We start from the raw sequence: 115343 nt of genomic DNA, 5'->3' as shown, positions 1-115343 counted from the left end.
GTAACAGGAAAGCTTATTGATAAGGAACGCCTTAAGGCAGTACCTCATGCAACCCTAAGCATTGAGGCTAAGAATATGCAATAACACCTTATCCCCTTTACCTTTACCTAAACCTCATGTAGGCTAAGTCACAGTCGGCAGTGGTTCTCCCTGTGGAACCATTGCGGTACTTGGCAAGGATAATATCTATTTTCTTCTCCGTTTGCTCCTTAAGGGTTTCCTCTTCCCCCGATAATTCTTGATAATAATCTGGACGATATAGGAGCATGACATTATCCGCATCTTGTTCTATAGAACCACTCTCACGCAGATCGGAGAGGGTAGGGAGTTTGTTGCCTCGCTTTTCTACCTCACGAGAGAGTTGTGCCAGTGCCACCACAGGAATATTAAGTTCTTTAGCAAGCCCTTTGAGGAAACGAGAAATCTCTCCAACCTCTTGGTCACGAGTACGGAAGGATTTCCTATCATGGCTACCGATAATCAGTTGCAGATAATCCACATAAAGGATTTTTATTTTCTTTGTCCTTATCCATTCTTTGGCTTTCATTCTTATTTGCAAAAGACTCATACAGGAGGCTTCCTCTATATAAAGAGGAAACTCGCCAAAGGAAGCCCTGTATTGTACGGCGATCTCCATCTCCTCGCGGCTAAGCCCCTGTGTACAGAGGTGATTACTATTGATTCCTGCATAATTGGCAAAGGCACGTCCGGTTACCATCTTCCCCGTCATTTCCAAGGAGATAAACCCCACAGGATAACCACTGCGAGCTTGGTGCAAGGCATCATTCAGGGCAAAGGCGGTCTTGCCCATTCCAGGACGACCTGCAATGACGGTAAGTTCTCCAGGATGATAGCCATTAAGCCAACAATGAAGCCCTTCTATAGCCATAGGAACTCCTTTGTTCTGCTGGGGATTCAATAGCTCAGTGAGGTATTCTGCCGTTGTCCTCGAATGTCTTTGTTGTAGGTAATCAGTTGCTTTATCCAATTCACTTTGACAGTAATCCAAAAGGGCAAAAGGATCCGATTGGTCACTGGAGGCTTGTGTCTCCAAGTGCTGAGAGAGTGCTTTTATATTACGCTTTATATGGTTTTGTAGCAGTATGCGTGCATATTCCTCTATGTGTGCAGCGGAAGAAACCCTCTCGGTAAGAGATACCAGATAAGCACTCCCGCCTATCTCCTTGAGCCGATTCCGCTTCCTTAGCTCTTGACTGACTAAGCAGACGTCTATCTGACCGCTCTCCTTAAAGAGACTTAACATAGCCTCATAGATGACGGCATGCCGCTGGTCACCAAATACGTTTACTTCTCCAATGGCGTCTGTAAAGCGAGGAAATCCCTGCGCTTCTATGAGCATCCCTCCTAATACAATACTTTCTATATCTATATCAAGCATAGTTGAAATACGTTTTTAGCTAATCATTAATTATTAAATCATTAATCACTAATCTAGGTATACCGCCTGCCCGTGTTCATTCATTCCAAAGGTTCTGTATCTGGGGTATTGTGCTTGTTCTTCGGTTTTTTTCTGCTTCTCTACCGCCTCCTCCTGTTTCCTTTTCCGGATCCAATTCTTAAAATGGCTACAGTAGTCCCGAATATCTTTCTCATATTCTCCCTGTGATTCCAAGTGTTCGTGGAACTGACACAAGAGCTTAGAGAGCTGTTGCTTATCATTGATATTTAGTATCTTGAACATTACTTGTGTGAGTCTTTCATTGCTAAGGTATTCTTCCTTAAGTGCTTCTATGGGTTTAATCTCCCAGTATGTATTTCTTTTTTTAGGAATATAGGGAACAATCTGGTCTATAGAGATACTTTCCATAGAATTATGGGCAGGCTCCGCTATGTTTTCCTCTTTTTTAGTTTCTTTTCCCTTGGAAGGACGGGCTTTTTTACTACGAGCCTCCTCTTCAGCTTCTTCTAAGGAGAGTTCTTGGGCTACTACTTTGTTGTAAAGCTCAGGATGCCACCGCTTAAGGTTTCCCATACGTCCCTTTTTTCTGTTATTCACGGCGCTTTGGTGCCACTGTTTGGCTTCTCGGTTGAACTGAGCCTTGAAGGAGGCAAAGGCAATGCGAGTTACAAAGTCATCCACAGGGAAGGGAGGAATCTCTTGCGGTTGAGGGTCAAGATGATTGTTCAGGTGTTGCTGGTAGGCTCTGATGGTTTTGAAGAGTTTACCGGCTTGTTCGTCGGTGAGCTCGTCAAGTACTTCGAGCATGTCATTGTAGAGGATGAAGAATTTTTTCATAATAATGAAGAGATTTGTTTACTGAAATCATGAAGCTGAAGGGTGATGTGCTTCCTTCAAAAACACCGCAAATATACAACATTTTTGTAGCTATGTCAAGGAAAAACAGACAGAGAAGTGTCCACCCCTTAATAAGTGAAAAACGAAAAGTGAAAAACGAAAAATTCTTCACTTTTAACTTTTAATTCTTCACTTTTAACTGTTCACTATTCATTATTCACCCACATACCCAGCTGTAGGCACTCGCTGGCTATACTTTTCACTTTCAAAGGAGGGTAAAGAATCCTTTTTCTTGAAAAATGGAGAAGTCGCTGGTGATGATGAATGATTTCGTTATTTGTTTTTTGTTCCTTATTTTATTTCTTCTTCTTCTTTATTTTTTTGTATTTGTATTTTTCTTCTTTTTTGTCTTTGTTTTAAGCGATAACAGGGATAGTAAGTATCGCACACGGCGAGTGTGGGGATAAGAAAAATTTTCAAAAAAAGTTGAAATATATTTGTTTGTTTATCAAGAAAAATTTATCTTTGCCAGGTTCAATAAACACTATATTTTAATGAAAGAACGTACAAGAAAATTAATGACTTTAATGGCTTTCTCGGTACTATTTGTAGCCTGTGGAGGAGAAGAGCCTAAGAAAGAAACAACCCCTATAGCAACTGTAGATATTCCTGTGGAAGGAGAAGCGGTTCAGGCAGAGCTTACCTCCCCCCCTCATGTACCTAAACCTGTAGGAACTCGTAAGGCAATGAAGATTAAGGTGGATTTGGAGATTATCGAGAAAGAAGGGGAAATTATGGATGGTACCAAGTATCTCTTCTGGACATTTGGAGGTACAGTGCCTGGAAGTTTCATCCGTGTACGGGTGGGAGATGAAGTGGAATTCACCCTTAAGAACCATCAGGATAACAAGCTCCCTCATAATATAGATATGCATGCGGTAACAGGTCCTGGAGGAGGTGCTGAAGCAACTTTGGTCGCTCCTGGTGAACAACGCACTTTCACCTTCAAATGCTTAAGTCCGGGTCTGTTTGTGTATCACTGTGCACAAGCACCAGTACCTTTGCATATCGCCAATGGGATGTATGGACTTATCTTGGTAGAACCCGAAGGAGGACTTCCTCCGGTGGATAAGGAGTATTATGTGATGCAAGGGGATTTCTATACTGATGGAGCCTATGGAGCAGGAGGAACACAAGCCTTTAACCAAGATAAAGCTTTGGCTGAAACACCTGATTATGTAGTATTTAACGGTAGGGTGGGAGCTCTTACCAATGATGGAGCTCTTACCGCAAATCCTGGAGAAACCGTCCGTCTTTTTGTGGGAAATGGAGGTCCTAATAAGGTCTCTTCTTTTCACGTAATTGGTGAAATCTTTGACCGTGTACATGTGGAAGGTGCCAGCTTAATCAATGAAAATGTACAAACAACCCTTATCCCTGCCGGTGGAGCCGCTATCGTGGAATTCAAGGTAGATGTACCTGGATCCTATGTGATTGTGGATCACTCCATCTATCGTGCTTTTAATAAGGGTGCGTTGGGATTACTTGTTGCTAAAGGAGAAGAAAATAGAAAAATATATGGTAAAAATGACCCTAAACCGTATGTCTCTGACCTGAAAATAGCAGTAACCCCTAAGAATGAGGGAACCATTGTAGCTAAAACTAAGCAACAACAGATAGACGATGGAAAAGCTGTATATACCAAAACCTGTGTTGCCTGTCATCAAGCGCAAGGACAAGGACTCGAAGGAGCTTTCCCTCCATTGGCAAAATCCGACTTCCTTAATGCCGATGTGAATAGGGCTATCGGTATTGTATTGCACGGAAAAACAGGAAAAGTTACCGTGAATGGAAAAACTTATGAAAGTGCTATGACCCCACAACCCCTCTCAGTGCAGGAAGTAGCCGATGTGCTTACTTATGTATATAACACTTGGGAAAACAGCAAAAAGGTGGTAACTCCTGAAATGGTACAGAAAGTGAAAGATCAAAAATAAAAGTGAAAAATAACCACTTATCTATTCAAGTTCCAAGCATTGGCTTGGTGGTGATACTCTCTGCCCTCTCCCTGCTTTTGCAGGGTACTTTATGGGGGCAGAAGGTAACTCCTATGGTACTTATAAAGGAAGGAAGCTACCTACCTATGTATGGAGTAAAGGAAAAGGATAAAGGAACTCAAAGAGTGAAAATAGCCTCTTTCTACTTGGATGTATATCCGGTAACCAATGCACAATATAAGGACTTCTTAGAGAAAAATCCTCAATATCAGCGCTCCCGTATAAAGGCTATCTTTGCTAAGAAAAGTTACCTATCCCAGTGGAAGGATGATTTGGACTTTGCTCCTCTTGACCCGCAGGCTCCTGTAACCAATATATCATGGTTTACCGCTAAGAAATATTGTGAATGTCAGGGAAAGCGCCTCCCCACTACCGATGAATGGGAGTATGTTGCCCAAGCGGATGCAACTACTCCTAATGCACAAAACAAGAAAAGCTATTCGGATTATATTACTCATTGGCTGCAAACCCCTAAAACCTATGAAAACAAGATAGGAAGCACCCCGAAAAACTATTGGGGAGTGTATGATATGCATGGCTTGGTATGGGAGTGGGTCAGTGATTTCAATAGTGTATTCTTCTCTGGAGAGGCACGTAAAGATAATTTTGGCGATGATGCGCTCTTCTGTGGAGGAAGTGCCCTGAATGCCTCAGACCTTACTAACTATGGTGCTTTCATGCGCTATTCTCTCAGAGGCACCCTAAAGGCAAACTATACCAATAAAAATTTAGGCTTCAGGTGTGCTAAGTCAAGGGAAACGAAAAGTGAAAAATGAAAAGTATCGCCAGACAAGTGTGACAGTTTAGAAAGTCGCCCAAGCGAATATATGAATAAAACTAAGTCATTCCTGTATGAGCCATAGCTGCTCAATACTTGAAATAGAACAAATAAATTAAGAATTATAACCATTAATTATTATGAAAAAATTATTATTCATGGCTGTGAGCCTCCTTATGCTCCAAGCCTGTAAAAACAATACCACAGAGGCTAAATCATCTACTGAGGCCACTTCAGAGCAGCCTGCTGCTGAGCCAAACGTTTCTCAGAAGACAGATACACAGGCAAAATCTACAGAAATCTCCGACCTTTCTATCTACAACCTGCCAGAGACCTGGACTACCCAAAATGGGAAGGATATTCAGTGGAAGGACTTTAAAGGAAATGTTTTGGTGGTAGTGATGATATATACCTCCTGTAGAACGGCTTGCCCTATCCTTATTCAGGATATGCGTGAGATTCGCAAGGCAGTGGAAGCTCAGAACATCGCTCATAAGGATAAAGTCAAGTACATCTTGGTGAGTATTGACCCTAAGGTGGATACTCCTGAACACTTGAAAAAGTTCGCTCAAGAGAATAATATGGATGATGACCAATGGGTATTCCTTCGCTCCGATGAGGAAAAAACACGTGAGTTCGCAGCTGTCTTGGCAGTGAATTATAAACAAATCTCTCCTATTGACTTCTCCCATTCCAATATCATTAGTGTATTCAATGCACAGGGAGAACTTGCTGTCCAACAGGAAGGATTAGGTATTGACCGTACCAGCATCGTAGAAGAGGTGAAAAAACAACTTGAAAAAGTAAACTAATAACTGTATTTAGACTATAAATAAATAACAGAAACCTTCCCTATAAGAAGAAAAAATTCCCTATTAATCATTGAAAAATCAATCATTAATTTGTAATTTTGCACCAAAATTTTTTTATGGAATACGTAAGTGTTTTTGAAATGCTTAAGATAGGGATAGGTCCCTCCAGTTCTCATACACTAGGACCTTGGCGAGCTGCAGAAGCCTTTCTCAAGGAACTTAAGGAAAAACAAATCTTAGAAAAAGTTCAAAGTGTACGGGTGGACTTATATGGCTCCTTGTCCCTTACCGGAAAAGGACATGCTACTGACTTGGCGGCTATGTTAGGACTTAGTGGAACAGACCCTGAATATATCCCTGTGGAGAGTATTTCCTCCATTATTGAAACTATTAGAAAAGATAAAAAACTACACTTAGCAGGGAAATTCTTTATTCACTTTGACCCAGAAAAGGAAGTCGTTTTTAATAAGAAATTTTTACCTTTTCATGCTAATGGAATTACCTTCACGGCACAAGGAAAAGGAATGGAAACTTATGAATCCACCTTTTATTCCATAGGGGGAGGATTCATTGTCAAAGAAAAAACAGAAGAGTCCACAAAAGGAGAAGCAAAACAACAACCGGCTTTCCCTTATGAGTTTGATTCCGCTAAGGAACTCTTAGCACACTGCCAGAGAGAGGGAAAGAAGATTTCTGAAATTGTCTTTGAGGACGAAAAAGCCCTCCGTAATCCGCAGAAAATACATGCTGAACTCTTACGTGTATGGAGTACAATGGCAGAATGTGCCTATATAGGGTGCCATACAGAAGGGACGCTCCCTGGAGGACTCAATGTAAGGCGTAGGGCTTATGATATACATAAAAAACTCATGGGAGGGGAGGTAATACCTTATGCTTCTTTTCAGGATTGGATAGAGGCAATCCGAAAGAGAAAAGTGGACTTCCGTGATACCCTTAAGTGGGTAACTTGTTTCTCCTTAGCGGTCAATGAGGTGAATGCCTCCTTAGGAAGAGTGGTAACCGCCCCTACCAATGGAAGTTCAGGGGTTATTCCTGCCGTATTACTTTATTATCTGACTATAGATAATCACAAAGGAACTCAGGCGCAAGTGGAGCAATTCCTCCTTACGGCAGGGATTATAGGAAGTCTCTTCAAAAAGCATGCTACTATCTCGGCTGCTATGGGAGGCTGCCAAGCTGAAATAGGAGTATCCTCTGCTATGGCGGCAGCGGGATTGTGTGAACTCTGGGGGGGGACACCCGAACAAGTGATGATAGCTGCTGAAATAGCTATGGAACACCACTTAGGACTCACTTGTGACCCTATTGGAGGATTGGTACAAATTCCTTGTATAGAACGCAATGCCATGGGAGCTATTAAGGCGATTAACGCTGCCGAATTGGCACTGGAAACCAACCCTAAGAATGCAAAAGTACCTTTGGATAAGGTCATCCAAACTATGTGGCAAACCGCTCAGGATATGAACACTAAGTACAAAGAAACTTCAGAAGCAGGACTCGCAGTTGCTGTAAGTATAGCAGATTGTTAAGAATATTTTTATTACTTTAATATTTGGTGTTATAAGAGGGCTATCCCTTTAGGGATAGCTTTCTTTGTAATACTCCATAACCCCATGAACAAAAAAGAAAAAATACGCTTTATTATGGATACTTTGGAGGAACTATATCCTAACCCTCCTATCCCTCTTAATCATAAGGATCCTTATACCTTGCTTATTGCAGTTATCCTTTCTGCCCAGTGCACTGATGCTCGGGTGAACCAAATTACGCCTTTGCTTTTTGCTCAGGCTGATAACCCTTATGATATGGTCAAGCTCACTCAAGAGGAGATACGCCAGATTATTAAGCCTGTGGGACTCTCTCCTATGAAGTCCTATGGTATCTATCACCTCTCCCACATCCTTATTGAAAAGTATCAAGGGCAAGTACCTCAGTCCTTTCAAGCATTAGAAGCCCTCCCTTCTGTAGGACATAAAACAGCAAGTGTGGTTATGAGTACTGCCTTCGGGGTGCCTGCTTTCCCTGTGGATACACATATCCATCGGATGTTACAGCGTTGGGAAATCTCCGATGGTTCCTCCGTAGTGCAAAGTGAAAAGGACGCAAAAAAAGCCTTCCCTAAGCACAAATGGAACAAACTCCATCTGCAGATTATCTATTATGCCCGAGAATACTCCCCAGCACGCAATTGGGATATCTTTAAGGATATTATCACCTGTAAGATAAAAGGTAAAGATGAAAAATAAAAGATTACTTTTTACTTAACTTAACTAAAAAGGAGGCTATCAATTTCTTGACAACCTCCTTTTCGAACAATAAAAACAAACATTATTTCTTATACTCCTCTCTGAGCTTCTTAGCCGTTGCTACCATGGCGGATAATGCTAATTTGGTTTCCTCCCAATGGCGTGTTTTGAGTCCACAGTCAGGATTCACCCAGAGATTTCTGAAAGGGATCACAGCAATAGCTTTCTTCATTAGGTGGTAAATTTCCTCCTCAGAAGGCACTCGTGGGGAGTGAATATCATATACACCAGGACCTATTTCATTTGGATATTTGAAATCGGCAAATACATCCAAAAGTTCCATTTGAGAGCGAGAGCATTCAATAGTAATCACATCGGCATCCATATTGGCAATAGCTTCTATCATGTCATTGAACTCAGAATAGCACATGTGGGTATGGATTTGTGTTTTGTCCTCCACTCCTGAGGCGGAAATACGGAAAGCCTTAATAGCCCAGTTGAAATAATCCTTCCACTCATCTCGTCGCAAAGGTAATCCTTCACGGATAGCAGGTTCGTCTATCTGGATTATTTTAATGCCTGCTTTCTCTAAATCCATCACTTCATCGCGGATAGCAAGGGCGATTTGGTAACAAGTCTCCCAGCGAGGTTGGTCATCACGTACAAAAGACCACTGGAGAATGGTTACCGGTCCTGTAAGCATTCCCTTTACAGGAAGCTTGGTCAGGGATTGTGCGTACTTGCTCCAACGCACTGTCATAGGATTGGGGCGGGAAACATCTCCGAAGATAATAGGAGGCTTTACGCAGCGGGAACCATAGCTCTGTACCCAGCCGAACTTGGAAAAAGTATAGCCATTGAGCAGCTCTCCAAAGTATTCCACCATGTCATTACGTTCAAATTCTCCATGTACCAACACATCAATTCCTGTTTGCTCTTGCCAACGGATGGAGTCCTCAATTTCTTTTTCAAGAAGGCGGTCATATTCTTTCTCGCTAAGCACTCCTTTCTTGAAGGAGGCTCTCCAAGAACGTACCTCTTGTGTTTGTGGGAAGGAGCCAATGGTAGTGGTAGGGAAAAGGGGCAAGTGTAGGGCTTCTTCTTGCATTTTTCGGCGGATAGAAAAAGGACTCTTGCGCTTGCTGTCACTCTCAGTAATCTTTTTTACACGCTCTTTAACTTTAGGGTCATGAATTAGCGGGGAAGTCTTGCGATTCTCAGCAGCTCGCTTGTTTTCTTCAAAAGCAGCTTTTACCTCTGGACTAAGATCATGCCCTTGAGCAAGGGTTTTAAGAGTAGAAAGTTCCTTTACTTTCTGTTTGGCAAAGGCAAGCCATTGCTTGATCTCTGCAGTGAGCACCTTTTCATTATTTTCATTCTCTAAGTTACAAGGTGTATGTAGCAAGGAAGAAGAAGTACCAATAAGTAAGCGGTCATAACCGATAACCTCCTGTGCCTTCTCTATAAGGGCGAGAGAATGCTCAAAATTGTTTTTCCAGATATTACGACCATCTACCACTCCTAAGGAAAGCTTCTTGTCCTTATCAAGTGCCTTAAGTACCCCATCTAACTGTGCGGTAGCACGAACAAGGTCAATGTGTAATACGTCAAAAGGGAGAGACACTGCTAAAGAGGTATTATTATCCAAGGCTCCAAAGTAGGTAGTTAGAATAAATTCTGTTTTAGGGAACTTAGCCTTAAGCTCACCATACACCTTTCGGTAGGTTTCCTCAGCCCCTTGGGGAAGGTCAAGTACTAAGTAAGGTTCATCTATTTGGATGCTCTTAGCTCCTGCATCCACAAGGCTTTGTACAATCTGTATATAGACAGGGAGCAGGCTTGTTGCAAGCTCTAAGCGATGGAAGCCAGCCTCCTTTTCTTTCCCTAAGAGCAGGTAAGTAACCATGCCTAAAAGTACGGGTTTGGTCTCAAATCCATGTTTTTTAGCCAAATTATATTCCTTCAAAGGCTTGTTCACCTTCAAGGAAAAGGTTTGATTTTTGGTAAATTCAGGAACAATATAATGATAATTGGTATCAAACCATTTGGTCATTTCTGAAGCAGTAACATCTATGCCATCTTTTTGATAACCACGGGCAATGGCAAAATATTGCTTAAGTTCACAGAGTTCTTTGGTAGGGGCAAAACGCTGAGGAATAGCATTTACTGTAAAGGAAAAATCCAATACTTGGTCATATAAGGAAAAATCATTAGAAGGGATAAGATCTATACCTGCTTCCTTTTGCAAGCTCCAGTTATGGACACGGATTTTCTCTGCAACCAAGAGGAGTTCCTCCTCACTGAGATTACCTTCCCAAAAAGCCTCATTGGCTTTTTTTAGCTCGCGCTTCTCTCCAATACGCGGATAGCCTAACACATTTGTTCTCATATTCGCTTTATTTATTTATTATTATTTAATAAGGATAGATAATCCCTTTTTACTTTTAGGGTGCAAAGATATAATATAATATTCTAATATCAAAAAAAAATTCAAAAAAAAATTCTAATCAAATAGAATTCTTTCAGAAACAATAATAGAAATAAGGAATATTGATAATATTTAAATATATGGTATGAGAAAATATATATTATATGGATATTTAACTATTTAATTAAATTATCTATAATATATTGGAACAAAATGAAGTTATGAACAAAAAATAAAGGTTTTGAACAGTGATTGTTGGTAAAAAATAATTAAGATTAACATATCCTTAGAAATTAATATGCGTGAAATTTACGAAATTTGTACCACAAAACCATTGATATAATTATACATAATAAAAGATGAAAACAGTTAAACATTGGCTGAGCTTGTGGGCATTCTTTATGATAGCCACCCTCTCGGCACAAACAATCACAGGAACCGTGTTTGATGGTGAAGAAAAAGGACCTCTTTTAGGGGCAAACGTCCTTATCAAAGGAACTACTCATGGAACTTCCACCGATGAAAAAGGAAAGTTCACCCTTAAAACTACTCAGAAAAAGGGAATCTTAGTTGTCTCCTTTGTTAGTTTCAAAACCAAAGAAGTACCTTTTACTATTGTCAAAGGAAAGGCTTCTGTACAGGTAACTCTTATGCCCGATGCAGAGGAACTTACCGGATTGGTGTTCACCGGGAACACCTTGGTGGATATGGCAAAAGAACGCAAAACACCGGTGGCGGTCTCTACCATCCGTGCTGCTGAAATTACCAGCAAGTTAGGAAATCAGGAATTCCCCGAACTACTGAACAAAACCCCTTCGGTATATGCAACTAAGTCAGGTGGTGGCTACGGAGACTCTAAAATTAATATCCGTGGCTTCGGTAATGAAAATATCGCCGTGATGATTAATGGAATGCCTATTAATGACATGGAGAACGGTAAAGTATATTGGAGCAACTGGGCAGGAATCTCCGATGTAACCTCCTCTATGCAGATACAGCGTGGATTGGGTGCCTCTAAGTTAGCCATTGCCTCTGTAGGAGGAACTATCAATATTGTAACCCGTGCCTCCGATATGAATGAGGGAGGTACTGTATCTGCCGCTTACGGAAATGACGGATTCTACAAAGGATTGGCTGCCTATAATACAGGGAAAAGTAAAAAAGGATGGTCTACTTCTGTCCTACTAAGCCGTACTGCAGGAGCTACCTATGCGGAAGGAACTAAGTTCGAAGCCTATAACTACTTCTTCGCTTTAGGGTACGCCCCTAATGATAAGCATGCCTTTCAATTCATGTTCACAGGAGCCCCTCAATGGCACCACCAGCGTAGCAACCATATCTCTATTCAGGATTATCTGAAGTATGGAAAAGATGGAGAACCTAATCGCCGTTATAATTCCGACTGGGGATACTATAATGGTAAGGAATATAGCTTCCGCCGTAATGTATATCACAAACCTGTGATAATGCTTAATTGGGATTGGAATATAGAGGAACGATCCACCCTTAGCACCGTAGTATATGCTTCCTTCGGTCGTGGGTCAGGAACTCGTGATGCAGGAGGTGCTTGGACAGGAACCCACCGAAATGGCAGACCTACTATGCTGAATGCTTCTAACTTTAGAACCCCTGACGGACTTATGGATATTGAAAGAATGGTTAGGTATAATCAAGGAGAAGATGTCTCCACACCTAATCAACATGTTGAACTCCATGGAACTCCTTATGTAGCCAATGCAACTCGTAAGGTAATCAATTCCAATAACCAAGAAATGAACGTTACCGAAGGTTTCGCTCGTAAGGCTTCCGTGAACTCTCATAATTGGTTCGGATTCCTTACCAATTTCAATCATAAGCTCTCTGATCATCTATCCTTCAGTGTTGGACTTGACGGCAGGTACTACAAAGGGTATCACTATGAAGTGGTAAGTGATTTCTTAGGAACAGATTTCTACCGAGATGCTTCCAATAGGAATATTACCATCCCTCGTAATGTAACTCACTCTATCTCTGACAGACCTTCCTTTAACCCTTTTGGAGGACGTATAGAAAATCTGGATGACCAGATAACCTTCAGTAATGATGGTAATGTACGCTGGCTAGGGGCTTTCGGTCAGGTGGAATATACCAATGATAAGCTCTCCGCCTTTGCTCAATGGTCAAGCTCTATGCAGGCTTACCAGAGGATAGACCATTTTCTCAAAGAAGGTACTCTCGCCCTTAAAGGAAAACCTGAAACAGCTATGCAAACTGAGACCACCTATAAGAATATTCCTGGATATAACATGAAGGCTGGGGCTAATTATAATCTTGATAATCACCATAATGTGTTCGCTAATATAGGTTATTATTCCCGACAACCTTTCTTCAACTCAGTATATCCTAACTATAAGAACTTTGTTAACCCTAATCTTACCAATGAAAAGATATTTGGAATAGAGTTAGGCTATGGTTTCAAAAGCGAAAATATCGCTGCCAATGTAAATCTGTATCGTACCTCTTGGAAAGACCGTTATGTACGTCGTGATAACCAATGGGACAGAAATACACAGTACTTTTTTGAAATGCTTGGGGTAACTGAAATCCACCAAGGGGTGGAAATGGATGCTACTTATCGTATCAATGAGTTAGTCAAGGTTAATGGTATGTTCTCTTTTGGAGATTGGTTCTACCAAGGAAAAGCCCAAGTGAATACTTTCCTTAGTGCAGATAATACCGAATATACGCTCTCAGGAAAAACAAGTAACCAGTTTGATGTGGATTTGGATAAAATAAAAGTAGGGGACTCTGCTCAGATGACCGCTAATCTCGGAGTGGTGGTAACTCCTATTGATAATTTCAATATTGACCTAAGTTGGCGCTATGTCAATAACCTATATGCAAGGCTGGATGTTGCCTCCTTGAGTAGTGCAAGTAATACCAATAGGGAAAGTATTAAGCTCCCTCAGTATAACCTTTTTGATGGAGGACTTTCTTATAAGTTTGCTTTCGGAAAAAAACAATCCATTACTCTTTTAGCAAATGTAAATAATATATTGGATACTACCTATATTTCTGAATCCAATACCAATATTCATGCTACCAATACCAGTAAGACTTACAAAGGTATAGATGTGGCTAATAAAGTGTTCTTTGGCTTCGGTCGTACATGGAATGTGGGTGTAAAATACCAATTTTGATATGTTTTCATCAATAATTAAATCAGAAAAGCTGCCAACTGGGCAGCTTTTCTCCTTTTTATTATGAATGTATGAAATGTATACTTTTTACTTAAACCATGATTTTATCCTATTGAAAAATCCTTTAGGGAGCACATCAATCCCTAAGCCAAAGTTACTATCCCCTATGCGATGATAATCCTCTTTGATTGGCTGGATATTCTCTAAGGTAATTTCAACATTTGTGAGTGGGTCATAGGAAATCTCTACCTTCCCTGAACTCTTCTCAATAGTCTTTTTACTGGAATAGGAGAAAAAGTCATTGGAGAGTTCAAGCTCTTGTGTGGTATATTTTTCCTTCGTGTTAATAGGCTTATCAGCATAGAGCTCAATGAGGTAATGTTCGCTATCATAGTTATGCCAATAGCTGCTATCCTTATGGCGAAAGTCTATAAGGTCTTTTTTCAGTACACTATGGTCAAAGTACATAAGGAACTCTTCTCCTTCTTTGTTGGTGAAATAAGGATTAAGAATAGTAGCTTCATAACCAATGGTAAGTTCATTTTCTTCCTTGTCATCTTTCTCTATCTTAATGCTTACATCCTTGAATATCTCACGAATATCTTGCTCACTTCGGTCATTGACATAGTTCAGGTTATAGAAGAGGAAGCGATTCCAGCCATCTATGAGTTCCTTCTTGTTCGTTTGCTTAAAGTAGTTCCTCATATTGTTGGCACGGTTATAGCGATAGGTAGTATGTAAGGTTATCTTTCCTTTTCCTTCTTTGACCACTACCTTTACATGTTCATCTATACAAGGTAGGGCAAAGTGAGTAGGCTTACGCACACTAAGGGTTGAATTCTCCTTGATTTCCATGTAATGACAGAAGCTAAGTACCGTTCTTTTCTCTAATCTTCCAAACTCATTACGTGAGGTAGCATCTATGAAGTAATCCTCTCCTTTGTAGTGAATTTTTACAATTACGTGATTGAATGAGAGTAGGGAAGGAAGGTAATATTTTAAGTAAAAGTCAGCATTATAATTCACCAATACTACACTGGTCTCCACCCCTAAGTGGTCAAGAATAGTCTTCAGGAGTACACACTTAGCCTTACAATCCCCTTGCTTGTTATGATAAGTAATGGAAGGCTCCTGAGGCTTATGACCATTCATCTCATCGGCATTGTAAGTATAGTATATATTATTCTGTACATATTCAATGGCAAACTGTATTTTCTCATCTAAGGATGAGAATTTATCTAATTTTTCTACCAAATCCGGAGCAAAATCCTTCAAATCGGATGACTCCAATACATCTTTATATAAGGGATAAATATAATTGGAAAGGTCTTTCCAGGTACTCTCTGTAGCGAAGTCTATAAAAGGAAATATCTCTCTATTAGGGTCTACAGGGTTGATATAATCGGTATGCTCAATCTCTAATACTTCTCCCTTGTCCAAATATTTAATGGGCTGCTCTAAAGCGTTCCCCTGTTCATCTCGGAAGAAAAATTCTTTATAGGCTACTTTCTTTTGGCGATTGTTAATGAATTTGTAGTGGTATTTTCCATAGGCCCAATAGGTGTCAGGAGTAACATATATGTGTTTTACAAAATCACGACGAACGAACTCCTTCTCGGAGAACACTTTTGTACGTGAATCCTCCAAAATGAGAATATCATATAACCTGAGATCTCGAATAGAAATATTTATTTTCTTGGATTTGCTTAATACACCTCCATTACTATTGTTTTCATTATCAAGAACCTTTATATTAGTATCGGAGAGCTTATCTATATAAATACCATCACGAATAACAGCGATACGGTTGATTTCGTAATATTCATTCTCTTCCAAAACCATATCATTCACCGAGGCACGTTCTAAGTTCTCTGGTTGAGTGAGGGTGTATGCCATCAGAGCATAATCGGTGTTTTTCTCATCATCTACATAGAAATATTTGTTAAGAAGATAACAAAAATCTCTTCCTTCGTCTATCTGTTCTGTGGCAAAATCTGAATCCTTGCATAAGTCTATAATCTGCTCATTGGTCAAAGTAGCTGCCCATTCAGGAGCAGGCGCTATCTTATACCCTTGTTCTACTTCCATTATTAAATTTTTTATGTTTTTTTAAATAATTTTAATATTAAGGTTATTAACTCAGAAGCAAAGATAATTAAAAAATATCATTGCATAGGTAGAAATAATTATTTTATCAAAATAATTAACAATTCATATAAACACATTAATTTTTATTTTGTTTTGCTTAACAAAATAATATCTAAATATATCAAGACGCTTATTTCCCTGCTTTGAGAGCAGCTATTGTTTCTTCTGGATTAGGAGCATTGAATACAAAGCTACCTGCAACTAGTACATCGGCTCCTGCTTTTACCAGTTCAGGAGCATTGGTAGCATTAACCCCTCCATCTACTTCTATGAGTGTCTTGGCATGGTTCCTTAGAATAAGTTCCTTTGCTTGTCGCACTTTCTTATAAGTGTTCTCTATAAAGGACTGTCCTCCAAAGCCAGGGTTTACACTCATAATAAGGAGCAAATCCACTTCTGTAATAATATCCTCCAGAACGCTAATAGGTGTGTGAGGGTTTAGGGCAACTCCTGCCTTCATCCCTTCTTGCTTGATAGCCTGCAGGGTGCGATGCAAGTGCACACAAGCTTCATAATGTACTGAAAGAGTCGTACTTCCCAGCTGAGCAAAAGCATGTAGGTATCGGTCTGGGTCTATTATCATCAAATGTACATCCAAAGGCTTTTGAGCATATTTGTGAATGGCTTTTACCACAGGCATACCATAGGAGATATTAGGGACAAATACACCATCCATTACATCTATATGAAACCAATCTGCTTGGCTACGGTTGACCATCTCTATGTCCCTTTGTAAGTTAGCAAAATCAGCTGCTAATAGGGAAGGAGCAATAAGCATATTTAATCTAAATTAGAGTGTTTTTTAATTCAGTTACAAAGATACGTTTTTTTTCGAGGAATCAAAATAAAATATGAAAAAATGTCATATTCTTAAGTAGGCATACTTTTTGAAATGCTTACTCTCCTAAAGTTATTCTTTTCAATTTATGATACAAAAAGAACATTATCCTATAAGTGGTATGATGTGTGCCTCTTGCGCTATTACCGTTGAAAAGGTACTGCAACAGGCTCCAGGCGTTAAAGAAGTAAGCGTGAACTATGCCAATCAAAAGGCAAATATCACTTTTGACTCTCACATAACCTCTGCCCAAGCACTTAAAAAACTCGTTATTGATGCGGGCTATGATATGGAAATCAATGCCCTTAGTGAGCAAGATCTCAGGGCAAAGGAACAAATACGTTACAGGGCATTACAGCGCACCTTCTGGGGAAGTTTGCTTTGCTCTTTACCCGTCTTTGCCATCGCTATGTTTCATCTGCATTTTCCTTATAGTGATTATTTACAAGCCGTTTTAGCAACTATAGGGCTGTTTTTCTTTGGTAAACGTTTCTTTGTGGGGGCGTATAATCAATTAAAACATCATACTGCTAATATGGATACCCTGGTGGCGCTCAGCACCTCGGTGGCTTACCTATACAGTCTCTCAAGCCTTGTTTTTAGAGAATTCTGGCAAAGACAAGGAATCACCCCACACTTATACTTTGAAGCCGCTGTGATGATTATCTCCTTCATCCTACTGGGGAAGGTGCTGGAAGAATCTGCCAAAGGACGTACCTCTGAGGCAATCCGAAAGCTCATGGGACTTAAGCCTACTTCTGTATGGGTTAAGAAGGATAACCAATGGCAGGAAATACCCATTGATCAGGTGCAAGTGGGAGATGTTTTATTGGTAAAAGCAGGACAAAAAATAGCCGTAGATGGTCAGGTAACCCAAGGAGAAACCTTTATAGATGAAAGTATGATTACCGGAGAATCCTTGCCTGTCAAAAAGACAGTGGGGGATACAGTTTTTGCGGGAACTGCCAATGGACAAGGCAGTATTCAAATGCATGCCGAAAAGATAGGAGCACAGACCCTTCTCTCCTCCATTATTAAAGCTGTAGAGGATGCACAAGCAAGCAAGCCTCCCGTACAAAAACTTGTGGATAAAATTGCCGCTCTCTTTGTCCCTACTGTGATTGCGATTGCCCTATTGACTTTCTTCTTATGGTTACTTCTGGATAAGGAAAATGGATTCTCTCATGGACTGCAAGCCTTCGTTAGTGTGTTGGTCATAGCTTGTCCATGTGCCTTAGGATTGGCAACCCCTACTGCTATTATGGTAGGAATAGGTAAAGGTGCCGAGAATGGAATCCTTATCAAAGATGCGCAAAGTATAGAATTATCTAGCAAAATGAACGCTGTCGTACTGGACAAAACAGGGACTATTACTCAGGGAACTCCTACAGTAATATCTGATTTCTGGACAGATAAGCAGAAATATTTACCTGTATTATATAGCTTAGAACTACACTCCTCTCATCCCTTAGCTGAGGCGATTACTACCTATTGGAAAGGTACAGAACCTGTAGAACTTACTCAAGTAGAAGAGTTCGCAGGAGCAGGGGTACAAGCCCTTTGGGAACAAGAATGCTACCGAGTGGGAAGCTTGCAGTGGATTCAGGAAAATAATATTCCCCTCTCTTCTGATTTCAAAGAGAAAATACAGACCTACACCGTAGAGGGAAGCTTGGTGGTACTTGCCAGCAGTAAGGAAGTATTAGCACTTATATTCATAGCTGACCAAGTGAAAGATAGTTCCGCCAAAGCAATAAAAGCATTACAAAAACAAGGAATAGAGGTGTATATGCTTACAGGGGATAACCTACAAACAGCCAATATCATTGCTCAAAAGGTAGGAATCTCTCACGTAAAAGCACAAGTAAAACCCGCTGATAAACAGGATTTCGTAAAAGAACTCCAAGCACAAGGTAAGATAGTAGGTATGGTAGGCGATGGTATTAATGATAGTCAAGCCCTTGCCCAAGCCGATGTAAGTATCGCTATGGGAAAAGGTAGTGATGTTGCTATGGAGGTAGCACAACTGACAATTATTTCCTCTGACCTACTTAAAATCTCTAAAACGGTCAATTTGTCAGTGGAAACCTTGCGCACAATTCGGCAGAACCTCTTCTGGGCATTTATCTATAACCTTATAGGGATTCCTATTGCTGCAGGAGTACTTTATCTCTTTGGAGGAGGACTACTTAACCCCATGTATGCAGGAGCGGCTATGGCTTTCAGTAGTGTTAGTGTAGTAACCAATAGCTTACTCTTAAAACAAAAGAAAATATAAAAACAGTTATTTTGTCACTATACATGGTTAAAATTCTTTAATTAATGATAATTTGGAATGATTTTTGTTAATAATATAAGTTACCAATTTATTTTACATGGGGACACTTAGAGTTTGTCCTCCTAAGGAATATTGAGTTTATTTAATTAATAATTAATTATGAGTGTTTTTGAATTTAAAACTAATTTCAAATGTCAAGGTTGCGTGGATAAAGTAGGCAAAGAACTTGACAAAAATGGGCAAATTACCTCTTGGAAGGCGGATCTTACCTCTTCAGATAAGACTCTTACTGTAGAAACTTCCCTTTCTGCCTCAGAAGTAGCTAAAATAGTAGAAAAAGCAGGTTACAAGGCAGAACAAAAGTAAGATTAATCATCAGTCATTAACAATTTATCATTATAAATGAGACAGCTTAAAATTACCAAACAGGTTACCAATAGGGAAACTGCCTCTTTGGATAAGTATTTGCAGGAGATAGGTAAGGTGGACTTGATTTCTGCAGATGAAGAAGTGGAACTGGCTCAACGTATCAAAGCAGGGGATAAAGTCGCCTTAGAACGACTTACAAAAGCCAATTTACGATTTGTGGTCTCTGTAGCTAAGCAATACCAAAACCAAGGACTTACCTTGCCCGACCTTATCAATGAAGGAAATATGGGACTTATTAAGGCAGCTCAGCGATTTGATGAAACTCGTGGATTTAAGTTTATCTCTTATGCTGTTTGGTGGATTCGTCAGTCTATTCTACAAGCATTAGCCGAACAGTCACGTATTGTCCGCTTGCCCCTGAATAAAATTGGTTCTATTAACAAAATTAACAAAATGTATGCCTATCTTGAGCAAACTCATGAGCGAATTCCTTCCGCTGAAGAGATTGCAAGAGAATTGGATATGTCCGTAAGTGATGTGAAAGAATCTATGAAGAATTCAGGACGACATATTTCCATGGATGCCCCTTTGGTAGAAGGAGAGGACTCTAACCTATATGATGTCTTACGTAGCGGAGAATCCCCCAATCCTGATAAGGAACTTATGCATGAATCCCTTAAAACCGAGATAGAACGTGCCTTGGAAACCCTTACTCCGCGTGAGGCAGATGTCATACGGCTCTATTTTGGATTGGGAGAGAATTATCCTATGACTCTTGAGGAAATAGGGGAAACCTTTGAACTTACTCGCGAACGTGTTCGCCAAATCAAAGAAAAAGCCATCCGTAGGCTCAAACATACTTCCAGAAGTAAAATCCTGAAAACTTACTTAGGATAATCTTGCTTAATAAAATTATTTTTTTTGAATTGTTGATTTTACGAAAGGGGGAGCAGATATTTCCTGACCCCCTTTCTGTTTTTTACTGAATCTACTAAGAAAGAACCTATTGACCTATCTACAAGTAATAGGTTTGATTCTTATTGATACGGTTACTTCTTAAAAAGAGATAGGAAAAAAAGAGAGGAACAGGCGAAAATTTTCTTATAAATTGTTTAAATTTATTTGTCTATTGAAAAAAAATGATTAACTTGCGCCTTGTTATTATATCTTTTAAATGAAGTTATTAAAGTATCTTACTAATATTTTATTAATTACCTTTCTGATAGGCTGTTCAACTACAGCCGATACTTATTATAACCGACAATTTCGTATGATTCCTACGATGTATAACGTGTTATATAACGGAAATTTAGCCTTAGAAGAAGGTAAAAAGGAAATCGCTGAGAAACACGCTGAAAACTATTTTGAAATCCTTCCTGTGGAGCCTGAAACCTTATCGGATGAATATTTCCTTTCAGGGGAAGGAAACAAACATTTTGACCGTGCTGAACAGAAAGCAATTAAGGCAATTCAGCGCCATTCTATGGTCTTTGATGGAAAGCAAAAAAACCGAAAAATTGATGATGCTTATATGCTCTTGGGAAAGGCTCGTTACTATAATGGTCGCTATATCCCCGCTTTAGAAGCTTTTAACCACTTGCTAACTAATTATGGGCAAACCAACCAACGCTATAATGCTGCCTTTTGGAGAGAAAAAACACTTATTCAATTAGGTCGTGAGCAAATGGCGATTACTGATGTACATAAAATGCTCTCAGAAGAAAATCCGAAACGAAGAGAACGTGCCAACCTACATGCTATCCTTGCTCAAGCCTATATCAATCTTAAAGAATATCCACAAGCCATTGAAACTCTTAAACTTGCCAGTGAAGAAACTAAAGAAAAAGCCCAAAAAGGTCGCTATCTTTTCATTACAGGACAGCTCTTTGAGGCTATTAATCAAAAAGACTCTGCTCAGGTATATTACCAGAAAACCATTGATCTTAACTGGAATATCCCCCGCCGATTATGGGTGGAGGCTCAAGTAGGAAAAGCTCGTACCCAAACACTTTCCCAAGAGGAAAAACTTACTTATTCCAAGCAGTTACAGAAAATGGAGAAACTCTATGAACATAAGAACTTGCTTGACCTTATCTATTTCCAACATGGGGTATTCTTGGAAGGAGAACAAAAAAATAAAGGAGCAATTAAGTATTATCTGCTCTCTTTGGACAAAAATAAGGAAAATGAGGGACTCAAAAAACGTACGCATGAACACTTAGGAGAACTTTATTTTAAGGAAAAAAAGTATCCCCTTGCTTATTCCCATTATGATAGTACTTTGGTGTATACCCCTAAGAATACATTAGAATATCTCTATATGAGAAGGAAAAGGGATAACCTCTCTCAAATTACCTCCTTTGAAAATACTATAGAAAAAGCCGATAGCCTCTCCCGTATTATGGCTATGTCTAAAGATGAAAAAATTGCTTTCTTCCAGAAATATTTGGATGATAGAAAGCAAACAGCTAAGAAGAATGAAGTTAAGATTACCAACTTTGGAAAAACCGTACAGAACCAAGCACAACTTCCTCAGGATGGTTTTTACTTCTATATACCTCAGGCAGTAGCCTACGGTAAGCAACAGTTCATTGAGCAATTCGGTGACCGCCCCTTAGTGGATAATTGGCGTTGGTCAAGCCTTATAACCACCAAGCAAACTGCAGAAGAACAAGCAGAGAGTCCAACCACTCAACCCCCTTCTCCTCAAGATTTTATAGAAAAGTTGCCTTCTGAAGCACAAATGGAACAACTGCGAAAAGATAGAGAATTAGCTCTCTATGGAGTAGGAGAACTTTATTGGGAGAAATTCAAAGATGACAAATTGGCACAGGAACGCTTTGCTCGCCTGCTCTCTATCACTCAAGATGATAAGCTTAAGGAGAAAACATTGTATCAACTCTATAGAATCAACGAAGAAAAAAATCCGACAGAAGCAGTCTCTTATAAGAATCGGTTAGTGAATCAGTATCCTCAATCAATATATGCAAAAATTATTTCAGGAGAGGCTAATACGAATGAAATAGAACTGCAAAAACAGTATGATTCTCTACAAAAACAGCTGGAAAACCAACAATATCAAGAGGTGATTGCTTATATTGATACTCATAAGCCTCAGTACGAAACCTCTCCTGAGGCTCCCAATTGGGAAATACTTCGGGCAAAAGCTTTGGGTCGCTTAGAAGGAAAAATTGCTTATCAGAACGAACTGGAACGTATTGCTCAGGAATATCCTAATACCAAACAAGCAGACCAAATACAAGAGATTCTTAAGAAACTCAAAGAAGAGGAAAATAAGCCTGCTTTTGAATCCGATGAAAAAGCTTCTTCCTGGAAGGTGGTAACCCCAGTGTTGGATGAGCAACAGCTAGAGACCCTAAAGAATTATTTGGAGGAAAAGGGATTTGCTTACCTCTCTTTAAGCCAAGATGTATATGATGCTAATGAACAATTTACTGTAATTCACGGATTTATGACCAAGCAAATGGCTGAGAGTTTTGTAGAAAAATATATTCAATATCAGGTAGAACAACAAGAACAAGCAGAAAAAGAACAAAAGAAAAAGAAGGAAGAAAAAAATGAAGAAAAAATAACTGCATTTAAAGAATTTTTTGTAATTTCGTCTGAGAATTATAGGATTATTCAGATGTATAAAAATAAAGAAGATTTTTTTAAAAAAAATAACTAACAATGTTTAATAAAGAAAATAAAAAACCTATGGCAACAGACAATTCAGTAGCGGGAAGTAACCGCATCGTAGGAGGAACTAAAATTAAAGGAGAGGTGAATTCCGGATCAGATTTCCGTATTGATGGTGAAATAGAAGGAACTATACAAACCTCCGGACGTCTTGTAGTGGGAAAAACAGGCGTTATACATGGAAATGTTATTTGTACCAATGCTGATATAGAAGGTAATGTACGGGGAACCCTCGTGGTGAAGAGTACTTTGAGTCTCAAGGCAACAGCCATTATAGAAGGAGAAGTACAAGCCGATAAACTCGCTATAGAACCAGGAGCAGTATTCAATGTAAAGTGTAGTATGGGAAGTGGAAATCATAATGCCTCCAAGGAACCACAACCTTTGATGAATGAACCCAAAAAAGAAGTTAAATAATTGGGTGAAGTTCTCCCAATTGGGAATACAAATGGCAGTTACTATTGGTATTTGTGCCTATTGTGGGAATTGGTTAGACCAGAAATATCCTACTATTGCCCCTTGGGGAACAGTAGGAGGGGGGCTTTTTGGGGTATTTGCTTCGCTATATCTTGTAATAAAACAAGTAAATCAGATGGAAGAGGAATGATTTATTTATGATGAAAAAATGGTTTTTATGGGGCTTTCTATGTCCCTTATGTGTACAAGCACAAGAGGTACAACTCTTACAAGAAGGGAAAGTACAGGAGTTATTCCCCTTCAAAGTACAGAAAAAATTAGGAATCTCATTTCCTATAACCAAAGTGTATACTTACCAAGATGAAGAAGGAAAACACTTTTGGGTATTCTCCGAGAACAAACTCTATGACTCTTCCAAAAAAGGAGAAAAAGTATATAGAAAAAATAATGAAGGAGAGGTTATTAATGATAAGATTAAGGCTTTTCACCTTCTTAGACAGGAGAATACTTTTCAAGTAGTGAAAATACTCTATGATTATCGTCCTAAATGGGAAGAATGGGAGTTTTCTATTGGGTTCTGGACAAAGTTTTCCTCTTTAACGGATTTGGACAAGGACGGTTATGTGGATCCTATTATTGTCTATGGGGCAACTCCTACTGACGGAGACCCTGACCGGGGAAAAGTAAAAATTATAACCTATTATAAGGGAGAGAAAGTGGGGATTCGCCATCAAGATGCTCCTGATGACAGCGGAAGAGAAACACAGATAGATGCTGCTTATTATAAGTTACCTAAGCCGATCCGACAGAGAATATTTGATACCATTAATCGCTTACAAGAACAACAATTGACCCTATTCAATCCAGAGGATTTCAGAAAATTAAAAAGATAAAAATGCAATTCTGCAAAAAACAATAAATATGGACTTACTAGAAAAAAGTAAAATGAATGCTCAATCGTGGCTTACTCCAGCCTTTGATGCAGCTACTCAAGAAAAAGTTCGTCAGCTACTCGCCGGAGAAAAAGAGGAACTGATAGAATCTTTCCATAAGAATTTGGAGTTTGGTACCGGAGGAATGCGCGGTATTATGGGAATAGGTACCAATCGTATGAACCGTTATACTTTGGGTAAAAATACTCAGGGATTGAGTAATTACCTCAAGAAGGTATATCCTAATGAGCAAGTAAAGGTAGTGATTGCTTATGATTGCCGCCATAATTCACAAGAATTCGCAAAAATAGTAGCCGATGTGTTCTCTGCCAACGGTATTAAGGTGTTTCTTTTCTCACAGTTGCGACCTACCCCTGAACTTTCCTTCGCTATAAGATTCTTGAAATGTCATAGTGGGGTAGTCCTTACGGCTTCCCATAATCCGCCAGAATATAATGGATATAAAGTGTATTGGACAGACGGTGGACAGCTCGTACCTCCTCAAGATAAAGAAGTAATGGAGGCTATTGATAAGGTACAGTTCGCTGATATAAAATTTAATGCCAATGAAGCACTTATTGAAAAGATAGACACTCAGGTGGATGAAGCCTTCATGAAAGCCTCTTTAAGCAAAGCTAATTTCCCTATCAAAGGAAAGGAAAACCTAAAAATCGTATATACCCCTTTGCATGGCACTTCAGTAACCATTATCCCTAAACTTTTTGAACGTGCAGGCTATACCTCCTTACACATAGTGGAGGAACAAGCGACTCCTGATGGAAGTTTCCCTACAGTGAAATCTCCAAATCCTGAGGAACCTGAAGCTCTTACCTTAGCACTAAAGAAAGCAGAAGAACTTGGGGCTGATATTGTCTTTGGAACTGACCCAGATAGTGACCGTATAGGAATAGCCGTACGGGACCTCCATGACAAAATGGTATTACTCAATGGAAACCAAACTATGCTCATGATGACTAAGTACCTTCTGGACAAATGGAAAGAAAAAGGAGAGAAAACAGGGCATGAGTTTATTGCCTCTACAATCGTTTCTACTCCTATGATGCGGAAACTTGCCAATGCCTATGGTGTAGAGTATAAGGAAGGTCTTACTGGATTCAAGTGGATAGCCAAGATGATTAAGGACTTCCCTAACCAACAGTTTATTGGTGGAGGAGAGGAAAGTTTTGGTTTTATGGTAGGAGATTTTCTCCGCGATAAGGATGCGGAAACCTCTTCCTTATTGGCTATGGATATTGCCGCTGAAGCTAAGGCTAAAGGAAGTTCTTTCTTTAAGGAAATGCTTAAAATGTATCAAGAATACGGACTTTATCAGGAATACTTAATCTCTATTGTAAGAAAAGGAGTAAGCGGAGCTGAGGAAATTAATCAAATGATGAAGAACCTCCGTGAAAATCCTCTTAAAACCATTGGAGGAGAAAAAGTAGTACGCATTGAGGATTATCAAACTTCTATTGCCAAAAATCTCCTTACAGGTGAGCAAACTCATATAGAAATTCCTAAGTCCAATGTGCTTATTTATTATACTGAAAAGGGAACTAAGGTAGCTGCACGACCTAGTGGTACAGAACCTAAAATTAAGTTCTATTTTAGTGTTAATGCACCTTTGTCCTCCCCTGAGGCTTTTGAACAAACACAAAAAGAACTCTTATCTAAAATCCAACAGATTACCAAAGAATTGAATCTGTAATACTTAATACTTTTTTGGATGAAGAATTGATTTTCTTATATATTATTGAATGAACGTAGCCAATATAAAAAGACTCTATCCGTATGTACTTCCTTATAAAAGGTATGTATTTTTGAATATTTTTTTCAATATCCTATATGCACTCTTTAGCTCCTTATCCTTTGTGGCACTCATCCCAATGCTTGAGGTATTGTTTGATTCTAATAAGAGAATATATCATAAGCCTGTATATAAGGGAATTGCAGAGGCAAATACTTACTTTAAGGAATACCTTAACTATCAGGTAACCCAGCATACAGGAGGAGATCCCGTACAAGCACTCTCTTATATTATTGTATTAGTGTTATTCTTATTCTTTCTAAAGAATATATTCAATTATTTAGCTATTGTATTTATTAACCTCTTACGTAATGGAGTGTTGAAGGATTTACGTAATATGATGTATAAGAAAATCATTTCTTTACCTATTTCTTACTTTTCAGAGAAGCGAAAAGGGGATGTTATCTCACGCATTACTACAGATATCAATGAGTTTCAAGTCTCTTACTTGAGTATATTGGAATTTATTGTAAGGGAGCCACTTACCATTATCTTTACTATTATTATCATGTGTGGGATTAGCCTTAAACTTACTATATTTGTTTTTGTTTTTATTCCTATTGCAGGACTGGCAATCTCAAGAGTAGGGAAAACACTTAAGAAACATTCAGGACGTGTACAAGCCGAACAGGGTTTCTTCCTCTCCTTGATAGAAGAAACTATCTCAGGGCTCCGTATTATTAAGTCCTTTAATGCACAAAATACATTTATTAAGCGTTTTACGGATTCTACCCAGCGGTTCTTCTCCTATTCTAATAACTTATCCTATCGGCAGAACTTAGCCTCTCCTATTAGTGAGTTCTTGGGAATCTTGGTCATTGGGATTCTCTTATGGTTCGGTGGTACTATGGTACTGGTGGATAGAACTTTAGAGGGCTCTGAGTTTGTTGCCTATATGGGGCTGGCTTATAATATATTGACCCCCGCTAAGGAGATTAGTAAGGCTGCTTATCGGTTGCGACAAGGAGATGCAGCAGCACTCCGTGTATTGGAGGTAATTCATGCGCAGAATCCTATTTTTGATAAGGAAAATGCCATAGAAAAAACAGATTTTCAAACCGCAATCTCACTCAAGAATATATCTTTTAAATATGAAAATGAGTATGTACTCAAGGATTTCTCTCTTGAAGTACCCAAAGGAAAAACAGTGGCTTTGGTAGGTCAGTCAGGAAGTGGAAAGAGTACCATTGCTAACCTTATTGCTCGGTTCTATGATGTGGATAAAGGGAGTATTGCCTTTGATGGGATTGATATTCGAGAGATTAAGATACATTCTTTGCGAAACCTTATTGGAATTGTCTCTCAGGACTCTATACTTTTTAATGATTCTATTACTAATAATCTCCTTATAGGAAAGCCTTCAGCTACAGAAACAGAAATACAAGAAGCAGCAAAGGTTGCTAATGCTTATGAGTTTATTGAAGCTCTACCTGAGAAGTTCCAGACCAATATTGGTGACATGGGAGGTAAGCTCTCCGGAGGACAAAAACAACGCTTAAGTATCGCCCGTGCTGTACTGAAAAACCCACCTATCATGATACTGGATGAAGCTACCTCCGCTTTGGATACAGAAAGTGAAAAATTAGTGCAAAATGCCTTAGAGAAAATGATGATGAATCGTACTTCTTTAGTGATTGCACATCGCCTTTCTACCATTCAAAAGGCGGATATTATTGTAGTGATGGAGAAAGGAAAAATTATAGAACAAGGAAATCACACTACACTCATGGCTCAGAACGGAACTTATCGTAAACTTGTGGAAATGCAATCCTTTGAGTAGATTACTTTTCGGTATGAAGAGAAAGTTTCTCCCCACATTTGTGACAGAAAACAGCATCCTTAGGCAGGTGGTCTTCCCCACAATGAGGGCATTTTTTGTGGATACTATATTTCTCCCGCATGCGAGTATATTCAGAGGTAACGATGCCCGTAGGAACAGCGATAATACCATATCCCAATATCATAATGATGGAAGCCATAATTTGTCCAAAAGTAGTGGTAGGCACCACATCGCCATAGCCAACGGTAGTGAGTGTTACAATACACCAGTAAATACTACGAGGAATACTGGTGAATGCCTTGTCATGAGGCTCTATCATATACATAAGAGCTCCTAAAATCACACAAAGCACCAGTACAAAATAGATGAAAACAAATATTTTGGTTCGACTACTCTTTAAGGCTCTTTTTAGCTCATTTGCCTGTTGGGTGAACTGTACCAAATCCAAAATACGAAAGATACGTAGTAACCTGAGAATACGAATAATAGAAAGAAATTTGGATTCTTCAAAGAAGAATGAAAGGTACATAGGAAGAATAGAAATTAGGTCAATAATACCATAAAAACTAAAAATATATCTTCTTTGGTTGGGTGCACAGATAATACGTAATAGGTACTCTATGGAGAAAAAGAAGGTAATAATCCATTCCAAAACAACTAATAAAGTGTGTATCCTATCGTCCACCCTCTGTATACTCTCAGAAATAGCTAAAAAGGCACTTATTAGAATAAATCCAAGAAGAATAAGGTCAAATAGTTTTCCTAAGAAAGTATCTCTCCCATAAATAATGGTAAAAGCCTTTTCTTTTAGAAGTTCATATTTGGATTTTAACAGTTTTTTCATCTGAAATAAATAAAAAATCCAATGGAAAGTTCTTTCCATTGGACTTAATCTTGAGTTACTTAACAATATTCATCATAAGCAGCTTCCAAATTCTTAGCAATTACCTCTGCGAAACGACCTTCTATATGATGACGCTCAAGCATGTGAACCAATTCACCATCTTTGAAGAGAGCAATACTTGGAGATGAAGGAGGAAAAGGAAGCATATAATCCCGCATTTGTGCAGTAGCTTCTGTATCAAAGCCTGCAAAAACCGTTACTAAATGGTCGGGTTTTTTAGCGTGGTTTAAGCTCAAAAGAACTGCAGGACGGGCATTCCTTGCCGCACAGCCACATACCGAATTCACTACCACAAGGGTAGTACCAGTGCGCTTAATAGCCTCATCTACAGCTTCTGTAGTGTGGAGTGATTCAAAGCCTACATTTTCAAGCTCCGCTATCATAGGAGCTACTATCTCAGGTGGATACATAATTTTTAGTATTATTTTTATTCGTGGGGCAAAGATACGAAAAATAATGATGAATGGTTAATGATTAATGACTAATTTTGTCCAAGAAATAATCTATACCAAAACGTGTAGAATTAGAAAAAAAATTGTACTTTTGCCTAAGAAATCTGTTAAATGAGATTTTATGAGGAAGCTATTTTTCTTTCTGTTGTTTCTACCCTTGTGGGTTGGAGCACAGGATTTTGAGTATTGGGGAGGAAGGGCAGCCTTTACTCATACCAATCGTTCCCATAACTTGGGTTTTGTAGGGGTGTCTCTCAATACGGAGTATAACTGGGTAAGCCGCTCGCTCTATGCAGGAGTGCACTTGGGTTCACAGAACAGCCTTACTGAGGACGGGCGGAAACAGTCCAAAATGGAAATAGTACCAGAGATAGGGTACGAGTGTAACCTTATTATCTTAGGATTGGGTGCCTCGCTCAATACCCATGCCATCCAGCCACGTATAGGTTTTTCCTTTTTCAATATTCATCAGGCCTATGTGGGGTATTCAATTCCTTTCCGCCACGATGCAGTCTTCAAAGGGCTGACCTTTACGCTGGTGCTTAATCTCTCTAATGCAGAAAGCAGTAATGATCTTAGACTGTGGTAATTCAAGAAAATTTCACAACAAAATAAATATAAATTAATGAACCAAGAAATAAAACTCAATACCATAGAAGAGGCTATTGAGGACATCAAACAAGGGAAAATCGTCATCGTGGTAGATGACGAAAACCGTGAAAATGAAGGGGACTTTATCGCTGCTGCTGAAAAGGTAACTCCCGAAATGATCAACTTTATGACCCAGTACGGACGTGGTTTACTCTGTGCACCTTTGTTGGAGAAGCGTTGTAAGGAATTGGGATTGGATATGATGGTGGAGAACAACACTGTGTTACACCATACCCAATTTACCGTTTCTATAGATCTCAAGGGAGAGGGGTGTACTACCGGAATTTCCGTATTTGACCGCGCTAAAACGATTAAGGCACTGGTAAAGCCTGAGACAAAGCCAGAGGATTTTGGTCGCCCAGGACATATATTTCCGCTTAAGGCTAAGGAAGGTGGGGTACTTCGCCGTACAGGTCACACCGAAGCAGCAGTGGATTTGGCACGCTTGGCAGGACTGAAACCTGCAGGGATTCTCATTGAGATTCTCAATGAAGATGGATCTATGGCTCGCCTACCACAACTCGTGAAAGTGGCTGAAAAACATCATCTTAAGATTATTTCCATAGAGGACTTGATTGCCTACCGTATGCGTCATGATAGCCTTATTGTAAAGCGAGAAGACTTTTCTATAGATACCGACTTTGGACAATTCCGCCTACGTGCATACGAACAAACTACTAATGGACAGATTCATTTGGCTTTCACTAAAGGAACTTGGAGTAAGGATGAAGCAGTGCTCACTCGTATCCATGCCAACTTTATTAGCAATGATATCTTGGAACTTTTGCGTAAAAGAGACAACGAACTCAATCGTATCTTCCAGCAGATAGACGCTGGGGGCAAGGGTGCTTTTATTGTCATCAACCAAGGGGGCTATTCTCAAAATCTCCTTCATCGTATCCAAGCCATTAAGGCTGCTCAGGAAGGGAAACCAGCACCTTCGCAAACTCCTACTTCTCAGATGAAAGATATAGGAATAGGTGCCCAGATTCTGATAGATCTTGGCATTTCCCGAATCAAACTCCTTACCAATTCCGAACCTTCTCACTATGTAGGGATGTCGGGCTATGGCTTGGAAATTGTAGACTATGTAAGCTATTAAGATGAAAATAAAACAACTTCTTTTCTGGGACAAAGACACTATAGGGGATTTCTTTCCCTTGACTTTTACCCGCCCATCGGCTGAGTTGCGTGCGGGTATCTTGACCTTTGCCGAGCGCTGGAAATGGCTCTTGGGAATAACACAAGCCTCTTACCACACTGCGGATTACCTCCAAGAAAAGTACCCTTATACAGAGGTATCGGAAGAGGATACCCTCTCTATTTATGCTAATTTCTTGCCTACGTCCCGCCTTTTAGAACAGTTAAGATCTCTTAGGGTAGGGGAGGCTATTACTTATCAAGGGAGAATGTTGGCTTTTGTGGGAAAAAGTATTACACTTTCATCTATACCTCCTATAGAGTGGGAAGAGCCTTTGCTACTTTTTGAAAAACCTACTGATCTTTTTACTTATAACGATAAGACGATAGATTTTGATTTTGAGCTACTTACTAAAGGACGAACTTCTTCACCTCTTTCACCAACGAATGGCTTTTTGGGAGACAGGGCAAATCTTTTTATAGAGGAAGGTGCCAAGGTAGAGTTTGCCACACTCAACTGTCAGAAAGGAAAGATCTACATAGGCAAGGATGCCGAAGTGATGGAGGGCAGCCACTTGCGTGGGTCTATCGCCCTCTGCCAGCATGCTACTATAAATATGGGGGCTAAGCTCTATGGAGCCACTACCATAGGTCCTTATAGTAAGGTAGGCGGTGAGATAAGCAACTCGGTTATTTGGGGTTACTCCAACAAGGGGCATGACGGTTTCTTAGGCAATTCCGTACTGGGGCAATGGTGTAACTTGGGGGCTGATACCAATGTCTCCAACCTCAAGAATACCTATAATACTATACAGCTATGGGACTACCAGAAGGGCGACTATACTTCTTCAGGCTTGCAATTCTGTGGGATACTGATGGGTGACCATTCCAAAACGGCCATTAACACCCAACTCAACAGTGGTACTACCATAGGGGTCTTTGCTAATCTTTTCTCTGCAGGATTTCCGAGCAAGTATATACCTAACTTTGCTTGGGGTACCTCCTCTGAGAAATACCGTTTGGGCGAGGCTTTTGCCGTAGCCGAGCGTGTTATGGCACGTAGAGGTATCACTTTTGACGAGAAGGAACAGCATATACTCCAGTGGTTGTTTGATAATCAATAGGTATTATTATCTCCTTGTAGGTATACAAAACTTACAAGGAGATTTTATGAGTACCCTACAGTCCTGCCTCCTAAATAATCATGAAATACTTTTCCTATCGCTGTTTCTCCAAAATCAGAAAGGAAAAATAGCGAAAACACTAGGAAAAAACAAAGAGATAACAACTCTAATACATTTAGGAATATAAAAAATCGCTTCATAATATTTTTATTTTGTGTGCCTCCTTGTTATTCTAATCTTATTGTGCCATCTGGTAACTTTTCAATTATAAAAAGCCAAAAAACTCTTCCTGATAACAAATAAACTAAAAGAAGTTTTTTTAAATAAAAATTCCTCTAAAGAAATTGAATATTCTTTAGAGGAATTGATTTTTTAGTTTATAAAAGAATATTTTCTATCGCCTTACAAAAACCTTTATTAAAGGAGTTTCTTTACCAGTATTCCCTTTTTTATATTCAGAAAGAGTAAGTTTTTTCCCTGATATAGTTATTTTAGGTTCAGCATTAGTATTGAAATTGTATCCGTATTTAACTAAAATAGTATTGCCCGAAATGGTATAAGTACCTACTTGTTTATTAGAAGGGGTACAATTACCATCTGTTCCTGCATATTCAGTTTTGGTATATTCAGTATCTGTAAAAACTATTTTTGATTCCTTAGCACAATTACTAATGTGATAGGAGGTATCTCCAAAAGTTACACTTTCTAAATACCAAGTACTACCGACAAGGTCTTTAGGATCAAAATTATCTGATTTTCCACAAGACATTACAAAGAAGGCTATAGCTACTAAAACGGCTTTAAAAATATTTCCCATTTGCTTTATTAATTCAATGATGCAAAAATACAATATTACCTTTCTTATTACCTTATAGTATTGTTAAATATTTATCAAACTTTCCCTAATAGAATGTATCACTCCGTTGATGTGAACTTAAAGGATCGTACCATGAAGAAAAAGAGGACAAAATTAGTAGAAATATAAAAGAATACTCCAAATATAGATGTCTTTACTTCACTACTACCGTTTTGATATTGGCAAATTCTGATACACCAAAATGAGAGAGTTCGCGACCATAACCTGAGTGCTTGATACCGCCAAAGGGCAAATGCGGATCGCTGATGAGCATTTCGTTAATATATACTGCTCCTTCGTCAAAGCGAGGGGCTTGTGATTTTACAAAATCTACATTCTGGGAGAAAATGGATACTCCTAAACCGAAATCAGATTGATTGCTCAGGGCAATCGCTTCTTCAAAATCTTGGAAGGTAGTAATCACTGCTACAGGTCCAAAGGTTTCTTCCCTGAATACTCGCATGGTAGGAGTAACACCAGTAAGGACAGTAGGGGCATAGAAAGCACCTGTACGCTTGCCCCCACAGCGTAGGGTAGCGCCTTCGGAAAGGCTCTCCTGTACCATTTCTTCTATTTCTATGGCTAAATCCTCTCGTGCCATAGCACCTATTTCGGTACTGAAGTCATACTTGTCTCCTTGCTTGAGGGCTTTGACCTTTTCGGTAAAGGCGGCTATAAATTCCTCGACGATGGATTCTTGCACTAAGATGCGCTTACCAGCAATACAACTCTGTCCTGCGTTCTGCATACGGGCATTGACAGCTGTGGCAATGGCCTTGTTAAGGTCGGCATCTTCACATACGATAAAGGCAGCACTGCCACCGAGTTCTAAGACGGATTTCTTTAGGTACTTACCTGCAGATTGTGCCACTGACCTACCTGCAGGTTCGCTTCCGGTGAGGGTAACACCTTTGATAGCAGGGTGAGCAATGATGGCTTCTACGTGTTTACTGGGCAAGGTCAAGTTCTTATAGATAGGAAAACCTAAGCTCTCATCAAGGAAGACTTCTTCCAACAAGGCAGCCGTGGTAGGGACATTGGAGGCGTGCTTTACTACCAATACATTCCCCAAGAGTAGGTTAGGAATGGCTACACGGAATACCTGCCAAAAGGGGAAATTCCATGGCATGACCCCTAAGAGTACTCCTAAAGGTTCTAGGATTACATAACTTTCTGTCCAACTACTTTGTAAGGGTTGTGGGCGGAGAAAATCATCAATATGAGTTAGGTAATAATCGCAGAGGGTCGCACACTTCTTAACCTCAGCAAGAGATTGTGCCAAAGGCTTATTCATATCAGTGGTGATAGCTTTGGCGTATTCTTCACTATGGGCAAGGAGCTTTTTCTTGATACGGCTGATAGTCTCTTTTCTTAAAGCTAAGGATTGCATTCTCCAAGTATGGTAAGCGCTCTCCATCTCGCTTACGATGGTAAGGGATTTTTCTAACATCTTTGTAATGGTTTGGTTAAAACAAATGACAAATCTCTTCGGAAATTAGAGAGATTTGTCATTTATCACTTGTTACTTGTTACTATTCATTATTCACTATTTGGGTAGTTCCTTATATCCCATATTCCAAAGTGCAAAAGATTGTTCATCAGCATGTTGCTCAATAGATTTGCTTATAGGAGTTCCTGCTCCATGTCCTGCATTAGTTTCTATACGAATGATAACAGGGACATTCTTACAGGCTTGTTTTTTCTGCAACTCAGCGGAAAACTTGAAGCTATGGGCAGGTACCACACGGTCATCGTGGTCGGCAGTGGAAACCATAGTAGCTGGATAGCATACTCCGTCTTTTACATTGTGAACTGGAGAGTATTTGAGTAGATAGTCAAACATCTCTTTGCTATCATCGGAAGTACCATAGTCATAAGCCCAACCTGCGCCTGCAGTGAACTTGTGATAGCGAAGCATATCCATTACCCCTACATCAGGAAAAGCAACACGCATTAGGTCGGGACGCTGGGTCATCACGGCTCCTACCAATAGACCTCCGTTGGAAGCTCCTTTGATAGCCAATTTCTCTTTAGAGGTGTATTTCTCTTTGATAAGGTATTCAGCAGCAGCAATAAAGTCATCAAATACATTTTGTTTTTTGAACTTAGTACCGTCGTCATGCCATTTTTTACCATATTCACCACCTCCACGGATGTTAGCAGTGGCATATATTCCACCATTATTCATCCATACTGCGATGCTTACACCAAAATAGGGATAAGTAATAATATTGAATCCGCCATAACCATAAAGTAGAGTAGGGGCAGTACCATCAAGTTTGGTAGTTTTCTTGTAAGTAATAGTCATAGGTACTTTAGTACCGTCCTTAGAGGTATAGAATACTTGTTTAGACTCGTACTCATCTGAATTGAAAGCGATGGATGGTTTCCAGTATTGGGTAGTTTCCCCACTTTCCAAATTGAGTTTGTAGATACTTGTAGGAGTATAAGTATTGGTAAACCAGAAATAAGTATCTTTTTGGTCATCTTTGGAAGAGAATCCACCTGCTACTCCTATGGAAGGGAGTTTAATATCACGAATGAACTTACCTGAGAAGTCATATTGTTTTACTTCGGTAAGGGCTGCTACGGTATATTTGGCAAGGATATAGCCGCCTGCAGTGGTGATGTCCAATACATTTTCATTTTCAGGGATAAGGTCTCTCCAGTGTTCAGGAGTTGGAGTCTTTACATCGGTAACCACTACTTTCCCGTTAGGTGCATTAAGATTAGTGAAGAGGTAAAGTTTGTCTCCCTTGACATCAATCACAGAAGTATCGGAAGAATAGTCGTTAAGGATTGTTACCAAAGGTGCTTTAGGATTTTTCAAGTCCTTGATGAAGAGCTTATTACCAGAAGTAGCGTCAGCACCAAAGATAATAAGGTATCTCTGGTCATCGGTTACATAAGCATCGGTATAGCGGTTCTTTTCTTCAGGAGTACCTCCGAAGATGAGTACATCTTCTTTTTGAGAAGTGCCCAACTTATGGTAATATACTTTATTCTGGTCGGTCTTTTCAGAGAGTTCACTACCTTTTGGTTTGTCATAAGAAGAATAGTAGAAGCCTTCGTTTCCTTTCCAGTTACCACCACCAAATTTCACATCTACAATGGGGTCGCCTATTTGTTCTTTGGTCTTGGCATTGAGAACAATCGCCTTTTTCCAGTCGCTACCTGCCTCTGAGATAAGGTAGCATACTAAGGAACCATCTTTGGAAAAGTTGATACTCGCCAAGGAAGTTGTTCCGTCAGCAGCGAATTTGTTAGGGTCGAGGAATACCTCTTCGTTGCCGTTTTTATCTTTGCGATAAAGGACACTCTGGTCTTGCAGGCCGTTATTACGATAGTAGTAAGTATAGTCTCCTTCTACGAAAGGAGCACCTGACTTCTCATAATTCCAAAGTTTTTCTAATTGTTCTTTAATTGTCTTGCGATAAGGAATTGTATTGAGGTAATCAGCAGTGAATTGACTCTGTGCCTTCACCCAAGCTTCCGTCTCAGCACTTTTGTCATCTTCGAGCCAGCGATAAGGGTCGGCTACTTTAGTGCCAAAGTAATCATCTTCTACAACTTGTTCTTTGGTGGGAGGATAATTGAATTCTTTCATCTCTTCCGTTTCAGTAGGTTTGGTATTGTTGTGACAAGCGGAAAGAACGAGTACACAACCCAATGGAATAAAAAAACGTCTCATAGATATAATAAATTAAATGTTCTGTTAGCTTTCAAAATTTTGTTTAACTGCTACAAATTTACGAATATTTTTTGAAAGACACTTAATAAAAATTAGTAATATTGATAAAATAGGAAAATATATTGCATATCATTATATTAGAAATGTAATCTAATATGAAAAAAGTATAGAGTAAAAGGTAAAAAGTAGTATATTTATTCCCTTCTACCTTTTACCTCTTGTTTATTTGCTATTGGGGAGATCTTTATAACCCATGTTCCAAAGAGCAAAGGATTGCCAATCTGCCATCTGGTCAATAATCTTGCTTACAGGAGTTCCGGCTCCATGTCCTGCATTTGTCTCTATACGGATGAACACAGGATTTTTGCATGATTGTTTACTTTGAAGTTGAGCTGCAAATTTGAAGCTATGAGCGGGTACTACACGGTCATCATGGTCTCCTGTGAAAATAAGGGTTGCAGGATAGCAAGTACCTTCTTTTACATTATGAACAGGAGAGTAACCTTTTAGGTACTGGAACATCTCTTTACTGTCATCAGAGGTACCATAATCATAAGCCCAACCTGCCCCTGAGGTGAATTTGTGATAACGAAGCATATCCATTACCCCTACATAAGGAAGGGCAACACGCATAAGATCAGGGCGCTGGGTCATCACCGCTCCAATGAGTAAGCCCCCGTTAGAGCCTCCTTTGATAGCAAGTTTTTCTTTAGAAGTATATTTGTTATCTATTAGGTACTGGCAGGCAGCAATAAAGTCATCGAATACATTTTGCTTTTTGAACTTAGTACCATCATCATGCCATTTGGTACCATATTCTCCACCTCCACGAATATTAGCCACAGCAAAGATACCTCCATTATTCATCCATACCGCATAAGTAACAGCAAACCAAGGCGTATAGCTAATGTTAAATCCGCCATATCCATAAAGGGTAGTAGGAGCCGTACCATCTAAAGGAGTTCCTTTTTTATAGGTAATAATCATAGGTACTTTGGTACCGTCCTTAGAAGTGTAAAATACTTGCTTAGATTCAAAATCATTAGGATTGAAATCCATCTTTGGAGTCCAATAAAGTTCTGTTTCTCCACTTTCTAAATGTAGTTTGTAGATGCTCAGAGGAGTATAGTAGTTCTCAAAGGTAAAATAGGTGTCCTTATCTTCTTCATCGGCGGAATCTATGGCAGCAGTACCAATGGAAGGAAGTTCGATTTCTCTGATGAGTTTGCCTTCGAAGTCATATTGTTTTACTTGAGAAATGGCATCTTTCATATAGTGAGCCAAGATATATCTTCCAGCAACTACTGGAGTAAGTACATTATCTGTTTCAGGAATAACATCCCTCCAATTCTCAGGAGTAGGATGCTTAACATCAGTTACGACTACTTTTCCATTAGGAGCATTTAAGTTGGTTTGTAGGTATATTTTATCTCCTTTGATGGAAAGGATAAAAGTATCAGATGAATAGTCATTAAGAATATTTATCAGGGGACTATTGGTTTTTCTAAGGTCTTTGATCCATAATTTTCCTCCAGAGGTAGTTTCTTCTCCGCGAATAACTAAGTAATTCTCATCATTGGATACGTATCCCCCTACAAAACGATTTTTTTCTTCAGGAGTACCTCCGAAAATAAGTTTATCTTGGCTCTGAGCAGTACCTAATTTGTGATAATAAAGCTTATTCTGATCAGTTTTTTCGGAAAGTTCACTTCCCTTGGGCTTATCATAACTACAGTAATAGAAACCATCGTTTTTGTGCCAGTATCCTCCTGAATATTTAATGTTTACAATAGTATCTCCTATTTGTTCTTTGGTTTTAGTGTTAAGTACAATAGCTTTGCGCCAATCACTACCTCCTTCTGAAATAAGGTAGCATACTAAGGAACCATCTTTGGAAAAATTTACCTCGGCAAGGGAGGTGGTACCATCAGCGGCGAAGGTATTGGGGTCAAGGAATACTTCTTCTTTTCCTTCTTTGTCCTTGCGGTAGAGTACATTCTGGTTTTGCAAACCATTATTTTTGTAATAATAGGTATAATCTCCTATATCAAAAGGAGCAGTGAGTTCTTCATGATTCCACATTTTTTCCGCTTGTGCCTTTATTTTGTCACGAAATGGAATGGAATGAAGATAGCCAAAGGTTACAGCATTCTGTGCTTTTACCCAAGCTTCTGTTTCAGGGCTTTGATCATCCTCAAGCCAGCGATAGGGATCTATTATCTTTTCACCAAAATAAGTGTCTTCAACATTCTCTTTCTTGGTCTCAGGATAAGTGAACTTCTCCCAGGCTTCTTGAGTTTCTTCTTCTTTCTTGGTATTGTTATTGCAAGCCGAAAGGACAAGCAGGCAACCCAACGGAATAAAAAAACGTCTCATAGATATAATAATTAAATATTTTGTAAGCACATTTGGGTAAAATTCTCTCCAAATTCATTTTCCTATGATAAGGTAATATGAATCTAACAAAGAAAACTTTCTCAAAAGAATGCAACAAACTTACGTTTTTTTTCTAAAATATCTAAGAAAAAATTGAAAAAATTAATGCCTTTCTTTGTCCATATTCAATCTCAAGAAGATAAATAATAACATGGTAAATCCCCATAAACCTGAACCTCCGTAACTGAAGAAAGGAAGCGGAATTCCGATGGTAGGCATTATACCTATGACCATTCCTATATTTACGAAAAAGTGTAAGAAGAATATGGAAGCAACACAATAACCATAAATGCGATAAAATTTGCTCTTTTGGTTTTCAGCTAAGTACCATATTCTAAGACAGAGGAAGGCAAAGAGTAAGGTTACTGTAAAAGTCCCATAGAGTCCCCATTCTTCTCCTAAGGTAGTGAAAATATAATCAGTATGTTGTTCTGGAACAAAGTTGCCTTTGGTAAGAGTTCCTTCAAGAAATCCCTTCCCTGAAAGTCCTCCTGAAGAAATAGCTGACTCTGCTTGTAAGGTATTATAAGCTACAGTTTGCCTAAGTGTCTCGCTATCTGTAATCTCATTCTCCAAACGAAGCCAAAGGCTGAATCTGTCTCTATGATGTTGTTTGAATACGTTATAGAATATGAAATTTGCTGAAAAGGAAGTAAGAATACATAAAATAACTAAAAGAGTCATATTCTTATATGGAAAATGCCCCTTGCGCTTTTTGACCCAATAACCATAGAGAGAGGTTAGAAAGGTAAAAAAAGTAATGGTATTGCCTACTCCAAATTTTAAAGTTGTTAAGAAAACAGCTAAAAACAGCAACATGATGAATACAAAAGAAGAACTCATCCCTTCACGATTGAGGGCGAAGATGAAAGAACCATATACAAGGGTACTCCCAGGATCAGGTTGAAGAATAATTAGAACACAAGGAACTAAGATAATTAGTAAAACATTTAGTAGGTCTTTGAAATACCTAATATTTGTTTGTAAATAACTTAGGTGTTTGGCAAAAAGAAGGGCAGTAGCGGTTTTAGCAAACTCTGCAGGTTGTATGGTAATAGGACCTAATGAATACCAAGCTTTAGCTCCATTAATTGTTTTTCCGAAAATGAGAACTCCAGCTAAAAGAAGCATAGCAATAATATAGAAAATCTCTGCTGAATTCTCATAAAAACGAGGTTCTATTGCTAAAATGAAGAGAATAAGAATCACACTAGTACAAACAAAGAATAATTGCTTGGAAGCGTGCTGGGAGAAATCTAACAGATTTGCTGAAGTTTCATTGTATCCAGTAGCATAGATACATACCCAACCGATACTCACTAAAGCAAGATATAATAGGACACTTATCCAATCAAGATATTTTAGCATAGCATATTCTTATTTATTAATAGAAAAGGGAAGTCCTGAATAAGGTTTTGCATATTCCTCTTCTAAACTCTTTTCAAGCATTTGTTTTTCAAGTTCTTTCCTTTTTACATTTTTCGTTAAGTATTTTTCTATCATTAATGAAGCAATAGGACCGGCAATACGAGCACCAAAGTATCCATTCTCTACAACGACTACAATAGCAATTTTAGGAGCTTCTACAGGAGCCATCGCCATGAATATGGAGTGGTCAGTCAGCTGCATACGTTTCCCATTAATACGTATATAATTCTCAGCGGTACCTGTTTTAGCGGCTACATTAATACTATCTATTTTGGTACCTCGCGCAGTTCCTCCCGTATAGGCTAAATTCATTCCTTGTATAATGGGATCAAAATATTTAGGGTCAATTCGAGTATGTTTCTTCTCTGTATATTGAGTGAAAGGGGTTACTTTCCCATCTATCTTTTTTACCACATGAGGAGTATAAAAATAACCTTTATTAGCAATGGCTGCCAGCGCATTGGCAAGCTGTAAAGGAGTAACTAACACTTCTCCTTGTCCTATACCATTGGAGATGTTATAGGTAGCTGCCCATCGGTTCTCTCCATATTGACGATTATAGAAAGCAGCATCAGGAAGGTATCCCTTGCGACCAATTGGGAAATCACTTCCTAAGAATTCTCCAAAACCAAAGCTTTTCAGATCATTATCCCAAGCAGTAATCCCTTCTGAAGGAGTCTTGTATTTCTCAATAATTCTTCGGTATTCGTATGCGAAATAAGCATTGCAGGAATTGGCTATGGCATGGGTCATATCCAAGGGAGAAGGATGATGGTGACATCTCATCACTCGTGACCCATAATGATAACCTCCATTACAGGCTACTAAAGTTTGTGGAGTCATGACTCCTTCCTGTAATCCTAAAAGAGCTGTGAAAGGTTTGAAAGTGGATCCTGGAGGATATTCTGCCAATAAAGCACGGTCAAAAAGAGGTTTTGCTATGGAATCATTATACAGTAGAGTATAGTTTTCCGAACGTTTACGCCCTACAAGAAGATTAGGATCATAAGAAGGAGCAGAAACTAAAGCTAATATTTCACCCGTTTCCGGTTCAATGGCAACAATACTGCCACGCTTACATTGCATAAGCATTTCTCCATAGGCTTGTAAGCTCTCATCAATGGTAAGTTCTAAGGATTGTCCTGCAACAGGAAGGGTATCATATATACCATTTTTATAGGATCCTATTACTCTGTTGAATTTATCTTTTTGCAGATAGCGAACTCCCTTCTTGCCGCGTAAAAAGTCCTCATATTGTTTTTCAACTCCTTGCCTTCCGATAATTTCTCCCGCAAGATAATAAGGATTATTTTTTAGTTCCCAGTCATTTACTTCACTAATATACCCTAATACATTTGCCGCACAAAAGGTCTCATAATGCCTAAGAGAACGTTTTTGTACGAAAAAACCATTAAACTTGCGTAATTTTTCCTGTAATGGAGCGTATTCTTCTTTGGATAATTGGCTCACAAAAACAGAAGGTTTACGATAAGAATACTGTTTAGCTTTTTTTAAATTTTCTCTGAATTGTTCTATATTAATACCTACCAGATTACAAAACTCTAAAGTGTCTAAAGCCTTCACTTCATGAGGAACAACCATAATATCATAAGCAGACTGGTTAGTAACTAATAATTTCTCATTTCTATCGTATATATATCCTCTTTGAGGATAATCATATTCTACTTGTATAGCAACATCACTGGCAATGTTGTCTTTAGTTTTTTCTTTAACAATGATTTGTAAATAAAAAAGTCTTGCCAACAAAAATAATGTTCCTACACAGATAACTAAAGGAAGGAATATTTTTTTCATTATTATAAGAGCTATTTAAGGTTGCAAAAATAAGCATTATATTTGAAAACTATTGTTTTTTGTGAAGAATTTTTGTTTTGAAAGAATTACTTAAGAAAGAAATTAATAATAAATAGAAATAATATTAAAATTATTAAATTTATCTATCAATAAAAATAATTATATAAATATATTCTATATTAATTGCTTATGTCTAAATTAACAATTGGTTTATATAATTCCGCTTACTTTGTTATCAAAAGTTAAATTTCACATTTGAATTAAGATATATTTTATTCATATGTAAGCTTTTATAAAGTGATTTGAAAAATAATACTTAATAAAGGACTTTTATGTTTTTTAAAAGTATTGTAAAATTTAAAGATAATTTGTAATTTTGTAGAGTCAAAATAAATTAAAATGGATTTAAAAAATTTAATTATTTATATTCCATTTTCTAACCTGAAAGTTATTAAAAACCACAAAAGTAAATATGAAAAATGGTTTGATTTTGAAGTGCATTAAAAGCACATAAGATATTGAAAAGAACTATTTTTATATTTTAAGATGTTAAGAACAAAACAAATTATTTTAGCTTCCTTATCAGGGATAATGGTAGCTATTGCTCAAAATTCTAAAAAGGACTATAAGAGTACTCTTAATGGACTTGTAAAGAGCATTCGTACAACTACTTATGTAGCCTTAGACAAAGGAGGGGGACACTATGGAAAAGGAAGTGTGGCAAAAGGAACCGATAATCTGCTTACCCATTATGATAGAAAGGGTAATATTACTGAGAGGATAGCCTATTATACTAATGGAAATCTTTGGTATACGAAGAATTATGTTTATGAAGGTAATGATGTAAAGAAAGAAACTCTCCTTAAAAAGACAGAACCCAAGCTATTAAAATCCTTTGAAGAAGGAGAGGAAGGACTCATAGGACGTGTAGCTTATCGGTATGATAAGAAAGGTCAGAAAACAGAGGAATCATCTTATGATGATAAAGGAGTCCTCTTGTGGCGTTATGTATATCGTTATGATAATAAAGGACATATAATAGAAAAGGATAACTTTGATACACAAGGAATACTTCTTAGTAGAGAATCTTATAAGTATGATCAGGAAGGAAATCTTTTGGAAAAGCTTATTACAATGAATCATCAGACAGCTTATAAATGTACGTGGAAATATAATGAGAAAGGAAAGGAAATTACTAAAGAAGAATATTTCACAGAGTTGATAACTCCTGAGAAAATTAATAAAATTATAGAAAATGAATTACTTGCAAAAGGTGCTTTGTGGAAGAAATTTAGATATTCTTATGATAATAAAGGTAATCGATCAGAAGTGTTTGTCTATAATGCATCTTCAGAGAAAAGTAAACTAAATGAAGGAGCCGCTCAAAATCCCAGCAAAGAGGCTCTTGAAAATACTCCTAAAAGGCTCTCTTATGAAGAACTCCCCAATCCTAAACTCTTGTCTACAAATGAATATGATAATTTAAGAAATCTTTGGGTGAAAGATATTTATGTGTATGATAAAGAGGGAAAGATTATAGAAGTGAGAAGCATTGATAATGAAGATAAAACCTTATTCCGATACACTTACAAATATGATGATAGGGGTAATGAAATAGATAGAGTAAGTTATGGTAAAAATAATGAAGTGATTCAAAGGACAACACATTCCTTTGATAGTAAAAATAATTTGACTGAACGTTCTGAGTATGACACTTATGGGGAATTGATACAGAAAAATATCTATAAATATAATGAAAAGGGACAGAAAATAGAACAACAAGGACTTAATTCAAATGGTAGTTTGGCTTTCCTTATAAAGTTTATTTACAATGCTACAGGTGAACTTATAGAATCTCTTACTTATAATACCAAAGGAGAACTTACCTCTAAACTTATACAACAGTATAAGATGGATAATTATAATAACTGGACAAAACTTACTCAATATACAGATGGAAAGGCTACTTTTATTACAGAACGTATTATTGAATATTATCGTTAAGTGAAGAGATTATAAGTTCATAACCACCTTGAAAAAAGTGGTTTTTTGTTAAATAAATGTTATTTATTGAAGATCTCCTAATATTTTTATAATTTTGTGCTCTGAAAATTTTAATAATTATAAGATGAGACATTTTTTTCTTATTTCTTTGTTAAGTACAATAGTTGCCTTTTCTCAAACAATAGGAAAAGAGGAATACAAAAAGAATCTAAAAGGACCTGTAAAGAGCATTCGTATTGTTACGTATAAAGCCTTAGATAAGGGTGGAGGACATTATGATAAGGGAGATGTGGAAAAAGGAATGGATAATTTCCTTGTCAATTATGATAGAAAAGGGAATATGATAAAGAAAACCGCTTACTATCCTAATGGAAGTATTTGGTGGACTGCTAATTATATATATGAGGGGAGCGATGTAAAGAAAAAGGAGCCCCCTCTACCGAAAATAACAATTCGTCCAGAGAAAGGAGAAGAGGGATTTAAGGGAAAAGTAACTTATCGTTATGATAAAAAAGGACAAAAAACAGAAGAAGCTTCTTATGACGCTAAAGGAGTCCTCTTATGGCGTTATGTATATCGTTATGATAATAAAGGAAATCAAATAGAACGGGATAGCTTTGATTCTCAGGGAAATCTTATAGGAAGGGAACAATCTCGTTATGATTTGCGTACTAATCTTATATTGGAAAAAACTATTAATACGAAGAGTCAGCTAGCTTATCAATGTAAATGGGAATATGATGATAAGGGAAAAGTAATTAAAAAAGAAGAATATTTCACTGATCATATTGCTCCTGAAAAAATTAATAGTCTTATCGAAGATGAGCTCCGTATAAAAGGAGTCCTTTGGAAAAAGTTTGTCTATTCTTATGATAGTAAAGGAAATCGTACAGAAGTGAATGTATATGATGCTAAGGAAAGTGAACGCTCTTTTAGTAGTGTTTCTTCTACACAAGAATCACCTAAAGAAGAAAAGCCTAAACAACCTTCCTATGATGAACTTCCAAACCCCAAACTCTTTTTCGTAGAAGAGTATAATAATGTAGGGGCTCTGTGGAAAAAGGATGCTTATACTTATGATCAAAATGGAAAAATAACTCAAGTGAAAACGATAGATAATAAGAGTAGGCCTCAATTCAATTATACATATATGTATGATGATAAAGGAAATGAAATAGAACGGGCAATTTATGACCATAATGATAAGTTAATGCAACGCACTATCTTTACTTATGATGATAAGGGAAATATTACTGAAATGATAGAGTATGACACACAAGGGGCTCTTTCTCAAAAAGAAACTTATAAATATGATGATAAAGGGAAAAAAGTAGAACAACAGGGATACAACCTTAATGGTAGTCTTGCCTATACTTTTAAGTATTTTTATAATCCAAAAGGAGAACTTATAGAAACACGAACTTTCAACCAGAGAGGAGATCTTACTTCTAAACTTACTCAACATTTTAAGGTAGATGCTTATAAGAATTGGATAGAACGCATTCAATATACAGATGGTAAAGGCTCTTATATTACTGAGCGTATAATAGAATATCATGAAAAAATCTAATAGCTAAAAATGTAATAAATGTAAGCAGACTTTGATGAAGATTAAGTTCTTTGTCAAAGTTTTTTATTTTATATTTGCATTTTGAATAGAAAGATTACCATATGCAATTAAAATATACTATAATCATTCCTGTATACAATCGCCCTGAAGAAATAAAAGAACTTTTAGAAACAATTGTACAGCAAACTTTTGAGGGTGATTTTGAAACACTTATTATAGAAGATGGATCTACTATTACTTCTCAATCAATAGTATCCTCCTTTACAGATAGAATAAATGTTCATTACTTGAGTAAGAAGAATTCAGGTCCTGGAGATTCAAGAAATTTTGGGATGCGGCATGCTCAGGGAAATTATTTTATCATTTTGGATTCCGATTCTCTATTGCCTCCTCATTATTTAGAATCTGTAGATGAGTATTTACAACAGCATTATGTAGATTGCTTTGGGGGTGCGGATGCTGCTACGGATAGTTTTACAGACATTCAGAAGGCTATCAACTATGCGATGACTTCTTTTCTTACCACAGGAGGAATACGAGGTAATAAGCATAGTGTAGGAAAGTTTGAACCTAGGAGTTTTAATATGGGAATTTCTCGCAAGGCATTTGAGGTTACAGGAGGATTCGGAAGAATACATCCTGGTGAAGATCCTGATCTTAGTATTCGTTTATGGAAAGCTGGCTTTCAAACGGCTTTTATAGAGGATGCCTTTGTATATCATAAAAGGCGAATATCTTGGGAAAAATACTATAAACAAGTAAAGAAGTTTGGACAAACGCGTGCTATTCTTAATCGTTGGCATAAGCAGTCGAGAAAGGTTGTACATTGGTTTCCTACCTTATTTGTATTGGGTTTTCTATTTTCATTGGTATTTCTCTATTTTGGAGAATGGGAATTTATTTTTTGTTATCTTACTTATTTTATACTTATTTTTGTTCATAGCAAGCATATTAATAAGAGTATCCATATTGGACTTTTATCTGTATGGGCGGTTTGTATTCAATTTTTTAGCTATGGGATAGGTTTTTTGGGAGCTACTCTACGGCTTTTTTTTAGTAAAAAAGCACCAGAATTACTTTTTCCACAGTTATTTTTTAATGATAATAATTGATATTCAGTAAGTTAATATTTTTTAGTTTATTAGGTAAAAAAATAGAAAAAAAGTTTGTCAGTATAAAAAAAAGTTGTACCTTTGCACTCGTAAAATTGAAAGGATAGAAATAATTATTATACATTCCTCCTTAGCTCAGTTGGTTAGAGCATCTGACTGTTAATCAGAGGGTCACTGGTTCAAGTCCAGTAGGGGGAGCAAGAACATCTACTAAATGTAGATGTTTTTTTTATTATAACTACTCTACTTCCTGTACATAAAAAAGCTACCCTAAAAGGATAGCTTTTGTGTAAATAGTATGACAACCCTATCTTAAAAAGAAGTTACTCATCTTTCTGCTCTGTTTGAATCTCATTCTCTTCTGTCTTTGTTTCACGTGCATGGAGTTCTTTTAGCTTATCCTCCCAAAGAATAAGAGCATTTTGTTGCTGCTGAATACTCTTCATAGCTTCTTTCATCAGAGGATGGCTTTTATCAACATTAGTGAAAAATTGTAAATTATTTTCAAGTTGAAGAATATCTCTTTTAATATCTTCAATTTTTTTACGAACAAATGCCTCTTCTTTGATAAGAGAATTTTCTCCATCGGGCAAGTGTTCTAACTTGTTGTTATATTTGATAAGTTCAATTTGCTTTTTATCAAAATCTAATTTCTTATAAAGAGTATTCATTATCTTATTGAAGCGAGTATCTATTACACGCAATTTCTCAGGAAGTTTACCTAAAGAATTCCATTTTTCTTGGAAATCTTCAAGTTTCTTAACATCATCTTCTTTATTTCCTGAAAGTTTGAATGCCTTCAATTTATCGAGAAGATTCTTTTTCTTTTCAATGTCAGCATTTTCTTGCTTATGTTGATTTTTCCTTTCTTGATGTAAGCGATCAAAATAATGATTACAAGCAGAGCGGAATTCTTCCCAGAGAGTATTTGAGAGCTTGCGAGGAATGGCTCCTATTTTTTTCCAATCTTCTTGTATTTTTTGAATGATAGGAGTTACTTCTTCCCAGTCAGAACTGTCTTTATAGGTATTAGCAATGTTGATAAGCTCTTGTCGTTTAGCAATATTCTCATTTTGGATTTTTTTATTTTCCTTATAGAAATGATTCTTTTGTTTGCTAAAAGCACGTATAGCTTCAATAAAACGCTGCCAAATATTTTCAGAATCTTCTTGAGGAACACGCCCTATTTTCTGAAATTCTTCACGTAATTCATTTACTTGAGCGATCGCTTTTTGATACTCATTATGTGAGGAGATATTCTCTTGTGTAATTCCTTCTATTTGGGAGATAATACCTAATTTTTTATGCTTGTTATCCACAAAAGATTCCTCCAAGCGCTTGAGAAAGTCTTGTCGTTTATCATGAATTTCTTTAGTAATAGCGCTGAATTGTTCCCAAAGTTTTTCACGATATTCTTTTTCCACAGGACCTGTTTCCTCTTTCCAAACTTTGTGTAGAAGTTGAAGCTCACGGAAAGCCTTCTGTACATCCGGTTCATCAAGGAGTGCTTTAGCTTTCTCAATAAGTTTATTTTTCTCGTCTAAATTGTGCTTGAAGTCAATTTCTTGAAAGTTACGAGTGAGACTTAAGTAATCAAAGAAATTCTCCGTATGATGATTAAAGTTATTCCATATATCATTATAGTATTCCCTTGGAACAGCTCCTATTTCATACCATCTCTTCTTTAAGTCATAGAACTTACGTAAGAGGGTCTGTATATCCCAAGCTACATCATCTTTCCCAATAGCAATAAGATTCTTTATTTCATTAATAATTTCTTGTTTGCGAACTAAATTATTTTGTAGTTCACTCTCTAATTGTTTTTGATATTGATTTCTAAGTTGTTTGTATTGCTGATAAGTCTTATAGAAAGTATCATGAATAGGTAAGGAGAACGAGAAATCCTTTTCTTCATTATTTTCTTCGCTCAAGAATTGTTCCTTTTTTTCTTCTAAAAGCTGATTATATTGGGAGTCAAATGCTTTCTTAATAGCCTCCACATGTGCTTTTATAGAGGAGATTTTCTCATTGCTAATGAGCCTCTTCAATTCATTTTCAAGGGATTCCAAATTCATTTTTTCATAATCCAGCATAGGAACTTCATGTAACTTCTTATTATCCAAATCTTCAGCATTAAGGGCATTCTCTTGCTGAATTTCATCTAAGAAGTTGGATGAGGGTTCTGGAGGAACTTTTTCTAAGCTCTTTTCAGTAGGAGTTTCTTGAGAAACTTCAAGGGTTGATTTTTTTTCGCTTTCTAACATAGAATGAAATACTATTGTGATTAATTTTCCTCAAAATTACAATTTTTTTATCAATTTGCCAAAAAAAATAGTAGAAAAATATAAAAAAAATAAAGTTTGTGGTGTAAAAATTTGAATATAAATAAAATACAATAGAAGTGAAAAATTATTTTTTTACACCAAAAGCATCGGCTGTACTGCTGCAAGCAACTATTGCAGCTGTTTCTGTACGTAGCCGATTGGATGATAATATCACTGGAGAGAAGTTCTTTTGTATTGCCTTCTGAATTTCTTTTTCAGAAAAATCTCCCTCAGGTCCTATTATAATAAGAATATCTCTTATATTATTATGGTATGATGTACTTAATTTGTCAAACAGTAGTTCTTTTTTCCCTTCTTGACAATGAGCAATAAATCTATTTTTTTCATGTATATTATTGTCTAACCAATTAAGCATGTTAATAGGTTTGTTCAGGATAGGTCTAAAGCATTGTAAAGATTGTTTCATAGCGGAGAGAATAATTTTCTCAAAACGTTCTATTTTTACTGTTTTTCGCTCAGAATGCTCACAGATAATAGGAGTAATTTCATGAACACCTATTTCTGTTGCTTTTTCTAAGAACCATTCATAACGCTCATTCATTTTAGTAGGTGCTACTGCCAAGTGTAATTGATAAGGAAGAGGGGGGGTAAGGGTACATGATTGGATGACAATACTACATTTTTTATCATTGATATCTTGGATTACTCCCTCGTATAGGTTTCCGCGTCCATCAGTAATATATAAAAGATCCCCTATTTTTCTCCGTAATACACGATGTATGTGGGTACTCTCCTCTTTGTCTAAGAGGATAAGATTACTCTCAGGAGAAAGATTCTCATGGTAAAATAGTTGCATTTCTTTTTTAGGCAAAAATACTATATTCTTTAGAAATAGACAAATATTTTGTTTTGAAATTGGTTGTGAAAACATTTTGATAATTGAAATACTTTTTATACATTTGCTCCGTAGTAAGAGTATCCTTAATAATTAGTAAGAGATATTAATGCTGATAAAGCTTGATATTGAATATGATATAGAATATTATGGTTAAATAATTGTTATTTCTTTAAAAAATATTATTTTTTTAAACGAAATTTACACCAAATTTCTGAAATGAATACAGATAAAACAATTGTACAATATAATGAAATAATAGCTCATTGTCAATCTATATTTATAGATAAAATGAAAGATTATGGAAGTGCTTGGCGCACTTTGCGCTTGCCTTCTCTTACGGATCAGATCTTTATTAAGGTACAGCGTATTCGAACACTTCAGGAGCATCAGGAAAGGAAGATAGAAGAAGATGAGACTACTGAATTTGTTGCAGTGATTAATTACTCATTAATGGCACTAATTCAAATAGAGAAATCTGTTGCTAATGAGCCTGATTTGGATTTGGAACATGCTATTGCCTTATATAATGAAAAAGTAGAAGAGACACGAGGGCTTATGTTACGAAAAAATCATGATTATGGAGAAGCATGGCGCAGTATGAGAATCAGTTCTCTAACAGATTTAATCTTTCAAAAGATACTTAGAATAAAACAAATAGAAGATAATCAAGGAAAAACACTTATTAGTGAAGGAGTGAAAGCTAATTATCAAGATATGATTAATTATGCAGTATTTGCTTTAATCCTATATAGTGAAAAAAATATGATAAATAATGAAAAAAGCTAGTGCATCCATTATACGTTTCTTAGTAGGAATTATTTTTATAATTAGTGGATTTGTTAAGTTAGTAGATCCTATGGGATTTTCTTTTAAATTAGAAGAATACTTCCATCCAACGGTTCTTAATATAGAGTTCTTCACTCCTTATGCATATCCCATAGCTGTATTCGTCGTGGCATTTGAACTTATTTTAGGAGTTCTATTACTGTTGGGAGCCTTTAAGCATTTCACTTTAATATCCCTATTGGGGCTTACTATCTTCTTCGGATTCCTTACTTTCTATACAGCATATTTTAATAAAGTTACTGATTGTGGTTGTTTTGGAGATGCTTTGAAATTCACTCCTTGGGGATCTTTTACTAAGGATATGATTCTTCTGGCTTTGATAATAATTTTATGGTTACTTAGAGAGTATATCACCCCTCTATATTCTCAAAGGACTTCTATAGTTCTTCTTTTGCTTACTATTATAGCTTGTGGATGGCTGGTATATTATACACATAAGCATTTACCTATTATTGATTTTCGCCCTTATAAAATAGGCGTAAATATAGAAAAGGGAATGGAAATTCCCTCTGATGCTCCAAAACCAATATATGACTATCATTGGAAATTTAAAGTAGGAGATAGGGAAGAGGTGATTACTACACAAGGGGCTTACCCAGAAGTAGAAGAAGGAACTTTCATTTCAGTAGAAACAGAACAGATATCCAAAGGATATCAGCCTCCTATTCATGATTTTGTAATAGAAAAAGATGGAGAGGACTATACTCAGAGTATGCTTGAAGAATCTAAATTATTAATGATTATTTCTTATGATCTTTCTAAGGCGGATGAAAAAGGCTTCTCCCCTATAAAGAAACTTACAGATAAAGCGTTAAAAAAAGGTTATAAGGTGATAGGACTTACTCCTTCTCCTGAACAAGCCAAAATATTAATAACTAAGTATGGATTGAATTTTGATTTCTATGCTACAGACCTTACTACGCTAAAGACAATGGTTCGTGCCAATCCTGCAATTATCCGTTTGGAACGAGGTACAATTAAGCAAAAAGTAAGCTATAATGATGTTCAAAAAATAGATTTGTAATGGAACAATCACAAGAGGAAATGTCTTTTCTCAGCCATCTGGAGATATTACGCTGGCATATTATAAGATCTATTGTTGTGGTTCTTAGTGTGGCACTTTTGGCATTTGTCTTTAAAAGCTATATCTTTAAGTATATTATTCTGCCTCATACACAAGGGGATTTTCCTACATATCAGTTCTTTTGCAGAATAGGACGTTTTTTTGGAACAGAGACTAATTTTTGCAGCGAACAGTTACCTTTAGTAATTCAGAATCGTACTATGACAGGTCAGTTTTCAGCAACCCTTTGGATATCTTTTTGGACAGGAATTGTGATTGGATTTCCCTATTTAATGTATGAGATGTGGAGATTTATCTCCCCTGGACTTTATGAAAAGGAAAGAAAGTTGGCTCGTGGTTTTATAGGAATTACTTCTATGTTATTCTTTATAGGAGTCCTTTTTGGTTATTATATCATAGCTCCATTATCTATTCATTTCTTTGCTAATTATTCTGTAGTTGGTGGAGAACAAATGGTTAAGAACGAAATTGATATAAGCTCATATATAGATATGCTACGTTCTTCTGTAATTTCATGTGGACTCATTTTTGAACTACCTGTAATTATTTATTTTTTAGCTAAGTTAGGACTGATAACTCCTGAATTTATGCGAAAATATCGTAAGCATGCTATCATTATTACTTTGATAGTAGCTGCTATTATTACTCCTCCCGATGTGGCAAGCCAAGTAATTGTATCTATACCTATATTGATATTATATGAGGCAAGTATTTTTGTAGCCAAATATGTACAGAAAAAGCAAGAAAAACTTAAATTAAATTGATATAACAAAAATGAATTTTACTCCTGATTGTAGCCAGATACCTCATTGGTTAACGCTTAAAAAAATTTGTAAAGCCCAAGCCGTATTGGATTTGATTATCTGTGGACAAGAATTTGAAACCTATCATAGGTATACATCCAGTGATCAAGAAGAATATGAAGGACAGGAAGCTCGTATAGGCTTTGATTTCGAGGAAGACGATGGTCCATCTCTTCACCTATACTTTATAGAAAAGGGATGCATGATTGTTCCAAGTGTTTGTGAGAATTTCCAGAGTATCACCGAAAATTTTGAAAAACAGATACCTAAGGAATTTCAAGCTTTTTATAAGAAAAATTACCATGAACAGGATATTCCTTTTGTTATATATGCTCAGGGAGATGCCCCTTGGCAACTTATTACACAATTTGAAATAGAAGAAGAAATTTTTACTCTAAAGCATCTGACTTCTGACCCAGAATTCTACAAAGACTGGGCAACTATTTTCTTTGGTGATGAGACAGAATACCTTAATGATAATGCCAGTACAGATACCATTGCACAGTTATATGAAGGAAAAGTACTTACTGAAAAAATGGTTTACTCCATAGTGAACAATATTCCAGATTGGCTTTTTTTAGAGAATGAATTGAATCATCTCCCTTATCGTTTTGATTTTTAGTTATTTATTATGATATAAGAATATTGAGAAAGATATTTTTATTAAAGGAATATTATTTTAGATAATATATGATATGCTTGTAAAGGAACTATTGAAGAATAATAAAATAAGTTTACGTACTTATAATATATGTAAGGAAAAACAGTGGAATTCCTTGAAGGATATTTGTAATTACTATAATGAATATCATACGTTTGAGGGAATAAAAAATTGTGGTAGACGTTCTATACAAGAACTTATGCAAGTATGTTCTCCAGGTTTTCTTGTTTCTTTACAGGAAGAAGATAGAATTAATTCCCAACTTTCTTCTATTTTGAAATCATTAACTCCTTTACAGAAAGAAGTAATTAGTGATTATATTCTAAGAACAGCAGAATATCTTTCTATAGGATTACAGGATTTTGTAAAAACTCACTTACAATCAGATATTTCATTGTTTTATGAATTTTGTATTGAAGTCTTACAGAAAAATACAAAAATAAAAGAAAACAGAAGTAAGAATGAACTGAACTTGAATATTTTTTTTGATAAGGTAAAGCATTTTATATATGAAGTTGCTAAAATAAAAACGCCCTCTCAATTAATGTCTCTTAAAAAAACTTATTTATTGAAAAATATTTATCCTATTGAAACAATTCCTACTTATATAAGTAAGCTTGGGCTTTTAAAAGTGGTAGATTACTTACTTACAACTCCTTTCTTGTTTGATGAGAATAAGATTAAATTATTTCCAAAAGCTTTTAGTTTTTATCAAGATTCAGAAAAATTAAAACTAAAGGAAGTAGGTAAGCAAATGCAAGTTACTCATGAGCGGGTACGACAAATTCGAAATCAAATTATTGATGAATTCTTTAAGAAATTTGTAGTAATCAGAGCCTTTGATAATACATTGCTCAAAGATTGTAAAATACAAATATCAGGAGACTTCTTATACCTTACTAAGGAGCAGATTACAACTCTTAATGAGAGAAGTCATACCAATTTTACAGAGAATTTTATCTATATTATTCTTTCTATCTATTTGGAGAATTTTACTATAATAGGTGATGTTTCTGATGTGATATATCCGCATTTTTCAAAGAAAAAAAGTAGACATAATTGGAGAAAAATTTATCTAATTTCAAAGGAATTAGCTCCATATTTTGATTCAAATAAGTTTATAGAGGATTTTTCTTTACGGAAAACAACTAAAAATAACAAACAATATGAACTTTGCCTAAAGGAATACCTCTTAAATTTTGTTTCCAAACCGGAGTTGGTAGATAGGGTAATTCCTTTAGTAATTTTTATAGTAAAAGACGAATTTGATTTAGAGATTCGTGGAACTAGAGTTGTCTTTCCTCGTAATACCTATAAGCAGATTTATGAGTATGCTTATGAGGCATTGGATATATTAGCAAAACCTTCTTTTGTAAAGCAGATTTCTCAAAAAGTAAGAGAATTATATCCTAAAACTAATTTTACGTATGAGGGAATACGTTCTTCTCTTAAGAGAGAATATGGATTTATTCCTATTGGTAGAAGTAGTTGCTTTGGACTAAAAAAATGGGAAACCATTATAGAAAATTTTAAAGGAGGTACTATTAGAGATATTGTTAAGGAATATCTGCAAGATCTAGATAATCCTCAATCGCTTACTGAAATTACTAAGTATGTGCTCCAATATCGCCCTAATACTAATTCCAAAAGTATACTAACAAATTTGAAATCGGAAGCATCGGATACTTTTGTTTTCTTTCAGAATTCATTTGTGGGGCTTAAAGGGAAAAAATATTCTTCAATATATATACTTCTTCCAGAAAAAGCTGTGAAGAAGCGTACTTGGCAAGAGAACTATGAAGCTTTGGTGAATTTCATTAAAGAAAATGGGCGTCGACCATTTTCTTCTGATAAGGATTCTCAGGCTATTATTCTCTATCGCTGGATAAGTGTACAAAAAAATTTGATAAAAAATGGAAGAGTTCCAATAGAAAGAAAGAAATTATTTCAAGAAATTATAAATATGAATTAATGAAAACATTACGTGCTGAAAATATAGTTAAAGAATACAAAGGACGTAGAGTAGTCAAAGGAATCTCTTTGGAGGTGAAGCAAGGAGAAATTATAGGATTATTGGGACCTAATGGGGCAGGAAAAACAACTTCGTTTTATATGATAGTAGGTTTTATAAAACCTAATGAGGGACATATTTACTTAAATAATACAGAAATTACTAAGTTTCCTATGTATAAAAGAGCACAATATGGAATAGGCTATCTGGCGCAAGAACCTAGTGTGTTTAGAAAATTGAGTATTGAAGATAATATTCTTTCGGTATTGCAACTTACAAAGTTAAGTAAGAAAGAACAACTTTATAAAATGGAATCGCTTATAGATGAATTCAATCTTGGGCATATTCGCAAGAACAGAGGGGATCTCCTCTCAGGGGGAGAGCGCAGGCGTACTGAAATAGCAAGAGCCTTGGCAACTAGTCCTGATTTTATTCTATTAGATGAACCCTTTGCAGGGGTTGACCCTATTGCAGTGGAGGATATTCAGAATATCGTTTTTCAATTGAAAGATAAAAATATAGGTATTCTCATTACTGACCACCGAGTAGAGGTAACTCTTCCTGCTACTGACCGTACTTATCTGATGTATGAAGGAGGGATACTTAAGGCAGGACTTCCTGAAGAATTAGCTTATGACCCTATGGTACGAGAAGTATATTTAGGAAATAATTTTGAACTTAAGAAAAGGAACTAAAAATGAATTAGATAACTTAATTTTATATATGATGTCAGATATTCAACAACTTACTGACCTTACTACACAAGTACGTAGGGATATTTTACGAATGGTACATAAAGTGAGTTCAGGACATCCAGGAGGATCCTTAGGATGTGCAGAATTCCTTGTATGTCTTTATAATGAGGTAATGGATATTAAATTACCTTTTACAATGGATGGAAAGGATGAAGATTTATTTTTCTTGTCTAATGGACATATTTCTCCTGTATTTTACAGTGTGTTGGCACGACGAGGATTTTTCCCTATAAGTGAACTTAATACTTTTCGTTTGATTGGTTCTCGATTACAAGGGCATCCTACCCCACAAGAAGGATTAGAGGGAGTACGTATTGCCTCTGGTTCTCTAGGACAAGGACTTTCTGTAGCAATAGGTGCTACTTTGGCTAAAAAACTTAATGGAGATAAGCACCTTGTTTATACTCTTCATGGAGATGGAGAATTGCAAGAAGGACAAATATGGGAAGCTGTTATGTATGCTGGAGGAAAAGGAGTGGATAATCTTATTGCTACGATAGATTATAATCATAAGCAGATAGATGGCCCTACGGATAAGGTACTCCCTTTAGGAGATCTTAAGGCAAAATTTGAAGCTTTTGGATGGCAAGTAGTAGATATTGAGAAAGGAAATGATATTCCTTCTATTTTGGAAGGATTGAGTAGAGCAAAAGCGCTCACAGGAAAAGGAAAACCTGTATGTATTCTCCTTCATACGGAAATGGGGAATGGGGTAGATTTCATGATGGGGACTCATACTTGGCATGGTAAAGCTCCTAATGATGAACAACTGGCTAAAGCTTTAGCTCAAAATCCTGAAACTTTGGGAGATTATTAAAAATAAAAGAGGCTGTTTGAAAAAATTTTTTCAAACAGCCTCTTAATAAATTAGATCTTTACACGCCATCCAAATGGGTCTTCTGACTTATTATACTGAATATTAAGTAAGAATTCCTTGATACGAGGAGCATAACCATCCTGAATGTTAGGTAATTGGTATTCTTTGTCTTTGTAGCTAAAAGCAGTTACTGGACTTATGACTGCTGCTGTTCCACAACCAAAAATCTCTTTCAATGTACCTTTATTAGCCGCTTCTGTAAGTTCTGTTACAGTGATAGTGCGAGATTCAAACGGAATGCCTAATCTTTCTGCTACAGCAATTACGCTCTTACGGGTAACACCATCCAAAATACGTTCGGTAGGAGGGGGAGAGATAAGGGTATCTCCGATACGAAATACTACATTCATAGTGCCACACTCTTCTAGTTTTTCGTGAGTGGCATCATCTGTCCAAATTACTTGTTGGAAGCCTTCTTCTTTTATCAAAGCTGTAGGGTAAAACTGGCCCGCATAGTTTCCTGCAGTTTTTGCAAATCCAGTACCTCCATTGGCTGCACGGCTATAATGATCCGCTATCTTCACTTTCACTTCTTTGGTGGTATAGTAGCTTTGTACAGGTGAGGTAATAATCATGAAACGATATTCAGTGGCTGGATTGGCTTGCACTCCAGTGGAGGTAGCAATTACAAATGGGCGAAGATAGAGAGAGTTCCCTAATCCTGGTTGTACCCAATTGCGATCTATATCTACCAAAGTTTTAAGAGCCTGATCAAATAATGCTTCAGGGAACTCAGGAATTGCCATACGTTTGCAAGATTTATTCATACGAGCGTAGTTCTCTGTGGGACGAAATAAGAAAACATCTCCCTTATCATCTTTGTAGGCTTTCATTCCCTCAAATACAGCTTGCCCATAATGGAAAACACTCAAAGAAGGTTCTACAGAGAAAGGTCCATAGGGAACAATACGTGCATCTTGCCATTTGCCTTCCTTATAATCACAGATGAACATGTGATCAGAAAAGATATGTCCAAAAGCTAATTTTGAGAAATCTATATTTTGTAGCTTGCTTTTAGCTACTTTCTCAATAGAAATGGGAAATTTTGTAGTACTCATTATTTTCTTTTTTTGGCAAAGGTACTACTTTTTTTTTAGGGATACTACTTTTTTTTAATCTTTATTTTTAGATTGAAAGATTAGAGATAGTAAAAAGACTCTTATTAGATAAATTTTTTATTGATACTATACAAATTAGTAATTCCTTTATATAATTAAGGTGTATAGAATTAGATACAAAATGTTAGTTTTGTAATATGTAACTTTCTGATTATTATTTATTTGTTATAAATAGGTGTGTTGCTTCTCCTATGTTATAGATAATTATATGGATAGAAAATATTACTATGTTAGATTTTAGATTTTAAATGGATGAAGTTTTTAGAAATTAATTCTATTTTTTTATTATATTTGCACCTATCTTATGTGAGTTATAATGAAAAATTTACGTATAGTTTTTATGGGAACCCCTGATTTTGCCACAGGGATACTAAAAAAAATAGTAGAAGTAGGCCTTCAAGTAGTTGCAGTAGTAACTGTAGCTGATAAACCTTCGGGAAGAGGACAGAAATTACAGGAATCATCTGTAAAGAAATATGCACTCTCTCAGGGAATCCCGGTGCTTCAACCTGTTTCCTTGAGAGAAGAAAAGTTTCTGGAACAACTAAGGACTTTCAAAGCAGATATACAAGTGGTGGTAGCCTTTAGGATGCTTCCTAAGGTAGTATGGCAAATACCTAAAAAAGGAACTTTTAATCTACATGCCTCTTTGTTGCCAGATTATAGAGGGGCTGCTCCGATTAATTGGGTAATTATTAATGGAGAAACCAAAACAGGAGTTACTACTTTTCTAATAGATGAAAAGATAGATACAGGTGCAATACTTCTGCAAAAAGAAATTCCTATTTCAGAGAGAGAGACTGCGGGCTCCTTACATGACAAATTAATGTCTGTAGGTGCAGATTTGGTGTTAGATACCCTTGATTTAATTGCTTCAGGGAAAAGTAATCCTATCACACAACCTAATGAAAATATTAAGGAAGCCTCTAAAATACATAAGGATACAGCTCGTATTCGTTGGAATATATCTTTAGAAGCTATAGATAGATTCATACGAGGAATGTCTCCTTATCCCACTGCTTGGACTGTGTTGCATCATAAAGGGAAAGAATATGCTATAAAAATATATACAGCAACTCCTATAATAGCAACACATACTTTTACGATAGGAAGTATTCATTTAAGTAATAGACAAATTAGAGTAGCTGTATTAGGAGGTTTTTTACAGATAGAAGAACTTCAATTCCCCTCTAAGAAAAGGATGAATAGTAAAGAATTCCTTAATGGATTCTATTTTGAAGAGAGTGATTTTTTCTCTTAGAAGTTAAGAATTATTCTCAAAAATAATTAAAATAAATACTAACAAAATAATAAAGTTTCTCATTTTCAAGTATTTTTTATGTAAGGGTGTTTTTTTTCTCAATAAAAAGACTACTTTTGTACTGTATTTAACAATTTAAGTATTTAATTTTATTTTTATGAACAAAACAGAACTTATCGACGCTATTGCAGAAGAGGCTGGATTAACCAAAGCCGATGCAAAAAAAGCTTTAGAAGCTTTCTTGGCATGTGTGGAAAAAACATTGAAGAAAGGAGACAAAATCTCCTTAGTGGGATTTGGTTCTTGGTCAGTAGCTGAAAAGGCTGCTCGTGAAGGAAGAAATCCTCAAACAGGAAAAACTATCAAAATTCCTGCTAAGAAAGTAGTGAAGTTTAAAGCAGGAACTGAACTATCTAATGCTGTAAATTAAGATTTTAGTAGTTTCAAAATCTAAAGAGGCTATCCCTACAAAGGTAGCCTCTTTTTGTTTTTTATATCTTTTTGAAAGAATGGCAAGAGAAGCCTTTATAAATTTGAAGAATAATCATGAAAAAAATAACTTTTTTGTTGATAACTTCCAAAATAATTAGTAACTTTGAGCCCTTGAAAGAAAGTATATTTTTGAAAGATAAATGAGAGATATTACCTTTATTAATCCACAATTCTTTTGGCTTTTTTTATTTTTCCCATTACTGATAATCTGGCAATGGTTCCGTAGAAAGAAAGAAATTCCACCGGTGCTTCTATCTTCTTCACAAGCACTTACATCAATTCATACTTGGAAAATACGATTAAGACCTATATTATTTATACTTAGATTATTAGCTTTATCTTGTTTAATTATTGCATTAGCACGTCCTCAATCTTCTTCAGAGATAACTAAAACAAAGACTACAGAGGGAATTGATATCATTTTGGCTATTGATATGTCCTCTAGTATGCTTGCAAAGGATTTAAAACCCAATAGAATAGAAGCTCTTAAGAGGGTGGCTTCTCAATTTATAGAGGAGCGAAAGTCAGACCGTATAGGAATTGTTGTTTATTCAGGGGAAAGCTATACTAAAGTTCCTGCAACTACAGATAAAAGTATTGTTCTTCAGTCTCTCAAAGATATAAAACAAGGAGAAATAGAAGATGGAACAGCCATAGGGATGGGATTGGGAACAGCTATTAATAGGCTAAAGGATAGTAAAACAAAAAGTAAAGTTATTATTCTTATGACAGATGGAGTCAATAACACGGGAGTTATTGATCCTCTTAGTGCAGCTGAATTAGCAAAAGAATATGGTATCCGAGTATATACTATTGGCATAGGAACCAATGGGAAAGCTCTTTCTCCGGTGGCTTATAATCCAGATGGTTCTCTTCAATATGACATGGTACCTGTGGAAATTGATGAAAAATTATTAGGAGAGATAGCTCAGAGCACAGGAGGAAAATATTTCAGGGCTACTGATAATAAAAAATTGGCTCAGATTTATACAGAAATTGATAAATTAGAAAAATCAAAGATAGAAGAACTAAAATATTACCAGCATCAAGAAAAGTTTCGTTTATGGGCTATTTTAGCTATGTTTTTTTTGATGACTGAATTTGGATTGAGGCATACAGTTTTTAGAAGTTTTATATGATACATTTAGAAGAAAAAATATATTTTTATTTACTTTTACTTATTCCTGTCTTTTGGATTGGATATCTTGGAGTTCAGTTTTGGAAAGCAAAAGCAGTAAGGCATTTTGCTGATAAAATAACCTTTTCTAGGCTTGCTACAGAACGTTCGTTATTTAAACCATGGGTGAAGTTTGCTTTCTTTGCCCTCGTATTTATTTTTATAGTAATAGGTCTTGTTAATCCTAAGATAGGAACTAAGTTAGAGACTGTCAAAAGGGAAGGAGTGGATATTGTTTTTGCTATAGATGTCTCCAAGAGTATGCTCGCTGAAGATGTAAAACCTAGTAGGATAGAAAAAGCAAAGCGTATTATTTCTGAACTTATAGAACTTCTACATGGAGATAGGATAGCTTTCATTCCGTATGCTGCTCAGGCTTATCCCCAACTTCCATTAACCTCGGATTATTCAGCTGCAAAGATATTCTTAGAAGCTATTAATACTGATATGCTCTCTTCACAAGGTACAGCTATAGGGGAAGCCATACAGACAGCTATTAATTATTTTGAGGATAGTAATCAATCCTCTAAAATACTTATTATTCTTTCTGATGGAGAGGATCACCAGCAAGGAGCTACAGAAATGATACAGGAAGTGAAGGAAAAAGGAATTCGAATCTTTACTATAGGATTAGGTACAACACAAGGAACAACAATCCCTATTAAAGAGAATGGACAAACTTTCCCGAAAAGAGATAAAGATGGAGAAGTAGTAATTACAAAACTTAATCAAGCCCTTCTGGAAGAAATAGCTCAAGAAGGAGATGGAAAATACTTTGATGGAAGTAATACTCAACAAGTTATAGATAATTTGCAAAAAGTATTGAATAATATAGAAAAGAATGAATACGAGTCTCAGGTATTTTCAGATTATAAGGATCAGTTCCAGTGGTTATTAGCAGGAGCTTTCTTACTTTTGGTTATAGATGTCTTTATTTCTTATAAGAAAACAACTTGGGTTCGCACTTTGAATTTATTCAATGAGAAAAATAAGATTAATAAATAGTAAAACTTAAAATAAATCTTCTTATGAAAAAGAGAAAAGTACTTATTATCTTTGCAATAGTATTAATATTGGGGGGCTTAGCTTTCTTCTGGTTTAAAAAATCTAGTGTACTTCCTCCTCAAACTACTGTAAATATAGAAAATAGGGATATAAAGGAGGAAATTTATATACCTGGAAATGTGTATCCTGTTAAGGAAATAGAATTAAAATCTCAGCTTTCAGGCGTATTAGATAAGATTTTTGTAAAAATAGGCGATGTGGTGCAAGAGGGTTCTCCTGTGGCTTCTATCAGTCTTGTACCTAGCACCTTAGAACTTGAAAGATTAGAGAATAATGTAAAGATGGCGAAAATTAACTTTGATGCCACAAAGCTATCTTATGAGCGTTCTGAAAAGCTTTTCCAAGCACAAACTATTTCAGAAGTGGCTATGGAAAATGCTCGAAAGGAATATAACTCAGCTCGTGAACAATTGACTTCAGCTCAGAATCAATTATCTATTCAAAAGACAGGAAAAGTATTGGGAAGCAAAAATACCTCTAATATTGTTAAATCTAGTATTTCAGGTTCTGTGATTGATCTTCCCTTGGAAGAAGGAGCCTCTGTTATAGAAAGAAATACACTTAATTCAGGAATAACAGTGGCTATTTTAGCTAAAATGGGACAATTTGTATTTCGTACACAGTTAGCAGAACAATACTTAGAGAACATTCACTTGGGTGATAGTATTTCTTTAGTCTTCAATGCCTATAAAGATCTTAAAACTCAAGCTAAAATTACCAAAATTTCTTCAAAAGGGACTTTAGAGAATGGAATAATGAAATATACTCTTGAAGCTGAATTTCCCGTAACAGCTCAGATGCCTGTGATTCGTTCAGGGTATTCTGCAACGGCAGAAATAATTCTCAATAGGAAAAATAATGTACCTGCAATTGAAGAAAAATATATTATATACAAAAATGATTCTTCTTATGTATGGGTGAGAAATGGAGAAAAATTAGAGAAGAAGTATATTGAATTAGGAATTTCTGATGGGAAATATACAGAGATAACTAAGGGGCTTTCTGTTAATGATAAAATTATACAAAATGATTCAGCTCAATGATATTAAAAAGGCCTATCATACTGAGTTTGATACTCTTCAAGTGCTGAGGGGGATTAATTTGGAGGTAGAGAAAGGAGAAATGGTCTCTATCATGGGAGCATCAGGTTCTGGAAAATCTACTTTGATGAATATCATTGGGTTACTGGATACTTATGATAGTGGTACTTATCTCTTTGATTCTAAAGATATGAAAAATCTTAATAGTATAGAGCGATCTGCCTATCGTAGTCGAAATATTGGTTTTGTGTTCCAAGCGGCTAACCTTATTTCTTACAAGAATGTAGTGGAGAATGTAGCGCTCCCATTATTTTATCAAAATGTCTCTAAGAAAGAACGTGAGAAGAAAGCTATGGAGAAGTTGGAACCTCTGGGCATTACTAATTGGGCAAAACATTTTCCAAATGAACTCTCAGGAGGGCAAAGACAAAGAGTGGCTATTGCTCGTGCTCTTATTGCTGATGCTCCTTTGCTCCTTGCTGATGAACCTACAGGACAGTTGGACTCTAAAACTACCAATGAAGTCATGCAAATATTTAAAGAAATTAACCAAAAGGGAACAACAATTGTTATTGTAACTCATGAGGAAGATATAGCGGCACAAACACAGAGAATTATTCGTATTGTGGATGGAATTATTCAATAAAAAATAAGTGTACATTTGCTATGATTATACAAAAAATATCGTATCTTTGCACGAAGTTTTTTGATGTTTCTTACTTTGGGAAACTATAAATTTTAGAAAAATAAATGGATAAAACATATATAGAAAATTTTGTAAGAGATATTCCTGATTTTCCAAAAAAAGGAGTGCTCTTTAAGGATATAACTCCTATATTAGATAATGCAAAGGCAACTCAGGAGGCATTACGACAACTTTTAGCACCTATAAAAGATGAAAAAATAGATAAAGTAGCGGGTATAGAGAGTAGGGGTTTTTTATTTGGAATTCTATTAGCTCAAGCATTAGGAGTGGGGTTTATTCCTATTAGGAAACCAGGCAAATTACCCGCACAAACAATAAGTGAAAGTTATGATCTTGAGTATGGAAATAGTCGTTTAGAAGTTCATACAGATGCCCTTGTGAAAGGGGAAAAAGTGCTTATTCATGATGATATATTAGCTACAGGAGGAACTGCTTTAGCAGCTACAAGACTTATAGAAAGATTAGGAGGGGAGGTTGTACAATGTTCATTTTTGATGGAACTCTCTTTTCTGAACGGACGGGAAAAATTACATAAATATCAAATAAATAGTATTCTAAATTATTAATTATGAGAAAGAAAATACTTTCAGTGCTCATTCTAATGAGCGTAGGACAAGCCTTTGCACAGGATAATCTTATTAATGCATTGGCAAACAATCAAGGGAAAAATGTACAAAAGTACTACCAAATTAAACCTGTTTTTGCGATAGGGGTTACTGATGTAAAAGACCAAGGTCATAGTGGTACATGTTGGAGCTATGCTGGCTCTTCTTTCTTAGAATCTGAAATGATGAAAAAGAAAAAACAACCAGTGGATTTAGCTGAAATTTATACTGCTAGAAAAACCTATTTAGAAAAAGCAATTAATTATTTGCGTATGCATGGAGCTCTTACATGGGGTGATGGAGGAGAATTACATGACGTAATCAATATCTATCGAAAATATGGAGCTGTACCACAATCTGCTTATTCTGGACTCATTAATGGAGCTACTAAAAATGATTTCAAAGAAATGCAAAAGGATTTGGAATCATATCTAAAAGAAATAGTAACAAGTGAAAAAGTTCCAGCAAATTGGAAGGAAGTTTTTGAACAAAAAATGGATTCCTATATAGGAGCTGTTCCTAAGACATTTATGTATAATGGAAAAATGTATACTCCAGAAACATTCGCTAAGGAAGTTGTTGGATTGGAGGATGAAAAATATATAGAAATGCTCTCAGTAGAAAATAAACCTAAATACCAAAATGTATTTATGGCAGTACCTGATAACTGGAGTTTTGATTATGCATTCAATGTTAATATGGAGGACTTTATTACTACTATTGATTATGCTTTAAGCAAAGGATACACAGTAGGGTGGGCAGCAGATGTTTCTGAAAAATCTTTTAGTTGGCGTAATGGGCTTGCACTTGTTCCTGAAAAAGATTACAAAGACCTAAGTGAAGCAGAGCAAAAAGAATATTTCCATACTTATTGGAATGAAAAGGAAATCACTCCTGCAATGAGACAAAAAGCCTTTGACAATTATGAAAATACTGATGACCACGCTATGCAAATTGTAGGGCTCGCTAAAGATCAAAAAGGTAGAGAGTATTATATTGTAAAAAATTCTTGGGGAACAAGTAATGATAATAAGGGATATCTTTATGTATCTAAAAATTATGTTCGTTATAAAACAATGGCAATCTTAGTGAATCAGAAAGGAACTCCTAAGTCCTTGCTTAAAAAGTTTAAAAAAGCATCTTTTGTAAGCTAGAAGTTCAGTTTTGCATTATATGAATTATTTTAGATAATTTATTCCCCTTAATAGAATTTTTATTACGAGAATTATAATATAAAAAACGGATAAATATTTCTAAAACCATTAATAATGATAAGAAAAATAGTTTCAGTTCTACTTTTGATAAATGTAGGACAAGTCTTTGCACAAGAAAACCTTATTAATGCATTGGCTAATAATAAAGGAAAGGATATACAAAAGTATTACCAAATTACTCCTATTTTAGCTTTAGATGCTACGGAAGTGAAAAATCAAGGTTGGAGTGGTACTTGTTGGAGCTATGCAGGTTCTTCATTTTTAGAATCAGAGTCCCTAAAAAAGAAGAAACAGCCTATTGATTTAGCGGAAATCTATACGGCACGTAAGATTTATTTGGATAAAGCAATTAATTATGTGCGTATGCATGGAGCCGTAAATTGGGGAGATGGAGGAGAACCTCATGATGTAATCAATAGTTATCACAAGTATGGAGCAGTTCCACAATCTGCCTATTCAGGGCTTATTAATGGAGCTACTTACAATAACTTTGATAAGATGCAAAAAGACTTAGAACCTTATTTGAAAGAGTTAGTTAAGATGAAACAACTTCCTGATAATTGGAAGGAAGTCTTTGAAAAGAAGATGGATTCCTATTTAGGAGCTGTCCCTAAAACATTTATGTATAATGGAAAGATGTATACACCACAAACCTTTGCTAAAGAGGTTGTGGGATTGGAAGATGAAAAATACATTGAGATGATTTCAGTTGAAGATAAGCCAAAATATCAGAATACAATTATGGCTGTACCTGATAACTGGAGTTTTGATTATGCATTCAATGTTAATATGGAGGACTTTATTACTACTATTGATTATGCTTTAAGCAAAGGATACACAGTAGGGTGGGAAGCCGATGTATCAGAAAAATTCTTCAGTTGGCAGAATGGACTTGCTATTATTCCTGAAAAGGATTTTGAAAGCTTAACTCCTGCAGAACAAGAAAATTATTATCATACTTATTGGAAAGAAAAAGTGATAACTCCTCAGTTACGTCAAAAAGCCTTTGATAATTATGAAACTCTTGATGATCATTCTATGCACATTGTAGGTCTTGCTAAAGATCAGACAGGAAAGGAGTACTACATTGTGAAAAACTCTTGGGGTACAGAAAATGATAACAAAGGTTATCTTTATGCAAGTAAGGATTATGTTCGTTATAAAACAATAGCAATCCTAGTGAACCAAAAAGCAACTCCAAAATTCTTACTTAAGAAATTTAAAAAGGCTTCTTATATAAGTCTATAATTTTTTAAGTATATTCTTTTAAAGAGGTTATCTAAGGTTTCCAATGATAACCTCTTTTTGGATTTTATAACCTAAGTATAATATAAAAAATCCTACCTTTAAAGAAGATAAAAGGTAGGATTTTACACACAAAAGTTACTCGGTATTATCGTAGGCGGTCTGCTGATTTTACCAATTCTTCGTCCCTGTGAATGGCTCGATTTGCCAAAAATAGAAATACGATAGAAATGAATGGAACTATGAGCTGAACACCTTTCTCAGAAAGTAAATTTTCTCCAGATGAATGTAGCTCCTTCCACGAAAATACACTTAGTAAAATAAGGTTACACAAAATGTTGATTCTGTTTAAAACAAATTGTCTTTTTCTATTCTTATAAGAGAAAATACTGATTAAAGCAAGTAATAAGGTACTTATTAATAGAGAGGATATGCCCCAATCATCTATATTGAAAAACACAAAAGTACCTCCTAAAATACTAACAATCAGTAGATAAACCGTTTGAATGCGTTGTATCATTACATTGAGTTATAAAGTGCAAATATAAGAAAAAAAAATCTTTCTAAAGAAGTTTTTTCTCAAAAATTTGTGTATCTTTGCACTCGCGAAACAAATCTTTTAAGAGAGTGTGTTTTAGCATTGAATCTGCCTGATTAATGCTCCCCTCCAGTATTTATGTTTTTTCATAAAGAGAAGCAATCTATCTTCTCTTAGTAATATTATATTGACTTTCTCAAGATTGAATAACTGAATTATTAACTTACTACATTGACAATGTTTGAAATTTCCGATTTAAAGGAGAAAAAGCTCCTTGATTTGCAAGAAATTGCACAGTCTTTAGGAATGAAAAAGTTCAAAACACTTAAAAAAGAAGAACTTATCTATCGTATTATTGATTTTCAAGCAGAAAATCCTTCTCTTACAACTCAGAAGAAATCATCATCTGATAAAGATAATGCGGAGCAGTCTCTACCTTCATTAGTGAAAAATGCTAAAAAGCAAAAAGAAAAAGTAAGAGTCCAACAAAAAGAAACTTTGACTAAGAGAGAAAAGGCTCCTATGAATATAGAAAATGCCTCTAAGAGTCTACAAGATAAAGGAAAAAGATCAGAAATAATAGAGAATAGTCCCTCTAATTCTAAAGAGTCTATTTCTCAGCCTAAAAAGCAGATAGAGGCTAAAGAAAAAAATGAAAAAGCAAATAATAAAGAAAAGAAATTAGATAATAATTTTCAAAAACAAGACAAAAAGAAGGGAGAAATCTCTAAAAAGGAGATATCTTTACCAATAAAATATCAACCACAGGAAAGTTTAACTTCTAAGAATATAAATAAACAAATAGAACCTAATTCTTCAAATAATCAACAAAACACTCAATCTAATCAAAATCAATCATTAACAAATAATTCCCTAAATAATTCCCCAAAAAATACTAATAATCTTGAGAACTTTGATAAAGAAAAGAAGAATAGATACCGTTCTCCTGATTTTGAATTTGATGGTATAGTGGAATGTGAGGGAGTATTTGAGCTAATTTCAGATGGTTACGGTTTCTTGCGATCTTCTGATTTTAATTATTTAGCTTCTCCAGATGATATTTATGTTTCGCCCTCCCAAATCCGTCTTTTTGGACTTCATACAGGGGATACTGTATTAGGTTCTGTTCGCCCTCCTAAAGAAGGAGAGAAATATTATCCTCTGATAAAGGTATTAAAGATAAATGGTTGTGATCCTCAATCGGTAAGAGATAGAGTTTCTTTTGATAACTTAACTCCTATATTCCCAAATGAAAAATTCTGTTTGTCAGGAAGAAGAAGTTCTGTTTCTACTCGTATTATTGACCTTTTTGCACCTATAGGAAAGGGGCAACGAGGAATGATTGTAGCTCAACCTAAAACAGGTAAAACTACTTTACTTAAGGATATTGCCAATGCTATCTCGGATAACCACCCAGAGGTTTATCTAATGGTATTACTCATAGATGAACGTCCAGAGGAAGTTACTGATATGCAAAGAAGTGTAAGGGGAGAAATTATCTCTTCTACTTTTGATAAAGAGGCTACAGAACATGTAAAGATAGCGAATATTGTATTAGAAAAGGCAAAACGTTTGGTAGAATGTGGACATGATGTAGTCATTCTCTTAGATTCTATTACCCGATTAGCACGTGCTTATAATACAGTACAGCCTTCTTCTGGAAAGGTGCTAACCGGAGGTCTTGATGCTAATGCACTACATCGTCCTAAACGATTTTTTGGTGCAGCAAGAAATATTGAAAAAGGAGGTTCCCTTTCTATTATTGCTACTGCCCTTACTGATACTGGTTCAAAAATGGATGATGTTATTTTTGAAGAATTTAAGGGTACAGGAAATATGGAATTGCAGTTGGATAGACGCATAGCTAATAAGAGGATATTCCCAGCCATTGACCTAATAGATTCTTCCACTCGCCGTGATGATCTGTTACAGGATGAACAAACTCTTCAGCGTATGTGGATTGTCCGTAAATACCTTTCTGAGATGAATGTGGTGGAGGCAATGGAGTTTATTCAAGATCGTATTAAAAGAACTCTTAATAATAATGAGTTCTTGATGACAATGAATGAATAAATTAGAAAAAAGATTTTTCGTATATTTATACTCCTAAACAACAGCAATGAAAATACACTTTATTACAGAGGGGGAACCTTTCTTGCAATCCCTTATAGCAGCGCTCTCTCCGTTGCATGAGGTTTCTACAAACTCTTCATTGGTAGAACTTACTCCAAATATAGAAGCAGTAGTAGTAGAAGAAGGAATACCAACCACACATCCACAATGGCAAAAAGCTAAGGAACTTCAACTGCCTATCTATTCTTATGGAGCTTTTCTCTATGAACTTCATAAGATGAAAACCAGAGTAGTTATCTCTGGTACTCAAGGAAGAAGAACTATAGCGGACATGGTATTGTATACTATGGATTACTTTTCAAGAAAGATAGATTATTTCTTAGAATCATCCAGAGAAGGTGCTTCCAGTTGTAGGTATTCTTTGGAAGCGGAATTTGTACTTATTGAGGGCAATGATACTCTTACACAGATAGAACAAGTACCTATATTTCAGCTTTATCGTCCTACCTTGGCACTGATAAGTCATATAGATAAAGAAAAGGAAAAACAGTATGCTGACTTTGTAAATACCCTTACCAAAGGGGGAATCCTTCTGTACAATGAGGAAGATATCGCCCTATCAGTACTTGCTAAAAATACAGAAAACCAATTGCGCCTAATGCCTTATGGAACAGCGCCACACCAACAAAGTGGAGGAATGATTTATCTCCTTACGCCTGAGGGAGAGATGCCTCTTATGGTCTCAGGAGATGCGGTGATGAATTACCTATCCGGAGCTAAGTGGTTATGTCAAAATCTCGGTATAGATGAGCAGGACTTCTATGAGGCGATGGAAACATTTAAATGAAAAATGAAAAATAGAAAGTGAGGACTAAGCTCACAGAGCAGAGTATGTGAGGTGGTTCACTCTCATTTGTCCTTGTAAAGAACATAAAATAAAAAAGAGGCTGCCTGAAAAAGGGTAAGCCTCTTTATTGTAGAAAATTATATCAGTTATTTTATACCGAAACATTAAAGTCCCTTAATGCATCATTTAAAGATGTTTTTAGGTCAGTGGAAGCTTTTCTTTTCCCAATAATAAGAGTGCAAGGTACTTGATACTCTCCAGCAGGAAATTTTTTAGTATAGCTACCAGGTATAACCACAGAACGTTCAGGAATATACCCTTTGAGTTCTATAGGTTTTTCACCTGTTACGTCAATGATTTTGGTAGAGGAAGTAAGCACGACATTAGCTCCTAAGACAGCTCCTTTTTCTATACGGATACCCTCTACTATAATACATCGAGAACCAATAAAAGCACCATCTTCTATAATAACAGGAGCTGCCTGTAGAGGTTCCAGAACACCACCAATACCTACCCCTCCGCTAACATGTACATTTTTACCAATTTGAGCACAACTTCCCACAGTAGCCCATGTATCTATCATTGTACCGCTATCTACATAAGCACCAATATTTACATAAGAAGGCATAAGTACTACTCCAGGAGCAAGATACGCACCACGGCGTGCAGTAGCTGGAGGAACTACACGTACTCCCTTATCTGAATAATTATGTTTTAAAGGAATTTTATCATAGTATTCAAAGATACCTACCTCCTTTGTTGCCATCTTACGGAAGGGAAAGTAAAGAACAACTGCTTTTTTTATCCATTCATGTACCTGCCAACCATTATCAGTAGGAGTAGCTACACGAAGTTCTCCTCTATCAAGGATATCTATTACAGTATCAATAGCCGTCATAGTTGCTTCATCAGAAAGAAGTCTATGGTTTTCCCACGCATTTTCTACTTTCTCTTGTAAATCTTTTATATTCATAAAATTAAACTTTTGAAGTAATCTCCTGCAAAGATACTAAAAATAATCATTAATATTTTAATGATTAATGATTAATTGGTTGTTAATATTTACTTTAATGTGTTAAATAGATTAATAATTGTATAATTCTAGTGGGAAAAGATATTTTTACAATAAATACAATTAGTTGTATATCAAGTGCTTATAAGGATTTCCTCCTAACATTTTCATATCAGCATAAACAAATCCCATACGCAAGTATAATTTCTCTGCCAAAGGATTTCCCATAGAAACTAATAATCCTATAGTTTCCCCCTTGAGAAGTTCTTTTAGATGGAGTAATAATGAGGAGCCAATACCTTTCCCTTGTGCTATGGGAGAAACACTTAGTGTATCTATATAATATTCTCCTGCTTGGGTTTCTTTCTCCAGAGAAATGGTAAGACCATATTGTTGCTTTACAAAATCAAAAACAGATTGGGATAAAGATTCAATATAAGCGCCATTGTAATAGACCAAAGAGCCTAAGATATGGCTGTTTTTTTCATATACTAATGTATTCTTATAGGAATATTGATTATTTTCTTTAATAAAGAGATTTTCTAAAAAATGAATAGCCTCTTGTTTGTTTTCCTGTCCGATAAGTTTAAAAGCAACTTCAGGCATTGCTTGAAACATTAAGGGGGCTACATAAGGAGCATCATGAAGGGTTGCTGTTCGTATCATTGAAATTGGTAAGTAATAGTTCCTATTTGTTTAATTTTACTATCTTTGTTAAAACGAGCTTTACGTGCATAATAGATAGCATTATCAATAAGGCATCCATTGGAAGTGGTGGAAGCTGCTTTGTTATAAGCTGCTTCTGTTACGTAGCCTTGACTATCTACAGTAATATTAATGACTACTTTACCAGATTGTTCACAGGTATAAATAGGATTAGGCAGTTCTGAAATAGCATTTCTTCCTATCAAAGAATAGGAAATTAAAGTTCGTTTATTGGCTTTTTTCTCATCCTTAGGTTGTTGTTTATATTTTTCTAATTCTTTAAATGACATACCATCTTTCACTTTATAGGGGTCTGTTTTAGGAGTTTCTATACCTTCGCCTTCGTCAGGGTCAGTAGTTCCTTCTTCATTGCTATTTTCTTCTTGAGATTGTTGTTCAGCGAGAAGTTCATCCAATGTTTTTAAGTCCTCTACATGTTTTATACTAGCGTCGGCTTGGTTATAAGCATGAGTGGTTATAGGAGCGTTATCTTGATTCTGTTCTGTTTGAGTTTCATTCAAGAGTTTGTCCTGTTCTTCTAAAAGTTTAGTAATTTCTTCAGTAGGAGGTACTTCAAGCCAAATTTCTTCAGGTTTGTTATTGACTCTAATAATGATAAAGGAGACTACAATACAAAGCATTATAAAAAGAGTAATTACAAAAGCACCTTCTTGGCGTGACATGCCTATAGATTGGAATTCTCGTTTAAATAGTTGTATTAATTTCATTTTCAGTATTAATAAATAGTTGTACGAAAGTGTCTGGGGAAAGAGCATTCTCTACAGAATGCACTCCTATATGTGTACGTCTCAATGAGGAAAGGTAAGCTCCGCTACCGAGAGCTTTTCCTATATCATGAGCTAAAGAGCGAATATATGTTCCTTTACTACAATGTACCTCAAAAGAAAGTTCTTTTTCTGTGTATGGAACTAGATTTAATGAATGTATAGTAATATTTCTTGGGGATATTTCAGTAATCTCTCCTTTCCTTGCCAATTCATATAAGCGTTTCCCATCTTTCTTAATCGCAGAAAATAGAGGAGGAGCTTGGGTTAGTTCACCTATAAATTGCAGTCGGATTTCTTCTATCAATTCAGGAGTAATGTGAGTGGTAGGAAATGTAGCATTAATTTTGGTTTCCAAATCATAAGAAGGGGTAGTTGCTCCAAGAGTGATAGTTCCTGTGTAAGTTTTTGGAGCATCTTGAATAAAAGGAATCTGTTTGGTATGCTTCCCAGTGCAAAGAATGAGCAATCCTGTTGCTAAAGGATCTAGGGTACCAGCATGACCTATCTTAAACTTTTTCAAGTGATATCTTTTCATAATTGCCCATTTGAGCTTATTGACTGCTTGAAAAGAACTCCAGTGCAAAGGTTTGTCTATTAATATTGTAGTTCCTTGAATGATAGATTCCATAGGGTGTTAACTTCTCATATTATAAAAGTTGGGGCAAAAATACATCTATTTTTTTAATTCTCTATTATAGTTTATTAAAAATATTTGAAGGTAATAAAAAAGAAGTACCTTTGTCATTAATTAAATAAGGACTCACTATGAAACAAAAAAGTTCTCTTTTAAATATTGAAAATGGTGATCTTTTTCTTTTGAGAGAAATCACTATTTCTAAAAGTACAACCTTCTCAGAACTTCGTAAATTATTTCCTACTCATAGGATATGGGAGGTAGAAACAGGATTTAATTGGATATATTTTGATGATATTCTCTTTGAGTATAAAAAATTTTATCTTTACATCTGTTTTGAAGGAGAGATGATAAGAATGATAGGTTTTTCTATGCAAGATAATATTACTTCTACATGGGAAAACTGGAGTGAGGAAAATGAATTACAAAAGGAAAAATATTATAAACAATGGCTCACTTTTCATATAGGGGAAAGGAGAAAGTTCTCATGGGGAATGATTGATGCTTATTTTGATAGAAAAGCAGGAGATACATCAATCTGGATTAATTATAATTAAGCTATTATTTCTTAACAATACTTTGGAAATGTCCTCTTAGATGTAGATTTGACCATTTAAGTTATAAGATTTGAGAAAGGATAATTACATTTTGAATCTGTTAGCAATAAAATGGGAAGATAATATGTAACTTTTGAATAGTATAACTTTTATCCAATTTTGAAAGAGAAATGTTTGATGAAATATTTAAAAATTGTATCTTTGTGCTATTTAAAATCAGAGGGTAAAGATTTTTTATAAAATGGATATAGCACAGTATGTACTTAACTTTGTTAATCAAACTCATCGTTCAATTTTCTTAACGGGTAAGGCGGGTACAGGAAAGACTACCTTATTGCAGCATATTGTTACTACTACCTATAAAAATGTGATAGTAGCAGCACCTACGGGAATTGCAGCTCTTAATGCGAAAGGAGTTACTCTGCATTCACTTTTTCAACTTCCGTTGGCCACTTTTATTCCTTTTTCTATTGAGAATTATCCTCTATCTGAGAATATAAATGTAGTTATTCCTAAAACTCTTATAAAGCAACAAAAAATGAATGCCTATAAGAGAAAAATGCTTAAGAAATTGGAACTTCTTATTATTGATGAAGTAAGTATGCTTCGTGCAGATACTTTGGATATGATTAATGTTGTACTGAAGTCTGTGCGAAAATCTCCCCGTCCTTTCGGGGGAGTACAAGTGATTTTTATTGGAGATTTATTACAACTTCCTCCAGTGGTAAAACCTCAAGAATGGCAAATTTTGCAACATTACTATAAGGGAATTGCTTTCTTTCATTCAAAGGTTATTGAAGAGAATCCCCCTCTGTATTTAGAATTGGAAAAAGTATATAGGCAAACAGATGAACATTTTGTAAGTATATTGAATCGCTTACGTAATAATGAAATAACTCTGCAAGACAAACAAATATTGCAGACTTACCTAAAACCTTTATTTATCCCCCCTAAAAAAGAAGGATATATTATACTTACAACTCATAACTATAAAGCTGATCAGTTTAATAGTGAAGCATTTGAGGAAATTAATAAAAAAGAATTCCATTATTATGCAGAGGTGAAAGGTGAATTCCCTGATTATCTTTATCCTTTAGATATGCAATTGACTCTTAAAGTAGGAGCACAAGTTATGTTTGTAAAGAATGATTTGGATATTCCTAGACGTTATTACAATGGAAAAATAGGAGAGGTAGTATTTCTATCACAGGAAGAAATTCATGTAAAATTAGCAGACGAGGATACCATTATTGAAGTAGGTAAGTATATATGGGAGCATATTCGTTACAAGAACAAGACAAATTCAGAAGAGATTACTCAAGAAGTATTAGGAACTTTTACTCAATATCCTCTGAGATTAGCATGGGCGATTACAATACATAAGAGTCAAGGACTTACTTTTGATAAAGCTGTAATTGATTTAGAAGATATTTTTGCATCAGGGCAGGCTTATGTTGCTCTTTCCCGCCTACGGACTCTTGATGGGCTTGTATTATTATCTTCTTTTAAGGATAAAGAGCTTCATGTCTCTCCAGATATTATTGATTATGCCTCTCAGAAAGTATTACCAGAGTCATTGGAAGGATTACTTTCCTCAAATAGAAAGGATTTTTTAGAGGAAGAAATAGTACAGACATTCTCTTGGCTTGACTTGGCTGTTCAATGGAAAGTACATGTTAATTCTTATAAGATAGAAAATACTCAAAGTATTAAAAGTCAATTTTATAGTTGGGCTATAGAACAGAGTAAAGCTTGTGATACCATTGTATTGAATTCAGAGAAATTTGTAAACCAACTCAAAGGTATTCTTACAACACCCCATTATGATATTCATTTTCTTTTAGAAAGATTTCACAAAGCATTTGATTATTTCTTTCCACTCTTGGAGAGAATAGCTTTTGATACATTCTATACTCATTTTCAGATAAATGGAAAAAAGCAAGGAAAAACTTTTGTAGAAGAACTTACACTTTTAGAGGAAATGATTATAGAGGCTATTGTTAGGTTACTTAAAACTAAAATTATTCTTGAATCCTTATTAGATAATCATCAGAATATAGAAGATAGAAAGGAAAATTTTGAAAAAGCAAAATCCTATAAAGAATATCTTCTAAGTCGTGTATTTGAAAAATGGAAAGAGGACTCTCTAAGTGGAAAAATTTCTATAGGAGGACTTAATATAACCAAAGAAAAGAAGAAAGAAAAAATTTCTACTTATGAACAGACTTTTCTTCTATGGCAGCAAAAAATGTCTCCTCTTGAGATAGCTAATAAGAGAAAACTTAGTCAGAAGACTGTTTATGGGCATTTAGTGAAATTTGTAGAAGAGGGAAAAATTGCAGTTACAGAATTACTCCCTATTGATAAATTAAGTCAGTTGGAGGAAATATTTCCAATAATATCAAGAGAGGAAACACTTACCTCTTTGAAAGAACAAGTGGGGGATAGTTATTCTTGGGAGGAATTGAGGCTATTTAGAGCTTATCTGATAAATAAAAATAAAGAAAAGGAGTGAACCTGCTTTATATTTCACTCCTTTTCTACTACTATTACTCATTATTTACGGAAATATTTTTTATATTACTCACCAAAAAAGTAAGTTTTTCTTCATTATCAGTATAATCAACAGAGATAGTGTCCCCCTGTCGTACTTCTGATAATACTATTTTTTCAGCAATTTCATCTTCTACATAGTGTTGGATAGTACGCTTGAGCGGGCGTGCTCCAAATTGTTTATCATATCCTTTCTCAGCAATAAAATCTTTAGCCTTATCAGTAATACGCAGAGAATAGCCCAACCCTTTCATGCGTTCTAATAATTTCTGAAGTTCTACCTCTACAATATCCTTTATATTTTTCTTGTTAAGAGTATTGAACATAATTACATCATCTATACGATTGAGAAACTCAGGAGCAAATACTTTTTTAAGTGCATTTTCCACAACAGAACGTTCATACTCATCAGCCTGGGAAATTTTGGCAGTGGTAGAAAATCCCACACCCTGTCCAAACTCTTTCACTTGTCTAGCTCCAAGATTGGAGGTCATAATAATGATAGTATTACGGAAATCTACCTTTCTACCAAGGCTATCAGTAAGGAAGCCATCATCCAATACTTGTAATAACATATTGAAAACATCAGGGTGAGCTTTTTCTATTTCATCTAAAAGAATAACAGCATAAGGTTTACGTCGCACTCGTTCAGTGAGTTGGCCTCCTTCTTCATGTCCTACGTATCCAGGAGGTGCCCCGATAAGGCGAGAAGTAGTGAATTTTTCCATATATTCGCTCATATCCAAGCGGATAAGAGATTCTTCTGAATCAAATAATTCACGAGCTAATATCTTAGCTAACTGAGTTTTTCCTACTCCTGTTTGTCCTATGAAAATAAAGGAACCTATAGGACGGTTAGGATCTTTAAGTCCTGTACGATTACGTTTGATAGCTTTTACAATCTTAGAGATAGCTTCTTCTTGTCCAATTACTTTTTCAGTAATAAGTTTTTCTAGCGAAGAGAGTTTCTTCATTTCAGACTGTTCCATACGGGTAATAGGAACCCCACTCATCATAGAGACTACTTGAGCTATATCTTCAAAGCCTACTTCACTTCGATTCTGCAAGGATTCTTTCTCCCAAAGTTCTTTTTCCTGTTCTAATTGTTTATTAAGATTGCGCTCTGTATCTCGGTAACGAGCTGCCTCTTCATAGCGAGCTCCACTGACAGCCTCGTTCTTAAGTTGTTGCATTTTTGCAATCTCTTCCTCTAAGTTTTCTATTTTTTTAGAGACTTTTATTTGAGAGATATATACACGAGCTCCTGCCTCATCCATTGCATCTAGGGCTTTATCGGGTAAAAAGCGATCTGTAATGTATCGAGAAGTAAGTTTCACACAAGCCTCAATAGCCTCAGGAGTATATTTTACGTGGTGATGGTCTTCATATTTTCCTTTTACATTGTTGAGGATTTCTATGGTTTCCTCATAATTTGTAGGCTCGATAATTACCTTTTGGAAACGGCGTTCTAGAGCTCCATCTTTCTCTATAGACTCTCGGTATTCATTCAAGGTAGTAGCTCCAATGCACTGTATTTCTCCACGTGCTAAAGCAGGCTTGAACATATTGGAAGCATCTAAACTACCTGAAGCACTGCCTGCACCTACAAGGGTATGTATCTCATCAATGAATAAAATAACGTCTTTATTTTGTTCTAATTCATTCATGATGGCTTTCATACGTTCTTCAAACTGACCACGATATTTAGTTCCTGCAACTAAAGAACCTAAATCAAGGGTCACTACTCGCTTATTGAACAAAGCACGGGATACTTTCCTCTCTATAATACGCATAGCAAGTCCCTCAGCCACTGCACTTTTTCCTACTCCAGGCTCACCGATTAATAAAGGATTATTTTTCTTTCTACGACTTAGGATTTGGGAGACTCGCTCAATTTCCTTAAAACGACCTACTACAGGATCTAATTTTCCTTGTTGCGCCATATAAGTTAAATCTTTCCCAAAATTATCCAGTACGGGGGTATTTGTTTTCCGAGCAGGTACATTCTTTTGAGTAGTAGAAGCTGACAAAAAGTCAGGTTTTGCATCATCATCGTCATCATCATAGGTATAAGAATCGGAAAAAGCCTTTTCATCTTGTTTCTTCTCATTATTGATGATCTCGAATTGTTGCCTCACATTATCATAATTAATCCTTTCTTGATTTAGGAGTTTGGTAGTTGGATCATTATCATTTCTTAATATGCATAATAATAGATGCGCTGTATTGATTTGGCTATTACGAAAACTCTTCTGTTCCAAAACAGTAGCCTTTAAGGCTCTATCTGCTTGTTGCGTAAGGGGAATACTTTGTTCTATTGAGGCAGAAGGAGCCGTTGAAAAAGGATTTATAGAATTGGCTAGTTTTTCAGTTTTACGTTGTAAAGCAGCAAAATCCGCATGTAAGGCTGTAAGCACTTCAATGGCGCGTCCTTCATTTTCTTTAAGGATACCCAATAACAAATGCTCAGTCCCTACTACATTGTGTCCCATACGGTTAGCTTCAACTTTTCCCGTATTAACTACATTTTTTACTCTGGGTGAAAAATTTTCATTCATAAGTATTGTTGTCCTTTCTTTTTTATATGCTAAATTATAACTTTTATTATATGGCAAAAATAGTGCCATTGAATTTTGTCTGACATTTACAATTTAGCATGAGAAATATTTATTTGTTAAAAAAGTTAATATTTAAAAATTAATTATTTTAGATTTTCTATACTTTTTTGAAGCATTGCTATTTTAGCTAAAGCATCTGTTTCTTTTTTCCGCTCATTCTCTACTACTTGGGTAGGAGCTGAGGTAACAAATTTTTCATTAGAGAGTTTGGAACGTACTGATTTTAAGAAACCTTCTATATGGGTAAGTTCCTGCTCTAACTTCTTGATTTCTTCTTCTACATTTATCTTGTCTAAAATAGGAACAAAATATTCATTAGCTTTTACTCGAAAAGAAATGGCTCCTTCAATAGCTGTTTCTATATAATTAATTGAAGAAATATTACCTAATTTTGTTATAGTACTATCCCATTCAGTTCCAAAGTATTCATTATTAATTACAGAAAGAGAAATTGTTTCTTTGAAAGCAATATTTTTTTCTTTACGGATGGTACGAATACCTGAGATAATCTCTTTAGCAAATTCAAATTGTTCTAAGATAGTTTCATTAAAGATCTCTTCTTTAGGATACTTGGCTATAATAAGTGCTTCTTCAGGAGTTCTTGAAGAGATTTGTTGCCAAATTTCCTCAGTGATGAAGGGCATAAAGGGATGTAATAGCTTTAAGTTATTTTCAAACAAAGTAATAACTTCCTTAAGTGTTTGTATATCAATAGGGCTTCCAAAAGTGGGCTTTACTATTTCCAAGAGCCAAGAACAGAAATCATCCCAAACAAGTTTATAAACCTTCATTAAGGCATCAGAGATACGGTATTTGTTGAAATCATCTTCAGTTTCATTAAGTACCTTTTGGAATTTGCTCTTAAACCATTCGATGGATTTTTTAGCATAATCAGGTTGGGGAATATTAGCCGTTTGCCATCCTTTGATAAGACGGAAAGCATTCCATATTTTATTAGCAAAACCACTACCTTGTTGACAAAGGGCTTCATCAAAGAGCAGATCATTTCCTGCAGAAGAGGATAAGAGTAAGCCAACACGTACTCCGTCCGCCCCGAAATCCTTGATAAGTTTTAGAGCATCAGGAGAATTACCTAAGGATTTGGACATCTTCCTACGAAGTTTATCTCTGACAATTCCTGTTAAGTAAACATTAGAGAATGGTTTCTTACCTGCAAATTCATAGCCTGCAATAATCATTCTCGCCACCCAAAAGAAAAGAATATCAGGAGCTGTAACTAAATCTTGTGTAGGGTAATAATATTTGAATTCTTTGTTATTAGGCTCTAGAATACCATTAAAGACGCTTATAGGCCAAAGCCAAGAAGAGAACCATGTATCCAAAGAATCTTCGTCCTGATGTAAATCACCTAAAGTTAAATTAGGATTATGGGATTTCTTCCTCGCCAGTTCAAGAGCTTTTTCTTTAGTCTCGGCTACTACAAACTCTTTGTTTTCCCCATAATAGTAGGCTGGTATTTGTTGTCCCCACCACAGTTGGCGAGAGATATTCCAATCATGTACATTTTCTAACCAGTGGCGATAAGTATTATCAAATCTTTTTGGATAGAGTTTAATTTCTTCAGTTTCTGAAACCGCTTTAAGAGCAGGTTTTACCAATTCTTCCATCTTTAAGAACCATTGATCTAAAGGACGTTGCTCTACCACTGCTCCCGTACGTTCAGAAGTTCCTATGTTATTTATATAGTCTTCTGTTTTAGCAAGTAACCCCTTCTCTCCTAATTCCTTAACAATTTCTTTACGTACAATGAAACGGTCTTTGCCTTTGTAATGTTTTCCTTGTTCATTAAGCTTCCCTTCATCTGTAAAGGTATCTAAAATAGGTAACTGATATTTAATGCCTATTTCGTAGTCATTAATATCATGAGCAGGGGTAATTTTTAAGGCTCCTGTTCCGAATTCAATATCTACATAATCATCTTGAATAATAGGGACGGCACGATTTACTACAGGAACAATAACTTTTTTTCCATGTAAATGTTTGTAACGCTCATCATTAGGATTTACACATACTGCTACATCTCCGAAGATGGTTTCAGGGCGTGTAGTGGCTACAGTAAGGTATTCATCAGAGCCTTCTACTTTGTATATAAGATAGAATAATTTCCCTTTTTGTTCTTTATAAATAACTTCCTCATCAGAGAGAGTTGTTTTTGCATCAGGATCCCAATTGACCATGCGATAACCTCGGTAAATATAACCTTTGTTGTATAAATCTACAAATACTTTGATAACGGATTTACATAGATTGTCATCCATAGTGAATTTGGTTCTTTCCCAATCACAAGAACAGCCTAATTTTTTAAGCTGCTCAAGAATGACTCCTCCATACTGGTGAGTCCAATCCCAAGCATGTTTGAGAAATTCCTCACGTGAGAGATCACTTTTTAGGATTCCTTGTTCTTTTAGTTTTGCTACTACTTTGGCTTCTGTAGCAATAGAGGCATGGTCAGTACCGGGTACCCAACAAGCATTGAATCCTTTAAGGCGAGCTCTACGGATAAGTACATCTTGGATAGTATTGTTAAGCATGTGCCCCATGTGTAAAATACCAGTTACATTGGGAGGAGGTATAACTATGGTGTAAGGTATTCTTTCATCGGGAGTTGAACTGAAAAAATCGTGTTCAATCCAGTAAGTATACCATTTATTTTCAAAGTCCTCTGGTGAATATTTTGTTGTAATTTCCATCTTTGGCATGGTATTTGTTAGTAAGAAAATATCGTCATCTGATTCAAGGGACAAAATTAAAAAAAAATATTATATTATTATTGCTTTTTAAAAAAATATTGTAATTTTGCCGCGAGTTAGAACGAAAAAACTAAATAGTAAATTATAATTAAATTATTAAAAAAATGAAAAAAGTTTTATTTTTTCTTCTTGCTGTAACATTTGGATTTGTTGCACAAGCACAAAACAAAGCTGAGATTAAATTTGTTACTGAAGAAATTGACTATGGAACAATAAAGCAAGGAGCAGATGGCTTGCGTGTATTTGAGTTCAAAAATACAGGTAAGGCACCTCTTGTAATCTCAGGAGCTAGTTCAAGTTGTGGTTGTACAGTCCCTTCTTGGCCAAAAGATCCCATCGCTCCAGGAGCAACTGGAAAGATTGAGGTAAAGTATGATACTAACCGTGTAGGAGCAATTGCTAAAACTATTATGGTTACTTCTAATGCTACAGATACCCCTAACATTGCTCTTAGAATCAAAGGAAAGGTAGACCCTAAATAAAATAGTTAGAGTTTAATTAAATTAATTTGAGCTGCCCCCACATCAAGGGCAGCTTTTTTTCTACAAATGAATGTAATGAATGAGAAGGAATGAAAATATAGTATTTCTTTCTAAAGATCATTATTTTGGATTGATTCATATATGGAAAATAAAGCAAGGAATAAGGAGAAAAGTAACTCTTGATCGTATAGTAAAATATATTACTTTTTATTGGGAGAATAATCAGAAAGCTCATTTTGAAGAAGAAGAACAATATCTATTTCCATATCTTTCTGGTGAATTGATAGGAAAAGCCATAGAGGAGCACAAACAAATTAGAACACTTATAGAACAAATTCAAAAGATAGGAGGGATATATTTGATAGAAAAATATATAGATCTTCTTACGCAACATATTCGTTATGAGGAGCGTATTCTTTTCCCTTATATAGAAAAAAATCTTTCTGATAAGGTACTTTCAGAAATAGGAGGGAAACTTACAAAGGAGCATCATACTGAAATAGAATCCTATGCAGATGAGTTTTGGCAATGATTTACTGAAAAGCATAGCTAATTCAAATAAAATTTTTATCTTTGCGCTTTAAAAACAAAAACCATGATATTACCTATTATAGCTTATGGAGACCCTGTACTAAGAAAGGTATGTGAGCCTATTACGGCGGATTATCCTGAACTTTCTAAGCTTATTGAGGATATGTTTCAGACTATGTACAAAAGTCATGGAGTGGGGCTTGCAGCACCTCAAGTGGGGCTACCCATCCGACTTTTTGTTGTAGATACTATAGGATTCTCTGAGAATGAGGACTTAACGAGGGAGGAAAAAGAATATCTAAAGAATTTTAAACGTCCATTTATTAATGCAAAAATTATCAGTGAAGAAGGAACTCCTTGGATGTTCAATGAAGGATGTTTGAGTATTCCAGGGATAAATGAAGATGTCTCTCGCAAGCCGACTATTGAAATAGAGTATCAAGATGAACAGTTTAATATACATAGAGAAACTTTTTCAGGACTGGTAGCACGTGTAATTCAACACGAATATGATCATACAGAAGGGAAATTATTTACAGATTATCTCTCCTCTTTTAAAAAACAACTGCTTAAAAACAAATTGAATAATATCAGTAATGGGAAAGTGAATGTATCATACAAAATGCGATTTTTTGAAACAAATAAAAGAAGAATTCGTTAAAAATAATATATATAGATGAAGTTAAATCAAATATTAACTATTTCAGGGAAACCAGGATTGTATCAATTACAATCCCGTACCCGTTCAGGATTTATAGCTCTTTCACTTATTGATCAAAAGCATATCAGTATTGGGCTACGCAATAATGTAAGTTTGCTTTCAGAGATAGCTATTTATACACTTGAGGGGGAAAAGCCTCTTGAGGAAATATTTAAGGCTATAAAAGAGAAAGAAAATGGAGGAAAAACAGCTATATCTCACAAAGCAACTAATGATGAATTGGAAGCCTATTTTTTCTCTGTAATTCCAAACTATGATGAGGACAAAGTATATCCGAGTGATATAAGAAAGATTATCCAATGGTATAATCTGCTTATTGATAGAGGATTCTTAGAAGATGATCCTTCTGAAGAAACAAAAGTTGAGGAAGAAAAGTAGAATTGTTATAATTGCTCATAACACACTTTGTAAGGATCTTTGGTAGCCTTACAAAGTGTTTTTTTTAAGGTGAATAAAAGAAGATAAACTCTATTTCTAAGCAATCTAATTAGAAAAAAATATTTAATATTATTTTGTGTTTTTTAAAAAATAAATCTTAATTTTGCCACAATGAAATTAAAAAGCAATTTTCTTTCAAAACGGACTATAGGAATCTTATTTTGTATTCTTTTAGCAGCACTTTCGTGGTTTGTTGGGAACCTTTCCAAGAGGAGTACTCAACAATATACAGTGAAGGTATCATATAAGGATTTGCCTTCTCAGAAATTCATGACTACTGAAGCCCCCTCATCAGTTAGGGTAGAATTAGAAGGAGTGGGATTTTCTTTATTTAAATATGCAATATCTACTCCGACTATTACAATATCTTTTAATGAATTAAAAAGGGTAAAACATGATAAATATATGTTTAATAAAAATCTTATTTCTCAAATTAATAAGCAGTATTTCCCTGACGTCTCAGTACTTAGTTTACAGCCGGATACCTTAAAAATTCATTTTCAAAAGATAGATCAGAAAAGAGTTCCTGTAAAAGTTCAGTTTCTCTTACCCTTACCTGAGGATTATCGAATAGAATCTTATCAGATATTTCCAGATTCTGTGCTTATTAGTGGACTTGAACATGAATTGGATACGGTTACAGGAGTTTATCTATATAAGAAAGGTAAGAAAAATATAACAAAATCTTTTTCTGGAGAAATACCTTTGAAAAGTACTGCAAAAATTCATTATAATGCGCAGAAAGTATCCTTTTCTGTTCAAATAGTTCATGTAACAGAAGAAAAAATAGAGACAAAAGTACAATTGCTTCATCAGCCATTTTCTGCAGATGTAAAGTTATTTCCTGAAGAGATATCCATCTTGGTATCAGGAAATTTAGAAATTATACGTGATCTAAAACCTACAGATATTATTGTTGTAGCAGATTATAGAAAGCGTAATGATACACATATTCCTCTTGAAATATACAAAAAGCCAGCCTCCATAGAGGTGTCTTTAAGTGATCAGAAAGAGGTAGAATATCTTATAGTACACTAAGAATGAAACCAACCGTAGGACTTACAGGAGGAATAGGTAGTGGGAAAACTACTATAGCCAATCTTTTTGCAAATTATTTTTCTATACCCATCTATATAGCAGATGTGCAGGCTAAAAATCTTATTGCAAATAATTCTCATTTGCGAGAGGAAATTAAGTTACTCTTAGGAGAAAGAGCTTTTGTAAATAACGTTTATAATACTTCTTTTGTATCGAATATTGTTTTCTCAAATAAGCAGGTGTTGGACAAACTTAATGCTATTATCCACCCTTATGTACAAGAGGATTTTTTGCAATGGAAGAATATGCAGAAAAGTCCTTATATAATCAAAGAAGCTGCTATTCTTTTTGAGAGCGGATCTTATAGAGATTGTGATTATATTATCATGGTAACAGCACCTTTGGAAGAACGTATTAAGCGTGTAATAATTCGTGATAAAATTGATAGAGAAATGGTGGAAAAGAGGATAAAAAATCAGTGGAGTGAGGAAAAAAAAATAAAATTATCAACATTTGTTATTGAAAATAAAGAAATCGATAAAAATTTAGATAAAATCAAAGAAGTGCATTTTAAAATAATGAAAATGATAGATGAAAACGTAGGAAATTAACCAAAAAGTTAAACGTTGTTAAAAATAATTAGTATTGAAAAAATAATTATAATTTTGCCTAATGAATAAGAGAAGTTATATTGTTACCCTAATATTGATGCCTATAGCACTAATAGGGCTTATTTCCATTCAAATATATTGGGTAAAGAGTTCTATTGACAATAAAGAGGAAGCTTTTACACATTCCGTTCAGCAAACGCTTAATTCGGTAGCTGAATCAGTGGAACTCAAAGAAATTAATCGATATATTACCCGATTTATAGAGCTAAAGGGAAAAGATAGCTTAGGTTCATTGAAATCATCACAAATTCGTGATTTAGTTTTTGTTCAGGAGAATAAGAATACTAAAGAAACATTTACTTACAAACATCAAGTATTAGAAGAAGGGTATACTGTACCATCAGAGTTATTCAACCTTCCTAAAGGAGATACAACTCAGATACGAAATTATGTAAGTAAGCAAACCTCCCGTACTTTTGGTCCTAGCAAAGGGTTGGATGGTCAGCGATTTAGTAGTACTACAATAAAGGAAAAAACAGGCCGTATAACATCTTTTGATAAAGCTATGTTTGAGGAGATGTTCCGGGAGATTTCTGTAAAGCTTTCCATAGAGAACCGAATTACAGCCCCACAATTAGAAATTCTTATAGAGAGAGAACTTAGAAATAGAGGACTTAATTTGGACTTTGAGTTTGCAGTATATGATAAATCGTTGCCTAAAGGGAAAGAAATGACTTCGGTTGTATCAAGCAGATTTAATCCTAAGGCAAAGAATATCTATAGCATTCCACTACTGAGAAATCAGGAAGGAGAGTCTCATTATGAATTAGAAGTACATTTTCCTGATAGACAGCGTTATTTGTTATCTTCAGTGGTAATGATGGCTGTTTGGGTATTTATATTTACTGCTATTATTATTTGGGCATTTACTAAGACATTTATACAGTTGCGAACTCAAAAGCAAATTTCTGAGATTAAGACAGATTTCATTAATAATATGACGCATGAGTTTAAGACCCCTATAGCTACTATTAATCTAGCTCTTGATGCAATGAAGAACCCAAAAGTAATGCAGGATCCAGAAAAGATGTCATTTTACTTGAAAATGTTGCGGGATGAAAATAAGCGAATGCATGCCCATGTAGAAAATGTATTACAGATTTCAAAATTGGATAAAAATCAAGTAGAAATAGAGAAAGAACCTTTGGATGCTCATGAGTTAATTGATAATGCTGTAGCACATGTACAACTACTAATAGATGATAGAGGAGGAAAAATCAAGAAACATCTGCATGCAGAGAATTCAGATATTTTAGCTAATGAAATGCATTTTACTAATGTGATTGTTAATATCTTAGAAAATGCTATTAAGTATTCTCCAGAAGCACCAGATATTGATATATATACGGAGGTTGCTCATAACAAATTTGTCATAAGAATACAGGACAAAGGTCAAGGAATGAGTAAGGCTGTGTTAAAGAAAATTTTTGAGAAGTTCTATAGGGAACACACGGGAGATTTGCATAATGTAAAAGGACATGGATTAGGGCTTGCCTATGTGAAACGAATTGTAAAATATCACGATGGAGAAGTGTATGCAGAAAGTGAGAAAGGAAAGGGAAGTACATTTGTGATAAAGATCCCACTTATTATTTAATTAGAAAATAAACGTAAAAAAATATTAATTTTAAATGTTGAATTATGGAAGCAGTTAATAAAAAAATTCTTCTTGTAGAAGATGATCCAAACTTTGGAACTGTATTGAAAGACTATTTGTCCATGAGTGGCTTTGATGTTACCTTAGCGAAGAATGGTATGGAAGGTTTTGATAAGTTTCGTAAAGATCCTTATGATATGTGCATTTTAGATGTTATGATGCCATATAAAGATGGTTTTACACTTGCTAAAGAAATTCGTGAGAAAAATGAAAAAGTACCTATTATCTTCTTAACAGCAAGGACTATGCGAGAAGACGTGATTAAAGGATACAAATCAGGAGCAGATGATTATTTAAATAAGCCTTTTGACTCAGAGGTATTGCTTATGAAAATTAGAGCAATGCTTCAAAGAAAATCTATTGATACTGTAATTGATAGTAAAAAATTTGAATTCCAAATAGGAGACTTTTTCCTAAATTCTAAACTCCGCTTCTTGCGTTACAAAGATGAAGAACCTTTAAAACTCTCTCCTAAAGAAAATGAACTTTTACGCTTACTTGCCTTACATGAAAATGATTTGATGCCTCGAGAATTGGCATTGAATAAAATTTGGAAAGATGATAACTATTTCACCTCTCGTAGTATGGATGTATATATTGCAAAATTGCGTAAATATCTTAAAAAAGATGAAAATGTAGAGATTGTAAATATTCATGGAGAAGGTTTCCGTTTGCTCACTGGTAAGGAGGATGAAGAAGAAAATGCATAGTTAAATAATATTTCATTTACCGAAGAGATTATTCTATAAGTGGGTAATCTCTTTTCTTATTTAGAAATAATTATATGGAAGATTCCTTAAAAATATCTACTTTTCCAAAATCTGAAAAATTATGTAATTTTCATCGCATTCAGTTACTCTTTAGAGAAGGAAGTATTATAAAAAAGTATCCTTTAAAGCTATTATATCTTCCTACAATCAATGAAAATTTTTCAACTCAGGTACTCATTAGTGTACCGAAACGAAAATTTAAAAGAGCTGTTCATCGTAATCGGATAAAACGATTGATAAGAGAGAGTTATCGTAATCAAAAGCATTTATTATTGATACAAAAGCCTCTTTCATTAGCTTTTGTATATATGGGGGAAGAACTTATCTCATATACACAAATGCATTTTCTTGTAGGAGAATTGTTAAAACAACTTTCTTTGATGCAGAAGTAAATTGTCTTAAGAGAATAGTATATGTTATAGGAAAAGGTTATCTTTGCATATATTTTTTGTATAATAAAATAGTTGTATATGGGAACTTATATAAAAGGAGATCGTGATTTTGAGGAAATACCCTCCCTTACGGCTAAAGCCCTACGTATCAATTTGAATGAACACATTTATGGGACTTTCTCTGAGATCGGAGCAGGACAGGAAACGGTGCGTTATTTCTTTCGTGCAGGAGGTGCTTCTGGAACCATTGCAAAAGCAGTAAGTGCATACGATAAAAATTTTAGTGATGCACTTTATGGAGCAGAAAAAGATGGTCGTTATGTAACGGAAGGACGGCTTAAAAAGATGCTTACTCATGAAATAGGACTTCTGGAGGATCGCTTACCAAGAGATAAATATCCAGATAAGCTTTTCTTCACTTATGCAAACACGGTGACTACCATTGATTTTGCTAAGCGATATAAAGGACACGGATGGGTTGGAATACGCTTTCAAACAGAACCTCAAGGAGGATATAATGATATTATTTTGCATATCCGATTTCATCAAACAGAGACACGTGCTCAGCAGGAAACACTAGGAAAGCTTGGAGTGAATCTTATTCATAGTGCTTTTTATAAAGCAGATAAGCCTCATAGAATTATTAAATATCTTTATGATCATATAGATAGAGATCTTATTGAGATAGACATGATTAACTTCTCTGGACCTAAATTTGCACAAGTAGATAATAGGTTGATGAGTTTGCAATTAATCAAAAATGGTATGACTGAGGCTGTAATGTTTGGTGCTGATGGAAATAATTTACTTCCTGCTGAAGAACTCTATAAGAAAAATATCCTTACTTTGAGAGGTAGTTTTCGCCCTGTTGCCAATGTGAATATTGATATGCTTGAGCGATCTTTAGACTTATTTCTTCAAGAAAAAGGGGTAGAAAAGAAAAATACACAGGTTATTTTTGAAATAACACTCTCAAATCTTTTAGAGTCTGGAGAATTGGATGAACAGGACTTTATGGATAGAACCCGTATACTTTCATCATTAGGGTACAAAGTACTTATATCTAACTTTAAGGAATATTACCGATTAGCAGAGTACTTTTCTAACTATACTAAAGCTCAAATGGGGATGGCTATGGGAGCTGATAACCTCATTGCCATCTTTAAGGAAGAATATTACACGCATCTGAGTGGAGGAATATTGGAGGCTTTTGGAAAACTTTTTTACAGAGATATTAAGATATATCTTTATCCTATGAGAGATAGAGATACAGGACAGATTATCACCAGCAATAATATCCAAGTTCCTCCTCGTATGAAGGAACTTTACAAATTCTTTAAATTCAATGAGAAAGTAGTAGATATTCATGATTATGATATAAAAAATTTGGATATACGATCTCGAGAGATTGTTCAAAAAATAAAGAAAGGAGAGGATGGTTGGCAGCCATTACTGCCTAAAGGAGTTGCTGAAATGATAGAAAAAAATGGCTTTTTTGGTTGGAAGAAGAAAGAATAAAAAAAGAAGCTATCCGAAAGGATAGCCTCTTTTTTTATTTCATGGACTGGAAAAAATTCTCCATTTTTTCTTTTTCTTCTCGTGCTAAATCTGGGTCAATAAGGATACGTCCACTATGTTCGTCTGTAATGATTTTCTTACGGGTGGAAATTTCCACTTGTACTTGAGGAGGGATTACAAAGAAAGACCCACCAGAAGCTCCACGCTCTACAGGAACAATTGCTAACCTATTCACTACGCTATTACGAATCCGCTGATAGGCACTTAATAAACGAGGTTCTATCAGGGATGAAATTTCTAAGGATTTTTTAAGGAGAGTTTCTTCATCTTTTTGAGTTTCTTCTAGGATAGAATTGAGCTCCTCTTTCTTATGCTGTAGATGTTTTCTTCGCTCCTCTAACTGATCTTTTATCTTAGCAATAGTTAGCTTTTTTTGTTCTATTTCTGCCTTATATTCCTTAAGATGCTTTTCTGCTAATTGAATTTCAAGCTCTTGGAATTCTACTTCCTTAGAGATAGCATTGAATTCACGATTATTTCGTACATTTTTTTGTTGTTCAGCATATTTCTTAATAAGTGATTTACTTTCCTCAATAAGATTTTTTTTCGCAGAAATATCCGCATTTATCTTGTCAATGTCAGAAGTTAATTTCTCCACGCGGCTTTCCAATCCCATTACTTCATCTTCTAAGTCATCCACTTCTAAGGGGAGCTCTCCGCGTACATTTCTTAGTTCATCTATTTTGCAATCAATTAGTTGCAAATCATATAAAGTTCTTAATTTGTCCTCTACGGATATTTCTTTTTTTGTCATAACTATAAGTAGTTGATAGGATTTGTATTTGTATTAGCTAAATAAAATGCAAAGGTAGGAAATTTTTTTGTAAGTTGTTCCCATAAAAGCATTTTTGTGAATTGTTCACTTTCATAATGTCCGATATCTGCTATAAGAATTTGATTTTCAGATTTAAAGAATTCGTGATATTTAATATCTGAAGTAATATATGCTTCGCAATGTTTCCTAATACAGGCTTCAATAGCAGAGGCTCCACTACCGCCAAGAACTGCAACTTTTTTAATTTTTCTTCCTAATAGGGGAGAATATCTTATACAGGAGGTCTGCATGCGTTCTTTTACAAAATATAAGAAATCTTCCTCTGGCATAGCTGAAGGGAGTTCTCCTATCATTCCTAAACCTATATGTTGATGGTTGTTTTCTAAGGTATGTATTTCATAGGCAACTTCCTCGTATGGATGATGGGTGAATAGAGCCTTTAAAATATTTTTTTGTAAGTGTTTAGGGAAGATGACACTAATACGAGTTTCTTTTTCACTATGGAATTTATTTTTTTCTCCTATAGTAGGGGAACTTTGCTCATTTCCCATGAAAGTACCTATACCATTAGTATTGAAACTACACTGAGAGTAATTTCCTATATTACCAGCACCAGCTTCGAAGAGTTTTTTTCTCAAATTTTCAGCTTCCTTTTCTGGGATATAAGTTACTAATTGTTGGATAGTATGAGGTTTAGGTAGGAGAATATTTCTGTTAATAAGTCCTAATCGGTCGCAGATTCGTGCATTTACTCCCCAGAAAGAGTTGTCCAAAGCGGTGTGTATAGCATAAATAGCTATATCATGCTGAATAGCTTTAATTACAGCACGTTCAACATAATTCTTACCCGTAAGCTTCTTGAGTCCATGGAAGATAATAGGATGGAAACTTACAATAAGATTACATTTTTTTTCAATAGCTTCATCAATTACTGTTTCAAGGGCATCAAGAGTTATGATAGTACCTTGTAATATATTATTTGGATTTCCCACTAGGAGTCCTACATTGTCAAAATCTTCCGCATATTCGGTAGGGGCTATTTCCTCTAGAAAATTGATAATTTCTTGTATTTTCATTATAGAAAAATTATGGTGTAAGAAAAATTTTTAAAAATAATTACTTTCAGTAAGACTACTAATTTTTAGGTATTTAGAGGATGACAAGTATTTGGGATTATTATAGTATGCAAAGATCATAGTACCTTCTTTAATGGTCTCAATTATTTGCTTATAAATAGCTGTGGGTAATACAGGACATCCTAAGCTACGTCCATATCGTCCATTCTTTTTTAAGAAATCTTCATTCATATAATTAGCAGTGTGTATTACGATGCCTCGTTTGTATGCATTTGAGTTATAATTTCGCTCATCTCCATAGAGCTTTAAGCTAAATCCTGCATCTCCTTTATAAGTTTTCCCTGTTACATAAAAGCCTAAGCTACTTTTGTTTGAATCATTTTTATTGGAAAAATAAGAAGCTGCTTTCATTCCTGTTTTTTTCCCATGTGCCACATAAGTATAATAGAGAATCTGCTTAGAAGTTAGATCAATTGTATAGAAGCGTTTCTCGCCACTTTCTTTAGTGAAGTCTATGATAGAGAGTAATCGCTTATCATTGAGTTTATTTTGGATTTTCATATTCTGATAACCAATATAAGCATACCTGAAAGCACTATAATTAAGGTCATGTTCTCTCCCTTGAATATCTATATATAATCTTTTAATGGCATATTCAAAATCCTCTTGAGGAGTGAATAGGCTATCTATAATGCTGGAAGAGAGCTTAGAGAATGCATTTATTTTTGAATGTTGTCCATATACGGAAGAAAAGGAAATACAGAAAAATGTGATTAGATAGAGAATTCTTTTTTTCATTTATTTATGAAAATTTATTGATAAGTGGGGCAAATATCTGAAAAACTAATGAAATAGACAAGCCTTTTCTTAATCAAAAAGTCAATAACTTTTATTATTGTTGATAATTTATTGGTTAAATATTTTGTAATATATTTATTTGCAATTACTTATTTGTAATTTTAGTATATAACTTGATTTAAAAGAATTAACTTTAATTCAAATAATTTAACAATTTATTAATGTTTATAAAGATATATTTTTGAATTTTTATTAAATATAGTTTCTTTGTTAAATAGGAGGTATTCATAGATAGTACCTCAATAAAAAATTTAGGGAGTAGGATACTTTTTCTTAAATACTTTATAGCACCAAGTTCCGACTGCAATAAGGAAAAGTCCACTGAAAAGAACTAGTAGAATAAAATAATTATCTGGAACCAATAGGTTATTCAGCAGAGCAAATCCTTTGTAAGTAATTAAAAGTTCTGTTCCTACAAAGGCAGTTGCATATAGAGAAATACTCCATTGAGAAAAGCGAATATGTAAATTATTCTTTAGGAAATAAATAATACCAGAACCTATTACTCCCAAAAAAGTAAAATGTAAATAACTAATTATAAAATCTCTATTAAATAGAATTATTTTTGATATCCACGGGAAAGAACCTAAAAACATAAGAATAGTCTTCAGGCACCATAAAAATAAGAAAATACGTATCAAAAAGGCAGGTTTCTCTAATTTTATATAAATAGTATACAACTGATAGACACTTATTAAGAGCAGAAAACTTGAAATATTTCCTATAATATAGAGGAGAGGGTTATCAAAGATGCCTACCCAAGAAAGAGTAACGGATCCTATAGTTCCTATAATAAAACAATAATAAGCAGAATAGAGTTTCTGGCTTATCAGCATGCTTTTATGCTCTATTTCACCTACTAAAAGTCCTAATAATACAGATAAAAACCAACCATTATATTGAAAGTGTAGAAAAAAGTAAATTGCACTATTATACCAATCACTATTCTTTCCTGTCTTTATAATGATTAAAGGTAGCAACCAAATACCTAAACTTGAGATCACCAAGAAGAAGATTCCCCAACGGACAAATCGTAAAGAAAGGGGAAATTCTTTTATGGGCTCAACACTTTTGAAAAGAGAATAGCGAACATGTATGAATTTCTTACTTCTCTTAATAAAAAATATACTGAACCAATAACTTCCTATAATAAATAAAGAAGAGAAGATAATTGAATATAGAAAATACCCTCCGAAAGGGAAAGTAAAAAGCATTCCTAAAATAGATATCTGGGAAAAAATGAATATTTTTAGGTATTCTTTTCTATCTTTTTCTTTTAAAAAATATTGACAGATAAGAGAGGTGAGTATTGTATATACCCATCCCAATAACCCTATGTGTGAGTGCGAATGGGTTACATATCGAAAGTCAAAAAAAGTATTTGTTAGATAGGCAATCCTAAGAGAAAATCCTAATAGGATAGTGATTATGAAGTAAAGGAAAGCCCACTGAATATCTCTTCGAGTATTCATAAAATCGTTACTTTAAAGAATTTGTTCTCTTAACTAGGGAGAAGTGTGCAAAAGTAGAAAATAAATTACTAAATCACAAGTCTATAAATGCTAAATTATTTAATAATAAAATATAATAAAATGATAATTAAAAGTGTAAAAAAATAGTTTGTCTTTTTATGACAAACTATTTTAATACTAATAAAAAATCAAACTTTAAGGTATGAATACATTCTTTTTATAAGAAATAGCGTTCTTTTTCTCCATTTTTATTTTGTATGATAATAGCATTACGTTGTGACTTGCTATTATCAAGAATATTCTTAACGCTATCAATATCGGTTACTTCTTTTCCATTGATAGAAATCAATACTTTTCCGTCCAAATTCACTCCATTTTCAATAAATAGTGGACTTGTCTTAGTTATTTTTACTCCTTTTTTTATTTTAAACTCTTTTTTATCTTTTTCAGAAAGGTTTTTTACAATAATTCCCAAGTCATTTGCTACATAAGAATCATTTTTTTGAAGTTTAACAGTAATATCCTTTTCTTTTCCATCTCTAAGTATTGTGATTTTCACACTATCATTAGGGCGTTTTGTATTAATATGACCGCTTAGGTCAGAGAAAGTGTGTATTTTTACATTATCCATTTGGGTAATAATATCTCCTTTTTTAAGTCCTGCTTTTTCTGCTCCAGAGTCATCATCCACACTATCTATATAGAAACCCTCTGTTTGTTTAGTTTTAAGTTTTTCAGCGGTTTCTGAATTGAGTTCTGTGCCAGCAATTCCTAAAACACCTCGTTGTACGTTTCCATACTCAATGAGATCTTCCACTACTTTTTTAGCAATATTACTAGGAACAGCAAAAGAGTATCCAACAAAGGTGCCTGTATTGGCAGAGGCTATGGCTGTATTAATGCCTATTAGATCTCCATTGAGGTTTACCAAAGCTCCTCCACTGTTACCTGAATTAACAGCGGCATCTGTTTGTATGTAGGACTCTACTTTTCCATTATATTGGTTGCCAAGATTTCTTGCTTTTGCGCTAATAATACCTGCAGTAACAGTGGAAGTAAGATTAAAAGGATTCCCTACAGCCAAAACCCATTCTCCTATTTTAGTATTATCAGAATCTGCAAAAGTGAGAAAAGGTAATTTCTCAGAGGCTTTGATTTTCAATAGAGCAATATCAGAACTACTATCTGAACCTATAATTTCAGCTTTGTAAGTTTGGTTATTATTTAAAGTAACTTGTACAGATGAAGCCCCACTAATTACATGGTTATTAGTAACAATATATCCGTCAGGGGAGATGATTACTCCAGAACCTGTTCCTGCCAATCGCTCTTTTCCTCCTTGCTGTGGCATATTACCACTAAAGAGGTCAAAAATAGAAGTAATTTCAGGTGCTACGGTCATATTTTTCACATGAACTACGCTATTGACAGTCTTATTGGAAGCATTAATGAAACTATTCTCATCAAAATTAAAATTGGCTACCTGATGGAAATTTGTATGTACTACATTTGTATTGTCCTCTGTAGAGGATGAAAAAGAAAGAGAACTATTTTCTTTCTCTTTTATGAGAAAATGATAACCTCCTAAGGCAATAGCTCCTCCCATAATTGCAGAGAGTACAGAAATAAAATATTTTTTCATATCAAAAATCTTAAAATAATTAATAATATCTATTTTTTTAACTTCAAAATTGCGAATACTATTTCTCAAAAACAATGCCAAAAAGATAAAAATTACAAATTTAACTTTTTTTTAATGGATAGTGCATGGACGTTATCATATAAACTTGATTTGTAATATATTATGTATTCACTTTTAAAATATGTCTTTGTTTGAAGTAAGAACAAAAAGTAAGAATATATGACATTGCATCTTCTGTAAGAAAATTGTCTAATAAAAAGAGGCTTAGTAAAGGGATGAAAATTGAAAAAAGATTGATTTCTTTAGATTCGAAAAAAATCGTAATTTTGTGCCTACAAAAAATAAGTTAATTACTGCTTCTCATGAAACATTTGAATGAAAAGATAACTCTTGCAGAGAATGATAGTTCTTCTTTGGTGGATAGGGTAGAGCAGAGCATTATTGACTATATTAAAGATAATGCCTTAAAAGTAGGGGATGCTCTTCCTAAAGAAATAGAGTTTGCCGAATCCTTAGGAGTAAGTAGGACAGCTATACGTGAGGCTATGTTGCGACTAAGGACATTGGGCTTGGTGGAATCACGTAAGCATAGGGGGATGGTGATTATGGAACCTGATTTGGTTCATAATTTTGAAAAAATGCTTGATCCTGCTTTAGTCGATATCAAAAAACTCTCTAACCTTTTTGAACTAAGAATGATGCTTGAAGTAGGAATGGCAGATTTTGTTTTTGCCCGTAAGACATCAAGACAACTAAAAGAATTAGAAGATATTGTTATTAACTCGGAGGAACAACGTTGTGATAGTCTTAATTTTTATTTAGAAGCAGAAAAGCAATTTCATGGTAAATTATATGAAATGGCAGGAAATGATATACTGAAAAAGTTTCAGGATATATTTATGCCTATATTTCAATATGTACATGATATGAATCGATACCAAGCTGCCTATATTCTCCCAGAAGGAGGTAAGCATATCTCTCATCGTGACTTGTTTGAGGAACTTAAACATGGTACTCCTTCTTCTTTTAGGGAACTCATGCGAGAGCATTTGAATCCCCATTATATCAAAGTATTAGGGATTAGTTGTTAAAATGTAAAGATATTGGAATTAAATAGGCTATTCTTTAGATTTGAGTAGCCTATTTTCTTATTATCACGAAAAACTGTATAGATGCATCAGAAATATGATATAGTTATTATTGGTAGTGGCTTAGGCGGACTTATGTCAGGACTTATTTTAGCCAAGGAAGGAAAAAGGGTTGCTATTATTGAAAAAAATAGTCAATTTGGAGGAAATCTACAGACATTTGTTAGGAATCGTACTCTTTTTGATACAGGAGTACATTACGTAGGTAGCCTTGAAAGTGGACAGACACTTTATAATTATTTCTCTTATGCAGGTATTATGCAGCAATTAGACTTGGAGCGAATGCCTATAGAAGGATATGATCATATTTGTTTCGGAAAAGAAGTTATAGAGTATCCTCATGCCCAAGGCTATGAGAACTTTGTTGAGCAATTATCGTTTTATTTTCCTAAAGAACATAATGCTATAGAGCAATATATAACTAAAATACAAGAGGTGTGTAATTGTTTTCCCCTTTACCGTTTTCACTTGGACGGAAGTTATGATGAGCACTTACTTTCAGAACCTCTTACAGATTTTTTATCAATGATAACTTCTGATAAACGCTTGCAGGCAGTATTATTGGGAAATAATTTCTTGTACGCAGGAACACGAGCATATACTCCTTTATATCTGCATGCTTTATCAGTAAATTCCTATATAGAAAGTGCATGGAGATTAAAGAAAGGAGGTTCTCAAATTACTTATTTACTCTTGCAACAGTTGGAGAAATTGGGAGTATCTCTTTTTAAAGAGAATGAGGCTCTTGCTTTTGAATATCGTAATGAGAAAGTATATTCAGTGATTACTTCTCAACAAAAAAAGTATATTGCTGATCATTTTATTTCTGATATTGATATCAAACAATTGGTTCGCTTAGTAGGAAAAGAATATTTTAAGCCTTCCTATTTTAATAGAATAGAGCGACTTACCCCTGTGACCTCAGTTTTCTCTTTATATTTGGTATTAAAATCTGATACATTTCCTTATATACCCTATAATGTATATTGGTTTAAAGACACTCAATCTGTATGGGGATCACCCTATTATACAGAGAATGATTTCCCATCCTTCTATACGCTTTCTATGAATCCATCTAAAAATAGGGAAGGATATGCAGATAATATGACTATTATGACCTATATGAATGAAAAAGAAGTGAATCAATGGATACATACCTCAAATATGGTTTCACAACCTCAAGATAGGGGAGAGGAATATGAAGTTTTTAAAAAGGAAAAAACTGAACAACTCCTTAAAATAGTTGAAGGAAAATTCCCTCAAATAAGAAATAGTATTGCTTATATGTATACTTCAACTCCTTTAACCTATAGGGATTATATAGGAAGTCCTACAGGAGCTCTTTATGGATATGAGAAAAATGCTTATAAGATATTACACTCACGAATTATCCCTCAAACACATATTCCTAATCTGTATGTGACAGGGCAAACTGTTAATATGCATGGCCTAGTGGGGGTAACTATAGGGGCTGTACTTACTTGTATGGCTTTGCTTAAGAAGAAGATAAATGGGATAGGATAAAATAAAAATGAATGAAATATGATTATGAGTTTTTAGTTAGAAAGATAATATATTATTTGTTGTTTTATTGTGAGATTTTATATATTATGTAGGTGAACTTGAAAATTAGATAATGTATGGGAAGATTATGAAGAAGATGTCTCCGAAGATTATTTTATGGATGTAGAACTAAACAACAAGAAAAAGAACGATAACTCTACTCCCTGGATAGAATTAAAAAGGAAGAACAGAAATTATACTTTTTGTTCTCCCTTTTTTCATATACATTTAAAAATTGATTTCAATAGATTCAGAATCACCTCCTGTGGCTTCAATAGGGTCATTTCCTTGACAATTGAGGCTAAAACTATCACCTTGAGGTCTTGGGAAAGCTCCTTTTGAGATACCTAAATCCTTGTCTTCATATCCTTTTTTCATATAATATCCCCAGATAGGAAGAGCCATAGTAGCTCCTTGACCTAATTGTAATCCTCTAAAATGTACAGAACGGTCTTCTCCTCCTACCCAAACACCAGTTACAAGATTAGGGACAATTCCCATGAACCATCCATCGGACTGGTTTTGTGTAGTTCCTGTTTTTCCAGCAATAGGATTGGTAAAGGCATAAGGATATCCAGTAACTACATTTTTATAAATGGCATTATAAGCATCAGCACCTTTAGTACGTAAGCGTATCCCCGAACCGGAGTGCGTTACTCCTTCTAAAAGATTAATAACAGTATTAGCTACATCGGCACTTACTACGTCATGAGTTTCTGGTATATATTCAAAGAGTACGCGTCCGTTCCTATCTTCAATGCGAGTAACAATGATGGGTTTCACATATACCCCCTCATTAGCAAAAGCTCCATAAGCACCAACCATTTCTAATAAAGTGATATCCGCAGAACCTAGGGCAATTGAAGGAAGTTCTGGTATGTCGGCAGTAATACCCAATTTTTTTACGAGTTTCACCACAGGCACAGGTCCTACTTTGTCCATTAGATTAGCAGTGATAGAGTTGATGGAGTTTGCCAAGGCTGCCTTAAGAGTAAGCATTTTACCACTAAAATTACCATCGGCATTGTGAGGACACCACTCTTTGCTATTTCCATATTTTCCTGCTTCTATACAGGTTTTTACATCAGGTAGTTGATCACAAGGAGTATAGTGAAGCTGATCTATAGCAGTGGCATATACAAACGGTTTAAAGGCAGAACCTACCTGACGAGCTCCTTGTATTACTTGATCGTATTTGAAATTCTTATAATCAATACCACCTACCCATGCTTTGATATGTCCTGTTTGTGGTTCCATTGAAAGGGCGGCTGCTCTCAAGAAAGCTTTATAATAGCGGATAGAATCAGAGGGGGTCATAATAGTATCAATGGTACCTTTCCAAGAGAAAACTTGCATAGGAATCTTTTGTTGGAAAGAAGCACGGATTTCTTTTTCTGATTTACCTAAAGCTTTTAAGTGATACCAACGATCGGAATTCTTCATCGCTCGCTCCATAATGCGATTAATTTCCTCTTGAGAGAGATTTACAAAAGGAAAATTCTTATTTTTCTTAGGATTATTCTCATTGAAGAAAGCTTTCTGGAGATTCTTCATGTGTTTCTGTACCGCTTCCTCTGCATTTGCTTGTAATCGAGAGTCTATGGTAGTATATATTTTGAGACCATCAGAATAGATATCATACTTAGAACCATCAGGCTTAGGATTCTTCTCTATCCATTCCTTCATATAAGAACGAAGATACTCACGGAAGTAAGTAGCTATGCCTTCATTATGCCCTTCTGGATTGAAATTCAGTACTAATGGAAGTTTTTGTAAAGAGTCTTTTTCCTTAGTGGTGAGGTAATGATTCTTCTCCATTTGGGCGAGTACAACATTGCGTCGATTGATAACTCCCTCCGGATTTTTGCGTGGATTATACAAAGAAGAGTTTTTGAACATACCTACCAGTACAGCTCCCTCTTCTATTTTGAGATCTTTAGGTTCTTTCCCAAAATAGATACGTGCAGCCGAGCGGATACCGTCGGCATTATTATTGAAATCATACTGATTAAAGTACATGGTAAGAATTTCCTTTTTAGTATATTGTCGTTCTAATCGAATGGCAATAATCCATTCTTTTATCTTTTGAATATAGCGTTTGCCTACATTCTTAGAACCTTCATGATGGAAAAGAAGTTTTGCAAGCTGTTGTGTAATAGTAGAAGCTCCTCCTCGCCTACCTAAAAAGACTATTGCACGAAGTGTACCGCGTGCATCAATTCCTGAATGACTTTCAAAACGTTCGTCTTCAGTGGCAATTAAAGCATTAACTAAGTGCTCAGGTAATTCTTTATAGGTTACTGCTGTACGATTATCATTGAAGTAAAACTTACCTAATGTTTTTCCATCAGCAGAGATTATCTCTGTAGCAAGATTTGTTTCAGGATTTTCTAAGTGGTCAAAGTCTGGCATTTCTCCTAAAGCGCCCCACGAAGCCAATAAGAAAATAAAAATTACCAAAGCTATTCCTCCCAGTATACAACCCCAGAAATATTTTAAGAGTCTTTTTCTTGAAAAAAAGGTCTTATCTTTTGTTGTTTTTTTTGTAGTCATTTTTTATTCCTTTTTAGGATTTTCAAAATACTCGGCAAAAGTACAATATTATTTACAATTAGCACCTTCTTATTATGAAATTATGATTTATTTAGAAAGAATTCTTATGAGAACCTGTCAATTAAGATATATTATATAACAAATTATTAAAAATCAATATTTAAATAGAAGAGAATTCCTGAGAATTATGATAGGGCTATATTATGATACTGATACTTAAGTTCTTTATGGTAGTACTTATAGTAGTAGTTTATCCCTATAGAAAAAAATCTCCATAATTAAGTAGTATGTTGCAATCTTAATGAAAAAAGGTTGCACACAAATATTTTCATTTCATTGGAAAAAGAAGTTCTAAATCTGCTCCCAAGCCTTGCTTTAATCTGTAAAAGGTCTTAATAAAGGTGTCTTCTAAGAATATTTCATTGATAAGTTCTGTACGAGATATAAAAAATGTTTCTATATGACTTTTGTCATAAGTATAATCATCTTTTCTTCCATAAAAAAGTAAGAAGAGAGTTCTGCATGGAACATACAACTGAATCTCCTGAGGAAGATAAGGATGAATCTCTGCATCTGAAGGACTTATAGAAAGAGGAGAGCCTATCTTTTGTCTTTTTAAGCTCTCCTTGTCCCATAATCCTATATTTGCTATAAGTAAGCAAATAGTTATTAAGAAAAGTTTCCACCCTTGTAGGAAAATGAAGGATTATAAAAACTCTTAAGAACCTTGATGAGTTTTCTTTAGTAGGTCATTAACAGATTTTACGGGATTGAAAGTAATCTGAGGGACTTCTACAAAGATGCTAATCCATCCAGCCATACCTCCATTCCAAAGTCCTGGTAATTCTAATGCCTTGAGAGGGATACCATTATAGGATTTTTCAGTAATAAAACTAAGTTTTTTATCTTGAAATTCCTCTAAGTCAAATATTTCTCCCTTGTAGTTTTTGATACAACAAACTATATCCACAGGATTAAAATGAGTAGAAGATTGTAATATTTTCCATTGTTTAGGGTTGTTTTTATCTATCTGAGCCATTTCAATGATTTGAAGGCTTTCATTTCCTTCTGTATCTTTTACCCAAAAAGGACCTCCCCCTACTTCTCCTTCATTTTTCACCATGCCACATACACGAATGGGGCGATTGAGCATTTGGTAAATGTACTCTATCATATAACGCTTAGCAAACTTATGTACATAAGGCGGTACCTTAATATTTAGTTCAGGAAGAAACTTAAGTACTTCGGGCAAATCTTTCTTTTTAAGTTTTTCTTTTTGTATTTGCCTTAGGATTTTATGTACTTTAGAACGTGTATCTTCCAGTTTCCCAGCGAGGACTTCTTTGTAAAAGATAGCCTCATCGGAATATGATTCTACCACTACATTATCTATATTTTTGATAAAGATAATATCAGCATTGAGTTCATTTAAGTTCTTAAGCAGTGCTCCATGTCCTGCCGGACGGAAAAGGAGTTGATTATTTTCATCTCTAAAAAATTCGTTATTTAGGGTAAGGGCTACTGTATCGGTACTTTCACTTTGGTGAGAGAAAGATACTTCAAAATGTACACCATACTGTTTTTCTAAATCAGGGCGGATTTCGGCTAAGGTGTTAAGGAATTGAGAGGTATATTCCTTATTAATAGTGAAGTGAATATTGACAACATCTCCTTGTGTAGCGTATAGAAAAGCCTCACGGAAATGCTCTTCAAAAGCAGTAACTACTTTTTCACCATATTTGTGGAAAGGAAAGAGTCCTTTAGGTTTGTTTTTATAGTTAAAAGGTTCTTCTTCCAATAATAATTTAGCAATGCGGTGTTTCTGTGCATCTTCGGAAAGTCCGTTGAGCGTTTTGTGTTGCTCTATATATTTCTGGAGGGCTTCATAAAAGGCAAATTGAGGAAGATGCTCAAAGAATATCTCTACATTCACATTTCCACTTTCCTTTACATATTCAGAAAAAGTTTGTTTCTCAGGATTAAAATCACTGACAAAAGCAGATAGAAACTGAAACATACGGGTGGCAGATCCCGAAGCGGGGACGAACTTGAGAATGTCTAAGCCATTTTTCTTCTTCTGATAGATAGCTACGTATTGGATAGCTTCATCACGTGAAAAAGAGAAAATGCCTGTTCCTACATGTGCAGGAGCGACTAAATTTACAGGAGGGACTCCAGAGAGGAAAATAGATACTTGTTCCTGTAGTTTACTTACTTTGATCCCTTTTTCTCCTAAGAGAAGTTGGTCATACTCGGTTAATTCTTTCATCGTTTTAGTTTTTGGTTAATTTGTTGTATTCTACTATTTAAATCTCCCTTCAATAGGTGAAAGGGAATAGATTTTTCTTCTAAAAAATGCTTAAAGAAAGTAAATACTTCATTTCGTTCATTAGGCTTGTCTCTTAAATCGTCGGCTTGCCAAGGAACATCTATATAGGTTAAGAAAATAAAATCATACTTATGAGAGAGTGCATAGTGCTCGATTATAGGATTGCATTTTCCATAGTATATATAGGAATAAATAACTAATTCTAACAGACAGGTATCACAGAAAAGGTATTTATTAGCCTTTTGAATCATTTCATTTTCAAGAGCTATTTGTCCTTTAGCGATAGGAATCAAATCCTCCCATGTACATGGCAAGTGTTCAGAGTCCCATTTTTTTTGTAGATAAAGGCGCATATATTCAGGTGTCCATTGGGTGTTATACAGTGCAGCCATTCTCTCACTTAGGGTTGTCTTCCCTGTGGACTCAGGACCTAAGAACACTACTCGCTGACATGAACTGTTTAATTGCGTAAAATCCTTTTCCATTCTCTATAGGCTGAAATAGCTATAATGGTGAAAATAGCATATTGTAGGGCTGTAAAAATAAAGTTTTTATAAGTATATAGAGGAATAGAGACAACATCTCCAATAATCCAAAAAATCCAATTTTCTATTTTTCGTTTTGCCATGAGCCACATTCCCACAAGGAAGATAGCTGTAGTTGTGGCATCCACCCAATCAGTCCATACAAAGTGTTCTATTCCTAATTCTATTCCATCTAAAGAAAAATTATTATTGATATATGGCTTAAAATAATAAACAATCATTACTAATAGCCAACTCATCAACGCTAACCAAGAGGTGATTTTTATATCATAAGCATTCATCTTAGAGATTTCCACATGGATATTGTCTTTACTATTTTTTGCCCAGAGAACCCACCCATAAACACTCATAATAGTATAATAAGCATTGATGAGCATATCTCCGAATAATCTTCCACACCAAAGAAGATATACAAAAAGAACGGTACTAATGATTCCTGTGGGATATACCCAAATGTTTCTTTTTTTAGAAAAAATAACACTGACAAGACCAAAAAATACGCCTAATATTTCTATATAGATAAGATGGTTTGGGACACCTTTGTACTGAGAGAAAATCCAATCAGAAATGTGGCTCATAGTCGTGTCGGTCGGATTTTACAATTTTTATGTAAATTAATCCCTTTTCCAAGAGTTCAAATACTTCTTTTACCTCATTAGTAAGTATTTCCATGACACGGTCATATTCTCCATATACTTGGGTACTAAGGGGATTTTCATACACAATTAAGCCGGATGCACGGAGTTTCTTAATAAAGTGAATAATTGGAGCCTCAAACTCATCTTGTAAGGGGCTTAAAGTAAGTTCTACAGATACTTTCATGGTAAAAAACATTTCTTATTTTCAGAAAGCAAATATACTAAAAATAATTGAAAAAAGATATCTTTTCTAAATTTATTTTTGAAAAATATTTTAAATGTAGTAACTTTGCCTGCGCTAATAGTCATTGTCATGGGAAAAATCAGAAAGATTATATTTAATAAGCGTTTTCTTAAGAGAAGTATGTTCTTTATAGTATTTGTTTTGCTCATGATAGGAGTGGTTATTCATAATGCAGATAATACTATTCGTGAGGCTACTAAAGGGAAGCTATATACTCAAGTAGATAGTATTCCTAAAAATAGGGTGGGCTTACTGTTGGGAACAAGCCAATATCTGAAAGATGGGCGTATAAACTTATATTTTCAATATCGTGTGGAGGCTGCTGTAGCTCTTTTTAAGGCAGGAAAAATTGATTTTATCCTTATTAGTGGCGATAACAGTACTAAGGAGAATGATGAGCCTACAGACTTTAAAAAAGCATTAATAGCTTTAGGAATTCCTGCTGATAGGATTTATTTGGATTATGCAGGGTTCCGTACGCTTGATTCTGTTATAAGAGCCAGAGAAGTATTTGGACTTACCCAGATGGCTATTATTTCACAGGCTTTTCACAATGAAAGGGCTATTTATATAGCTCAGAAAAAAGGCATTAAGGCTGTAGGATTTAATGCCAAGGATGTGGATAAGTATATAGGATTGAAGACACGTATCCGTGAACGGTTTGCTCGTGTGAAAGTATTCTGGGACTTGACCTTTGGAGTAAAACCTAAATTTTTAGGAGAAAAAATAGAAATTCGTTAAAATGAGGACTTTAGGAGATTTATATTTGATACCTAATATGTTAGGGGAAGTTAGAGTTACTGAAGTACTTCCACTCAAAGTTAAAGAAATAGTTCTTTTGTGTAACCATTTTATAGTAGAAAATGAGAAAAATGCGAGACGGTTTATAAAACAAATAGCTCCTGAAAAATCTCAAGACCTTCTTGAGCTTTTTCCATTGAACAAACATACTGCAATAGAAGATAAACAAACATATTTGTCCTATTGCTTGTCAGGATTTCCTACAGGGATAATTTCAGATGCAGGTTGTCCAGCTATTGCTGATCCAGGAAGTGAAATAGTACATATAGCTCACCAAAAAGGAATTCGTGTGATCCCTTTAGTGGGACCTTCTTCTTTACTTCTTTCATTAATGGCAAGTGGGATGAATGGACAATCCTTTGCCTTTAACGGATATTTACCTATAGATAAAAATGAGCGAAGAATAATTCTTAGAAAATTGGAGAGAAGAGCAAAAGAAGAACATCAATCCCAATCATTTATAGAAACTCCTTATAGAAATGAATCCCTTTTGCAAGAAATGTTACAGATATTAGCACCGCAAACGGCTCTTTGTATTGCTTGTGATATAACTCTTCCTGAGGAATTCATTCATACTTATACAATAAGGGAATGGAAGCGTCGTGTTAAAGAAATAAATATTCATAAGCGCCCAACAATTTTTATTATTTATTAATAATAATTAGTATTTTTTTTCTATTTTTGTCTCCTGAAATAATAAATTTAAGAATATGAAAGTACTTTCTTCTCTTTCTCAGTATATATTATTGGGAATCATTACTTTATTTATATTATCTTGCTCTAATACCCCAAAGAGTTTGTCTGCAGTACCTAAGGAAGCAACAGTAGTCGCTTCCATAAATCTTTATTCATTAGGAGAAAAGGCAAATTTGAAAAAAGCAAAGGAATTAAAGATATTTAAGAAATTCCAAGATGAAGTAAAGTCAGAAAATAAAAAACTTGAAAAGATTTTTTCAGAGTTTATAGAGAATTACAAAGTGTCAGGAATTGATATAAAGGAAGATATCTTTATCTATCGCTATAGCCAATTCTCAGATGAGACTCATCAAGATTATGTAGGAGTTTCCGCTCAGGTAAGAGATAAAGGTAAGTTTACAGATTTTGCAAAGCGTATAGCTGAAGCTACAGAGACAAATGTTACTATTGAAAATGCAAAAGATTACTCCTTCTTTTTTACTCAGAAAGAACTTGTGGGCTGGGATGAAGATAAAATACTTCTACTTTCTGCTGTAGAACAAAATGACAGATTGGAGGAGATATTTGCTAAACTATTTCATCTTGATAAAAAAGAGCAAATCTCTTCAAATAAGGACTTTAAGGATTTTTATGATAAAAAAGAAGAAATAAGTGTTTGGGTTTCTGGGAGATTAATAGAGGATTTAGGATCTGATACGGATACCTCTCTTGATGAAGTAAGAAATATGTCTGACCTTGACATACGCTCTAGCTCTCTTTCTTTCTATTTGGATTTTGCTGATGAGAATATTACTTTAACCACAGCTCTGAATGCAAATGAGGAATTCAAAAAGAAATTAGAAAAATATAAGTTTTGGAAGAATAAATTCAATGCAGAATTATTAAATTTTCTTCCTAAAGAGTCTTATCTTGCAGGAAGTTTTTCTATTAACATGCCTTTGTATTACAAATATCTTAAAGAACAGAGTATATTTACCTTAATGGAATCGGTTTTCCTTATGGGAACAGGTACTAAGTTGGAAGATTTCTTCAATACTCTTGGCGGAAGTGCGATATTTACAATCTCAGGTTTTGAAAGAAAAAGTTATACCCATAAAGTATATGAAGAGTTTGATCTGGATACAGATGAGGATGATAATGAGGATTCTAATATAGCCATCTCAGGGGAGGACAATCAAGAAGAAGATTTGTATGAAGATCATTATGTAGAGAAAACAGAGGAGATACTTACCCCATTGGTTAGCTTTGTGATGGATATTAAAAATAAGGAATTTATAGAGAGACAACTTAAAAAGAGTTATTCAAGATTGCTTAAAAAAGAAAATGGATATTATACTTTAACTAAGGATGATATTACTATATATATAGCATATAATGAGAAATATCTCTTTATAAGTAATGATAAAAGTGGTGTAGATGCTTTTCTAAAGAAAGGTTATGATAAGGATAGGAGTCTTGCAAAGGCTACTATTGCACAACAAATAATGAAGAATAACTTTTATGGATATGTTAATCTAGACTATGATACTTATCCTCAGATTGTAAAAGATGAGATAAAGAAGGAACAAAACAGACAGGAACAATATTTATTAAGTATCTGGAAAGATATCCTAAAGGACATGGAGGTAAAACAGCGAGGTGATTACGCTACTCAATTTATTTTGAATTTGAGGAATACAGAACAAAATAGCTTATATACCCTTCTTAAAATGATTGATAAGTCAATAGAATAAAAAAAATATATTAAAAAAATAATATTTTTGAAATAGTGCTTGAAAAGAAGAATTTAGATTATGAAAGAGTAGTTTTAGTTGGGGTAATTACTACTACTCAGAATGAAGAGAAATCTCATGAATATTTGGATGAGTTAGAGTTTCTTACCTATACAGCTGGAGGAGAAGTGGTCAAAAGATTCACTCAGCGTTTGGAGACTCCCAATCCAAAAACTTTTATAGGAACAGGAAAAATGGACGAACTTATCCAGTTCGTAGAAGAAAATGAAATAGGAGCTGTTATCTTTGATGATGAGCTTACCCCTGCTCAGCAGAATAATATAGAGAAAATCTTACGTATAAAAGTCTTAGATAGAACAACGCTCATTTTAGATATATTTGCTCAACGAGCGCAGACAAGCTATGCACGTACTCAAGTGGAGCTTGCCCAATATGAATATCTGCTGCCACGGCTTACAGGACTTTGGACCCACCTTGAGCGTCAACGAGGAGGGATAGGAATGCGAGGACCTGGAGAAACAGAAATAGAAACTGACCGCCGTATTGTACGTGATCGTATAGCATTGCTTAAGAAAAAGCTAGAAACGATTGATAGACAAATGTCCACTCAGCGCAGTAATCGTGGAGCCTTGGTACGAGTTGCTCTTATTGGATATACTAATGTAGGAAAGTCTACTTTGATGAATCTTATTAGTAAGAGTGAAGTATTTGCGGAAAATAAACTTTTTGCTACCTTGGATACCACTGTGCGTAAGGTGGTTATTGGTAATTTACCTTTCTTACTCAGTGATACAGTAGGTTTTATACGAAAACTACCAACACAACTTATTGAATCCTTTAAAAGTACTCTTGATGAGGTACGTGATGCGGATTTGCTTTTGCATATTGTGGATATTTCTCATCCGAATTTTGAAGAACATATAGCTTCTGTGAATCAAATATTAGGAGAGATTAAGAGTATCAATAAACCTACTATAATGGTTTTCAATAAAATAGATGCTTATACACACCAAACTATAGAAGATGATGATCTTATGATAGAGAAAACTTCTCGGCATTTTTCGCTTGAGGAATGGAAGCAAACATGGATGAACCGTATGAATGGAGATGTTATTTTTATTTCCGCTCTTAATAAGGAAAATATTCAAGAGTTTAGGGAAAAGGTATATAAAAAAGTAAGGGAAATACACATTACACGTTTCCCTTACAATAACTTTCTATATCCTGAGATAGAAGAATAAGAATTTTAATTAGGAATCCATTTTTTTTCAAAGTTAGGTTTACGCTTTTGAAGGAAAGCATCACGACCTTCTTGAGCTTCATCAGTCATATAAGCAAGGCGAGTAGCTTCTCCTGCGAATATCTGTTGACCCACCATGCCATCATCCGTAAGGTTCATGGCATATTTTGCCATTTTGATAGCTGTAGGAGATTTGTGAAGGATTTCTTGTGCCCATTCGAAGGCAGTACTTTCCAATTCTTCATGTGGGATTACAGCGTTGACCATTCCCATCTCAAAGGCTTCTTGTGCAGAATAGTTTCTACCTAAGAAAAAAATCTCACGAGCCTTCTTTTGTCCTACCATTTTAGCCAAGTAAGCGGAACCGTATCCAGCATCAAAACTAGCAACATCTGTATCAGTCTGTTTAAAGATAGCGTGTTCTCGACTGGCTAAGGTGAGGTCGCATACTACATGTAGGCTATGTCCACCACCTACTGCCCAGCCAGGTACTACAGCAATTACTACTTTAGGCATGAAACGAATAAGACGTTGTGCCTCAAGTATGTTGAGCCTGTGGGCGCCATCATCTCCTACATACCCCTGTTTGCCCCGTACACATTGATCACCTCCACTACAGAATGACCACACACCATCTTTTGGTGAAGGACCTTCAGCAGAGATAAGTACGCAACCAATAGAAGTATCTTCAGTAGCATCTCTTAGAGCATCGATGAGTTCAGAAGTTGTACGTGGGCGAAATGCATTTCTTACTTCTGGGCGATTGAAGGCAATACGGGCTACTCCTTGACATTTCTTGTAGGTAATGTCCTGGTAATTTTTGGCTACTTGCCAAGAGATTTCTTTTGTCATGTTATTTAGTTGAAGGATTATCTATATACATTCGGTTATAATAAGGAGTATGGCTTTTGGAATTGTCAATTTCCTTTAAGGAGAAATCTATTATTGGTTTCCTTATGCGATTACTCCTCGTGGAAGCGCTAAGGGGTGGAATCCCTGTGATTTCTTCTATCGCCTTGGCAAGAAGTGGTTCCTTTTCATCTCCCAGAGTTCCTAATGAACTAAGCCTTTCTCTTATATAAAAATCGGGTTCTATTCCCGTTTGATATTCTCCAAAACCATTGGCATTCTCTGATCGAAGTACAATAGGTTGCATTGCCCATTTATTATTAGGATTTTTAGTGTCCTTTATGGTAATGGAGGCTAAATTCTTTCCTACAGTAGTATCTCCTATCTGCACTACTGTTAGGTAAGGCTTAAGCCCATTGATAATAAGTTCAGATGCGGATGCTGTATGATTAGAGGTAAGGATATACACCTTAGAAAGATTTAAAGTATTGATAGGAACTCCAGCAATGTTATTCTCAAAAGAGTAATCACTCTTCCAGCGATTTTTCATTTTGGGATTGGGGGTCTGTTTTACAAATATCTTTTGTGTATCTGTCCCTGCAACCATACTGGCTAAGTAGATAGCTGTTTGTACACTTCCTCCTGGATTATAGCGAAAGTCAAGAATAAGGTCAGTAATCCCATTAGCTTTAAATTCTCCAAATACATTATTTAGCTGTTTGTCATACTTGCTTAAGAATGAATTATAGAGTAAATAACCTATCTTTTTTTCTCTATTTGAGATAATTTTATGTATGAGTATAGGATTTTCTTGGAGAGGGAGTTGGGAGATTGTTTTATTTGCTGAAAAGGCAAATTCTCCATTTTCTATGGTATAGAAAGAGAAGGTAAGACTTGTTTTTTGGTTAGAGAGCAGTTGCCTATAATTGCTTATAGTAAGTGTTTGTCCATCTACTTTTAGAAAAATATCTCCACGCTTAACTCCTTGTTTTTCAGCGTCGGAATTAGGAATTACATAGTGTACATAACCAATGATGACATTATTCAAATCCTGAATTTGTGCAATGCTAAAATCCATACCCGTACTTAGAGTACTCCCTTGTAGTTCATCTTCTAATTCCTTATAATTATCGGTAATAAAGCTAAATCGATCGCCATAAGTGTCATAAGTATTATAGAGTAGAGTATTGAATAAATCCCGTGGAGAACTGAAATTCTTTAGATAATTTACATAGGTAGAGTTAGTTGCATTGGTGGCAGCAGGGGATCTATCAAAACGATTATCGGATAGGTCAGCCACCTGAGGTTGCCACAAATAATACTCATTTAGTCCTTTCCATATAAAATCTTTTATTTTATAAGCAGGGTCTTTAGCTTCAGCTTTTTTAGTAGCTTCTTCTAAATAACTATCATCTTCTATCTTACTACAGGAGATGAGGAAAAATATTGATATAAAGAGAAATAAATATTTTTTAATCATTGGATTTGATAAATATTTTGCAAAGATACATCTTTTTATTGAGGTAGAGATATCTATTAAGATTTTATTTATCTGCAACTTGTCAGAAAAATTTAATGTAAAAAAAATTGTTTCTTTTTCTAAAAATTATTACCTTTGCAAATGGTTTAGAATTCTCTGAAAATCAAAGAATATAAAATTAAAACCATGTTAGAAGTAGGAGATGTAGTAGAAGTTATAGATGAACTTATTGAAGGAATAGTTACTAAGATTACTCCCCAGCAAGTGTATATAGAAACAAATGAAGGTATAACTCTTGCATTTTCTGCTAATGAATTAATAAAAATAGACAAAGACTCTCCTATATCATATAAGATGACCAATTTCTTGCCTAAGGAGGAGAAACGTAATAAGAATTATTTACTCAAAGGGAAAAAGGCAAAGAAAAAAGCAATTCCTCCTATGGAAGTGGATCTGCATATAGAGAAATTAGTAGTTAGTACTCATGGAATGTCTAATTATGATATGCTTAACAAACAATTAGAGGTAGCAAAGCATCAATTAGAATTTGCTATAGAGAAGCAGATTCCCCGAGTAGTATTCATCCATGGAGTAGGGGAGGGAGTACTTAAAGCAGAATTAGAGACCCTTTTTTCCCGTTACAAAAACTTATCTTATCAAGATGCAGATTATGCTCGTTATGGAATAGGAGCTACGGAAGTATTTTTGCAAACCATATTTTAAAATATAAAAATAATGACAACAAAAGAAAAACTATCATTGTTACGCAATGAAATGAAAAACAATGGCTTAGATGCTTTTGTAGTTTTCAATGCAGACCCTCACATGAGTGAGTATTTTACTCCGTATTGGGAAGAAAGAAAATGGATTACAGGTTTTGATAGTTCTGCTGGTTATGTATTTATCACTCATGATAAAGCAGTACTTTGGACAGATGGACGTTACTTAGTACAGGCGAAGAATGAACTTACAGGTACAGAAGTTGACTTTTATATAGAAGGAACAAAAGATGCCCCTATCAGCGAACAATGGTTGTTAGCTGAACTTCCTCAAGGAGCAAAAGTAGGTTGTAATGCTCTTTGTACTCCTCATAATACTTGGGAATTACTTACCAATGTCTTGAGAAGAAAAAATATCTCCTTAGTGGATAAACCTCTTATTGAGAAAATCTGGAAGGAACGTCCTAAAGATGAAAGACAATCTATATATGTACGTCCTGAAAAGTATACAGGAGAGTCCGCTAGCAGTAAGATAGCTACTCTAAGGAAAATAATGAAAGAGAAGAATATCACTTGTTTCCTTGTAACTGCTCTTGATGATGTGGCTTGGGTTACTAACCTTCGTGGAAATGATATTGTATTCAATCCTGAGTTTCTCTCCTACCTTTGCATTACTCCTGAAAAAGCAATACTTTTTGCTGCTATTGACAAGTGCGATAATTCCGTAAAAGAATACCTCAAAAAACACCATATAGAACTTAAGGATTATCCTGATTTCTTTAAGGAAATTATATCACTAAAAGGGGAAACTGTATTACTTAACCCTGATGCAAACCAATTTATTTTTAACACCATAGAGGATAAAAATACTTTGTATGTAGAAGCCTCTCCAATTCAATTATTAAAAGCAGTTAAGAATGAAACAGAATTGGAAGGATTCCGTAAAGCAATGATAAAAGATGGAGTAGCTTTGACTAATTTCTTCTGTTGGTTGGATAAAAATATAGGAAAAACAGAACTTACAGAGTATTCTTTAGGAAAAATTCTTGATAAGTTCCGTTCTGAACAAGAAGGCTATTTGGCAGATAGTTTTGCTAAAATAGTGGGTTATCAAGGGAACGGAGCCATTGTACACCATCATGCTACTGAAAAGCCAGGAGTACCTCTAAAGGCAGAAGGAACTATTCTCATTGATTCAGGAGCTCATTATACAGAAGGAACCACAGATATTACCCGTGTAGTGCCTTTAGGAAAATTCTCTGATGAATTCAAAAAAGATTATACTTTGGCAATGAAGGCTATGATTACCCTAAGTACTACTTTATTCCCTACAGGTACTCGTGGAGTGCAATTGGATGCTATTACAAGGGCTATCTTATGGAAGAATATGCGAGATTATGGTCATGGCACAGGTCATGGTGTGGGCAACTACTTATGTGTACATGAGGGACCACAAAGCTTACGTAAGGACTTGAGAGATGTTGCTTTGTTAGAACACATGGTATGTTCTAATGAACCAGGTGTATACTGTGAAGGACGCTACGGTATACGTATAGAAAACTTATTTATTATCCAAAAGAAAGGTTCTTCTGAATTTGGAGATTTCTATGGATTGGAAACGTTAACTATTTGTCCTTTGGATACTCGTGCAATTGATGTGGCTCTTTTAACCCAGGAGGAACGTCAATGGCTTAATAACTATAATTCATGGGTAGAAGAAAAGTTAAGCCCTTTGGTGGGAGAGGAACAACGTACTTGGCTTAAGGAAAGATGTAAAGCCATATAGAATTATAAATAGTTAATACAAAAAGCTGTTCTTATGAGCAGCTTTTTTCTTCAAAATAATTTGTTTAATTGCCTTATTTTTCGTTACTTTGCTCTTAATTTAATAATAACACAATTGCGTATGGAATTGAAAGATATGAAAATCAAAACCTTCAAGGAGTTTTTAGAAGATAAAACTAATCCTGTGGTCTACTGTCTGCTCAGTTCCAATGGCAAAGACTTCTTAGCCAAAGAAAGCTACAAGGTAGAACTGCATCAATACAACTGCCAGCACGACACTTTTACTATTGAAACCCCTGAAGACTCTTTTGATGCTTTTAATGAGTACATTATGGAGCATTCCCGCGACTTGCTCGGTCAGCCTCTTACTATTAAGTTCTACCAATACGGCAAAGTAGTACAGCACTTTTCAGGGATTATCACCAGAATTTATTGCAAACGACAAACAGGT

The 115343-nt window shown here is 35.2% G+C and carries 96 protein-coding genes, 1 tRNA gene and 1 pseudogene (1 of these 98 running past the window's edge); 63 read left to right on the top strand and 35 right to left on the bottom strand.

Annotation, left to right across the window (positions count from 1 at the left end; genetic code table 11):
- A protein-coding gene (locus HMPREF9071_RS07775; protein WP_009746065.1) for a TraR/DksA C4-type zinc finger protein crosses the window boundary here: on the top strand, nucleotides 1–84 show its 3' portion. Its footprint begins 291 nt before the window's first position; 84 of the gene's 375 nt are visible here — the last part of the coding sequence; its start codon lies beyond the left edge, outside the window; the stop codon is at nucleotides 82–84.
- Between the two features lie 19 nt (nucleotides 85–103).
- On the opposite strand, the gene HMPREF9071_RS07770 is transcribed toward HMPREF9071_RS07775, so the two are convergent.
- Entirely contained in the window at nucleotides 104–1399 is a 1296-nt protein-coding gene (locus HMPREF9071_RS07770) for a replicative DNA helicase (protein WP_009746064.1), read from the bottom strand.
- A gap of 48 nt (nucleotides 1400–1447) precedes the next feature.
- A complete protein-coding gene (locus HMPREF9071_RS07765) occupies nucleotides 1448–2257 on the bottom strand; it encodes a DUF6291 domain-containing protein (protein ID WP_009746063.1) in 810 nt (269 codons plus the stop codon).
- Nucleotides 2258–2811: 554 nt separating this feature from the next.
- Here HMPREF9071_RS07765 and nirK point away from each other — a divergent pair.
- From nirK to nth, 5 genes are all read left to right on the top strand, one after another.
- Nucleotides 2812–4254 carry a copper-containing nitrite reductase gene (gene nirK / locus HMPREF9071_RS07760; protein WP_009746062.1) on the top strand — a complete coding sequence of 481 codons (1443 nt, stop codon included), beginning with the start codon at nucleotides 2812–2814 and terminating at the stop codon, nucleotides 4252–4254.
- 113 nt (nucleotides 4255–4367) lie between these two features.
- Entirely contained in the window at nucleotides 4368–5090 is a 723-nt protein-coding gene (locus HMPREF9071_RS07755) for a formylglycine-generating enzyme family protein (RefSeq protein WP_083808025.1), read from the top strand.
- Between the two features lie 142 nt (nucleotides 5091–5232).
- Nucleotides 5233–5904: an SCO family protein gene (locus tag HMPREF9071_RS07750; RefSeq protein WP_009746060.1), complete on the top strand. Its 672-nt coding sequence runs from the start codon at nucleotides 5233–5235 to the stop codon at nucleotides 5902–5904.
- A gap of 116 nt (nucleotides 5905–6020) precedes the next feature.
- Complete coding sequence (locus HMPREF9071_RS07745; RefSeq protein ID WP_009746059.1) at nucleotides 6021–7454, top strand: L-serine ammonia-lyase; 1434 nt, start codon at nucleotides 6021–6023, stop codon at nucleotides 7452–7454.
- Nucleotides 7455–7538: 84 nt separating this feature from the next.
- The gene (gene nth / locus HMPREF9071_RS07740) at nucleotides 7539–8171 is read left to right on the top strand and encodes an endonuclease III (protein WP_009746058.1); all 633 of its coding nucleotides are present in this window, start codon (nucleotides 7539–7541) and stop codon (nucleotides 8169–8171) included.
- A gap of 82 nt (nucleotides 8172–8253) precedes the next feature.
- On the opposite strand, the gene metE is transcribed toward nth, so the two are convergent.
- Nucleotides 8254–10560 carry a 5-methyltetrahydropteroyltriglutamate--homocysteine S-methyltransferase gene (gene metE / locus HMPREF9071_RS07735; RefSeq protein ID WP_009746057.1) on the bottom strand — a complete coding sequence of 769 codons (2307 nt, stop codon included), beginning with the start codon at nucleotides 10558–10560 and terminating at the stop codon, nucleotides 8254–8256.
- 398 nt (nucleotides 10561–10958) lie between these two features.
- Between metE and HMPREF9071_RS07730 the strand changes: the two genes are divergently transcribed.
- On the top strand, nucleotides 10959–13778 hold the full coding sequence (locus tag HMPREF9071_RS07730; RefSeq protein WP_009746056.1) for a TonB-dependent receptor: 2820 nt from the start codon (nucleotides 10959–10961) through the stop codon (nucleotides 13776–13778).
- Nucleotides 13779–13865: 87 nt separating this feature from the next.
- On the opposite strand, the gene HMPREF9071_RS07725 is transcribed toward HMPREF9071_RS07730, so the two are convergent.
- Together HMPREF9071_RS07725 and rpe are read right to left on the bottom strand one after the other, a co-directional pair.
- Nucleotides 13866–15866 carry a hypothetical protein gene (locus tag HMPREF9071_RS07725; protein ID WP_009746055.1) on the bottom strand — a complete coding sequence of 667 codons (2001 nt, stop codon included), beginning with the start codon at nucleotides 15864–15866 and terminating at the stop codon, nucleotides 13866–13868.
- 190 nt (nucleotides 15867–16056) lie between these two features.
- Entirely contained in the window at nucleotides 16057–16704 is a 648-nt protein-coding gene (gene rpe, locus HMPREF9071_RS07720; RefSeq protein WP_009746054.1) for a ribulose-phosphate 3-epimerase, read from the bottom strand.
- A 148-nt stretch (nucleotides 16705–16852) separates the two neighbouring features.
- On the opposite strand from rpe, the gene HMPREF9071_RS07715 reads away from it, so the two are divergent.
- The 9 genes from HMPREF9071_RS07715 (at nucleotide 16853) to HMPREF9071_RS07675 (ending at nucleotide 28046) form a co-directional block, all read left to right on the top strand.
- Nucleotides 16853–19042 carry a cation-translocating P-type ATPase gene (locus tag HMPREF9071_RS07715; protein WP_009746053.1) on the top strand — a complete coding sequence of 730 codons (2190 nt, stop codon included), beginning with the start codon at nucleotides 16853–16855 and terminating at the stop codon, nucleotides 19040–19042.
- Between the two features lie 159 nt (nucleotides 19043–19201).
- Nucleotides 19202–19408, top strand: coding sequence for a heavy-metal-associated domain-containing protein (locus HMPREF9071_RS07710; protein WP_009746052.1), 207 nt, complete (start codon nucleotides 19202–19204; stop codon nucleotides 19406–19408).
- A 36-nt stretch (nucleotides 19409–19444) separates the two neighbouring features.
- On the top strand, nucleotides 19445–20308 hold the full coding sequence (locus HMPREF9071_RS07705) for an RNA polymerase sigma factor RpoD/SigA (protein WP_009746051.1): 864 nt from the start codon (nucleotides 19445–19447) through the stop codon (nucleotides 20306–20308).
- Nucleotides 20309–20585: 277 nt separating this feature from the next.
- Nucleotides 20586–23099, top strand: a complete 2514-nt coding sequence (locus HMPREF9071_RS07700; RefSeq protein WP_009746050.1) for a hypothetical protein — start codon at nucleotides 20586–20588, stop codon at nucleotides 23097–23099.
- Nucleotides 23100–23101: 2 nt separating this feature from the next.
- Nucleotides 23102–23527, top strand: a complete 426-nt coding sequence (locus tag HMPREF9071_RS07695; RefSeq protein WP_009746049.1) for a polymer-forming cytoskeletal protein — start codon at nucleotides 23102–23104, stop codon at nucleotides 23525–23527.
- Entirely contained in the window at nucleotides 23502–23717 is a 216-nt protein-coding gene (locus HMPREF9071_RS07690) for an AtpZ/AtpI family protein (protein ID WP_009746048.1), read from the top strand. The genes HMPREF9071_RS07695 and HMPREF9071_RS07690 overlap by 26 nt, the downstream gene beginning before the upstream one ends.
- Before the next feature lie 10 nt (nucleotides 23718–23727).
- Entirely contained in the window at nucleotides 23728–24420 is a 693-nt protein-coding gene (locus HMPREF9071_RS07685; RefSeq protein ID WP_040358077.1) for a M949_RS01915 family surface polysaccharide biosynthesis protein, read from the top strand.
- Nucleotides 24421–24448: 28 nt separating this feature from the next.
- Nucleotides 24449–26167 (top strand): phospho-sugar mutase, encoded by a 1719-nt coding sequence (locus HMPREF9071_RS07680; protein ID WP_009746046.1) that lies wholly within the window; start codon nucleotides 24449–24451, stop codon nucleotides 26165–26167.
- A 49-nt stretch (nucleotides 26168–26216) separates the two neighbouring features.
- Nucleotides 26217–28046: an ABC transporter ATP-binding protein gene (locus tag HMPREF9071_RS07675; RefSeq protein ID WP_009746045.1), complete on the top strand. Its 1830-nt coding sequence runs from the start codon at nucleotides 26217–26219 to the stop codon at nucleotides 28044–28046.
- A gap of 1 nt (nucleotide 28047) precedes the next feature.
- Here HMPREF9071_RS07675 and HMPREF9071_RS07670 read toward each other — a convergent pair whose 3' ends face one another.
- Nucleotides 28048–28890: an ion transporter gene (locus HMPREF9071_RS07670; RefSeq protein ID WP_040358434.1), complete on the bottom strand. Its 843-nt coding sequence runs from the start codon at nucleotides 28888–28890 to the stop codon at nucleotides 28048–28050.
- A gap of 59 nt (nucleotides 28891–28949) precedes the next feature.
- The gene (locus tag HMPREF9071_RS07665; RefSeq protein WP_009746043.1) at nucleotides 28950–29360 is read right to left on the bottom strand and encodes a BrxA/BrxB family bacilliredoxin; all 411 of its coding nucleotides are present in this window, start codon (nucleotides 29358–29360) and stop codon (nucleotides 28950–28952) included.
- A gap of 163 nt (nucleotides 29361–29523) precedes the next feature.
- Between HMPREF9071_RS07665 and HMPREF9071_RS07660 the strand changes: the two genes are divergently transcribed.
- The 3 genes from HMPREF9071_RS07660 to HMPREF9071_RS07650 are packed head-to-tail and all read left to right on the top strand — an operon-like array spanning nucleotide 29524 to nucleotide 32317.
- Entirely contained in the window at nucleotides 29524–29991 is a 468-nt protein-coding gene (locus HMPREF9071_RS07660; protein ID WP_009746042.1) for a hypothetical protein, read from the top strand.
- 36 nt (nucleotides 29992–30027) lie between these two features.
- Complete coding sequence (ribB, locus tag HMPREF9071_RS07655) at nucleotides 30028–31155, top strand: 3,4-dihydroxy-2-butanone-4-phosphate synthase (RefSeq protein ID WP_009746041.1); 1128 nt, start codon at nucleotides 30028–30030, stop codon at nucleotides 31153–31155.
- 1 nt (nucleotide 31156) lies between these two features.
- A complete protein-coding gene (locus HMPREF9071_RS07650) occupies nucleotides 31157–32317 on the top strand; it encodes a GlmU family protein (RefSeq protein ID WP_009746040.1) in 1161 nt (386 codons plus the stop codon).
- A 394-nt stretch (nucleotides 32318–32711) separates the two neighbouring features.
- Here the strand turns inward: HMPREF9071_RS07650 and HMPREF9071_RS07640 are convergent, their stop codons facing one another.
- The 6 genes from HMPREF9071_RS07640 to mrdA all read right to left on the bottom strand — a co-directional run bounded on the left by HMPREF9071_RS07640 (nucleotide 32712) and on the right by mrdA (nucleotide 42543).
- The gene (locus tag HMPREF9071_RS07640) at nucleotides 32712–33134 is read right to left on the bottom strand and encodes a lipocalin family protein (RefSeq protein ID WP_009746038.1); all 423 of its coding nucleotides are present in this window, start codon (nucleotides 33132–33134) and stop codon (nucleotides 32712–32714) included.
- 193 nt (nucleotides 33135–33327) lie between these two features.
- Nucleotides 33328–34623 carry an NAD-dependent succinate-semialdehyde dehydrogenase gene (locus HMPREF9071_RS07635; RefSeq protein ID WP_009746037.1) on the bottom strand — a complete coding sequence of 432 codons (1296 nt, stop codon included), beginning with the start codon at nucleotides 34621–34623 and terminating at the stop codon, nucleotides 33328–33330.
- A gap of 96 nt (nucleotides 34624–34719) precedes the next feature.
- Nucleotides 34720–36864, bottom strand: coding sequence for a prolyl oligopeptidase family protein (locus tag HMPREF9071_RS07630; protein ID WP_009746036.1), 2145 nt, complete (start codon nucleotides 36862–36864; stop codon nucleotides 34720–34722).
- A 222-nt stretch (nucleotides 36865–37086) separates the two neighbouring features.
- Nucleotides 37087–39240 carry a prolyl oligopeptidase family protein gene (locus HMPREF9071_RS07625; RefSeq protein ID WP_009746035.1) on the bottom strand — a complete coding sequence of 718 codons (2154 nt, stop codon included), beginning with the start codon at nucleotides 39238–39240 and terminating at the stop codon, nucleotides 37087–37089.
- Between the two features lie 162 nt (nucleotides 39241–39402).
- On the bottom strand, nucleotides 39403–40668 hold the full coding sequence (gene rodA / locus HMPREF9071_RS07620) for a rod shape-determining protein RodA (protein WP_009746034.1): 1266 nt from the start codon (nucleotides 40666–40668) through the stop codon (nucleotides 39403–39405).
- Nucleotides 40669–40677: 9 nt separating this feature from the next.
- Complete coding sequence (gene mrdA, locus HMPREF9071_RS07615) at nucleotides 40678–42543, bottom strand: penicillin-binding protein 2 (RefSeq protein ID WP_009746033.1); 1866 nt, start codon at nucleotides 42541–42543, stop codon at nucleotides 40678–40680.
- A 546-nt stretch (nucleotides 42544–43089) separates the two neighbouring features.
- Here mrdA and HMPREF9071_RS07610 point away from each other — a divergent pair.
- The 4 genes from HMPREF9071_RS07610 to HMPREF9071_RS07595 all read left to right on the top strand — a co-directional run bounded on the left by HMPREF9071_RS07610 (nucleotide 43090) and on the right by HMPREF9071_RS07595 (nucleotide 47427).
- Complete coding sequence (locus HMPREF9071_RS07610; RefSeq protein WP_009746032.1) at nucleotides 43090–44547, top strand: sugar-binding protein; 1458 nt, start codon at nucleotides 43090–43092, stop codon at nucleotides 44545–44547.
- A 124-nt stretch (nucleotides 44548–44671) separates the two neighbouring features.
- Complete coding sequence (locus HMPREF9071_RS07605; RefSeq protein ID WP_009746031.1) at nucleotides 44672–46117, top strand: sugar-binding protein; 1446 nt, start codon at nucleotides 44672–44674, stop codon at nucleotides 46115–46117.
- A 101-nt stretch (nucleotides 46118–46218) separates the two neighbouring features.
- The gene (locus tag HMPREF9071_RS07600) at nucleotides 46219–47229 is read left to right on the top strand and encodes a glycosyltransferase family 2 protein (RefSeq protein WP_009746030.1); all 1011 of its coding nucleotides are present in this window, start codon (nucleotides 46219–46221) and stop codon (nucleotides 47227–47229) included.
- 124 nt (nucleotides 47230–47353) lie between these two features.
- Nucleotides 47354–47427: transfer RNA gene (locus HMPREF9071_RS07595), tRNA-Asn, on the top strand.
- A 125-nt stretch (nucleotides 47428–47552) separates the two neighbouring features.
- Here the strand turns inward: HMPREF9071_RS07595 and HMPREF9071_RS07590 are convergent.
- Nucleotides 47553–49493 carry a DUF349 domain-containing protein gene (locus tag HMPREF9071_RS07590; protein ID WP_009746028.1) on the bottom strand — a complete coding sequence of 647 codons (1941 nt, stop codon included), beginning with the start codon at nucleotides 49491–49493 and terminating at the stop codon, nucleotides 47553–47555.
- 145 nt (nucleotides 49494–49638) lie between these two features.
- Nucleotides 49639–50370 (bottom strand): 16S rRNA (uracil(1498)-N(3))-methyltransferase, encoded by a 732-nt coding sequence (locus HMPREF9071_RS07585; RefSeq protein WP_040358427.1) that lies wholly within the window; start codon nucleotides 50368–50370, stop codon nucleotides 49639–49641.
- A gap of 258 nt (nucleotides 50371–50628) precedes the next feature.
- Between HMPREF9071_RS07585 and HMPREF9071_RS07580 the strand changes: the two genes are divergently transcribed.
- From HMPREF9071_RS07580 to HMPREF9071_RS07550, 7 genes are all read left to right on the top strand, one after another.
- The gene (locus HMPREF9071_RS07580) at nucleotides 50629–51198 is read left to right on the top strand and encodes a DUF1599 domain-containing protein (protein WP_009746026.1); all 570 of its coding nucleotides are present in this window, start codon (nucleotides 50629–50631) and stop codon (nucleotides 51196–51198) included.
- Entirely contained in the window at nucleotides 51185–52282 is a 1098-nt protein-coding gene (locus tag HMPREF9071_RS07575) for a BT_3928 family protein (protein WP_009746025.1), read from the top strand. The genes HMPREF9071_RS07580 and HMPREF9071_RS07575 overlap by 14 nt, the downstream gene beginning before the upstream one ends.
- Complete coding sequence (gene tatC, locus HMPREF9071_RS07570; RefSeq protein WP_009746024.1) at nucleotides 52282–53106, top strand: twin-arginine translocase subunit TatC; 825 nt, start codon at nucleotides 52282–52284, stop codon at nucleotides 53104–53106. The genes HMPREF9071_RS07575 and tatC overlap by 1 nt, the downstream gene beginning before the upstream one ends.
- Before the next feature lie 10 nt (nucleotides 53107–53116).
- A complete protein-coding gene (locus HMPREF9071_RS07565) occupies nucleotides 53117–53767 on the top strand; it encodes a hypothetical protein (protein WP_009746023.1) in 651 nt (216 codons plus the stop codon).
- 73 nt (nucleotides 53768–53840) lie between these two features.
- Nucleotides 53841–55778, top strand: coding sequence for a helicase associated domain-containing protein (locus HMPREF9071_RS07560; RefSeq protein WP_009746022.1), 1938 nt, complete (start codon nucleotides 53841–53843; stop codon nucleotides 55776–55778).
- Nucleotides 55778–56512: an LPS export ABC transporter ATP-binding protein gene (gene lptB, locus HMPREF9071_RS07555; RefSeq protein WP_009746021.1), complete on the top strand. Its 735-nt coding sequence runs from the start codon at nucleotides 55778–55780 to the stop codon at nucleotides 56510–56512. Before HMPREF9071_RS07560 ends, lptB begins: the two co-directional genes overlap by 1 nt.
- Nucleotides 56513–56543: 31 nt before the next feature.
- Nucleotides 56544–57389, top strand: a complete 846-nt coding sequence (locus HMPREF9071_RS07550) for a transketolase (RefSeq protein WP_040358076.1) — start codon at nucleotides 56544–56546, stop codon at nucleotides 57387–57389.
- Between the two features lie 50 nt (nucleotides 57390–57439).
- Here HMPREF9071_RS07550 and HMPREF9071_RS07545 read toward each other — a convergent pair whose 3' ends face one another.
- A complete protein-coding gene (locus HMPREF9071_RS07545) occupies nucleotides 57440–58507 on the bottom strand; it encodes a branched-chain amino acid aminotransferase (RefSeq protein ID WP_009746019.1) in 1068 nt (355 codons plus the stop codon).
- 376 nt (nucleotides 58508–58883) lie between these two features.
- On the opposite strand from HMPREF9071_RS07545, the gene fmt reads away from it, so the two are divergent.
- The 9 genes from fmt to HMPREF9071_RS07500 all read left to right on the top strand — a co-directional run bounded on the left by fmt (nucleotide 58884) and on the right by HMPREF9071_RS07500 (nucleotide 67375).
- A complete protein-coding gene (gene fmt, locus HMPREF9071_RS07540) occupies nucleotides 58884–59828 on the top strand; it encodes a methionyl-tRNA formyltransferase (RefSeq protein WP_009746018.1) in 945 nt (314 codons plus the stop codon).
- Between the two features lie 157 nt (nucleotides 59829–59985).
- Nucleotides 59986–60258, top strand: coding sequence for an HU family DNA-binding protein (locus tag HMPREF9071_RS07535; RefSeq protein ID WP_009746017.1), 273 nt, complete (start codon nucleotides 59986–59988; stop codon nucleotides 60256–60258).
- Nucleotides 60259–60460: 202 nt separating this feature from the next.
- A complete protein-coding gene (locus HMPREF9071_RS07530) occupies nucleotides 60461–61459 on the top strand; it encodes a VWA domain-containing protein (RefSeq protein ID WP_009746015.1) in 999 nt (332 codons plus the stop codon).
- Nucleotides 61456–62502, top strand: coding sequence for a VWA domain-containing protein (locus HMPREF9071_RS07525; protein WP_009746014.1), 1047 nt, complete (start codon nucleotides 61456–61458; stop codon nucleotides 62500–62502). The genes HMPREF9071_RS07530 and HMPREF9071_RS07525 overlap by 4 nt, the downstream gene beginning before the upstream one ends.
- Before the next feature lie 23 nt (nucleotides 62503–62525).
- Entirely contained in the window at nucleotides 62526–63605 is a 1080-nt protein-coding gene (locus HMPREF9071_RS07520; protein ID WP_009746013.1) for an efflux RND transporter periplasmic adaptor subunit, read from the top strand.
- Nucleotides 63589–64248 carry an ABC transporter ATP-binding protein gene (locus tag HMPREF9071_RS07515; RefSeq protein WP_040358075.1) on the top strand — a complete coding sequence of 220 codons (660 nt, stop codon included), beginning with the start codon at nucleotides 63589–63591 and terminating at the stop codon, nucleotides 64246–64248. The genes HMPREF9071_RS07520 and HMPREF9071_RS07515 overlap by 17 nt, the downstream gene beginning before the upstream one ends.
- A 104-nt stretch (nucleotides 64249–64352) precedes the next feature.
- Nucleotides 64353–64874: an adenine phosphoribosyltransferase gene (locus HMPREF9071_RS07510; protein WP_009746011.1), complete on the top strand. Its 522-nt coding sequence runs from the start codon at nucleotides 64353–64355 to the stop codon at nucleotides 64872–64874.
- A gap of 2 nt (nucleotides 64875–64876) precedes the next feature.
- The gene (locus HMPREF9071_RS07505; RefSeq protein WP_009746010.1) at nucleotides 64877–66067 is read left to right on the top strand and encodes an aminopeptidase C; all 1191 of its coding nucleotides are present in this window, start codon (nucleotides 64877–64879) and stop codon (nucleotides 66065–66067) included.
- Nucleotides 66068–66181: 114 nt separating this feature from the next.
- On the top strand, nucleotides 66182–67375 hold the full coding sequence (locus HMPREF9071_RS07500; protein WP_009746009.1) for an aminopeptidase C: 1194 nt from the start codon (nucleotides 66182–66184) through the stop codon (nucleotides 67373–67375).
- Nucleotides 67376–67520: 145 nt separating this feature from the next.
- Here the strand turns inward: HMPREF9071_RS07500 and HMPREF9071_RS07495 are convergent, their stop codons facing one another.
- On the bottom strand, nucleotides 67521–67892 hold the full coding sequence (locus tag HMPREF9071_RS07495) for a DUF4293 domain-containing protein (RefSeq protein WP_009746008.1): 372 nt from the start codon (nucleotides 67890–67892) through the stop codon (nucleotides 67521–67523).
- Nucleotides 67893–68147: 255 nt separating this feature from the next.
- On the opposite strand from HMPREF9071_RS07495, the gene rho reads away from it, so the two are divergent.
- Together rho and HMPREF9071_RS07485 are read left to right on the top strand one after the other, a co-directional pair.
- Entirely contained in the window at nucleotides 68148–69983 is a 1836-nt protein-coding gene (gene rho, locus HMPREF9071_RS07490) for a transcription termination factor Rho (RefSeq protein ID WP_009746007.1), read from the top strand.
- 46 nt (nucleotides 69984–70029) lie between these two features.
- The gene (locus HMPREF9071_RS07485; RefSeq protein ID WP_009746006.1) at nucleotides 70030–70830 is read left to right on the top strand and encodes a hypothetical protein; all 801 of its coding nucleotides are present in this window, start codon (nucleotides 70030–70032) and stop codon (nucleotides 70828–70830) included.
- A 151-nt stretch (nucleotides 70831–70981) separates the two neighbouring features.
- Here HMPREF9071_RS07485 and HMPREF9071_RS07480 read toward each other — a convergent pair whose 3' ends face one another.
- The 4 genes from HMPREF9071_RS07480 to truB all read right to left on the bottom strand — a co-directional run bounded on the left by HMPREF9071_RS07480 (nucleotide 70982) and on the right by truB (nucleotide 73963).
- Nucleotides 70982–71803, bottom strand: coding sequence for a 2,3,4,5-tetrahydropyridine-2,6-dicarboxylate N-succinyltransferase (locus HMPREF9071_RS07480; protein WP_009746004.1), 822 nt, complete (start codon nucleotides 71801–71803; stop codon nucleotides 70982–70984).
- Nucleotides 71804–71965: 162 nt separating this feature from the next.
- Nucleotides 71966–72508, bottom strand: coding sequence for a GNAT family N-acetyltransferase (locus HMPREF9071_RS07475; RefSeq protein ID WP_009746003.1), 543 nt, complete (start codon nucleotides 72506–72508; stop codon nucleotides 71966–71968).
- The gene (locus HMPREF9071_RS07470) at nucleotides 72505–73275 is read right to left on the bottom strand and encodes a hypothetical protein (RefSeq protein ID WP_009746002.1); all 771 of its coding nucleotides are present in this window, start codon (nucleotides 73273–73275) and stop codon (nucleotides 72505–72507) included. The genes HMPREF9071_RS07475 and HMPREF9071_RS07470 overlap by 4 nt, the downstream gene beginning before the upstream one ends.
- Nucleotides 73253–73963, bottom strand: a complete 711-nt coding sequence (gene truB / locus HMPREF9071_RS07465) for a tRNA pseudouridine(55) synthase TruB (protein WP_009746001.1) — start codon at nucleotides 73961–73963, stop codon at nucleotides 73253–73255. Before truB ends, HMPREF9071_RS07470 begins: the two co-directional genes overlap by 23 nt.
- Before the next feature lie 137 nt (nucleotides 73964–74100).
- On the opposite strand from truB, the gene HMPREF9071_RS07460 reads away from it, so the two are divergent.
- The gene (locus HMPREF9071_RS07460; protein WP_009746000.1) at nucleotides 74101–74526 is read left to right on the top strand and encodes a hypothetical protein; all 426 of its coding nucleotides are present in this window, start codon (nucleotides 74101–74103) and stop codon (nucleotides 74524–74526) included.
- 241 nt (nucleotides 74527–74767) lie between these two features.
- On the top strand, nucleotides 74768–77041 hold the full coding sequence (locus tag HMPREF9071_RS07455) for a helix-turn-helix domain-containing protein (protein ID WP_009745999.1): 2274 nt from the start codon (nucleotides 74768–74770) through the stop codon (nucleotides 77039–77041).
- A gap of 34 nt (nucleotides 77042–77075) precedes the next feature.
- Here the strand turns inward: HMPREF9071_RS07455 and HMPREF9071_RS07450 are convergent, their stop codons facing one another.
- The gene (locus tag HMPREF9071_RS07450; protein ID WP_040358074.1) at nucleotides 77076–79637 is read right to left on the bottom strand and encodes an ATP-dependent Clp protease ATP-binding subunit; all 2562 of its coding nucleotides are present in this window, start codon (nucleotides 79635–79637) and stop codon (nucleotides 77076–77078) included.
- A gap of 143 nt (nucleotides 79638–79780) precedes the next feature.
- Nucleotides 79781–82417, bottom strand: coding sequence for a valine--tRNA ligase (locus HMPREF9071_RS07445; RefSeq protein WP_009745997.1), 2637 nt, complete (start codon nucleotides 82415–82417; stop codon nucleotides 79781–79783).
- Between the two features lie 155 nt (nucleotides 82418–82572).
- Here HMPREF9071_RS07445 and HMPREF9071_RS07440 point away from each other — a divergent pair, with 155 nt between their 5' ends.
- From HMPREF9071_RS07440 to HMPREF9071_RS07395, 10 genes are all read left to right on the top strand, one after another.
- On the top strand, nucleotides 82573–82950 hold the full coding sequence (locus HMPREF9071_RS07440) for a DUF1573 domain-containing protein (protein ID WP_009745996.1): 378 nt from the start codon (nucleotides 82573–82575) through the stop codon (nucleotides 82948–82950).
- A 79-nt stretch (nucleotides 82951–83029) separates the two neighbouring features.
- Nucleotides 83030–83482: a hemerythrin domain-containing protein gene (locus HMPREF9071_RS07435; RefSeq protein WP_009745995.1), complete on the top strand. Its 453-nt coding sequence runs from the start codon at nucleotides 83030–83032 to the stop codon at nucleotides 83480–83482.
- A 63-nt stretch (nucleotides 83483–83545) separates the two neighbouring features.
- Complete coding sequence (def, locus tag HMPREF9071_RS07430) at nucleotides 83546–84142, top strand: peptide deformylase (protein ID WP_009745994.1); 597 nt, start codon at nucleotides 83546–83548, stop codon at nucleotides 84140–84142.
- A 15-nt stretch (nucleotides 84143–84157) separates the two neighbouring features.
- Nucleotides 84158–84580, top strand: coding sequence for a DUF5606 domain-containing protein (locus tag HMPREF9071_RS07425; RefSeq protein WP_009745993.1), 423 nt, complete (start codon nucleotides 84158–84160; stop codon nucleotides 84578–84580).
- Between the two features lie 171 nt (nucleotides 84581–84751).
- Nucleotides 84752–85678 carry a hypothetical protein gene (locus HMPREF9071_RS07420; protein WP_009745992.1) on the top strand — a complete coding sequence of 309 codons (927 nt, stop codon included), beginning with the start codon at nucleotides 84752–84754 and terminating at the stop codon, nucleotides 85676–85678.
- Between the two features lie 2 nt (nucleotides 85679–85680).
- Complete coding sequence (gene coaE / locus HMPREF9071_RS07415; protein WP_009745991.1) at nucleotides 85681–86289, top strand: dephospho-CoA kinase; 609 nt, start codon at nucleotides 85681–85683, stop codon at nucleotides 86287–86289.
- A 61-nt stretch (nucleotides 86290–86350) separates the two neighbouring features.
- The gene (locus HMPREF9071_RS07410) at nucleotides 86351–87946 is read left to right on the top strand and encodes a sensor histidine kinase KdpD (RefSeq protein WP_009745990.1); all 1596 of its coding nucleotides are present in this window, start codon (nucleotides 86351–86353) and stop codon (nucleotides 87944–87946) included.
- A gap of 44 nt (nucleotides 87947–87990) precedes the next feature.
- Nucleotides 87991–88716, top strand: coding sequence for a response regulator transcription factor (locus tag HMPREF9071_RS07405; protein WP_009745989.1), 726 nt, complete (start codon nucleotides 87991–87993; stop codon nucleotides 88714–88716).
- Between the two features lie 74 nt (nucleotides 88717–88790).
- Complete coding sequence (gene rnpA, locus HMPREF9071_RS07400) at nucleotides 88791–89168, top strand: ribonuclease P protein component (protein ID WP_009745988.1); 378 nt, start codon at nucleotides 88791–88793, stop codon at nucleotides 89166–89168.
- A gap of 78 nt (nucleotides 89169–89246) precedes the next feature.
- On the top strand, nucleotides 89247–90686 hold the full coding sequence (locus tag HMPREF9071_RS07395; protein ID WP_009745987.1) for a hypothetical protein: 1440 nt from the start codon (nucleotides 89247–89249) through the stop codon (nucleotides 90684–90686).
- A gap of 34 nt (nucleotides 90687–90720) precedes the next feature.
- Here HMPREF9071_RS07395 and HMPREF9071_RS07390 read toward each other — a convergent pair whose 3' ends face one another.
- The 5 genes from HMPREF9071_RS07390 to HMPREF9071_RS07370 all read right to left on the bottom strand — a co-directional run bounded on the left by HMPREF9071_RS07390 (nucleotide 90721) and on the right by HMPREF9071_RS07370 (nucleotide 96569).
- Nucleotides 90721–91500, bottom strand: coding sequence for a zinc ribbon domain-containing protein (locus tag HMPREF9071_RS07390; protein ID WP_009745986.1), 780 nt, complete (start codon nucleotides 91498–91500; stop codon nucleotides 90721–90723).
- Nucleotides 91501–91502: 2 nt separating this feature from the next.
- Complete coding sequence (locus HMPREF9071_RS07385; RefSeq protein ID WP_009745985.1) at nucleotides 91503–92597, bottom strand: Nif3-like dinuclear metal center hexameric protein; 1095 nt, start codon at nucleotides 92595–92597, stop codon at nucleotides 91503–91505.
- 30 nt (nucleotides 92598–92627) lie between these two features.
- Entirely contained in the window at nucleotides 92628–93395 is a 768-nt protein-coding gene (locus HMPREF9071_RS07380; RefSeq protein ID WP_009745984.1) for a murein L,D-transpeptidase catalytic domain family protein, read from the bottom strand.
- A gap of 311 nt (nucleotides 93396–93706) precedes the next feature.
- Nucleotides 93707–94927 carry a hypothetical protein gene (locus HMPREF9071_RS07375; RefSeq protein WP_009745983.1) on the bottom strand — a complete coding sequence of 407 codons (1221 nt, stop codon included), beginning with the start codon at nucleotides 94925–94927 and terminating at the stop codon, nucleotides 93707–93709.
- Between the two features lie 217 nt (nucleotides 94928–95144).
- Nucleotides 95145–96569 (bottom strand): S1C family serine protease, encoded by a 1425-nt coding sequence (locus tag HMPREF9071_RS07370; protein ID WP_040358421.1) that lies wholly within the window; start codon nucleotides 96567–96569, stop codon nucleotides 95145–95147.
- A gap of 362 nt (nucleotides 96570–96931) precedes the next feature.
- Here HMPREF9071_RS07370 and HMPREF9071_RS07365 point away from each other — a divergent pair, with 362 nt between their 5' ends.
- Both HMPREF9071_RS07365 and HMPREF9071_RS07360 read left to right on the top strand, forming a co-directional pair.
- Nucleotides 96932–97660, top strand: coding sequence for a FadR/GntR family transcriptional regulator (locus HMPREF9071_RS07365; protein WP_009745981.1), 729 nt, complete (start codon nucleotides 96932–96934; stop codon nucleotides 97658–97660).
- Nucleotides 97661–97741: 81 nt separating this feature from the next.
- Nucleotides 97742–99241 carry an NAD(P)/FAD-dependent oxidoreductase gene (locus HMPREF9071_RS07360; protein WP_009745980.1) on the top strand — a complete coding sequence of 500 codons (1500 nt, stop codon included), beginning with the start codon at nucleotides 97742–97744 and terminating at the stop codon, nucleotides 99239–99241.
- Nucleotides 99242–99508: 267 nt separating this feature from the next.
- Here HMPREF9071_RS07360 and HMPREF9071_RS07355 read toward each other — a convergent pair whose 3' ends face one another.
- Complete coding sequence (locus tag HMPREF9071_RS07355) at nucleotides 99509–101833, bottom strand: penicillin-binding protein 1A (protein ID WP_009745979.1); 2325 nt, start codon at nucleotides 101831–101833, stop codon at nucleotides 99509–99511.
- A 450-nt stretch (nucleotides 101834–102283) separates the two neighbouring features.
- On the opposite strand from HMPREF9071_RS07355, the gene HMPREF9071_RS12255 reads away from it, so the two are divergent.
- Entirely contained in the window at nucleotides 102284–102421 is a 138-nt protein-coding gene (locus HMPREF9071_RS12255; protein ID WP_162859673.1) for a hypothetical protein, read from the top strand.
- Between the two features lie 130 nt (nucleotides 102422–102551).
- Here the strand turns inward: HMPREF9071_RS12255 and HMPREF9071_RS07345 are convergent, their stop codons facing one another.
- From HMPREF9071_RS07345 to HMPREF9071_RS07330, 4 genes are read right to left on the bottom strand one after another with little or no spacing between them, the layout of a single operon-like run.
- Complete coding sequence (locus tag HMPREF9071_RS07345; RefSeq protein ID WP_009745977.1) at nucleotides 102552–104102, bottom strand: DUF4301 family protein; 1551 nt, start codon at nucleotides 104100–104102, stop codon at nucleotides 102552–102554.
- Entirely contained in the window at nucleotides 104099–104647 is a 549-nt protein-coding gene (locus tag HMPREF9071_RS07340) for an AAA family ATPase (protein WP_009745976.1), read from the bottom strand. The genes HMPREF9071_RS07345 and HMPREF9071_RS07340 overlap by 4 nt, the downstream gene beginning before the upstream one ends.
- The gene (gene pnuC, locus HMPREF9071_RS07335) at nucleotides 104623–105285 is read right to left on the bottom strand and encodes a nicotinamide riboside transporter PnuC (RefSeq protein ID WP_009745975.1); all 663 of its coding nucleotides are present in this window, start codon (nucleotides 105283–105285) and stop codon (nucleotides 104623–104625) included. Before pnuC ends, HMPREF9071_RS07340 begins: the two co-directional genes overlap by 25 nt.
- Nucleotides 105269–105529: a thiamine-binding protein gene (locus tag HMPREF9071_RS07330; RefSeq protein ID WP_009745974.1), complete on the bottom strand. Its 261-nt coding sequence runs from the start codon at nucleotides 105527–105529 to the stop codon at nucleotides 105269–105271. The genes pnuC and HMPREF9071_RS07330 overlap by 17 nt, the downstream gene beginning before the upstream one ends.
- A 129-nt stretch (nucleotides 105530–105658) precedes the next feature.
- On the opposite strand from HMPREF9071_RS07330, the gene HMPREF9071_RS07325 reads away from it, so the two are divergent.
- Genes HMPREF9071_RS07325 through hflX form a run of 4 tightly spaced genes read left to right on the top strand, consistent with a single transcriptional unit; the run spans nucleotide 105659 to nucleotide 110060 of the window.
- Nucleotides 105659–106330 carry a vancomycin high temperature exclusion protein gene (locus tag HMPREF9071_RS07325; RefSeq protein ID WP_009745972.1) on the top strand — a complete coding sequence of 224 codons (672 nt, stop codon included), beginning with the start codon at nucleotides 105659–105661 and terminating at the stop codon, nucleotides 106328–106330.
- Nucleotide 106331: 1 nt separating this feature from the next.
- The gene (locus tag HMPREF9071_RS07320; RefSeq protein WP_009745971.1) at nucleotides 106332–107045 is read left to right on the top strand and encodes an SAM-dependent methyltransferase; all 714 of its coding nucleotides are present in this window, start codon (nucleotides 106332–106334) and stop codon (nucleotides 107043–107045) included.
- Nucleotides 107046–107100: 55 nt separating this feature from the next.
- The gene (locus tag HMPREF9071_RS07315; protein WP_009745970.1) at nucleotides 107101–108819 is read left to right on the top strand and encodes a DUF4836 family protein; all 1719 of its coding nucleotides are present in this window, start codon (nucleotides 107101–107103) and stop codon (nucleotides 108817–108819) included.
- 35 nt (nucleotides 108820–108854) lie between these two features.
- Nucleotides 108855–110060, top strand: coding sequence for a GTPase HflX (gene hflX, locus HMPREF9071_RS07310; protein WP_009745969.1), 1206 nt, complete (start codon nucleotides 108855–108857; stop codon nucleotides 110058–110060).
- 5 nt (nucleotides 110061–110065) lie between these two features.
- Here hflX and HMPREF9071_RS07305 read toward each other — a convergent pair whose 3' ends face one another.
- Both HMPREF9071_RS07305 and HMPREF9071_RS07300 read right to left on the bottom strand, forming a co-directional pair.
- Nucleotides 110066–110911 (bottom strand): 1,4-dihydroxy-2-naphthoyl-CoA synthase, encoded by an 846-nt coding sequence (locus tag HMPREF9071_RS07305; RefSeq protein WP_009745968.1) that lies wholly within the window; start codon nucleotides 110909–110911, stop codon nucleotides 110066–110068.
- Nucleotide 110912: 1 nt separating this feature from the next.
- Nucleotides 110913–112388, bottom strand: coding sequence for a S41 family peptidase (locus HMPREF9071_RS07300; RefSeq protein ID WP_009745967.1), 1476 nt, complete (start codon nucleotides 112386–112388; stop codon nucleotides 110913–110915).
- Nucleotides 112389–112574: 186 nt separating this feature from the next.
- Between HMPREF9071_RS07300 and HMPREF9071_RS07290 the strand changes: the two genes are divergently transcribed.
- The 3 genes and pseudogenes from HMPREF9071_RS07290 to HMPREF9071_RS07280 all read left to right on the top strand — a co-directional run.
- Entirely contained in the window at nucleotides 112575–113111 is a 537-nt protein-coding gene (locus HMPREF9071_RS07290) for a Smr/MutS family protein (RefSeq protein WP_009745965.1), read from the top strand.
- Nucleotides 113112–113123: 12 nt separating this feature from the next.
- Nucleotides 113124–114893 (top strand): aminopeptidase P family protein, encoded by a 1770-nt coding sequence (locus tag HMPREF9071_RS07285; protein WP_009745964.1) that lies wholly within the window; start codon nucleotides 113124–113126, stop codon nucleotides 114891–114893.
- A 120-nt stretch (nucleotides 114894–115013) separates the two neighbouring features.
- Nucleotides 115014–115343, top strand: a pseudogene (locus HMPREF9071_RS07280) (Rhs element Vgr protein); the annotation flags it as partial.

This window comes from Capnocytophaga sp. oral taxon 338 str. F0234 (assembly GCF_000192225.1).
GTDB lineage: Bacteria > Bacteroidota > Bacteroidia > Flavobacteriales > Flavobacteriaceae > Capnocytophaga.
This window is presented reverse-complemented; position numbering and strand designations above follow the sequence as displayed.

What these genes read in the sequence shown, in the direction of transcription:
- HMPREF9071_RS07770 (WP_009746064.1), bottom strand. Translation starts at nt 1,399, where the DNA reads ATGCTTGATATAGATATAGAAAGTATTGTATTAGGAGGGATGCTCATA.
- HMPREF9071_RS07765 (WP_009746063.1), bottom strand. Translation starts at nt 2,257, where the DNA reads ATGAAAAAATTCTTCATCCTCTACAATGACATGCTCGAAGTACTTGAC.
- nirK (WP_009746062.1), top strand. Translation starts at nt 2,812, where the DNA reads ATGAAAGAACGTACAAGAAAATTAATGACTTTAATGGCTTTCTCGGTA.
- HMPREF9071_RS07755 (WP_083808025.1), top strand. Translation starts at nt 4,368, where the DNA reads ATGGTACTTATAAAGGAAGGAAGCTACCTACCTATGTATGGAGTAAAG.
- HMPREF9071_RS07750 (WP_009746060.1), top strand. Translation starts at nt 5,233, where the DNA reads ATGAAAAAATTATTATTCATGGCTGTGAGCCTCCTTATGCTCCAAGCC.
- HMPREF9071_RS07745 (WP_009746059.1), top strand. Translation starts at nt 6,021, where the DNA reads ATGGAATACGTAAGTGTTTTTGAAATGCTTAAGATAGGGATAGGTCCC.
- nth (WP_009746058.1), top strand. Translation starts at nt 7,539, where the DNA reads ATGAACAAAAAAGAAAAAATACGCTTTATTATGGATACTTTGGAGGAA.
- metE (WP_009746057.1), bottom strand. Translation starts at nt 10,560, where the DNA reads ATGAGAACAAATGTGTTAGGCTATCCGCGTATTGGAGAGAAGCGCGAG.
- HMPREF9071_RS07730 (WP_009746056.1), top strand. Translation starts at nt 10,959, where the DNA reads ATGAAAACAGTTAAACATTGGCTGAGCTTGTGGGCATTCTTTATGATA.
- HMPREF9071_RS07725 (WP_009746055.1), bottom strand. Translation starts at nt 15,866, where the DNA reads ATGGAAGTAGAACAAGGGTATAAGATAGCGCCTGCTCCTGAATGGGCA.
- rpe (WP_009746054.1), bottom strand. Translation starts at nt 16,704, where the DNA reads ATGCTTATTGCTCCTTCCCTATTAGCAGCTGATTTTGCTAACTTACAA.
- HMPREF9071_RS07715 (WP_009746053.1), top strand. Translation starts at nt 16,853, where the DNA reads ATGATACAAAAAGAACATTATCCTATAAGTGGTATGATGTGTGCCTCT.
- HMPREF9071_RS07710 (WP_009746052.1), top strand. Translation starts at nt 19,202, where the DNA reads ATGAGTGTTTTTGAATTTAAAACTAATTTCAAATGTCAAGGTTGCGTG.
- HMPREF9071_RS07705 (WP_009746051.1), top strand. Translation starts at nt 19,445, where the DNA reads ATGAGACAGCTTAAAATTACCAAACAGGTTACCAATAGGGAAACTGCC.
- HMPREF9071_RS07700 (WP_009746050.1), top strand. Translation starts at nt 20,586, where the DNA reads ATGAAGTTATTAAAGTATCTTACTAATATTTTATTAATTACCTTTCTG.
- HMPREF9071_RS07695 (WP_009746049.1), top strand. Translation starts at nt 23,102, where the DNA reads ATGTTTAATAAAGAAAATAAAAAACCTATGGCAACAGACAATTCAGTA.
- HMPREF9071_RS07690 (WP_009746048.1), top strand. Translation starts at nt 23,502, where the DNA reads ATGAACCCAAAAAAGAAGTTAAATAATTGGGTGAAGTTCTCCCAATTG.
- HMPREF9071_RS07685 (WP_040358077.1), top strand. Translation starts at nt 23,728, where the DNA reads ATGAAAAAATGGTTTTTATGGGGCTTTCTATGTCCCTTATGTGTACAA.
- HMPREF9071_RS07680 (WP_009746046.1), top strand. Translation starts at nt 24,449, where the DNA reads ATGGACTTACTAGAAAAAAGTAAAATGAATGCTCAATCGTGGCTTACT.
- HMPREF9071_RS07675 (WP_009746045.1), top strand. Translation starts at nt 26,217, where the DNA reads ATGAACGTAGCCAATATAAAAAGACTCTATCCGTATGTACTTCCTTAT.
- HMPREF9071_RS07670 (WP_040358434.1), bottom strand. Translation starts at nt 28,890, where the DNA reads ATGAAAAAACTGTTAAAATCCAAATATGAACTTCTAAAAGAAAAGGCT.
- HMPREF9071_RS07665 (WP_009746043.1), bottom strand. Translation starts at nt 29,360, where the DNA reads ATGTATCCACCTGAGATAGTAGCTCCTATGATAGCGGAGCTTGAAAAT.
- HMPREF9071_RS07660 (WP_009746042.1), top strand. Translation starts at nt 29,524, where the DNA reads ATGAGGAAGCTATTTTTCTTTCTGTTGTTTCTACCCTTGTGGGTTGGA.
- ribB (WP_009746041.1), top strand. Translation starts at nt 30,028, where the DNA reads ATGAACCAAGAAATAAAACTCAATACCATAGAAGAGGCTATTGAGGAC.
- HMPREF9071_RS07650 (WP_009746040.1), top strand. Translation starts at nt 31,157, where the DNA reads ATGAAAATAAAACAACTTCTTTTCTGGGACAAAGACACTATAGGGGAT.
- HMPREF9071_RS07640 (WP_009746038.1), bottom strand. Translation starts at nt 33,134, where the DNA reads ATGGGAAATATTTTTAAAGCCGTTTTAGTAGCTATAGCCTTCTTTGTA.
- HMPREF9071_RS07635 (WP_009746037.1), bottom strand. Translation starts at nt 34,623, where the DNA reads ATGTTAGAAAAATCCCTTACCATCGTAAGCGAGATGGAGAGCGCTTAC.
- HMPREF9071_RS07630 (WP_009746036.1), bottom strand. Translation starts at nt 36,864, where the DNA reads ATGAGACGTTTTTTTATTCCATTGGGTTGTGTACTCGTTCTTTCCGCT.
- HMPREF9071_RS07625 (WP_009746035.1), bottom strand. Translation starts at nt 39,240, where the DNA reads ATGAGACGTTTTTTTATTCCGTTGGGTTGCCTGCTTGTCCTTTCGGCT.
- rodA (WP_009746034.1), bottom strand. Translation starts at nt 40,668, where the DNA reads ATGCTAAAATATCTTGATTGGATAAGTGTCCTATTATATCTTGCTTTA.
- mrdA (WP_009746033.1), bottom strand. Translation starts at nt 42,543, where the DNA reads ATGAAAAAAATATTCCTTCCTTTAGTTATCTGTGTAGGAACATTATTT.
- HMPREF9071_RS07610 (WP_009746032.1), top strand. Translation starts at nt 43,090, where the DNA reads ATGTTAAGAACAAAACAAATTATTTTAGCTTCCTTATCAGGGATAATG.
- HMPREF9071_RS07605 (WP_009746031.1), top strand. Translation starts at nt 44,672, where the DNA reads ATGAGACATTTTTTTCTTATTTCTTTGTTAAGTACAATAGTTGCCTTT.
- HMPREF9071_RS07600 (WP_009746030.1), top strand. Translation starts at nt 46,219, where the DNA reads ATGCAATTAAAATATACTATAATCATTCCTGTATACAATCGCCCTGAA.
- HMPREF9071_RS07590 (WP_009746028.1), bottom strand. Translation starts at nt 49,493, where the DNA reads ATGTTAGAAAGCGAAAAAAAATCAACCCTTGAAGTTTCTCAAGAAACT.
- HMPREF9071_RS07585 (WP_040358427.1), bottom strand. Translation starts at nt 50,370, where the DNA reads ATGCAACTATTTTACCATGAGAATCTTTCTCCTGAGAGTAATCTTATC.
- HMPREF9071_RS07580 (WP_009746026.1), top strand. Translation starts at nt 50,629, where the DNA reads ATGAATACAGATAAAACAATTGTACAATATAATGAAATAATAGCTCAT.
- HMPREF9071_RS07575 (WP_009746025.1), top strand. Translation starts at nt 51,185, where the DNA reads ATGAAAAAAGCTAGTGCATCCATTATACGTTTCTTAGTAGGAATTATT.
- tatC (WP_009746024.1), top strand. Translation starts at nt 52,282, where the DNA reads ATGGAACAATCACAAGAGGAAATGTCTTTTCTCAGCCATCTGGAGATA.
- HMPREF9071_RS07565 (WP_009746023.1), top strand. Translation starts at nt 53,117, where the DNA reads ATGAATTTTACTCCTGATTGTAGCCAGATACCTCATTGGTTAACGCTT.
- HMPREF9071_RS07560 (WP_009746022.1), top strand. Translation starts at nt 53,841, where the DNA reads ATGCTTGTAAAGGAACTATTGAAGAATAATAAAATAAGTTTACGTACT.
- lptB (WP_009746021.1), top strand. Translation starts at nt 55,778, where the DNA reads ATGAAAACATTACGTGCTGAAAATATAGTTAAAGAATACAAAGGACGT.
- HMPREF9071_RS07550 (WP_040358076.1), top strand. Translation starts at nt 56,544, where the DNA reads ATGTCAGATATTCAACAACTTACTGACCTTACTACACAAGTACGTAGG.
- HMPREF9071_RS07545 (WP_009746019.1), bottom strand. Translation starts at nt 58,507, where the DNA reads ATGAGTACTACAAAATTTCCCATTTCTATTGAGAAAGTAGCTAAAAGC.
- fmt (WP_009746018.1), top strand. Translation starts at nt 58,884, where the DNA reads ATGAAAAATTTACGTATAGTTTTTATGGGAACCCCTGATTTTGCCACA.
- HMPREF9071_RS07535 (WP_009746017.1), top strand. Translation starts at nt 59,986, where the DNA reads ATGAACAAAACAGAACTTATCGACGCTATTGCAGAAGAGGCTGGATTA.
- HMPREF9071_RS07530 (WP_009746015.1), top strand. Translation starts at nt 60,461, where the DNA reads ATGAGAGATATTACCTTTATTAATCCACAATTCTTTTGGCTTTTTTTA.
- HMPREF9071_RS07525 (WP_009746014.1), top strand. Translation starts at nt 61,456, where the DNA reads ATGATACATTTAGAAGAAAAAATATATTTTTATTTACTTTTACTTATT.
- HMPREF9071_RS07520 (WP_009746013.1), top strand. Translation starts at nt 62,526, where the DNA reads ATGAAAAAGAGAAAAGTACTTATTATCTTTGCAATAGTATTAATATTG.
- HMPREF9071_RS07515 (WP_040358075.1), top strand. Translation starts at nt 63,589, where the DNA reads ATGATTCAGCTCAATGATATTAAAAAGGCCTATCATACTGAGTTTGAT.
- HMPREF9071_RS07510 (WP_009746011.1), top strand. Translation starts at nt 64,353, where the DNA reads ATGGATAAAACATATATAGAAAATTTTGTAAGAGATATTCCTGATTTT.
- HMPREF9071_RS07505 (WP_009746010.1), top strand. Translation starts at nt 64,877, where the DNA reads ATGAGAAAGAAAATACTTTCAGTGCTCATTCTAATGAGCGTAGGACAA.
- HMPREF9071_RS07500 (WP_009746009.1), top strand. Translation starts at nt 66,182, where the DNA reads ATGATAAGAAAAATAGTTTCAGTTCTACTTTTGATAAATGTAGGACAA.
- HMPREF9071_RS07495 (WP_009746008.1), bottom strand. Translation starts at nt 67,892, where the DNA reads ATGATACAACGCATTCAAACGGTTTATCTACTGATTGTTAGTATTTTA.
- rho (WP_009746007.1), top strand. Translation starts at nt 68,148, where the DNA reads ATGTTTGAAATTTCCGATTTAAAGGAGAAAAAGCTCCTTGATTTGCAA.
- HMPREF9071_RS07485 (WP_009746006.1), top strand. Translation starts at nt 70,030, where the DNA reads ATGAAAATACACTTTATTACAGAGGGGGAACCTTTCTTGCAATCCCTT.
- HMPREF9071_RS07480 (WP_009746004.1), bottom strand. Translation starts at nt 71,803, where the DNA reads ATGAATATAAAAGATTTACAAGAGAAAGTAGAAAATGCGTGGGAAAAC.
- HMPREF9071_RS07475 (WP_009746003.1), bottom strand. Translation starts at nt 72,508, where the DNA reads ATGATACGAACAGCAACCCTTCATGATGCTCCTTATGTAGCCCCCTTA.
- HMPREF9071_RS07470 (WP_009746002.1), bottom strand. Translation starts at nt 73,275, where the DNA reads ATGAAATTAATACAACTATTTAAACGAGAATTCCAATCTATAGGCATG.
- truB (WP_009746001.1), bottom strand. Translation starts at nt 73,963, where the DNA reads ATGGAATCTATCATTCAAGGAACTACAATATTAATAGACAAACCTTTG.
- HMPREF9071_RS07460 (WP_009746000.1), top strand. Translation starts at nt 74,101, where the DNA reads ATGAAACAAAAAAGTTCTCTTTTAAATATTGAAAATGGTGATCTTTTT.
- HMPREF9071_RS07455 (WP_009745999.1), top strand. Translation starts at nt 74,768, where the DNA reads ATGGATATAGCACAGTATGTACTTAACTTTGTTAATCAAACTCATCGT.
- HMPREF9071_RS07450 (WP_040358074.1), bottom strand. Translation starts at nt 79,637, where the DNA reads ATGAATGAAAATTTTTCACCCAGAGTAAAAAATGTAGTTAATACGGGA.
- HMPREF9071_RS07445 (WP_009745997.1), bottom strand. Translation starts at nt 82,417, where the DNA reads ATGCCAAAGATGGAAATTACAACAAAATATTCACCAGAGGACTTTGAA.
- HMPREF9071_RS07440 (WP_009745996.1), top strand. Translation starts at nt 82,573, where the DNA reads ATGAAAAAAGTTTTATTTTTTCTTCTTGCTGTAACATTTGGATTTGTT.
- HMPREF9071_RS07435 (WP_009745995.1), top strand. Translation starts at nt 83,030, where the DNA reads ATGAGAAGGAATGAAAATATAGTATTTCTTTCTAAAGATCATTATTTT.
- def (WP_009745994.1), top strand. Translation starts at nt 83,546, where the DNA reads ATGATATTACCTATTATAGCTTATGGAGACCCTGTACTAAGAAAGGTA.
- HMPREF9071_RS07425 (WP_009745993.1), top strand. Translation starts at nt 84,158, where the DNA reads ATGAAGTTAAATCAAATATTAACTATTTCAGGGAAACCAGGATTGTAT.
- HMPREF9071_RS07420 (WP_009745992.1), top strand. Translation starts at nt 84,752, where the DNA reads ATGAAATTAAAAAGCAATTTTCTTTCAAAACGGACTATAGGAATCTTA.
- coaE (WP_009745991.1), top strand. Translation starts at nt 85,681, where the DNA reads ATGAAACCAACCGTAGGACTTACAGGAGGAATAGGTAGTGGGAAAACT.
- HMPREF9071_RS07410 (WP_009745990.1), top strand. Translation starts at nt 86,351, where the DNA reads ATGAATAAGAGAAGTTATATTGTTACCCTAATATTGATGCCTATAGCA.
- HMPREF9071_RS07405 (WP_009745989.1), top strand. Translation starts at nt 87,991, where the DNA reads ATGGAAGCAGTTAATAAAAAAATTCTTCTTGTAGAAGATGATCCAAAC.
- rnpA (WP_009745988.1), top strand. Translation starts at nt 88,791, where the DNA reads ATGGAAGATTCCTTAAAAATATCTACTTTTCCAAAATCTGAAAAATTA.
- HMPREF9071_RS07395 (WP_009745987.1), top strand. Translation starts at nt 89,247, where the DNA reads ATGGGAACTTATATAAAAGGAGATCGTGATTTTGAGGAAATACCCTCC.
- HMPREF9071_RS07390 (WP_009745986.1), bottom strand. Translation starts at nt 91,500, where the DNA reads ATGACAAAAAAAGAAATATCCGTAGAGGACAAATTAAGAACTTTATAT.
- HMPREF9071_RS07385 (WP_009745985.1), bottom strand. Translation starts at nt 92,597, where the DNA reads ATGAAAATACAAGAAATTATCAATTTTCTAGAGGAAATAGCCCCTACC.
- HMPREF9071_RS07380 (WP_009745984.1), bottom strand. Translation starts at nt 93,395, where the DNA reads ATGAAAAAAAGAATTCTCTATCTAATCACATTTTTCTGTATTTCCTTT.
- HMPREF9071_RS07375 (WP_009745983.1), bottom strand. Translation starts at nt 94,927, where the DNA reads ATGAATACTCGAAGAGATATTCAGTGGGCTTTCCTTTACTTCATAATC.
- HMPREF9071_RS07370 (WP_040358421.1), bottom strand. Translation starts at nt 96,569, where the DNA reads ATGAAAAAATATTTTATTTCTGTACTCTCTGCAATTATGGGAGGAGCT.
- HMPREF9071_RS07365 (WP_009745981.1), top strand. Translation starts at nt 96,932, where the DNA reads ATGAAACATTTGAATGAAAAGATAACTCTTGCAGAGAATGATAGTTCT.
- HMPREF9071_RS07360 (WP_009745980.1), top strand. Translation starts at nt 97,742, where the DNA reads ATGCATCAGAAATATGATATAGTTATTATTGGTAGTGGCTTAGGCGGA.
- HMPREF9071_RS07355 (WP_009745979.1), bottom strand. Translation starts at nt 101,833, where the DNA reads ATGACTACAAAAAAAACAACAAAAGATAAGACCTTTTTTTCAAGAAAA.
- HMPREF9071_RS12255 (WP_162859673.1), top strand. Translation starts at nt 102,284, where the DNA reads ATGTTTCTATATGACTTTTGTCATAAGTATAATCATCTTTTCTTCCAT.
- HMPREF9071_RS07345 (WP_009745977.1), bottom strand. Translation starts at nt 104,102, where the DNA reads ATGAAAGAATTAACCGAGTATGACCAACTTCTCTTAGGAGAAAAAGGG.
- HMPREF9071_RS07340 (WP_009745976.1), bottom strand. Translation starts at nt 104,647, where the DNA reads ATGGAAAAGGATTTTACGCAATTAAACAGTTCATGTCAGCGAGTAGTG.
- pnuC (WP_009745975.1), bottom strand. Translation starts at nt 105,285, where the DNA reads ATGAGCCACATTTCTGATTGGATTTTCTCTCAGTACAAAGGTGTCCCA.
- HMPREF9071_RS07330 (WP_009745974.1), bottom strand. Translation starts at nt 105,529, where the DNA reads ATGAAAGTATCTGTAGAACTTACTTTAAGCCCCTTACAAGATGAGTTT.
- HMPREF9071_RS07325 (WP_009745972.1), top strand. Translation starts at nt 105,659, where the DNA reads ATGGGAAAAATCAGAAAGATTATATTTAATAAGCGTTTTCTTAAGAGA.
- HMPREF9071_RS07320 (WP_009745971.1), top strand. Translation starts at nt 106,332, where the DNA reads ATGAGGACTTTAGGAGATTTATATTTGATACCTAATATGTTAGGGGAA.
- HMPREF9071_RS07315 (WP_009745970.1), top strand. Translation starts at nt 107,101, where the DNA reads ATGAAAGTACTTTCTTCTCTTTCTCAGTATATATTATTGGGAATCATT.
- HMPREF9071_RS07305 (WP_009745968.1), bottom strand. Translation starts at nt 110,911, where the DNA reads ATGACAAAAGAAATCTCTTGGCAAGTAGCCAAAAATTACCAGGACATT.
- HMPREF9071_RS07300 (WP_009745967.1), bottom strand. Translation starts at nt 112,388, where the DNA reads ATGATTAAAAAATATTTATTTCTCTTTATATCAATATTTTTCCTCATC.
- HMPREF9071_RS07290 (WP_009745965.1), top strand. Translation starts at nt 112,575, where the DNA reads ATGTTAGAAGTAGGAGATGTAGTAGAAGTTATAGATGAACTTATTGAA.
- HMPREF9071_RS07285 (WP_009745964.1), top strand. Translation starts at nt 113,124, where the DNA reads ATGACAACAAAAGAAAAACTATCATTGTTACGCAATGAAATGAAAAAC.